This is a genomic window from Acidobacterium sp. FHG110202_01, from assembly GCF_059115305.1.
In genome coordinates, this window is the sequence record NZ_JBZYWJ010000007.1 from 230,687 (window position 1) to 346,029 (window position 115,343).

The 115,343-nt window shown below is 57.2% G+C and carries 96 protein-coding genes and 1 tRNA gene (2 of these 97 running past the window's edge); 47 read left to right on the forward strand and 50 right to left on the reverse strand.

Translation table 11 applies throughout. The annotated features are described in order from the left end of the window. A protein-coding gene (locus AC5S16_RS16200) for a glycosyltransferase (RefSeq protein ID WP_493931136.1) crosses the window boundary here: on the forward strand, positions 1 to 425 show its 3' portion. It extends 715 nt beyond the left edge of the window; the window shows 425 of its 1,140 coding nt (coding positions 716-1,140); its start codon lies beyond the left edge, outside the window; it ends in the stop codon at positions 423 to 425. Positions 426 to 483: 58 nt separating this feature from the next. Here the strand turns inward: AC5S16_RS16200 and AC5S16_RS16205 are convergent, their stop codons facing one another. The 5 genes from AC5S16_RS16205 to AC5S16_RS16225 form a co-directional block, all read right to left on the reverse strand. Continuing rightward, entirely contained in the window at positions 484 to 2,073 is a 1,590-nt protein-coding gene (locus AC5S16_RS16205; protein ID WP_493931137.1) for a rhamnogalacturonidase, read from the reverse strand. Positions 2,074 to 2,212: 139 nt separating this feature from the next. Further along, the gene (locus tag AC5S16_RS16210) at positions 2,213 to 3,973 is read right to left on the reverse strand and encodes a proline--tRNA ligase (RefSeq protein WP_493931138.1); all 1,761 of its coding nucleotides are present in this window, start codon (positions 3,971 to 3,973) and stop codon (positions 2,213 to 2,215) included. A gap of 77 nt (positions 3,974 to 4,050) precedes the next feature. Then, on the reverse strand, positions 4,051 to 5,193 hold the full coding sequence (locus tag AC5S16_RS16215) for a glycosyltransferase (protein WP_493931139.1): 1,143 nt from the start codon (positions 5,191 to 5,193) through the stop codon (positions 4,051 to 4,053). 24 nt (positions 5,194 to 5,217) lie between these two features. After that, entirely contained in the window at positions 5,218 to 5,769 is a 552-nt protein-coding gene (gene def, locus AC5S16_RS16220) for a peptide deformylase (protein WP_493931140.1), read from the reverse strand. Positions 5,770 to 5,772: 3 nt separating this feature from the next. Next, positions 5,773 to 6,750 (reverse strand): KpsF/GutQ family sugar-phosphate isomerase, encoded by a 978-nt coding sequence (locus AC5S16_RS16225; protein WP_493931141.1) that lies wholly within the window; start codon positions 6,748 to 6,750, stop codon positions 5,773 to 5,775. A gap of 67 nt (positions 6,751 to 6,817) precedes the next feature. On the opposite strand from AC5S16_RS16225, the gene AC5S16_RS16230 reads away from it, so the two are divergent. Further along, a complete protein-coding gene (locus AC5S16_RS16230; RefSeq protein WP_493931142.1) occupies positions 6,818 to 7,474 on the forward strand; it encodes a TlpA family protein disulfide reductase in 657 nt (218 codons plus the stop codon). Positions 7,475 to 7,476: 2 nt separating this feature from the next. Further along, positions 7,477 to 7,971, forward strand: a complete 495-nt coding sequence (locus tag AC5S16_RS16235; RefSeq protein ID WP_493931143.1) for a protein-disulfide reductase DsbD N-terminal domain-containing protein — start codon at positions 7,477 to 7,479, stop codon at positions 7,969 to 7,971. A 100-nt stretch (positions 7,972 to 8,071) separates the two neighbouring features. Here AC5S16_RS16235 and gltX read toward each other — a convergent pair whose 3' ends face one another. The 4 genes from gltX to ispD all read right to left on the reverse strand — a co-directional run bounded on the left by gltX (position 8,072) and on the right by ispD (position 12,794). Beyond that, positions 8,072 to 9,529 (reverse strand): glutamate--tRNA ligase, encoded by a 1,458-nt coding sequence (gene gltX, locus AC5S16_RS16240; RefSeq protein ID WP_493931144.1) that lies wholly within the window; start codon positions 9,527 to 9,529, stop codon positions 8,072 to 8,074. A gap of 65 nt (positions 9,530 to 9,594) precedes the next feature. After that, positions 9,595 to 11,430: a M14 family metallopeptidase gene (locus tag AC5S16_RS16245; RefSeq protein ID WP_493931145.1), complete on the reverse strand. Its 1,836-nt coding sequence runs from the start codon at positions 11,428 to 11,430 to the stop codon at positions 9,595 to 9,597. Positions 11,431 to 11,437: 7 nt separating this feature from the next. After that, positions 11,438 to 12,046 (reverse strand): 2-C-methyl-D-erythritol 2,4-cyclodiphosphate synthase, encoded by a 609-nt coding sequence (gene ispF, locus AC5S16_RS16250; RefSeq protein WP_493931146.1) that lies wholly within the window; start codon positions 12,044 to 12,046, stop codon positions 11,438 to 11,440. Between the two features lie 37 nt (positions 12,047 to 12,083). Then, positions 12,084 to 12,794 (reverse strand): 2-C-methyl-D-erythritol 4-phosphate cytidylyltransferase, encoded by a 711-nt coding sequence (gene ispD, locus AC5S16_RS16255; protein ID WP_493931147.1) that lies wholly within the window; start codon positions 12,792 to 12,794, stop codon positions 12,084 to 12,086. A 155-nt stretch (positions 12,795 to 12,949) separates the two neighbouring features. Between ispD and AC5S16_RS16260 the strand changes: the two genes are divergently transcribed. Beyond that, on the forward strand, positions 12,950 to 14,281 hold the full coding sequence (locus AC5S16_RS16260) for a glycoside hydrolase family 27 protein (RefSeq protein WP_493931148.1): 1,332 nt from the start codon (positions 12,950 to 12,952) through the stop codon (positions 14,279 to 14,281). Between the two features lie 102 nt (positions 14,282 to 14,383). Here AC5S16_RS16260 and guaA read toward each other — a convergent pair whose 3' ends face one another. Genes guaA through leuS form a run of 3 tightly spaced genes read right to left on the reverse strand, consistent with a single transcriptional unit; the run spans position 14,384 to position 19,488 of the window. Next, positions 14,384 to 15,934: a glutamine-hydrolyzing GMP synthase gene (guaA, locus tag AC5S16_RS16265; RefSeq protein WP_493931149.1), complete on the reverse strand. Its 1,551-nt coding sequence runs from the start codon at positions 15,932 to 15,934 to the stop codon at positions 14,384 to 14,386. A gap of 22 nt (positions 15,935 to 15,956) precedes the next feature. Next, complete coding sequence (locus AC5S16_RS16270; protein ID WP_493931150.1) at positions 15,957 to 16,859, reverse strand: hypothetical protein; 903 nt, start codon at positions 16,857 to 16,859, stop codon at positions 15,957 to 15,959. Position 16,860: 1 nt separating this feature from the next. Continuing rightward, positions 16,861 to 19,488: a leucine--tRNA ligase gene (leuS, locus tag AC5S16_RS16275; protein ID WP_493931151.1), complete on the reverse strand. Its 2,628-nt coding sequence runs from the start codon at positions 19,486 to 19,488 to the stop codon at positions 16,861 to 16,863. 166 nt (positions 19,489 to 19,654) lie between these two features. On the opposite strand from leuS, the gene nagA reads away from it, so the two are divergent. Further along, positions 19,655 to 20,812 (forward strand): N-acetylglucosamine-6-phosphate deacetylase, encoded by a 1,158-nt coding sequence (gene nagA / locus AC5S16_RS16280; protein ID WP_493931152.1) that lies wholly within the window; start codon positions 19,655 to 19,657, stop codon positions 20,810 to 20,812. 6 nt (positions 20,813 to 20,818) lie between these two features. On the opposite strand, the gene AC5S16_RS16285 is transcribed toward nagA, so the two are convergent. Further along, complete coding sequence (locus tag AC5S16_RS16285) at positions 20,819 to 21,733, reverse strand: N-acetylglucosamine kinase (protein ID WP_493931153.1); 915 nt, start codon at positions 21,731 to 21,733, stop codon at positions 20,819 to 20,821. Positions 21,734 to 21,756: 23 nt separating this feature from the next. Then, a complete protein-coding gene (locus AC5S16_RS16290) occupies positions 21,757 to 23,025 on the reverse strand; it encodes an alkaline phosphatase family protein (RefSeq protein WP_493931154.1) in 1,269 nt (422 codons plus the stop codon). A gap of 89 nt (positions 23,026 to 23,114) precedes the next feature. Here AC5S16_RS16290 and AC5S16_RS16295 point away from each other — a divergent pair, with 89 nt between their 5' ends. The 3 genes from AC5S16_RS16295 to AC5S16_RS16305 all read left to right on the forward strand — a co-directional run bounded on the left by AC5S16_RS16295 (position 23,115) and on the right by AC5S16_RS16305 (position 26,660). Further along, positions 23,115 to 23,351 (forward strand): type II toxin-antitoxin system VapB family antitoxin, encoded by a 237-nt coding sequence (locus AC5S16_RS16295; RefSeq protein ID WP_493931155.1) that lies wholly within the window; start codon positions 23,115 to 23,117, stop codon positions 23,349 to 23,351. Next, a complete protein-coding gene (vapC, locus tag AC5S16_RS16300) occupies positions 23,348 to 23,737 on the forward strand; it encodes a type II toxin-antitoxin system VapC family toxin (protein WP_493931156.1) in 390 nt (129 codons plus the stop codon). The genes AC5S16_RS16295 and vapC overlap by 4 nt, the downstream gene beginning before the upstream one ends. Before the next feature lie 145 nt (positions 23,738 to 23,882). After that, positions 23,883 to 26,660: a M16 family metallopeptidase gene (locus AC5S16_RS16305; RefSeq protein WP_493931157.1), complete on the forward strand. Its 2,778-nt coding sequence runs from the start codon at positions 23,883 to 23,885 to the stop codon at positions 26,658 to 26,660. Here AC5S16_RS16305 and AC5S16_RS16310 read toward each other — a convergent pair. Then, entirely contained in the window at positions 26,657 to 27,196 is a 540-nt protein-coding gene (locus AC5S16_RS16310; RefSeq protein ID WP_493931158.1) for a DUF4337 domain-containing protein, read from the reverse strand. The genes AC5S16_RS16305 and AC5S16_RS16310 overlap by 4 nt on opposite strands. Before the next feature lie 202 nt (positions 27,197 to 27,398). Here AC5S16_RS16310 and AC5S16_RS16315 point away from each other — a divergent pair, with 202 nt between their 5' ends. The 6 genes from AC5S16_RS16315 (at position 27,399) to AC5S16_RS16340 (ending at position 33,325) form a co-directional block, all read left to right on the forward strand. After that, positions 27,399 to 27,872, forward strand: a complete 474-nt coding sequence (locus AC5S16_RS16315; RefSeq protein WP_493931159.1) for a winged helix-turn-helix transcriptional regulator — start codon at positions 27,399 to 27,401, stop codon at positions 27,870 to 27,872. Beyond that, positions 27,869 to 28,984 carry a WD40/YVTN/BNR-like repeat-containing protein gene (locus AC5S16_RS16320; RefSeq protein ID WP_493931160.1) on the forward strand — a complete coding sequence of 372 codons (1,116 nt, stop codon included), beginning with the start codon at positions 27,869 to 27,871 and terminating at the stop codon, positions 28,982 to 28,984. Before AC5S16_RS16315 ends, AC5S16_RS16320 begins: the two co-directional genes overlap by 4 nt. Beyond that, the gene (locus AC5S16_RS16325; protein ID WP_493931161.1) at positions 28,981 to 29,277 is read left to right on the forward strand and encodes a MoaD/ThiS family protein; all 297 of its coding nucleotides are present in this window, start codon (positions 28,981 to 28,983) and stop codon (positions 29,275 to 29,277) included. The genes AC5S16_RS16320 and AC5S16_RS16325 overlap by 4 nt, the downstream gene beginning before the upstream one ends. 49 nt (positions 29,278 to 29,326) lie before the next feature. Next, on the forward strand, positions 29,327 to 29,713 hold the full coding sequence (locus tag AC5S16_RS16330) for a DoxX family membrane protein (protein WP_493931162.1): 387 nt from the start codon (positions 29,327 to 29,329) through the stop codon (positions 29,711 to 29,713). Positions 29,714 to 29,891: 178 nt separating this feature from the next. After that, positions 29,892 to 31,643, forward strand: coding sequence for a CRTAC1 family protein (locus tag AC5S16_RS16335; protein ID WP_493931256.1), 1,752 nt, complete (start codon positions 29,892 to 29,894; stop codon positions 31,641 to 31,643). After that, positions 31,640 to 33,325 (forward strand): CRTAC1 family protein, encoded by a 1,686-nt coding sequence (locus AC5S16_RS16340; RefSeq protein ID WP_493931163.1) that lies wholly within the window; start codon positions 31,640 to 31,642, stop codon positions 33,323 to 33,325. Before AC5S16_RS16335 ends, AC5S16_RS16340 begins: the two co-directional genes overlap by 4 nt. Here AC5S16_RS16340 and AC5S16_RS16345 read toward each other — a convergent pair. The 3 genes from AC5S16_RS16345 to AC5S16_RS16355 form a co-directional block, all read right to left on the reverse strand. Then, positions 33,315 to 34,373 carry a CgeB family protein gene (locus tag AC5S16_RS16345; protein ID WP_493931164.1) on the reverse strand — a complete coding sequence of 353 codons (1,059 nt, stop codon included), beginning with the start codon at positions 34,371 to 34,373 and terminating at the stop codon, positions 33,315 to 33,317. The genes AC5S16_RS16340 and AC5S16_RS16345 overlap by 11 nt on opposite strands. Before the next feature lie 170 nt (positions 34,374 to 34,543). After that, on the reverse strand, positions 34,544 to 38,005 hold the full coding sequence (locus AC5S16_RS16350) for a carboxypeptidase-like regulatory domain-containing protein (protein WP_493931165.1): 3,462 nt from the start codon (positions 38,003 to 38,005) through the stop codon (positions 34,544 to 34,546). Positions 38,006 to 38,291: 286 nt separating this feature from the next. After that, a complete protein-coding gene (locus AC5S16_RS16355; RefSeq protein WP_493931166.1) occupies positions 38,292 to 40,415 on the reverse strand; it encodes a CocE/NonD family hydrolase in 2,124 nt (707 codons plus the stop codon). Positions 40,416 to 40,814: 399 nt separating this feature from the next. Here AC5S16_RS16355 and AC5S16_RS16360 point away from each other — a divergent pair, with 399 nt between their 5' ends. Further along, positions 40,815 to 44,576, forward strand: coding sequence for an outer membrane beta-barrel protein (locus tag AC5S16_RS16360; RefSeq protein ID WP_493931167.1), 3,762 nt, complete (start codon positions 40,815 to 40,817; stop codon positions 44,574 to 44,576). 569 nt (positions 44,577 to 45,145) lie between these two features. Here AC5S16_RS16360 and AC5S16_RS16365 read toward each other — a convergent pair. The 5 genes from AC5S16_RS16365 to AC5S16_RS16385 all read right to left on the reverse strand — a co-directional run bounded on the left by AC5S16_RS16365 (position 45,146) and on the right by AC5S16_RS16385 (position 51,892). Further along, positions 45,146 to 46,567: a M20/M25/M40 family metallo-hydrolase gene (locus tag AC5S16_RS16365; RefSeq protein WP_493931168.1), complete on the reverse strand. Its 1,422-nt coding sequence runs from the start codon at positions 46,565 to 46,567 to the stop codon at positions 45,146 to 45,148. Between the two features lie 46 nt (positions 46,568 to 46,613). After that, entirely contained in the window at positions 46,614 to 48,623 is a 2,010-nt protein-coding gene (locus tag AC5S16_RS16370) for a DUF1800 domain-containing protein (RefSeq protein WP_493931169.1), read from the reverse strand. A 41-nt stretch (positions 48,624 to 48,664) separates the two neighbouring features. Continuing rightward, the gene (gene msrQ, locus AC5S16_RS16375; protein ID WP_493931170.1) at positions 48,665 to 49,303 is read right to left on the reverse strand and encodes a protein-methionine-sulfoxide reductase heme-binding subunit MsrQ; all 639 of its coding nucleotides are present in this window, start codon (positions 49,301 to 49,303) and stop codon (positions 48,665 to 48,667) included. A 75-nt stretch (positions 49,304 to 49,378) separates the two neighbouring features. After that, the gene (gene msrP, locus AC5S16_RS16380) at positions 49,379 to 50,350 is read right to left on the reverse strand and encodes a protein-methionine-sulfoxide reductase catalytic subunit MsrP (protein WP_493931171.1); all 972 of its coding nucleotides are present in this window, start codon (positions 50,348 to 50,350) and stop codon (positions 49,379 to 49,381) included. Between the two features lie 132 nt (positions 50,351 to 50,482). Beyond that, positions 50,483 to 51,892, reverse strand: a complete 1,410-nt coding sequence (locus AC5S16_RS16385) for an APC family permease (protein ID WP_493931172.1) — start codon at positions 51,890 to 51,892, stop codon at positions 50,483 to 50,485. A gap of 85 nt (positions 51,893 to 51,977) precedes the next feature. On the opposite strand from AC5S16_RS16385, the gene AC5S16_RS16390 reads away from it, so the two are divergent. Next, the gene (locus AC5S16_RS16390) at positions 51,978 to 54,815 is read left to right on the forward strand and encodes a PIG-L family deacetylase (RefSeq protein WP_493931173.1); all 2,838 of its coding nucleotides are present in this window, start codon (positions 51,978 to 51,980) and stop codon (positions 54,813 to 54,815) included. A 47-nt stretch (positions 54,816 to 54,862) separates the two neighbouring features. Here the strand turns inward: AC5S16_RS16390 and AC5S16_RS16395 are convergent, their stop codons facing one another. Further along, positions 54,863 to 55,717, reverse strand: a complete 855-nt coding sequence (locus tag AC5S16_RS16395) for an inositol oxygenase family protein (RefSeq protein WP_493931174.1) — start codon at positions 55,715 to 55,717, stop codon at positions 54,863 to 54,865. Positions 55,718 to 55,945: 228 nt separating this feature from the next. Between AC5S16_RS16395 and AC5S16_RS16400 the strand changes: the two genes are divergently transcribed. Next, positions 55,946 to 56,035 carry a translocated intimin receptor Tir gene (locus AC5S16_RS16400; RefSeq protein WP_493931175.1) on the forward strand — a complete coding sequence of 30 codons (90 nt, stop codon included), beginning with the start codon at positions 55,946 to 55,948 and terminating at the stop codon, positions 56,033 to 56,035. Positions 56,036 to 56,058: 23 nt separating this feature from the next. Then, positions 56,059 to 57,345 (forward strand): GRP family sugar transporter, encoded by a 1,287-nt coding sequence (locus tag AC5S16_RS16405; RefSeq protein ID WP_493931176.1) that lies wholly within the window; start codon positions 56,059 to 56,061, stop codon positions 57,343 to 57,345. A 165-nt stretch (positions 57,346 to 57,510) separates the two neighbouring features. Here AC5S16_RS16405 and AC5S16_RS16410 read toward each other — a convergent pair whose 3' ends face one another. After that, positions 57,511 to 58,287, reverse strand: coding sequence for a GvpL/GvpF family gas vesicle protein (locus AC5S16_RS16410; protein ID WP_493931177.1), 777 nt, complete (start codon positions 58,285 to 58,287; stop codon positions 57,511 to 57,513). A 379-nt stretch (positions 58,288 to 58,666) separates the two neighbouring features. Here AC5S16_RS16410 and rnc point away from each other — a divergent pair, with 379 nt between their 5' ends. The 4 genes from rnc (at position 58,667) to AC5S16_RS16430 (ending at position 62,066) form a co-directional block, all read left to right on the forward strand. Then, on the forward strand, positions 58,667 to 59,443 hold the full coding sequence (rnc, locus tag AC5S16_RS16415) for a ribonuclease III (protein WP_493931178.1): 777 nt from the start codon (positions 58,667 to 58,669) through the stop codon (positions 59,441 to 59,443). Beyond that, positions 59,436 to 60,260 (forward strand): signal peptidase I, encoded by an 825-nt coding sequence (gene lepB, locus AC5S16_RS16420; protein WP_493931179.1) that lies wholly within the window; start codon positions 59,436 to 59,438, stop codon positions 60,258 to 60,260. The genes rnc and lepB (AC5S16_RS16420) overlap by 8 nt, the downstream gene beginning before the upstream one ends. A gap of 5 nt (positions 60,261 to 60,265) precedes the next feature. Further along, on the forward strand, positions 60,266 to 61,054 hold the full coding sequence (lepB, locus tag AC5S16_RS16425) for a signal peptidase I (RefSeq protein WP_493931180.1): 789 nt from the start codon (positions 60,266 to 60,268) through the stop codon (positions 61,052 to 61,054). Positions 61,055 to 61,508: 454 nt separating this feature from the next. After that, positions 61,509 to 62,066, forward strand: a complete 558-nt coding sequence (locus tag AC5S16_RS16430; protein ID WP_493931181.1) for a hypothetical protein — start codon at positions 61,509 to 61,511, stop codon at positions 62,064 to 62,066. A gap of 43 nt (positions 62,067 to 62,109) precedes the next feature. Here the strand turns inward: AC5S16_RS16430 and AC5S16_RS16435 are convergent, their stop codons facing one another. From AC5S16_RS16435 to AC5S16_RS16445, 3 genes are all read right to left on the reverse strand, one after another. Next, on the reverse strand, positions 62,110 to 62,832 hold the full coding sequence (locus AC5S16_RS16435) for a class I SAM-dependent methyltransferase (RefSeq protein WP_493931182.1): 723 nt from the start codon (positions 62,830 to 62,832) through the stop codon (positions 62,110 to 62,112). 160 nt (positions 62,833 to 62,992) lie between these two features. After that, a complete protein-coding gene (locus AC5S16_RS16440; RefSeq protein ID WP_493931183.1) occupies positions 62,993 to 64,753 on the reverse strand; it encodes a tetratricopeptide repeat protein in 1,761 nt (586 codons plus the stop codon). 337 nt (positions 64,754 to 65,090) lie between these two features. Beyond that, positions 65,091 to 65,561 (reverse strand): GNAT family N-acetyltransferase, encoded by a 471-nt coding sequence (locus tag AC5S16_RS16445; protein ID WP_493931184.1) that lies wholly within the window; start codon positions 65,559 to 65,561, stop codon positions 65,091 to 65,093. A gap of 39 nt (positions 65,562 to 65,600) precedes the next feature. Between AC5S16_RS16445 and tilS the strand changes: the two genes are divergently transcribed. The 4 genes from tilS (at position 65,601) to AC5S16_RS16465 (ending at position 69,853) form a co-directional block, all read left to right on the forward strand. Then, on the forward strand, positions 65,601 to 66,968 hold the full coding sequence (tilS, locus tag AC5S16_RS16450) for a tRNA lysidine(34) synthetase TilS (protein ID WP_493931185.1): 1,368 nt from the start codon (positions 65,601 to 65,603) through the stop codon (positions 66,966 to 66,968). Positions 66,969 to 67,232: 264 nt separating this feature from the next. Then, entirely contained in the window at positions 67,233 to 69,152 is a 1,920-nt protein-coding gene (gene ftsH, locus AC5S16_RS16455; RefSeq protein ID WP_493931186.1) for an ATP-dependent zinc metalloprotease FtsH, read from the forward strand. A gap of 128 nt (positions 69,153 to 69,280) precedes the next feature. Then, the gene (locus AC5S16_RS16460; protein ID WP_493931187.1) at positions 69,281 to 69,481 is read left to right on the forward strand and encodes a BrnT family toxin; all 201 of its coding nucleotides are present in this window, start codon (positions 69,281 to 69,283) and stop codon (positions 69,479 to 69,481) included. 78 nt (positions 69,482 to 69,559) lie between these two features. Next, complete coding sequence (locus tag AC5S16_RS16465; RefSeq protein WP_493931188.1) at positions 69,560 to 69,853, forward strand: CopG family antitoxin; 294 nt, start codon at positions 69,560 to 69,562, stop codon at positions 69,851 to 69,853. A 48-nt stretch (positions 69,854 to 69,901) separates the two neighbouring features. Here the strand turns inward: AC5S16_RS16465 and cysS are convergent, their stop codons facing one another. Beyond that, a complete protein-coding gene (cysS, locus tag AC5S16_RS16470) occupies positions 69,902 to 71,380 on the reverse strand; it encodes a cysteine--tRNA ligase (protein WP_493931189.1) in 1,479 nt (492 codons plus the stop codon). A 54-nt stretch (positions 71,381 to 71,434) separates the two neighbouring features. Then, positions 71,435 to 72,583, reverse strand: a complete 1,149-nt coding sequence (gene tsaD / locus AC5S16_RS16475; RefSeq protein ID WP_493931190.1) for a tRNA (adenosine(37)-N6)-threonylcarbamoyltransferase complex transferase subunit TsaD — start codon at positions 72,581 to 72,583, stop codon at positions 71,435 to 71,437. A 104-nt stretch (positions 72,584 to 72,687) separates the two neighbouring features. Between tsaD and AC5S16_RS16480 the strand changes: the two genes are divergently transcribed. The 3 genes from AC5S16_RS16480 (at position 72,688) to AC5S16_RS16490 (ending at position 75,783) form a co-directional block, all read left to right on the forward strand. Further along, positions 72,688 to 74,052, forward strand: a complete 1,365-nt coding sequence (locus AC5S16_RS16480; protein ID WP_493931191.1) for a CCA tRNA nucleotidyltransferase — start codon at positions 72,688 to 72,690, stop codon at positions 74,050 to 74,052. 110 nt (positions 74,053 to 74,162) lie between these two features. Then, a complete protein-coding gene (gene ku / locus AC5S16_RS16485) occupies positions 74,163 to 75,017 on the forward strand; it encodes a non-homologous end joining protein Ku (protein ID WP_493931192.1) in 855 nt (284 codons plus the stop codon). Positions 75,018 to 75,030: 13 nt separating this feature from the next. Next, entirely contained in the window at positions 75,031 to 75,783 is a 753-nt protein-coding gene (locus tag AC5S16_RS16490) for a class I SAM-dependent methyltransferase (RefSeq protein ID WP_493931193.1), read from the forward strand. 5 nt (positions 75,784 to 75,788) lie between these two features. Here AC5S16_RS16490 and AC5S16_RS16495 read toward each other — a convergent pair whose 3' ends face one another. The 5 genes from AC5S16_RS16495 to ygfZ form a co-directional block, all read right to left on the reverse strand. After that, a complete protein-coding gene (locus tag AC5S16_RS16495; protein WP_493931194.1) occupies positions 75,789 to 76,496 on the reverse strand; it encodes a hypothetical protein in 708 nt (235 codons plus the stop codon). 142 nt (positions 76,497 to 76,638) lie between these two features. Continuing rightward, positions 76,639 to 77,604: a bifunctional riboflavin kinase/FAD synthetase gene (locus AC5S16_RS16500; RefSeq protein ID WP_493931195.1), complete on the reverse strand. Its 966-nt coding sequence runs from the start codon at positions 77,602 to 77,604 to the stop codon at positions 76,639 to 76,641. A 2-nt stretch (positions 77,605 to 77,606) separates the two neighbouring features. After that, positions 77,607 to 78,386 carry an MBL fold metallo-hydrolase gene (locus AC5S16_RS16505; RefSeq protein ID WP_493931196.1) on the reverse strand — a complete coding sequence of 260 codons (780 nt, stop codon included), beginning with the start codon at positions 78,384 to 78,386 and terminating at the stop codon, positions 77,607 to 77,609. 150 nt (positions 78,387 to 78,536) lie between these two features. Further along, positions 78,537 to 79,133: a DUF1844 domain-containing protein gene (locus AC5S16_RS16510; RefSeq protein ID WP_493931197.1), complete on the reverse strand. Its 597-nt coding sequence runs from the start codon at positions 79,131 to 79,133 to the stop codon at positions 78,537 to 78,539. Between the two features lie 16 nt (positions 79,134 to 79,149). Continuing rightward, positions 79,150 to 80,229: a CAF17-like 4Fe-4S cluster assembly/insertion protein YgfZ gene (gene ygfZ / locus AC5S16_RS16515; RefSeq protein ID WP_493931198.1), complete on the reverse strand. Its 1,080-nt coding sequence runs from the start codon at positions 80,227 to 80,229 to the stop codon at positions 79,150 to 79,152. Between the two features lie 62 nt (positions 80,230 to 80,291). On the opposite strand from ygfZ, the gene AC5S16_RS16520 reads away from it, so the two are divergent. Continuing rightward, complete coding sequence (locus AC5S16_RS16520) at positions 80,292 to 81,818, forward strand: hypothetical protein (RefSeq protein ID WP_493931199.1); 1,527 nt, start codon at positions 80,292 to 80,294, stop codon at positions 81,816 to 81,818. Positions 81,819 to 82,046: 228 nt separating this feature from the next. Here the strand turns inward: AC5S16_RS16520 and AC5S16_RS16525 are convergent, their stop codons facing one another. Continuing rightward, a complete protein-coding gene (locus AC5S16_RS16525) occupies positions 82,047 to 83,735 on the reverse strand; it encodes a peptide-N4-asparagine amidase (protein ID WP_493931200.1) in 1,689 nt (562 codons plus the stop codon). A 182-nt stretch (positions 83,736 to 83,917) separates the two neighbouring features. Between AC5S16_RS16525 and mtnP the strand changes: the two genes are divergently transcribed. From mtnP to AC5S16_RS16565, 8 genes are read left to right on the forward strand one after another with little or no spacing between them, the layout of a single operon-like run. Continuing rightward, positions 83,918 to 84,787, forward strand: a complete 870-nt coding sequence (gene mtnP, locus AC5S16_RS16530) for an S-methyl-5'-thioadenosine phosphorylase (protein ID WP_493931201.1) — start codon at positions 83,918 to 83,920, stop codon at positions 84,785 to 84,787. Positions 84,788 to 84,798: 11 nt separating this feature from the next. Next, complete coding sequence (locus AC5S16_RS16535) at positions 84,799 to 85,734, forward strand: PfkB family carbohydrate kinase (RefSeq protein WP_493931202.1); 936 nt, start codon at positions 84,799 to 84,801, stop codon at positions 85,732 to 85,734. After that, positions 85,727 to 87,310 carry an ArnT family glycosyltransferase gene (locus tag AC5S16_RS16540; protein WP_493931203.1) on the forward strand — a complete coding sequence of 528 codons (1,584 nt, stop codon included), beginning with the start codon at positions 85,727 to 85,729 and terminating at the stop codon, positions 87,308 to 87,310. Before AC5S16_RS16535 ends, AC5S16_RS16540 begins: the two co-directional genes overlap by 8 nt. 30 nt (positions 87,311 to 87,340) lie before the next feature. Then, a complete protein-coding gene (locus AC5S16_RS16545; protein WP_493931204.1) occupies positions 87,341 to 88,060 on the forward strand; it encodes an MgtC/SapB family protein in 720 nt (239 codons plus the stop codon). Further along, positions 88,057 to 88,869, forward strand: coding sequence for a diaminopimelate epimerase (gene dapF, locus AC5S16_RS16550; protein WP_493931205.1), 813 nt, complete (start codon positions 88,057 to 88,059; stop codon positions 88,867 to 88,869). The genes AC5S16_RS16545 and dapF overlap by 4 nt, the downstream gene beginning before the upstream one ends. Continuing rightward, on the forward strand, positions 88,863 to 89,789 hold the full coding sequence (locus tag AC5S16_RS16555; RefSeq protein WP_493931206.1) for a S66 peptidase family protein: 927 nt from the start codon (positions 88,863 to 88,865) through the stop codon (positions 89,787 to 89,789). Before dapF ends, AC5S16_RS16555 begins: the two co-directional genes overlap by 7 nt. A gap of 3 nt (positions 89,790 to 89,792) precedes the next feature. After that, positions 89,793 to 91,211 (forward strand): UDP-N-acetylmuramate:L-alanyl-gamma-D-glutamyl-meso-diaminopimelate ligase, encoded by a 1,419-nt coding sequence (gene mpl / locus AC5S16_RS16560; RefSeq protein ID WP_493931207.1) that lies wholly within the window; start codon positions 89,793 to 89,795, stop codon positions 91,209 to 91,211. 3 nt (positions 91,212 to 91,214) lie between these two features. After that, entirely contained in the window at positions 91,215 to 91,925 is a 711-nt protein-coding gene (locus AC5S16_RS16565; RefSeq protein WP_493931208.1) for a lysophospholipid acyltransferase family protein, read from the forward strand. On the opposite strand, the gene AC5S16_RS16570 is transcribed toward AC5S16_RS16565, so the two are convergent. From AC5S16_RS16570 to rnhB, 10 genes are all read right to left on the reverse strand, one after another. After that, positions 91,922 to 93,460, reverse strand: a complete 1,539-nt coding sequence (locus tag AC5S16_RS16570; protein ID WP_493931209.1) for a hypothetical protein — start codon at positions 93,458 to 93,460, stop codon at positions 91,922 to 91,924. The genes AC5S16_RS16565 and AC5S16_RS16570 overlap by 4 nt on opposite strands. A 338-nt stretch (positions 93,461 to 93,798) precedes the next feature. Beyond that, positions 93,799 to 94,476, reverse strand: a complete 678-nt coding sequence (locus AC5S16_RS16575; protein ID WP_493931210.1) for an SPOR domain-containing protein — start codon at positions 94,474 to 94,476, stop codon at positions 93,799 to 93,801. Beyond that, positions 94,473 to 95,258: a slipin family protein gene (locus tag AC5S16_RS16580; protein ID WP_493931211.1), complete on the reverse strand. Its 786-nt coding sequence runs from the start codon at positions 95,256 to 95,258 to the stop codon at positions 94,473 to 94,475. The genes AC5S16_RS16575 and AC5S16_RS16580 overlap by 4 nt, the downstream gene beginning before the upstream one ends. A gap of 52 nt (positions 95,259 to 95,310) precedes the next feature. Then, entirely contained in the window at positions 95,311 to 96,633 is a 1,323-nt protein-coding gene (locus AC5S16_RS16585) for an NfeD family protein (protein ID WP_493931212.1), read from the reverse strand. Beyond that, positions 96,630 to 98,249: a tetratricopeptide repeat protein gene (locus tag AC5S16_RS16590; RefSeq protein WP_493931213.1), complete on the reverse strand. Its 1,620-nt coding sequence runs from the start codon at positions 98,247 to 98,249 to the stop codon at positions 96,630 to 96,632. The genes AC5S16_RS16585 and AC5S16_RS16590 overlap by 4 nt, the downstream gene beginning before the upstream one ends. An 11-nt stretch (positions 98,250 to 98,260) precedes the next feature. Next, positions 98,261 to 99,880: an ArnT family glycosyltransferase gene (locus tag AC5S16_RS16595; protein ID WP_493931214.1), complete on the reverse strand. Its 1,620-nt coding sequence runs from the start codon at positions 99,878 to 99,880 to the stop codon at positions 98,261 to 98,263. Between the two features lie 3 nt (positions 99,881 to 99,883). Continuing rightward, positions 99,884 to 100,189, reverse strand: coding sequence for a DUF3467 domain-containing protein (locus tag AC5S16_RS16600; protein ID WP_493931215.1), 306 nt, complete (start codon positions 100,187 to 100,189; stop codon positions 99,884 to 99,886). 55 nt (positions 100,190 to 100,244) lie between these two features. Further along, positions 100,245 to 100,329: transfer RNA gene (locus AC5S16_RS16605), tRNA-Leu, on the reverse strand. 66 nt (positions 100,330 to 100,395) lie between these two features. Beyond that, positions 100,396 to 102,210: an ABC transporter ATP-binding protein gene (locus tag AC5S16_RS16610; RefSeq protein WP_493931216.1), complete on the reverse strand. Its 1,815-nt coding sequence runs from the start codon at positions 102,208 to 102,210 to the stop codon at positions 100,396 to 100,398. A gap of 398 nt (positions 102,211 to 102,608) precedes the next feature. Continuing rightward, positions 102,609 to 103,361: a ribonuclease HII gene (rnhB, locus tag AC5S16_RS16615; RefSeq protein ID WP_493931217.1), complete on the reverse strand. Its 753-nt coding sequence runs from the start codon at positions 103,359 to 103,361 to the stop codon at positions 102,609 to 102,611. Between the two features lie 140 nt (positions 103,362 to 103,501). Here rnhB and AC5S16_RS16620 point away from each other — a divergent pair, with 140 nt between their 5' ends. The 3 genes from AC5S16_RS16620 to AC5S16_RS16630 all read left to right on the forward strand — a co-directional run bounded on the left by AC5S16_RS16620 (position 103,502) and on the right by AC5S16_RS16630 (position 106,985). Then, the gene (locus AC5S16_RS16620; RefSeq protein ID WP_493931218.1) at positions 103,502 to 105,319 is read left to right on the forward strand and encodes a hypothetical protein; all 1,818 of its coding nucleotides are present in this window, start codon (positions 103,502 to 103,504) and stop codon (positions 105,317 to 105,319) included. 72 nt (positions 105,320 to 105,391) lie between these two features. Beyond that, complete coding sequence (locus tag AC5S16_RS16625; protein WP_493931219.1) at positions 105,392 to 106,150, forward strand: TIGR00266 family protein; 759 nt, start codon at positions 105,392 to 105,394, stop codon at positions 106,148 to 106,150. Between the two features lie 337 nt (positions 106,151 to 106,487). Next, positions 106,488 to 106,985, forward strand: coding sequence for an REP-associated tyrosine transposase (locus AC5S16_RS16630; RefSeq protein WP_493931220.1), 498 nt, complete (start codon positions 106,488 to 106,490; stop codon positions 106,983 to 106,985). A 473-nt stretch (positions 106,986 to 107,458) separates the two neighbouring features. Here AC5S16_RS16630 and AC5S16_RS16635 read toward each other — a convergent pair whose 3' ends face one another. Together AC5S16_RS16635 and AC5S16_RS16640 are read right to left on the reverse strand one after the other, a co-directional pair. Then, positions 107,459 to 108,466 (reverse strand): LacI family DNA-binding transcriptional regulator, encoded by a 1,008-nt coding sequence (locus AC5S16_RS16635; protein ID WP_493931221.1) that lies wholly within the window; start codon positions 108,464 to 108,466, stop codon positions 107,459 to 107,461. Between the two features lie 125 nt (positions 108,467 to 108,591). Then, on the reverse strand, positions 108,592 to 109,197 hold the full coding sequence (locus tag AC5S16_RS16640; RefSeq protein ID WP_493931222.1) for a Uma2 family endonuclease: 606 nt from the start codon (positions 109,195 to 109,197) through the stop codon (positions 108,592 to 108,594). Between the two features lie 42 nt (positions 109,198 to 109,239). Here AC5S16_RS16640 and AC5S16_RS16645 point away from each other — a divergent pair, with 42 nt between their 5' ends. The 6 genes from AC5S16_RS16645 (at position 109,240) to AC5S16_RS16670 (ending at position 114,251) form a co-directional block, all read left to right on the forward strand. Further along, positions 109,240 to 110,013 (forward strand): flavin reductase family protein, encoded by a 774-nt coding sequence (locus tag AC5S16_RS16645; protein WP_493931223.1) that lies wholly within the window; start codon positions 109,240 to 109,242, stop codon positions 110,011 to 110,013. Between the two features lie 130 nt (positions 110,014 to 110,143). After that, positions 110,144 to 112,069, forward strand: a complete 1,926-nt coding sequence (dnaK, locus tag AC5S16_RS16650) for a molecular chaperone DnaK (protein ID WP_493931224.1) — start codon at positions 110,144 to 110,146, stop codon at positions 112,067 to 112,069. 98 nt (positions 112,070 to 112,167) lie between these two features. Then, on the forward strand, positions 112,168 to 112,338 hold the full coding sequence (locus tag AC5S16_RS16655) for a hypothetical protein (protein WP_493931225.1): 171 nt from the start codon (positions 112,168 to 112,170) through the stop codon (positions 112,336 to 112,338). 475 nt (positions 112,339 to 112,813) lie between these two features. Then, positions 112,814 to 113,092, forward strand: coding sequence for a type II toxin-antitoxin system RelE/ParE family toxin (locus tag AC5S16_RS16660; RefSeq protein ID WP_493931226.1), 279 nt, complete (start codon positions 112,814 to 112,816; stop codon positions 113,090 to 113,092). Positions 113,093 to 113,102: 10 nt separating this feature from the next. Beyond that, entirely contained in the window at positions 113,103 to 113,447 is a 345-nt protein-coding gene (locus AC5S16_RS16665) for a HigA family addiction module antitoxin (protein ID WP_493931227.1), read from the forward strand. Positions 113,448 to 113,453: 6 nt separating this feature from the next. Continuing rightward, on the forward strand, positions 113,454 to 114,251 hold the full coding sequence (locus AC5S16_RS16670; protein ID WP_493931228.1) for an Fpg/Nei family DNA glycosylase: 798 nt from the start codon (positions 113,454 to 113,456) through the stop codon (positions 114,249 to 114,251). Between the two features lie 33 nt (positions 114,252 to 114,284). Here AC5S16_RS16670 and AC5S16_RS16675 read toward each other — a convergent pair whose 3' ends face one another. Both AC5S16_RS16675 and AC5S16_RS16680 read right to left on the reverse strand, forming a co-directional pair. After that, on the reverse strand, positions 114,285 to 115,193 hold the full coding sequence (locus AC5S16_RS16675; protein WP_493931229.1) for a haloalkane dehalogenase: 909 nt from the start codon (positions 115,191 to 115,193) through the stop codon (positions 114,285 to 114,287). Continuing rightward, positions 115,190 to 115,343: the 3' end of a TetR/AcrR family transcriptional regulator gene (locus AC5S16_RS16680; RefSeq protein ID WP_493931230.1), read on the reverse strand. 434 nt of this gene lie beyond the right edge of the window; 154 of the gene's 588 nt are visible here — the last part of the coding sequence; its start codon lies beyond the right edge, outside the window; the stop codon is at positions 115,190 to 115,192. The genes AC5S16_RS16675 and AC5S16_RS16680 overlap by 4 nt, the downstream gene beginning before the upstream one ends.

A 115,343-nucleotide genomic window follows, 5' to 3' on the forward strand; every position in this document is an offset into this window, starting at 1 on the left:
AGCGTGAAGCCGGGCCATGGCACGAAAGGATCAAGTTTCTCGGTCATCGGCCTCATGCTGAAGTGAAGCAGTGGATGCGGCAGGCGCGCGTCCTCGTAGCTCCCAGCGTCCGCGCAGCGGACGGCGATGAAGAAGGCCTGCCTACAGTTATCTGCGAAGCGCAGTCACTGGGGCTGCCCGTTGTCGCTTTCGCAACCCAGGGAGTCCTCGAAGCCCTGCCCGTGGAGAGGCGCAGCGAGATGCCGCGCGAGCGGGACGAAACAGGGCTCGCCGAAGAGATTGCCTGTCTGCTCCATGAAGATGCCGCGTGGCAGCGCGCCAGTGCGATGGGGAAGCAGTATATGGATGCCTGTTTTGACCTGGAACAGCAGACCCGCCTGCTCGAAGACAGGTACGACGAAGTCATCGCACGGCATCGCAGTTGAACCTGTTTCTTTTGAGAGATGGCCTCTGTGCTCTCTGTGTCCTCTGTGGTGAAGAAGTTCAGAATGCTTCCGTTTCTGCCGAACTGACCGTCTTGTCCTTGATCTTCGGGCTGCCGAAGACACGAAATTCCGAAACCCTGTGCAGCCGAAATACCGGAGCCCCTCCATTCACCGGCGCTTTGATCCGGAAGAAATCTGCCTCATGCACATCGTCCAGCACAAAGGCCGGACGGGCATCGGGCGCGGCCGCCACAATTTCCACATTCGTCAGCTCCACATTGTTCACATGTCGCAAGTAGAAGCCATGCGCCGGCAGCGGCCCGAACATGTGCGGATCAGGATAGGCATTCTCCTTCTCCGGAACCTGCAAAGCCGCCATCTCCGCCGTTCCTCCGCCCTGGTGATGCAGATAAATATTGCTGAACTTGAGGTCGGTAATCGGATGATCGGGAATGCCGCTGACAATCGCCGCAAACTTCGAAGCGGAGTTGTAGCTGACAATGTTGCTGATGAGAATGCGCTTCGCATCGCCAACCGGCACACCCTGTGGCCCGCGCATGCGGCTGCCCAGGCGGATGAAGATGGGAGCGCCCGAGATATCGCGCATCGTGATGTTGGTGATGGCAATGTCCTCCACCAGCGCGCCGTCTTCACTTTCGAGTGCAAGCCCATTGCAGCCCTCGAAGACGCAGTTCGAAACAGTGATGTTCTTGAATCCGCCATTCGATTCCGTGCCGCATTTGATCCGCCCGGTTCGCGGAACCCTGAAGTCGGGAGCAAACTTCTTGAAGGTGCCGTCCAGCAGCGTTCCCAGTTCATAGCTGCCGCTGACGTAGCAGTTCGTGATGGTGACGTTTTCCGTAGCGCGCGCATATCCCAGTGAAAACGAGCTCTTGGGGCAGATGGCGTCATCCCACGGCGAGTTGACGCTGCAATTCGAGACACGGACGTTCTTGCAGCAATCAATATCCATGCCGTCGCGGTCGGTATCGATCTTCAGGTTGTCGATGGTCAGGTTGTCGACGCCGGTAGCGAGAATTCCGAAGTGCCCACCCTTAAGAATGGAGAAGTCCTTCAGGATGACATTGCGGCAGTTCTTAAGCGCGATGGCCTTGTTGCCGACGCGCGGCTCCTCGGCGCGTGGCTCTTCCCGGCCTCCACGGCTTAAGCCCTTGCCCCAGATAAGGCCCGGGCCATAGATCGAAACATCGTGCAGGCTCTCACCCCAGATAAGGCTGTTGTGCCAGTGATTGTGCCCGTAGTCCTGGTAATTTTCCCAGGGTGCGTTCGGCTCAGCCGGATCGTACCCTTCATTGCCACTGGCCGGCGTCTCCGCAGCCAGAATAGTCGCGCCCTGCAGCAGGTAAAGCGCAATATTGCTTTTGAGATGGATAGAGAAAGAGTTGTACGTTCCCGCAGGGAAGAGAACAGTCCCGCCGCCGGCATTGGCCGCAGCGTCAATCGTCTTATTGATGGCCGGTGAGTCGATAGTTTTACCATCGCCCTTCGCTCCGAAAGCGCGAACGTCATAAATGCTGCCCTGTGGCGCAGCGGAAGAAGCTGCCTGGGCGCCAATGCTGACGGGAGCAAGCGCTCCGGCTGCTCCCACGGTTACATATTTCAGAAAGTCACGGCGCTGTCTCTGCATGGCGAGGTCTCCTGTGGTCTGACCTCTAGAAGATAACGCGGCAGGCAGGTTTTGGGCGAGTCAAATGTACGCAAAAAACTCAGGCCGTCCGAAACTATATGTTCGAACGGCCTGTATCCCGCTCACCGGGACTGTATAGCTAAGCAGTGACTGGCGTATTTTGCAGCGCGGCAACCACATCGTCGATGGCAACATCCTCGCTGGATGACGTGGAGCGGGTCGCAATTTCGACCTTGCCCTCGGCAATTTTCTTGCCCACGTTAACGCGATAGGGAATGCCGACGAGGTCCGCATCCTTGAACTTGACGCCTGCTCGTTCATCGCGGTCATCGAGCACCACATCGAAGCCAGCTGCTTCAAGATCGGCAGCGATACGCTCGCCCGTAGCGGCCAGGTTGGCATCCGTCGCATTGGTGATGGTGACAACCACCTCAAATGGAGCAATCGAACGCGGCAGCCAGAAGCCCTTGTCATCATGGTTCTGCTCGATGCAGGAGGTCAGGATGCGTTCGATACCAATGCCGTAGCTGCCCATGATCGGCGTCACTTCCTTGCCGTTGGGGTCGAGCACGCGCGCGCCCATGCTTTCCGTATACCGTTTGCCGAGCTTGAAGATGTGCCCGATTTCAACAGCCTTGGCGACCTTCAGCGGATTGCCGCATTGAGGGCAGCCCTCGCCTTCGATGACGTTTCGCACATCCGCAGCGACTGTCCATTTGAAGTCGCGTTTTGGCGTAACGTTGCGGAAATGGTAGTCAAGCTTGTTGGCTCCGCACACCATGTTCTCGCGGTCTTCGAGTGCGATATCGAGGATGACATTGACTCCGCCATCCAGAAGCTCCTTTGCCGTTTCAATGCCGATCGGTCCAAGGAAGCCCGCGGGTCCATGAATGTATTTTTCAAGCTCATCGGGCTGCATCGTGCGCAGGTCGGATGTCTTGGTGAGTCCAAGCAGCTTGGTCTCGTTCACCTGATGATCGCCGCGCAGGAAGACAACAACAGGAACCCAGGCAGACTTGCCTTTCTCGCCCTTTGTCTCCCCCATGTAGGCGACGCACTTGATGTCCTGCGCTTCGGAAATATTGAAGAACTTCGCTACATCGGCAACCGCAGCAATGCCGGGAGTGTGCACAAGCTCCGGCTTGCCATCGCCCGTTGGGGCAAGCTCGGTAATCGGAGCCAGCCGCGAGGTAGCCTTCTCCAGGTTCGCCGCGTAATGACATTTCGCGCAGCTCGCGATCAGGTCTTCACCCGCATCGGTGTAGACCATGAACTCCTGCGACTGCGTTCCCCCCATCGCTCCGGAGTCAGCTTCAACAGCGACGAAATTCAAACCACAGCGCGTAAAGATGGCTCGGTAGGCCTGGTCATGCAGGTCGAAACTCTTGTCAAGCCCGGCAGCATCCAGATCGAAGGAGTAGCTGTCCTTCATGATGAACTGGCGCACGCGCAGCAGACCTGATTTCGGGCGCGGCTCGTCGCGGAACTTCGTCTGAATCTGATACCAGATCTGCGGCAGCTGCTTGTAGCTTCTGATCTCGTTGCGCGCAATCGAGGTCATCACTTCTTCATGCGTCATGCCCAGGCAGAGCCACGCGCCCCTGCGGTCCTGCATGCGAAACATGTTCTGGCCCATGATGGTCCAGCGTCCGCTCTCTTCCCAGAGATCGGATGGCTGGATCGCAGGCAACAGGAATTCCTGGCCGATCTTGTCCATCTCTTCGCGCACAATGCCGATAATCTTGTTGATCGAGCGCTGCCCGAGAAAAAGATAGGAGTAGATGCCTGCTCCGAGCTGACGGATATAGCCCGAGCGGACAAGGAACTTGTGGCTGGCAACTTCGGCGTCTGCCGGAGCCTCACGAAGTGTAGGAACAAAAATCCTGGACCAACGATGCATGAACGTGCTTTCTCAAAAGTCAGATGAAGATGATTACCCTATTCTAGCTGCCTCTCTGGATGGATGGCGATGCGCCGTTATGTCGAAAGGATTCGTTGAATGGCCGCCGCTGTTTCAAGCGAGTTGTAGTGGGCCTGAAAGAAGGCAGCGCCATTCTTCCCCATAGCAGCTTTTTCACTCACGCTCAATTGCAGGAAATTTTTGAGCAGCAACCTGATTCCATCCAGAGTGTCATCTTCCACCAGGCCCGATCGGCTCTGAACAATGTCCGGCCAGATATTGACCTTGTTGGTGATGAGCACCGGACGCTCGCAGGCCATGGCTTCAGCGACGGCAATGCCGAAGTTCTCCTGGTGCGAAGGCAGCACAAATGCCTCACAGTCGCGGAACGCCCCCCACTTGGCATGGTCCTTCAGCATTCCGGGCCAGTGAATGCGCTCCGCAATTCCGAACTCCCGCGCCATGGTTTCAAGTTTTGCTTTCAGCCCAACGCTGTCTGGCCCAGCCATCACCAGATCGAGATTCGACTCCTGCTTGCAAACATCTGCAAAGGCTTCAAGCAGAAGATCGCAGCCCTTCTTCTCATGGAGACGCGCAATGAATAGCAGAAACCTGCGCCCCTTCACTCCAGGGCAAAGTTGATAAAAGGCCTCACTGGAAGTTTCGGGAATGTCCTCCGGAGGCAATGTTCCGTAAGGAACCACCTCACCATGACACTGAAACGGGCTGAAGGATTTCGGTGCCAGCTCCTGTTCCAGCTCTGATGTGTAGAGAACGCGCTTCGCGTCGCGCAGTATCGGATGCAAAGCAAGAAGCCAGTAAGGATATTTTTTCAGATGCTTCAACGGATAAGCATCGCGAAACCATGGGTCGAGCATTCCATGAGTGAAAACAAGATAAGGTCTTTTGCCGCGAACTACACGCCGCGTCACAAGCGCTGGATATTGCCAGATGCCATGCGCAACAACTCCATCGAAGCGGTTGTAATTTTCCCGCAGCCACGGCACGAATCGGGAATTATACCCGAAAACGCTTTTCACGGGGCCGATGGGATGCAGCGGTACCTGAATATCAGTGGAGTGCTGATTATCAGGAGAATCATTCGAAACAACTTCAGCGTTGCAGCCAAGACGCTCATATCCAGTCAGAATGCCGCGCAATCCTTCAGCGGGGCCGCCACTGGCGCGGTCAGTCGTAGGGATAACGTGAAGAATGCGCATGATCGAGAGTGTTACGCTGCGGCCTTATTTCTTCCAGTATCGCTGATAGTTCTCAAGCGTTGAAAATGTCTCACTCTGCATACGGTCGATATAGAGATGGCCATGAAGATGATCGATCTCATGCTGCAGGATGCGCGCATACCATCCGCTGGCTTCAATGACTTTGGAAGAGCCATGCTCATCCAGGCATGTGACGCGGACTTTCCGCGCGCGGGGCACAATCGCCATGAATCCGGGAAGGCTCAGGCAGCCTTCGTGAAAAGCAACTTCGGGAGGCGAGAGCAATTCGATCTGCGGATTGATGATGACGCGAAAGGGAACTGGCTTGCGTTCGCGCTCGTGCAGCTCGGCATCGCTCAGATTCTTGTAATACTCGCTCTTGTCCTCAATCACGGCCAGTTGTAGCGACTGGCCGATCTGCGGCGCGGCAAGCCCCACACCCGGAGCATCGTGCATCGTATCGCGCATGTGCGCGATCATATCCTGAATCCACGAGCTGCGAATCTCTTCCGGAGTAAGTGCACGGGCTTTCTCGCGTAAAATCGGATTCCCGGCGCTGGTAATTTTCAGAATCATGCGTTAGATCAGCTCCGTCTCCCACAAGTCATGCAGATGAACGACGCCCTCAATACGATGCGCCTCATCCACAACGATCAGAGAAGTAATCTTCTTCTCTTCCATGATCCGCAGAGCCTGCACCGCAAACTCATCTGCGTGGATCGTCTTTGGCGAAGAGTTCATGGCCTCGCCTGCATTTTTTTCAAGCGTTTGCGCGCCTTCGTGTTCGAGCAGACGGCGAAGGTCGCCATCGCTGATAATGCCTGCGAGTCTGTTGTTATCTTCGACCGTCGTTACACCGAGGCCTTTGCGCGACATCTCATAAATCACCGCGCTCATCGGCGTTTCCAGCCCGACTTTCGGGATGGCGTCACCGGTATGCATCAACTGGCTAACGCGCAGGAGCTTCTTGCCCAGCTTTCCGCCGGGGTGCAGGTCGGCAAAATCCTCCGCGCGAAACCCTTTGCGCAGAGAGACAGCAATCGCAAGCGCGTCTCCCAGCGCCAGCATGGCCGTGGTAGATGCGGTTGGCGCAAGGCCGAGACCGCAGGCCTCCTGCTGAACACAGCAGTCAAGCGCAACATCGCTGGCCTGCGCAAGCGTTGATTTCATATCGCAGCAGAAACAGATCAGCGCATCGCCAATGCGCTTGATGGTCGCAAGCAGTCGCAGGATTTCTTCTGTCTCGCCACTCGCCGAGAGCGCAATAACGACATCACCGCGCGCAACCATGCCAAGATCGCCATGAACCGCCTCTGCTGGATGAAGAAACAGCGCCGGGCTTCCGGTCGAGCTGAGAGTAGCCGCAATCTTCTGTGCGATGATGCCGCTTTTGCCCATGCCCGTAACAATGACGCGTCCGCGTGATTGTCCGCACTGCACAATAAGGTCAACGGCGCGCTCAAAATCGGCCGCCATCGAGCCTTCGAGGCGAGCCGCAAGTTCTTCCAGCGCCTGGGCTTCAATGCGGACAAGTTCAGCCGGAGTGTGATTGTTCATGTGCTCCAAATGGATGGTAACAGCGGCATCCCTTAAAATTGTAGTCAACAAAGGAAGGTCTCAAAGCTTGAAACGCAATCAGGTAGTTTTGTTGCTGATTCTGGTCACACTGGTGCTCATGGTGTGGGCGGGCGTAGACAATTACCGCCGCCGCAAGGCTGAACAGGAAAAACTGCGCCAGATGCAGGCTGTGCTCGTGCCGGCCAATCCGCCTTCAGCCGCGCAGGCGCCGGAGGAAGAACAGAAATCACCTCTCGAAGGCAAGGCTGCTCCTGTCTTCGCACTCGAGAATCTGCAGGGGCAGAAGGTTTCGCTCGATAACTATAAAGGCAAGGCCGTGTTGGTGAATTTCATGGCGACGTGGTGCGCGCCATGCAAAGTCGAGACCCCCTGGCTCATCAAGCTGCGCCAGCAGTACGGGCCGCAGGGCTTTGAGATTCTCGGAATCTCGACCGATGATCTCGACAAGGACGACAAGAAAAAGAACGCAGAAGACAAGGCTGAGATTGCCAAGTTTGTCGACAACATGCATATCGATTACCCGGTGCTGATCGATGGCGACACAATCTCGCACAAATACGGCGGCGACGAGGGAATCGATGCGCTACCTACATCTTTCTTTATCGATCGAAGCGGCAAAGTGATTGCCGCCACCGTGGGACTGCATGACCGCGACGATATCGAGGCTGATATCAAGAAGGCCCTCGCAAGCGGAGGCGCATAGCCGTGCGGAGAATTCTGTTTATCGTTTTTGCAGTTGCGGTCTCTGCGACATTTGCCCAGAAGCTGGCATGGCAGTCTGATGCGCAATCAAAAGCAGAGGAGCATCAGTTTGTTCAGTTCCTCTATCCGGAGCAGACAACCGTAGCGGCAGGCAAGCCCAACACATTGGAACTGCACTTCCGCGTCGCCAACGGGATGCACATCAATTCACACACTCCCCGCGAAAAGAGCTTTATTCCAACGCAACTCATCGTGAATGAACCTGAGGGATTCAAGATCGCGAGTGTCGATTTCCCGCCGGGAACCGATTACTCGCCGGCATTCAGCCCGCATGACAAATTGAGCGTCTATACCGGCGAATTTGTGCTGCGCGCTCAGGTGACCGCGCAGCCGGGAGATCATCTGATACAGGCAGCCCTTCGCTATCAGGCATGCGATGCGAATTCATGCTACCCACCTAAAAAAGCGCCGGTTGCGATTGATGTCGTAGCAAAGTAGGACTGCACGTCCAGCTTACGCGCCTTACTTCTGCATTATCTCTAACGCTGTCATCCTGACCCTGAACGTTAGTGAAGGGAAGGATATGCTTTAACTTCGGCTATTGAAGTTCTTTAATCAGGATATTCTTCGCCTCGGCCAGCCGATTCACCACGCGATCTTTTCCAAGATTCACCATCACTGCGAATAAACTCGGAGCCACCGCCTGTCCAGTAAGGGCGACACGCGAGCCATTGATCAACCCTCCGGCCTTGACTCCTTTTTCTTCAGCGAATGCGCGCAGGACCTGTTCGGTCGCAGCCTCGGTGAACTCAGGGGCGGACTCATAGCGGGCAGCAAGCTCGACCAGCAAGGCCCGAACAGCATCATCCTTCAGAAATTTTGTAACTGCGGCAGGATCATATTCAAAGCTGTCGCTGAAGTATGCCCGAAAAGCTCCGGCGAAGTCTTTCAAGTTGCGGGCGCGCGGCTTGACCAGATCGATCGTGTTGAGAATCTCGTCTTTCGTCCTTTCCGGAATAAAGCCAGCCTTATTCCATTCCTCTTCGATTAGCGGCAGCAGTTTGTCCGCAGAATAAGACCGGATATATTCCGTATTGAACCATGCCAACTTGTCGTTATCGAAGACAGCATTCGATTTCGAGATGCCATCGAGCGAGAAGAGCTGAATCAGTTCTTCAGAGCTGAAAAGCTCGCGGTCCTTCTGGGCCGCTCCCGGAGTCCATCCAAGCAGCGCAAGAAAATTCCTGAAGGCTTCCGGAACAATGCCCATGTCCTTATAGGCAATGACGCTGGTAGCGCCATGACGCTTCGAGAGACGTGTCTTATCTGGTCCGAGAATCAGCGGAACATGCGCAAACACAGGCATGGGAGCTCCCAGCGCCTGATACTGCAAGACCTGCTTCGGCGTATTCGAGATGTGGTCCGCGCCGCGAATGATGTGCGTCAAACGCATGTCGATATCGTCAGCTACAACGCTGAGATGGTAAGTAGGGATGCCATCCGAACGCAGCAGCACGAAATCCTCAATCTCCGCATTCGCAAATTCAACCTTGCCGAAGACCGCATCGTCAAAACTGGTTGAGCCTTCTTCCGGGACAGCAAAGCGCACCGCGCATGCTTCGCCTGAGGCCTTCCGCTGCGCGGCGATGACAGGATCAACCCTGCGGCAGCGGCGGTCATACATAGGCGGACGGCCCGCGGCAACTGCCTCCGCGCGGCGCTGCTCCAGCTCTTCCTTCGTGCAGAAGCAGTAATAAGCATGGCCGCTCGAAAGAAGCTTTTCAGCGGTCTGGCGATACAGATCAAGCCGCTTCGATTGATAAAAAGGGCCTTCGTCCCAGTTCAAGCCGATCCAGCGCATGCCTTCCAGAATGCCTTCGACCATCTCTTCGGAGGAGCGCTCGAAATCAGTGTCTTCAATGCGCAGGATGAAGGTGCCGCCGAAGTGGCGGGCAAAAAGCCAGTTGAAAAGAGCAGTGCGGGCGCCGCCAACATGCAGATAGCCGGTAGGTGAAGGCGCAAAACGGACGCGGGGAGTGCTTATAGTGTCTGACATCTTGAATTGAGAATCACTTTTGATGCTACGGGGATAGCAGTAGAGTTACAAGCCGCGCTGGGCAGTCACTTCGCGACTGGAATGCCATCCAGCTTCGTGAGCCGTCCTACTGGATAATCACCCACATGGTTCGCGGCATACCAGGGCGAATGCTCATAGAAAAACTCAAGCCGCGCATAAGGATTGGCTGCGAAGGCCGGATCGCTTTCAATCTTCCGTTCGAATTCTGCCTTCAGCTTCGGATCTTTCTCCATCATTTCGCGCGAGAGCTTCTCAAGAACGTAAGCTTCTCCGTATTCCTTCTGCTCGAAGGTCGGGTCAAAAAATCCCCAGGCCATTGCCGAGTCCGGTCCCTGCGGTTCGAGCCACTGGATCGCTACCTTCGACAAACGTTGGTTGAGTGGAACAACGATTGAACCGGCAGGATATGTTCTCGTCTCGGTGGCGAGTTCGCATTTGCCGAATTTTCCCGGCTGCGCGCCAGAGCCTTCTCCAGCAAAGATAGGATGGCGTCCCTCAAAGGGAGGCCCCTGCCACTGCATGTCATGGCAATGATAAGATTCGACCTCGCCTGTCCATGCCGAAGCTGTGCGCTGCATTTCGACCTGATGCGCAGTAAGAACATCGATGACATGCGTCCACTGCCGCGGAATGATATACGCAGCCGGAGGAACAGTAGACGCAGTGACTTTCACTCCGGAAGAGAGCGGAAGCGATACATTCCACGGCTCGTGCGAATACCGGATCCACATCATCCCGGAGACTTCGCTCAACTGCCGCGTGTACTTGTATCCGCGAAAGAGAAACGGCGTTGTCTGCCCATTCCACGCCAGCGCGAGTGGGAGCTGCACGTTGCCCAGCGGATGCGCCCCAAGACGCGCAGCATCCGCGTCTGCATCAGTATTAAGCTGAATGAGCTTCACCGCATCACGATTCACGACTTCCATCAGCGCGCGCAGAATCTCATAGTTGCCGGTGACGCGCGTTTTGTAGTCCTTGAGCATGTGCATCTCGACAAGCATGCCGGGCCGGTTTTCAAGAATCATGTAGCCGGTCGAGAAGCGCGGCGGATCATCGTTGAAGCCTAGTCCCTTGGCGGGATCGGTGTCGTCGTTCAACGTAATGTATGTCGGAGATGCCAGATGCCCGCTGTCATTGACGGATTTGGCTAGAAATGGTGTTACAGCATCATCAATCCATCGCGCAGTAGGGTTGTAGACATTTGGACCATCATCGATGGTGAAGGTAACGTCGTATTGATAGTCCGCGCCGTCCGTCACATGGTCATCGACAAAGAAATCCGGCAGCCATTGATGAAACATTTTGAGGAACGCACGCGTTTCCGGCGCATCGGCTTTCAGATAATCGCGGTTCAGGTTCAGGTTTGAGCCATTCGCGCGCCAGCCCATCTCTTCCGGGCCATTCTGATTGATACGGTTATACTTTGAATGTTGCTCATGACCGTCGGCGTTATAGATGGGAATGAAGACAAGAACGGCATTGTCGAGCAAGCGTTCCTGCGATTTTGTAATCACCATGTCGCGCAACAGCGCGAGGCATGCGTCCTTGCCTTCAATTTCACCGGAATGAATTCCATTCTGCACCAGCACAATGGGCCGGTGTGCGGCATGAATGGCAGCAGGATCGAATACGCCATCTTTGGATGCGATGACAATATCCAGCTCGCGCCCTTCGCCTGTTTCGCCAAATGGCTCGATCTTCACTTGCTGAGGAGCAGCCGCCGCAATGCGCCGCAGATAAGCCGTGGATTCGGCGTAATCCGGGGTAGTACGATAGGCTGATTTCTCTGCAGGAGTCAGCCAGTCGCCTTTGTTCTGTTGCGCCGCGGCAAGCGAGGTTGCCGCGAGCAGCAGAGAGGCAAGCGCAAGCTTCCGGTTCATCTTTTTCCTATGTAATGTCTTCCGTATCGAAAGGCGTTTTGTGCACAGGAGCGCCATGCACCTGGCTCACCAGGTCTCGGACCACGTCTTCCAGTTGACGCTGGCTCTCGATCACGGCGCTCATGCTCTTCAGTTTGGATGGGTCTTCGACCTTCTCCAAAAGAACAACCGCATGGGCCTGCGCTACATGGTCTGAGTCGAGCCCTTCCGGCGTCTTTGCCTTAATGCCGACAGCAGAGGGCATCACATCCAGAAGCTGAGCCACATGCTCGCGCAATTCTCCGGCAATGGGAGAAATTTTCGGAGCAGCAAGCACGAGCGTCGTATCGATGTTCACGATGCGATAGCCCGCGTTCTGGATTTCCTCAAGAGCAAGATTCAGGAAGATGGCCGAGTCAGCGCCTTTCCAGCGCGGATCGCCCGGAGGAAAGAAGCTGCCTATATCTCCGGCGGACACAGCGCCGAGCAGCGCATCGGTGATTGCGTGCAGCAGCACATCGCCGTCAGAGTGGCCCGCAAGTCCTTCCGGATGGTCGATCGCAAGCCCGCCAATTTTCAGGGGCACACCGGGTTTGAAGGCGTGTGAATCCCAGCCGTATCCAATTCTCATGCTCATAGTTGTCTCTTACTAATGTACAAGGCCGGCGCATGCGCTAGCGGCGCGACAGAGCCGGATGCGCGAGATAAAACTCGGCAAGCTCAAGATCGCCGGGCTGCGTGATCTTCAGATTAGTCGCCGAGCCCATCACCACCGCAACCTGAGCGCCGGCGCGCTCCACGATGCTGGCTTCATCCGTGCCGACAAAGCCATCGGTGATCGCTTCAGCAAAAGCGCGCTTCAGCAGGCCGCAGCGGAAGCCCTGCGGCGTCTGTGCCTGTACGATGTATTCGCGCGGAATCGTCGCAGTAATAATGGCTCCATCCGCAGTGCGCTCGACCTGCTTGATGGTATCCACTGCAGGCAAGCCAACAATGGCAGCGCCATGTTTCTCAACTGCTTCAATCGTGCGCGCAATAGTGGCTGAATCGATCAGCGGACGCACTGCATCGTGGACCAGAATGATGTCGTCATCAGCGCACTGGATGGTCTTGAGCGCGTTGGCCACACTTTCCTGTCGTGTGTCACCTCCAGTCACAATGCGGACCTTGCCGGCAAAGCCGTATTCTTTCACCTGCGCTTCGACGCGCTCCCGCTCACTGGCGCGCACGGCTACATAGATCGAATCTACCTGCGGTACCTCGGCAAAGGCTCGCAGGCTGTGAATCAGAATGGGAACGCCCGCCAGTTCAAGAAATTGTTTTGGCTGGCCCGCTGCCATGCGCGTGCCAAGCCCTGCTGCTGGAAGAATAATGAAAACCCGCATAAAAACGAATCCAGAAATATGACTATACAGGACTTCGCGTCCAGCGATACGCGCCTTCGGCGCCTCTTAGAACCTTCAGTACAATGAATGCGACTTTTATGCGAAGTTTGCCGATGCGAAAACTAATTTATGTATGCTTTCTGGCTTGCAGTCTCGTGGCGCCGATCGCAGCTCCAGCGCAAGAGAAGGGGCAGCTGCTCGCGCCCACGCCGCCCATGGGTTGGAACAGCTGGGACTCCTATGGCCTGACGATCACCGAAGACCAGTTCAAGGCCAACGTCGAATGGTTCGACCGGCACCTGAAACAGTATGGCTGGAAGTATGTGGTCATCGATGAAGGCTGGTACCTCCAGCGTCCCGAAAACGCCGACAAAAAGGGTGCCGATCAGGGCTACACCATGGACAGCAATGGCCGATACCTGCCTGCTCCCAACCGCTTTCCCTCAAGCTCCGGAAATGCAGGCCTGAAGGCCATCGGAGACTATGTACATTCGCTCGGCCTGAAGTTCGGCATTCATATCATTCGCGGCATTCCCAAAGAGGCCGTCGCGAAAAACCTGCCTATCGCAGGAACACAGTTTCACGCTGCCGATGCTGCCGATACATCGGACCTCTGCCGCTGGAACTCGGATAACTATGGCTTGAAGGCCAATGCAGCGGGTCAGGCATACTACGATTCGCTGGCAAAACTCTATGCCGGTTGGGGCATAGATTTCATCAAGGTAGACTGCATCGCGCAGCCGTACAAAGCGGACGAGATCCGCATGATGCGCACTGCGCTCCTCAAGAGCGGACGGCCTATCGTATTCAGTCTGTCTCCCGGCCCTACAGCCATCGAGAGGGCAGATGATGTGCGCAAATACGCCGAGCTGTGGCGCATCTCAGACGACTTCTGGGATATCTGGAGCAGGCCGGAGAACGATCAGAGCACCTTTCCGCAATCGCTGACGAAACAGTTCGCAAAGCTTGCCGCATGGTCGCAGCATATCGAGCAGGGCCATTGGCCGGACGCCGACATGCTGCCGCTCGGCTATCTCGGCCCCAAACCGGGATGGGGAAAGCCACGCCAGTCACGCCTGACGCAGGATGAAGCGCGCACGCTGATCACCCTATGGTCGATTGCGCGCTCGCCGCTGATTCTCGGAGCCAATCTCACACAAATGGATAGCTCTACCGAGTCGCTGCTGACGAACCCCGAAGTGATTGCCGTCGATCAGCATTCGAGCGGCAACCGTCCAGTCATCCAGACACCAACAACGGTTGTCTGGACAGCGCAGGGCGGAGCGGGAAGAGAATATGTGGCGGTGTTCAACCTCGCTGATACAGAACAGACAATTTCCTACAGCTGGAAAGAGCTGGGCATTACTGTCTCAAGCCACAACGTGCGCGATCTGTGGCAAAGACAAAACTTGGGAGAAGTGCAATCTTTGAAGATTACGCTTCCGCCTCACGCCAGCGTGCTCTACGCAGTAGGAGCAAACCGGTAATCACTGCAAACAATTCAGGTGCGATCGGAAGCATCGCAATGAATCACTACAAGTAATGCAGACGAGAATGGCGCCAAAGGCGCGTGTGCCCGTGACGGCCAGTCACTCCCATTCGATGGTGCCTGGCGGCTTTGAGGTGATGTCGTAGACGACGCGGTTGATGCCGCGAATTTCGTTTACGATGCGGCTCGAAATTTTCTTGAGCACGTCATAGGGCAGCGGCACCCAGTCGGCGGTCATGCCGTCTTCAGAGTGTACAGCGCGAATGGCGCAGGTGTAAGCGTAGGTGCGCTGGTCACCCATGACTCCAACGCTTTTGACCGGAAGCAGCACAGCGAAGGACTGCCAGATTTTCTGGTAAAGCCCGGCGGCCTTGATTTCCGTTACGACGATGTCATCCGCTTCCTGCAGCAGCGCGACTCGCTCCGGCGTGATCTCGCCCAGGATGCGCACAGCAAGTCCCGGCCCGGGGAAAGGCTGGCGTTGCAGAATGTCCTCGGGCATTTTGAGATCGCGTCCGATGCGGCGAACCTCATCCTTGAACAGATCGCGCAGAGGCTCAATGAGCTTGAGCTTCATCGTCTCTGGAAGGCCGCCGACATTGTGGTGGCTCTTGATGGTCTGCGACGGTCCTTTGACGGAAGACGATTCGATCACGTCGGGATACAGCGTGCCCTGCACCAGCCAATCGACTCCGCCTGTCTGCTGCGCGATGCGGTGCGCCTCATCATCGAAGACATTGATAAATTCGTTGCCGATAATTTTGCGCTTGGTCTCAGGATCGGTCACGCCCGCGAGCTTCGAGAGGAAGCGTCCGCTGGCATCCACTGCGACCAGATTGAGGCCGAGCTTCTCGCGCAGATTTTCCTGGACTTTGAAGAACTCGTTCTTACGCAGCACTCCGTTATCGACAAAGACACAGGTAAGCTTGTTGCCGATAGCCCGGTGCACGAGCACGGCTGCGACTGAAGAATCGACTCCGCCGGAAAGCGCGCAGATTGCATGCCCGTCGCCAACTTTCTCGCGAATAGCAGCGACAGTGGACTGGATAAAGTGCGCAGGAGTCCAGTCAGGCTTGGCCTTGCAGATATTGAAAAGGAAGTTGCGAAGCAGCTCCGTGCCTTTGGGCGTGTGGTGTACTTCAGGATGAAACTGCACGGCCCAGATCTTCTTTCCCGGATTCGCAATTCCGGCGACGGCATTTGATGTTTTTGCCGTCAGATGGAATCCAGGCGGCAGGTTGAGCGCCTCATCCCCATGCGACATCCAGACCTGGAGTGAATCCGGCAGGCCTGTGAAGAGCGGCGTTGCCGCATCTACAATCGAGACTTCGGCGTGTCCATATTCACGCTTGTCAGCCGAGCGCACCTTGCCGCCCAGGTGGTGCGTGATGAACTGCAGCCCATAGCAGATGCCGAGAACAGGCCTGCCCATTTGCAGCACCGCCGGATCGGCATCGGGCGCATCGGCATCGTAAACCGAGCTTGGCCCCCCGGAAAGAATGATGCCGAGCGGCTTATAGCTCTCAATGTCTTCAAGGCTGGCCGTGCAGGGCAGCACCACAGAAAAGACATTCTGTTCGCGAATGCGGCGCGCAATGAGTTGTGTGTATTGAGAACCGAAGTCGAGAATGACGATCGAAGAGGTGTCCACTACTGAGTGTACTTTGAGGTGGTTAGAGTTGTCGATGGACTTGTAGCCGCCAGAACTGGATAAAAGCGACCAGCCGTGTGACCTGGAAAAAGTCTGAAGCCGCGAGATAAAGCAGTGTCACCAGCGCCCACCAGATGTAAAGCGGAGATCCCTGCATGACGGATGCAAAGGGCAAGGGCGTAGCCGAAAAAACCATAGCCAGCACGATCAATGCCAGCTTGACGATCCCCATGACAAGGTTGACTTCAACGAGCTTGCTCGTCAGCGGTCCAAGCCGGAGGCTGCGCAGCAGGCTGCCTGCAATGCTGCGATTCTCAAGCAGAACCAGCAGCGGTGCAATGGAAAAAATCCAGCTCAACAGCGCCCACAGCGTGAAGATTCCAAGAGAGAGGCAGATCACGAGCGCACAGTAGAGCACAAGGTTCGGCTCTACATCCGAGAGAGAATAATTAGCCGCCCATCTAATTGCTCGAAACCAGATGATAAAGCTGCCCGTGAGCGCGACGACGCGAATCAGCTGCAAAGCGATAAGAGCAAGCGGCCGGCTGGGCAGCGTAGGATCGTAGCGGCGCAGCACAATGTTCCGTCCGATGCCGGATGCAATCGACCAGCCAATGGCCAGAAGCGGCACAAGCCACAAGGCGGCATGCAGCACCAGAGGCCACAGGACAGCGAAGGCGTCCGTAATGACAACAGCCGCCTGCATCGGGTCTTGCAGGCTGAACTGAAAGATGCCGGTGCCTTCAAGCTGGCTCGACGCCGCTGCGAAGATGCGCGAAGCTTCATGCCAGAGAAGGAGCAGCGCAGGCGCGCCGAAGAGCCAGCGCCACGCCACTTCCAGCGCCAGCAAAGACGGACGCGCCCAGCACTCGCTCATCGTATGAACGAGTGACTGTGTGCCGCGTACCTGCTGCGTGGCGGCCATCTTATTTCACAACTATATTGACCAGCTTGCCGGGAACGACGATGACCTTCGGGATCTCTTTCCCGGCAATAGCAGCCTGTACCTTGGGATCAGCTTTGACCGCCTCGCGTATCGTGTCCTGGTCTGCGTCCGCGGGTACTTTCACCACAGCCCGCAGTTTGCCGTTTACCTGCACCGGGATTTCGATCTCGTTTTCGCGGGCAAGCGCTTCGTTGAACTTCGGCCACTGCGCGCGCAGAATGCCTTGTTCCTTTCCCAACTGCTCCCACAATTCCGAAGCAAGATAGGGAGCGAAAGGAGCCAGCAGCAGCACCAGGTTCTCGAGCAGCGACTTTACTACGCCCGCCGGAACCTTGCCAGTGCTGATCTCTTCGTCAGCCGCGGTGAAGGTATTCACCATCTCCATAATGGCGGCAATGCAGGTGTTGAAGTGCCAGCGTCCGGCAAAGTCTTCCGTGATCTTGCCGATGGTCTGGTGAAGCTTCCGCAGCAGAGCCTGCGAGGTCGCATTCGCAGCATTTGTATCCACTGCAGATACGGAATGCGCGGCCTCGGCATGCTTGGTCACAAAGCGATAGACCTTGCCCAGAAAACGGCTTACGCCGGCAACGCCATCTTCCTGCCAGTCGAGGTCACGATCAGGAGGCGCTGCAAAAAGAGCGTACGCGCGCGTCGCATCTGCGCCGTAGCGCGCCACCATGTCGTCGGGCGAAACAACGTTGCCCTTCGACTTCGACATCTTCGCGCCGTTCTTGATGACCATGCCCTGCGTAAACAAGCGCGTCACAGGCTCATCGTTCTTGATCAATCCAAGGTCGCGCATCACCTTGCTCCAGAAGCGCGAATAGATCAGGTGCAGAATGGCGTGCTCCACGCCGCCGATGTACTGGTCAATCGGGAACCAGTAGCCAGCCACCGCAGAATCGATAGGCGCCTTGTCGTACTTCGCGCTGGTGTAGCGGTAGAAGTACCAGGACGAATCGACGAAGGTGTCCATCGTATCGGTCTCGCGGCGCGCCGGGCGCCCGCACTTCGGGCAGACGGCGTTGACGAACTCCGGCAGCTTGGCCAGCGGCGACCCGCCCTGCTGCGTGATCTCGACATTTTCCGGAAGCAGCACAGGCAGCTGGTCATCCGGAACAGGAACAATGCCGTCCTTCTCGCAGTAAAGCATCGGGATGGGCGTGCCCCAGTAGCGCTGGCGGCTCACGCCCCAGTCCTTCAGGCGGAAGGTAACAGTTGCCTTGCCGAATCCGTGCTCCTCCGCATAGGCCGACATTTTCTGCTGCGCTTCCTTGCTGCCCAGCGTGCTGAAGTCACCGGAGTTGATCAGCAGGCTGTCTTCCTCGGTAAATGGAATCATCGATTCCGGCGAGCCATCCTCGTTCTCTTCATTGTTGCGGCGCGGCAGGATGACGATGCGAATCTCGAGATCGTATTTTTTCGCAAAATCGTAGTCGCGCTCGTCATGCGCAGGCACAGACATGATCGCGCCTGTGCCATAGTCGGCCAGAATATAGTTGGCGACCCAGATAGGCAGACGCTCGCCATTGAACGGATTGATGGCGTAGTGCCCGGTGAAGACGCCGTGCTTCTCGATCTCGCCAATGTCGCCGGACTCGCGTGCTTTCTTCTGCTGGTCTAAGAGTTCGTTCACTTCTTTTGCGAGTTTGTCATCAGCAGCGGAGAACTCCTTCACCAGCGCATGCTCCGGAGCCAACTGGACACTGGTCGCTCCAAAGATCGTATCGATGCGCGTGGTAAAGACAGTGATCTTTTTGTCTGAAGCCTTGGTGTCTTCACGCGCGGGCAGCACAGTTCTTCCCTTGCGCGCGGAGCGCTCGTCTTCCGGAGCCGCAGAGGCATCTTCTACTGAGAACACGACCTCTGCGCCTTCGCTGCGGCCTATCCAGTTGCGCTGCATGGTGCGCACTTTTTCCGGCCAGCCGTCGAGCTTCTCGAGATCATCCAGCAATTCCTGCGCGTAGTCCGTAATGCGCAGAAACCACTGCTCCAGGTCGCGCTGTTCGACAATCGTGTCCTCATGCCGCCAGCAGCGTCCGTTGATCACCTGCTCATTTGCAAGAACGGTCGCGCAGTCCGGGCACCAGTTCACCTTGCTCTTTTTGCGATACGCAAGGCCGCGCTCGAACATGCGGATAAAGAACCACTGGTTCCAGCGATAGTAGTCGGGCAGGCAGGTCGTAACTTCATTACGCCAGTCGTAGCTGAAGCCGATGCGCTGCATCTGCCGCTTCATGGCGGCAATATTCGAGATGGTCCACTCGCGCGGCGGCGTGTTGTTCTTGAGCGCTGCGTTCTCGGCGGGCAGGCCGAAGGCATCCCAGCCCATCGGATGCAGAACATTGTGGCCCTGCATCCACATATAGCGGGCAAGCGCGTCGCCAATGGAGTAGTTGCGCACGTGCCCCATGTGCAATTGGCCCGAGGGATAAGGCAGCATCTCAAGCACGTAGTACTTCGGCTTGCCGCTGGACGCAGGCTCAGCGGCATACAGGTCAGGTTGCGCATCCCAGCGCTCCTGCCAGCGCGGTTCTATCTCTGCGGGGTTGTAGACTCCACCTGCCGCTGCGGCTGCAGCGCTTGTATCTGGCTTGCTTGACGACATGATATCTATTTTACCGATACAGCGCGGGGACCTTGCCCGTTCGGCTACCTTGTGAAGGTGGAAGGATGTATACCAATGCGAAGAGTCCCATCTTTATCCCGGTGTAAAGTGAATAGTGGACTATACAGCTATACAGGAGTATGGTCTGGACTGAAGACCATTTTCTATGCGCAAAATCATCACCGCTGACAGGCTGCTGACTCCCGAGAAGACAATTACCCATCCAGTAGTAATGATCGACGACGGTGTGATTGCGAGCATCGCCTCGCGTGCTGAAGTTACAGTGCCTGAAGGCGAGCTCCATGAATTCTCCGGAGCAACGCTGGCCCCCGCCTATTTCGATGTGCACATCCACGGCAGCGCAGGCAGCGATGTGATGGAGGCCACGGAAGGCGCGCTCGATACCGTCGGCGGGTTTCTCGCGAAGCATGGCGTCGGCTCCTATTTTGCGACAACCGTCACTGCGCCTGTAGACGCAACGCTGAAGTCGCTGGGTGGTCTGGCGAAGCTCATCGGAAAAGACCTGAAGGGCGCAAAGCCGCTCGGCATTCATATTGAAGGTCCGTTTGTCTCGCACGCCAAAAAAGGCGCACATCCCGAGCGCGATCTGCAGCAGCCTTCCGTTGCATTGTTCAACCGCATGTGGGAAGCGGCGGAAGGGCATATCCGGCTAATGACGATTGCGCCGGAACTTCCCGAAGCCATTGAAGTGATCGAGCGCGCTGTCTCGCTGGGTGTGCGCGTCAGCCTGGGGCACAGCAATGCCGGGACCGAGGATGCATTGCGTGGCGTCAAGGCCGGAGCTGTTTCCGCCACGCATACCTTCAATGCCATGCGCCGCTTCGATCATCGCGACCCGGGAATTCTCGGGGTCGTGCTCACTCGCGATGATCTCTTTGCCGAGATCATCTGCGATGGCCTGCATGTTCATCCCACGGTGGTGCGCATGTTCTGGAAAGAGAAAGGTGCTGACCGCGCGATTCTCATCACCGACGCGATGAGCGCCACCGGCATGCCCGACGGCAACTACAAGCTGGGCGAGCTCGATGTCCGCGTGAAGAACGGCAAGTGCATCATCGGCGAAGACACGCTGGCCGGCAGCACGCTGACGCTGGATCGCGGCGTCCGCAATTTCGCCGAGTTTACCGGCGTTGACCTGGGAACGGTGGTGGCGCTCGCAACCCGCAATCCGGCGCGCATGGCCGGCCTGGAAGCGCAGGTTGGCGCGCTCGAAGCTGGACGGGCAGCTGACATCACAGTCCTGTCGCCGAAAGGCGAGGTGCAGGAGACGATCCTTCGCGGCGAGCGGGTGATCGCCGGATAGCCAATATCAGGCAACTCTATGACGCGCGCGCCACAGCGCGCCGATCACCGGATCGACAGCCTCCGGCAGTACCTTCACCATGGGAAAACTCCTGTGAATGGTGTCGATCATGCTTTCGCGCACGAAGCGGACGCCATTGAGTATCCCCCCGACATAAGCAACGCCGGGTACCGGAGCATCCGTCTCGAGCGCGCGAAGCCGGCGGACGGCGTGGGCCGCACCTTCGCCAAGAAGCTGTCCGCCAAGCTGCAGCACCTCGAGCGCAACGATGTCGCCGGCTTCGGCGCACTCCACGACTACCGGAGCGAGTTGCGAGAAGTCCGGCGCCGGAGTATCCGTAGCAATGTTCACCACATCGCCTATCGTTGGAGCAGACCAGAACTGCATCACGCGGTCGAGGATCATGGTCGGCCGCTGAAAATCATGAGCGCGGCAGGCAGCCTTCAGCGATTCGATGCCGATCCAGTAGCCTGAGCCCTCATCGCCCAGAATCGGGCCCCATCCGCCGACGTTGAAGGTTTCGCCTTTGCCGGTGCGGCCAAGAATATTGGAGCCGGTGCCGCCAATCACGAGCACGCCCGCCTCCCCGGGAAAGGCTGCATCGAGCGCGGTTGCCTCATCGCCGCAGACAAGAATCTCGCCGCCCGCATAGCGTCCGATGATCTGGTGCATCCACTCGTGAGTCTGCGGAAGGCGCACCCCCGCTGTGCCTACGCAGGAGACAGCGACCTGTTTCAGGTCAACTCCACTCTGGCGTGAGATTTCAGCGAGCAGCGTGCGCATGTTGGCTTCCGCCTCTTCAGCGGAAACGCGAAGTGGCTTGATGCTTCCATTCTGTGCGCGGGCAAGAATCTGTGTTTCGTCAGCGAGGGCGCAGTCGGTTTTGGTGCCGCCCGCGTCGAATCCTAGATAAAAGGCCATCGTTCCGTTTTTCTCTTTTGAGGTTATTGAAGGGCTGCGTCGGTCAACGCGCTGGAAAGAATGTTAAGGCTGCCATCAGTGGGAGGAGCCGGTAACTGCAGGATCTTTGCGATAAAGGGATAGACATTCACATTTTCAAATGGCTTGAGCGCTATTCCTGCTCTTATATCTGGTCCAACAGCATAGAAAATAGCTTTCATCTCCGGCAGGTCGCGCGGATCGTATCCGTGGACTCCCATGTTTGGCGGATGATCCTGCTCACCCGCCGCGGGGCCGTGCGCGCGGATGGCATAGGGACCTTTGGGAACAATAATGGGATCTCCTGCCCTCGGGTTGCCATCGTAGTGCAGCCATGCCGGCATGCGTGCGCGGCGATAGACGATGAATTTAGCGTCTGCCGCCTTCAGCTTCTGATAAGCGCTGTCCGCATCGGTCTCGGAGTTGGCGTAGAGCAGCGAGCCGACAGTCGTCAAACGCGATAGGTCAGCGTATTGATCGAGGTTGATCCATGTGCCTTCACGGCGCGCCATGCCATGGTCGCTCACAATGATCAGGTCCACGGGCATATGCAGGGCATCAAGCCCGGCATGCAGCTTTCCGATCAGCACATCGACATGCTTGACGGTTTCGGCAACCTGCGAACTGTCCGGGCCAAACTCATGACCTGCATGGTCTACGTTTGAGTAGTACAGGGTGATGAAGTGCGGGCGTTTTTCCTCCGGAAGCCTGAGCCAGTCCAGCACCTGGTCGACGCGTTTTTCATCGGGAAACTTGTCGTCAAAGTGCAGGTAGTAGCTGGGGCGCGTGTCCTTGATGGCGGCTTCCGATCCCGGCCAGAAGAAGCAGGCGGAGCGCATGCCCTGCTTTTCAGCGAGAACCCACAGCGGCGTGCCTCCATACCATGAGCCGTCGCTGTCGGTCTTCGGGTCGTTGAAGGCGTATCGCTCCTTCCGCTGCTGATCGTAGAAGCTCATCGCGACAATGCCGTGGTGCTCAGGATAGAGTCCCGTGACAAGCGCGTAGTGGTTCGGAAATGTCAGCGAAGGATACGACGGAATCATGCCGTCGGGCGCGCTGGCTCCATGCTTTGCCAGCTCCAGCAGATGCGTCGCTCCATACTTCTTCGCGTAGTCGTAGCGGAAGCCGTCGAGCGAAACCAGCACGACATAGTGCTTCTGCTCCTGGATGAGCGCGTTCGGCCCGTTGTCGACAGTAATGACCGGCGCGATCTGCTGGGCAGCGGCAGTGATCGACAGGAAAGCACAGAAAAGGAACAGCAGAAGGCGCTTCATTCATCACCAGCTTAATGGATTGGCTGCCATTGCGGACAGTTGAATGCCATATCGAGTTTCCTGGTCATCGATTCAGGTATGCTATACACATGAAACGCACAAATCTTGTGCTTGATACGCAACTGCTCGATGAGGCAACGCAGGTATTGCACGTGAAGACATATTCGGCTGCAGTCAACGTGGCGCTTGCCGAGGTTCTGCGGATGCGGCGTATTCAATCCATGCCCCAGTTCTTTGGCCAGGGCCTCTGGGAAGGAAGCCTGCCGGAGATGCGTGAGGACAAGCAGGAGGGGCGCCGGCAGTTGAAACGCCGCAAGCGGCTGTGATTCTCGTCGATACATCTGTCTGGATTGAATTGCTGAACGGCAGACTGGGTGAGAGTGTTTCAGAGCAACAGCTGCTCAACTTTGCTACTTGTGGTCCCGTCATGCAGGAGGTGCTGCAGGGACTGCGGCATACTTCGGCAAGCGACGCCTTTCGCGACGCATTTCTTGCTCTGCCCCTACTCAGTGATCCGTTGCCGCGACCGCTCTTCCTGGCAGCGGCGGAGATTTACCGGCTCGGCAGAGCGAAAGGTTACACCGTCCGCTCATCTACGGATTGCCTGATCGCCGCTATTGCCATAGAAAACAAAGTGCCGGTCTGGCACAGGGACCGGGATTTCGACGCTATCGCAAAATTTACGTCCCTTCAGGTGAAGCGGCAGAACTGAGACTGCCGACTGTCCTATATTTCAGTACATATCCTGCCTGTTATCATCCCAATTACCAATTTCCGGGTCGGACAAAGCGCATCTGAGGGGAGGCGCGTGTAACCTCATGTCTCGAAAATGCATCGCTCTTTTGGGAGTATCCATCATGGCTGTCTCATCGTTTGCTGGCATAGCAGAAACCGCGAAGCTGAAAGTGCCCGAGATCAAGTATGAAACCTACACGTTGCCGAACGGCCTGCAGGTGATCCTGTCGGAAGATCACCGGCTGCCGATCGTCGGTGTTGATTTGTGGTATCACGTCGGTCCGGTAAAGGAGCGCGCGGGACGAACCGGCTTTGCCCATCTTTTCGAGCACATGATGTTTGAAGGCTCGAAGCATGTGGGCGAAAAGGCGCACTTCAAATACCTGGAGGCCGCCGGCGCTTCGGACATCAACGGAACAACCTCGTTTGACCGGACAAATTATTTCGAGACGCTGCCCTCAAACCAGTTGGAGCTCGCTCTGTGGCTCGAGAGCGACCGCATGGGCTTCCTGCTCGATACGCTGGACCGCGAGAAGCTGACGAACCAGCGCGACGTGGTGCGCAACGAGCGCCGCCAGAGCGTCGAAAACCGCCCCTACGGCCTTGTGGACGAAGCGCTGGTCAATACGCTCTTCCCCAAAGAGCACCCCTATCACGCAAATGTGATGGGTTCACACGCTGATGTCGAAGCGGCTCGGCTCGAAGATGTGCGCGAGTTTTTCAAACAGTATTACGCGCCGAACAACGCCACCATTGCCATCGCCGGAGACATCGACAAGGCAAAGACGAAGGTCCTGATCGAAAAATATTTCGGACCCATCCCCAAGGGGCCGGATGTTCCGAAAGTCGACGTAAACACGCCCGCTATCACGACAGAAAAGCGCATCACGGTGACAGATAGCGTCCAGCTGCCCAAGGTACTCTTCGGATGGCTGACTCCTCCGGCATTTGCTCCCGGCGACGCCGAAGGTGATTTCGCGTCATATGTGCTGGGCGGCGGCAAAACCAGCCGTCTCTATCGCAAGCTGGTCTATGAGCAGCAGATTGCGCAATCTGCCGAGTGCTACAACGAATCGCAGGCGCTCCGGTCGTGGACAAGCTGCGAGCTGGTGGCGCGTCCCGGAGTCACTGCCGAGCAGCTCGAGAAGGCTGCCAACGATGTCATCGACGACTTTCTCCAGAATGGCCCCACCCAGGAGGAGATCGATCGCGCCCGCAACGTAACTCAGTCAGAAAAGATACGCGGCCTGCAGCGCGTAGGCGGCTTCGGAGGCATCGCCGACACCCTCAACTACTACAACCAGTACACCGGTGACCCCGGTTATCTGCCGAAAGACCTCGCGCGTTACGATGCGCTGACGCCGGCAAGCGTGCAGAAGTTCGCTCAGGCAACTCTCACGCAGAGCCGGCGCGTGACGGTCTATGGCATTCCAGGCAAGAAGGAAGTCAACGACGTCCCGCGCAGCCCTGCAGATACAGATGCCAGCGTAAAGATCACTCCCGAATATTCCGCTGAGTTTGATCAGGCGCAGGCATGGCGCAAGACTGCGCCGCAGGCCGGGCCGCAGCCAAAGCTGGCTCTGCCGGAGCCTCACACGTTTACTCTGGCCAACGGACTGAAAGTTTATCTGGTGGAATCGCACAACCTGCCGGTTTTCAGCGCGTCACTGGTGACGCTAGGCGGCAGCGAGGCCGATTCTCCAAAGAAGCCCGGAGTAGCAGGGTTTGCAGCAGCCATGCTGACCGAGGGAACCACCACGCGCAGCGCGACGCAGGTTGCCGATGCCGTCGATCAGATCGGTGCGAGTCTCAGCAAGAATGCCAGCAACGACATTGCCTATGTGCGCATCAGCGCATTGAGCAATGTAGCTGGCCCGGCGCTCGACCTGCTTTCTGATGTTGGCCTGCATCCCACCTTCAGCGATAAGGAAATCGACCGCATCCGCAAGCAGCGGCTTACGTCGCTTCTGCAACTGAAAGACCAGCCCGTGCAGGTTGCCTTTTCGGTCGCCAACCGCGCCATCTATGGCCCTGACAGCCCATATGGCTACCGCAGCATCGGGACCGAGTCCTCGCTCAAAGCAATTACCCGCGACGATCTTGCATCGTTCTGGCAGGAGCATTACGCGCCGGCGAATTCCGCGCTCGTCTTTGCCGGAGACCTGACAGAGAAGCAGGCGCGCGATCTGGCCGAAAAGTATTTCGGCTCATGGTCAACAAAAGGAGTTGTGTCGCAGCCGCCAACAGCGCCCGCTCCTCCAACGCGTCATGTGATTCTGGTCGATCGTCCGGGAGCGCCGCAGACAGCGATCTGGGCCGCGGGAGTCGGTGCCCCGCGTTCCACTCCCGATTACGCTCAGTTGAACGTGGTCAACACCATGCTGGGCGGATTGTTTTCAAGCCGCATCAACATGAACCTGCGCGAGCAGCATGGGTATACCTATGGTGCATTCAGCATGTTTCAGTTTTTACGGGGCCCAGGGCCCTTCTTTGCAGGTGCTTCGGTGCGGACAGACGTAACCGCTCCCGCAGCGCATGAGCTCTTTGCCGAACTCGACCGCATCCGTACAAGCCCTTTGTCTGCTGAAGAATTGAAGATGTCAAAGGACAACCTCACCCGGTCGCTCCCCGGCGATTTCGAAACCGTGGAAGAAACTTCGGGTAGGATGGCCGAGATCTTTACCTACCAGCTTCCGCTCGACTATTACCGGACGTATCCGGAGAAGATCGATGCGGTCACTGCGGAACAGGCAGCAAGCGCCGCCCTCAAATACATCCATCCGGAGAACATGATCTTTATCGCTGTGGGAGACAAAGCCAAAATCGCGCCCGAGATTGAGAAGCTGAACCTCGGGCCGATTGAAGAGTGGAGTACGGACGCCGAGCCAGTGAAGCACTAGCGGAAGAAAGCCGCCGCGCAGACTGCAATTCCGGCGAGGCCGAAGACCATTCCTGCGAACCAATACAGGCGCAGGTGCGTTAACAACGTAATGGATGTGATCACGAGGCCGATTTCAAGCAGGGCCTCTCCGAAGTCGAAGCGGTCGGCTCTATGCTCGGCGCGGCGCACATCGGCTTCGAAGTCCTGCGCTTTTTCCTGCTCCTCTTTGAGGTCTTCGTCCCATTTTGCCGAGTGTTCTTTATAGCTCTCCATGAGCTTCTGGGCGCCTTCATCCTTCGCTGCGAGCGTAAGGAGCAGATCCCGGGTCAGCTGTGTTTCATTCTGGCGAATCTTCTTCGCCTGGTACTCGTTCCACAGGTCGCTTGCCTTGGCCTGCGCCAGAACCGCCTCAGTGTGTGTCCGATGCCCGAGCACTGTGCACACAGCGACCAGCACCGCAAGCAGGCTCATGGTAAAGGTGACAGGGCGAAGGCTGGGATGCTTCTCAGCCTCTTCATGGTGTTCGTGGAGTTCGTGGACTTCGTTTGCTTCCATGGCTTCCTTTCGTTTTATGAAAACACATGGAGCCAGTGTTAGTCGCGGTCCTGGCTGAGCCTGGTGGCCTGCCCTCTGAAAAGGATTGTTATCATGAAAAATTTCAGGGTTAAATTACTTGCAAATTAAAAGTAAATATTGATATGGTGCCAACGTGGCAGTCAGGCCTGGATCAAAATCACGATCAGGATGTCCCGTGAATATGGCGCTGGAGGTCTTTGGCGACCGCTGGTCACTATTGATCGTTCGCGACATGATGGTGCGAGGCTTCCGGCAATTCAAGGAGTTTCTGGAGGCGGGCGAGGGCATTGCCACCAACGTTCTTGCCGATCGTCTGAAGAAGCTTGAGACCGCGGGCATTCTTCAGGCAGAGGCGGAGGAAACGGACCGGCGCAAGCTCAATTACCGGCTGACAGAGAAGGGCATTGATCTGGCTCCCGTGCTGCTGGAGTTGCTGATCTGGGGCGCACAGCATGAAGAGGTGGGAGTTCCATGCGGGCTGATTGCAGAGATGGCGAAAGACCGCGCAGCACTGCTCAAGGAAGTGCGGCAACGCTGGCAGCAGCGGGACACGACGCCATTGCTGCCCTGGTTTTATGACGGTGAAAAGAGCGCGCCCGAAAACAGTTTTCAGCACAGTAAAGTTCGCAAACTTTCGAGGAGGAGTAAAAGATGAGCAGTGTTCGAGTATTGGTCGGAACGAGAAAAGGCGCATTCGTCCTGGAGTCGGACGGCAAGCGCGAGAAATGGGAGGTCAGCGGACCTTTCTTCGCAGGATGGGAGATGTACCACATCAAAGGTTCGCCGGTCGATCCGAACCGGTTATACGCTTCGCAGTCGAGCGGATGGTCTGGTCAGGTGATGCAGCGCTCGAATGACGGCGGCAAGACCTGGGAAGTAGTCGGCAACAAGTTTGCCTATGACGGCGTTCCTGGCACGCACCAGTGGTATGACGGCACTCCGCACCCGTGGGAGTTCAAGCGCGTGTGGCATCTCGAGCCATCGCTGACTGATCCGGATACAGTGTATGCGGGCATCGAAGATGCGGCGCTCTTCCGCTCGACCGATGGCGGGCAGAACTGGGAAGAACTCTCTGGATTGCGCGGGCACGGTTCTGGCCCCCACTGGCAGCCGGGCGCGGGCGGCATGTGTCTGCATACTATCATTCTCGATCCAGGCAATCCGCAGCGCATCTTCATTGCCATCTCGTCAGCAGGCGCATTCCGCACCGATGACGGCGGTAAGACATGGCAGCCCATCAACCGTGGCCTGCGTTCGCAATATATCCCCGACCCGGATGCCGAGGTTGGCCACTGCGTGCACCACATCGCCATGCACCCGTCGCGTCCGGACGTGCTGTTTATGCAGAAGCACTGGGATGTAATGCGGAGCGACAATGCCGGTGATTCGTGGATTGAAGTGAGCGGAAATCTCCCCACCGACTTCGGCTTCGCCATCGACGTGCATGCGCATGAGCCGGAGACGGTCTATGTAGTCCCCATCAAGAGCGACTCTGAGCATTTTCCGCTCGATGGGCAGCTTCGCGTCTATCGCAGCCGCTCGGGCGGCAACGAATGGGAGCCGCTGACGAAGGGCCTTCCGCAGAAAGACTGTTACGTAAACGTACTGCGCGATGCGATGTCGATCGATTCGCTCGATAAGTGCGGCGTCTATTTCGGCACAACCGGCGGCCAGGTCTACTGTTCATCCGATGCGGGCGATTCGTGGTTCCCGATCGTGCGTGATCTCCCCGCAGTGCTTTCGGTAGAGGTGCAGACGCTGTCATGATCCGTGTGCATCTGCCGCAGCACCTGCGCACGTTGGTGCATGTGAACGGCGAAGTGGAGCTCGAAGTTGCAGGAGAAATCACGCAGCGCTCGGTGCTGAATGCGCTCGAAGCAAGATATCCGGCGCTGCGCGGAACCATTCGCGATCAGGTCACGCAGCAGCGGCGTGCGTTTCTGCGCTTCTTTGCCTGCGAGGAGGACCTCTCGCATGAGTCGCCGGATACCCCGTTGCCGGAGGCAGTGGCAAAGGGCAAGGAACCGTTCTTGATTATTGGGGCCGTTGCCGGTGGTTAAGCGAATGTGGCAGTCTTAGTCCACTTATTTTTCTGATGGAGCGCTGCGAATGAAAATTGTTGCGTTGATCGCCCGCATTCTCCTTGGCCTGATGTTCGTTTTCTTCGGCCTGAATGGATTTCTCAACTTCCTCCACGCCCCTTTGCCTGGAGGAGATGCCGGAGCTTTCATTGGTGCTCTCTTCCATTCTCACTACCTGTATCTCATCGCCGGAACACAGGTAATTGCAGGAGCCCTGCTGCTCGTGGGTTTATATGTGCCGCTGGCGCTGGTTTTTCTCGGAGCAATGCTCGCAAACATCATCACCTTTCATCTCACCATGGAGCATGGAGGGGCCCAATTGGCCATCTTGGCCACGATTCTCTGGCTCATTCTGGCATGGTATTACCGTGCGCATTTTGCGCCGCTGCTGGCTCGGAAAGCCTCAGAGGGCTGAAATACCCTCCACCTTTTGGTGGAGACAGATCACCACCTGAATCTGCTATATTCAGCCCGTGTTTCGTTGCAGCCAAATGACTTCGTTGTATACAGGGGGCCGTGTGCTCATGGCCCTTTCGTTTCTTCTTTTCTCCGGATTGGTTTATGGCCAGGACTCTCCGCCTCCGCAGACCCCAATGGGAGGCAACAGCACCGGCGGCGTTCATGCCCCGGTGCGCGATGCCCAGAACCGCCCTATCACTGCCGGCGGCTTCGTCGACAGCGGGCCGGTCGTCTTCAAGGATGTGACAAAGGAATCCGGGCTCGCAACGTGGCGGCACACCATGGGCACTCCCGAAAAGCAGTTCATCATCGAGACGAATGGCTCCGGCGTCGGCCTCATCGATTACGACAACGATGGCTGGCTCGACGTTTATCTGGTCAACGGTTCAACGTATGAAGCCATGCAGGGTAAGGCTGCCTCACCGCACGCCGCGCTCTTCCATAACAACCATGACGGAACATTTACTAACGTTGCCGAGAAGGCCGGAGTCACCAACGACCGCTGGGGCTTCGGCGTGGCTATTGGCGATTATGACAACGACGGCTGGCCGGATATTTTCGTCAGCAACTATGGCAAGAACCGTCTTTACCACAACAATCACGATGGAACCTTTACCGATGTAGCCGAAAAGGCTGGCGTAACACTGGGCAACTGGTCTACAGGCGCAACCTTCGGCGATTACGACGGCGACGGAAAGCTCGATCTCTTCGTGCCTGGCTACGTGCATTACGACATGAGCAGTCCTCCCGCGCCGGGATCGAAGGCCGTCTCCTTCAACTTCTGCCAGTTCCGCGGAGTCAGCGTGATGTGCGGCCCCCGCGGCCTCAAGGGCGAGCGCGACCATCTCTTCCATAACAACGGCGACGGCACATTTACTGACGTAAGCGAGAAGGCGGGCGTCAGCGATCCCAACGGCTATTACGGATTCACCGGCATCTTTGCCGACGTAAACAACGACGGCAAGATAGACTTGATCGTCGGCGATGACTCAACGCCGAACTATCTGTACATCAACAAGGGCAACGGCACATTTGAGGATGACAGCTATGCCTCCGGCTTTGCCCTGAACCAGGACGGGCGCGAGATCGCGGCCATGGGTATCGGCGTTGGCGACTACCAGAACAACGGCCGCCTCGATCTGCTGGCGACGGATTTTTCCGACGACTACAAGGTGCTCTATCACAACGACGGCGATGGCAACTTTACTGACGTCAGCTATCATGCCGGCATTGCGCAGGACACCATCTCCTTTCTCGGCTGGGGTGTCGGATTCCTTGACTACGACAATGATGGCTGGCCGGATGTGCTGATGGTGAACGGCCATGTGTACCCACAGGTCGACAAGCAGGACTGGGGTACGACCTTCGCTGAGCGTCCTCTGCTCTATCACAACAACAAGGGACAGAAATTCGAGCTGGTGCCGCCCGTAAAGAACACGGGGCTTGCAGCCGTTGTTCCCGGACGTGGTGCTGCCTTCGGCGACCTGTTCAACGACGGCAAGATCGACGTAGTTGTCAGCGTGATGGACGGCGCTCCTCTGCTGTTGCGCAATGTAAGCGCAGATTCGCATCACTGGATCACGTTCAAGCTCGTTGGCGGGCCAAAGAGCCCGCGCGATGCGGTCGGCGCATCAGTGTACGTTACAACTGGCGCCGTGCGGCAGCGTCAGGATGTAATCAGCGGCGGCAGCTACCTTTCCTCGAATGACCAGCGCGTGCATTTCGGACTGGGCGACTCCTCCAAGGCCGACCAGGTAGAAATCCACTGGCCCAGCGGAGCCGTGGAGAAAATCAATCCACCGAATGTCGATCGCATCTACACGGTGCAGGAAGGCAAAGGCATCGTGGGAGAGCTTTCGGGCAAAGAGGCAAAAGCGAAGAAATGAGGTACGTGGCCGGCGCTCTTCTTCTGGGACTCGCTTTGCCGATCAGTTGTTATTCGCAGGCCGCAAATCCTGTTCCGGGCAATTTCGTCGAAGTAAACGACCCTGCTGTCGCGCATTTCGAGCACCAGGCGCCGCACACATCGAAGAAGTATCTGATCGAGACAATGGGATCGGGTGCAGCGCTCTTCGACTATGACAACGATGGCCGCCTCGATCTGTTTCTCGTCAATGGCGCCCCTTTCAGCGATCCCACGCCAAAAGGCACCATCCCGAAGAAAACCGGCCCGGAGTACTGGAACCGCCTCTACCATCAGAAAGCAGACGGCTCATTTGAAGACGTAACGGAGAAGGCCGGACTCCAGGGCGTCGGCTATGGAATGGGGGTTGCCGTTGCAGACTACGACAACGACGGCTACGAAGACCTCTACGTAACCGCATATGGCGGAAACAGGCTCTACCACAACAACGGCAACGGCACATTCACGGATGTAACCGCGAAGGCAGGCGTCGAAGGCAGCGGCTGGTCAACCAGTGCGGCGTGGGTGGATCTCGACAACGACGGCCTGCTCGATCTGGTAGTCCTTCGCTATATCCAGTGGGACTGGGATGATGTCTGGTGCGGTGAGCATCGCGAGGGCTATCGCGGCTATTGCCATCCGGATGTCTTTCAGCCCATCGCCATGCTCGTCTATCACAACAACGGCGACGGCACCTTCACCGAAGAGGCGCACAAGCTCGGCCTCGACAAACCGGCAAAGGCGCTGGGCATCGCCATCGCCGACTACGACCACGACGGCCACATCGACATCTTCGTAGCCAACGATTCGATGGTCGAATTCCTCTTCCATAACAAAGGTGATGGAACATTCGAAGAAGTGGGACTTGAGTCTGAGATTGCTGTCGACGGCGAGGGCCGCACCTACGCCGGAATGGGCGTCGATTTTTCGGATTACAACAACGACGGCCTCCCCGACCTGATCATCACCAACCTCGCCAACCAGAAGTACGCGCTCTACCAGAACAGCGGCGACAGCTCATTCACATACGCGACTTACACCTCCGGCGTCGGAGGCATGACGCTGCTGCACTCCGGCTGGGGAATCCGCTTTCTCGATTACGACAACGATGGATTGAAAGACCTGCTGATCGCGCAGGGTCACGATCTCGACACCATTGAGAAGACCTTTCCGCAGCTCCACTATCGGGAGCCAATGCTGCTGGCGCGCAACATCGACGGAAAGAAATTCGTCGATGTCTCCTCTGCATCAGGCGACGTCTTTACCAGACGCTGGGTAGGCCGCGGCATGGCGATTGGCGACCTCAACAATGATGGCCTGCTCGATGCAGTCGTGACGGAAAACGGCGGCCCCGCCCATATCCTTATCAACAAAACGCAGACCACGAACCATTGGCTTGGCCTGAAGCTTATCGGGCATAAGAGCAACCGCGATGGCATCGGCGCTGTGGTGAAGCTCACCACGTCCGCAGGCCCGCAGTGGGGAACAGTGACGACCACCGTCGGCTATCTTTCATCGAGCGATCCGCGCGTGCACTTCGGACTAGGCAAGGACACAGCCGCGCAGAGCATAGAAATCCGCTGGCCAAGCGGAATTGTGCAGACGCTCAAAGACGTGAAGGGCAGCCAATACATCACCGTGGACGAGCCCACTGCTAAGAAATAACCGGCTCTTCGATGCCATCCAGTTTGAGCAGGATTTTTCTGAGCTGTGCATCGTTGTCGTAGCCGGACTTCGACGCGCGTTCGCGTCCGCGTAGGGCAATAGCCTGCCGCGCCTCAGGATTCCTGAGGTAAAAGCGGCATTTGTCAGCGCACTCTTCAATAGAGGAGAAGTAGACCGCTTCTTTATCCTCCTCAAATGCTTCCAGATGTCCAGGCGTTCGCAGCGCGAGCAGAAACGATGCACACGCGGTAATCTCGAAAGACTTATGGCCCACATCTTCCTCGTTGGACTGGGTGACGAACGCCAGATTGATTTTCGATTTCCAGATCATCTCGCGGTAATCGGCGCCTAGAACAGCCGGATGCGTTACATATTTCGCGTAACGTTCTGCGTTCGGAATCTTCTGCCAGCCGCCGCCTGCGATGAGGACAGGTACTTTGTGGGTCTCAGCCAATGCACGGAGAAATTCTGGACGATCATCATACGGGCTGCCCGTAAATGAGACCTCCCGTGTACGATCAGAATCGCTCCATGGAGCAGGCGGTGGAAAGTGCGCCGTTGGCTCATAGCTGAGCAGCACCTTCACAAAGGGCAGGCCCCACTGCTCGTACCGCGGTATGTCCACGGTTCGCAGCAGGCAATGCAGGTCTATGTGTCTGTATATTTTGTAGAACTGCATCCAGCAGCCGTCGTTGCGTGGGCCAAAAGGGTTGTCCTGGTTATAGCAGACAGTCAATGCCCCGGCTGACTTGATTTCACGGATGGTTTCCAGGGTAAAGATTAGAGGCCTGTCAAACCACACAACATCCGGTTTCTGCGCCTTGACCATTTTCACAAGTTCGCGATTCGCGCGCGAGATGAGAGGACCTACAGGATACCGGTAGCGGATTTTAGAAAGGAGAGGTGACTTAGACAGATATGGAATCGGGCTGTAGGAGACAACCTGCTGCCCAAGCCGCTGCAGGCTCATAAATCGGTATGTCGAAGTCCCGGGAGCGCCTATGTCTCCCACGTAAATGATTTTTCTGTTGGCCGGAGTCGTTGGCATTCTTCCCTGGTGCACACAAATCCATTCTGAATGACAGAGCTGATTGCTGAAGACAGTACGAATTCCATCATAACGAATAGAGGGTGAGCCCCTGCCGGAGAAGGGCGCGATCCAGACAAAAAGCGCCGCGGCTACATCCGCGGCGCCTGAGAAAGTGCAACAGCAATTGGTTAGAAGTTGTAATGCAGCGAGAGTTGGAGATTTCGTGCTGATGATCGTGTAGGCGTGCCCTGATTTGAAATATTGCCGAAAGTCGAATCCGTCACGCCCGTATCCGGATTGCCGTAGCTGACAAGGTTGAAGACGTTGAAGGCATCCGCGCGAAAGCCCACCGACTGGCGTTCCGTGATGTGGAAATCCTTGAACGCCGCGGCATCGACCTGCTTAAAGTCAGGACCACGCTGGGTGCCATTGGATGCGGTTCCAAAGGTCGCGCTCGTAGCAGCTCCATACGCGCAGGAGCCATTGTCTGTGCCGCCCACCTGGCAAGGGGTAGCTGACGGATCTGTCCCGAACCAGTTGTCGATGGTGCGATGTACAACATGGAGTCTGCGGTATTGGTTGGCGCGCTCCTGGCCATAGCTGTTGTAAAGGCTTCCGCCGGGACCGGTGATCGTCTCCGGAAATCCGGAGTAAGCAACTCCGGCGCCTGAGATCGACCATCCGCCAATTGCCGCATCGACGAAGCGGTTTACCCCCGAACCAAACTCCCTGCCGCGTCCGAACGGAAGCGCATAGACCACGAGTCCTGAAAAATTGTGGGTTGCATCTGTTCCTGATGGGCCGTAGTCAGCAGTGCTGTTGTAATAGTTTTGGAATGCTCCGCTGAATCCGCTGACATTCAGGGCGTAATTGCCCAGGCTGTTTGTCATGGACTTGCTGTAAGTGTAATTCAGCGTGTATTCAAGGCCATGACTCGCGCGCTTGCGCAGGACCGCCTGCAGAGCGTTGTAGTTCATCATCGCGCGGGATTCGGTGATGAGCAGTTTTCCCTGGCCGCCAACCGGACCGAGAGCGCTGCCCGTGCCGACATTTGCATATGGAGCGGATGAGAAAGTGGGATCGGGAACAGGCTGCTGGTTGACATTGCCGTAGTCAATCAAATGTTGGCCTTGTTCGCCGAGGTATCCCACCTGCAGCGAGGTGGTGCTGTTCAAGGCATACTCAGTGGTCAGACTCCACTCCTGTATATATGCAGGGCGCATGTTCTTTGGCCACGCGCTGTACTGCGAGCCCGAGAAATTGACTGCCGATGAGCTGGAAGTGAAGCCATCCTCCACCGTGCGGGGCGTACCGCCACTGGCTGGAGTGGTGGAAGTAGCTGCGGCTGGAGCGATCGAGCTTACAGCCGTTGCCTGAATAAAGGGATAGATAGAAGTCAGTCGCTGGTTCCCGGCGCTCCCTTCAAAGAAACTCGTTGCACCGTAGCCGCCGCGGACGACAAGGCGGTCTTTTGCCTGCCATGCGAATCCAATGCGCGGCATGAACTGGTCATAGGTCGGGTTGTAGCATGCACGATTGCTGCACAATTGTGCGCCGGGAGCGGCGTTTGCTGGAATTCTTCCGGCATAGATCACTGTGCCCGTGCTTAAATCAATGTTTCCTGTTTTGTTATTCACCTCATACCATGGCTGGTCGTATTCATAGCGAAGGCCGAGGTTGAGGGTCAGGGTTGGAAGCACCTTCCAGTCATCCTGGAAGAATCCGGCGGTTCTCCACTGCCGCTGCCCCACAAACACACCCTGGGATGTAACCTGCGCATTGCTTACGCGGTCGAGAACAAAGTCGGCCGCGCCAGATCCCCCGGCATTGACTGCATCGGGAAGCACGCTGCTGGTGAATTGACCTGTATAGCCAAAAGAGCCGAGGAATCCATCATTATTGCTGGTGATGTAGTTGTTCTGGTAGCGGATGGCCTGCACTCCCATGCTGAACAGATGCTGGCCGTGCTGCCATGTCAGGTTATCGACATAGCTGAAGGTGTTATCAATGATGGATCCGTTGAAGTCTGGGTTGCCACCGGCATTCGGGCCGCCGCTGATGGTCTGGCCTGAATAGCCTGGAGCAAGCTGCGTTCCAAAGGGAATCCCGACTTTTGCGTTTCCTGTGAGCCCGAAATTGCCGGCCGTATCGCTCGATTCGTTCTGTGTCCAGAAGACGCGGGTGAAGCCAATGCGAGCTGAGTTGACGATCTCAGGCGAGAAGATGTGTACCCAGTTTGCCCCGCCGAGATGGGTAGGGAAATTGTTTTGTGATGGGAAGACAATTTCCAGCACAGGCACATTTCCATCGTGTGCAAGGGACTGTCCATAAAAACCAGTAATTTTATCGGCTGTGCGCGGGTCCCACTCGATTTTTACGTCAAATTGATTGTTCACGATAAAGCTGCGGTGAGATCCCTGATAATTGTTGGCTGCAACACCATCACTCGGCGTTGCATTGGGCAACGGATAGATTTCAGGATGCGCGAAAAGATACTTGGCAACAGGATTTAAAACCTGAATCTGGTTGTTGGGGTAGGGCGCAAAGTTATTCTGCGTGTCGTAAAGCTGGATAGGCGTATTCCGTGCACAGTTTGGGCCGGTTGATCCGGTCTGACAGGGTGGATTCGCCAGGATTGAGAAATCGCCATTGCGCATGGCCTGCGTGAACACGCTGTAATGGTCGATGCCCCCAGTGTGTTCGCGTGCACCGATATAGTCACCGAAGAAGAACAGCTTATTACGGATGATGGGACCGCCGATGGTGCCCCCAAACTGCGATTGCGTATAAGGGTTGATCGGGATGATCGGCGTAGAGTGATTATTGAACCATGAATTGGCATTCATGTTCTGGTTCTGCAGGAAGTAGTATGCTCCGCCATGAAACTGGTTCGTCCCGCTCTTGAGCACGCTCACCACGTCGCCGCCGTTCACATTGCCGTATTCAGCCGGGGCATTGGCGGTAATGACCTTTATTTCCTGGATTGCATCAGGTGCAGGGTTATAGCCGATCAGGTTATTCTGCGGCTCATTCATGTCAATGCCGTCGAGCGTGTAGTTATTTGCCTGGGCGCGATTCCCATTAACGTTTGGAATTCCGCTGTAATACGTGTTCCGTTCGATAGCGTTGCCCCCGCTCATTCCCGATGGCCCGTTGGTGCTTACCGCGCCCGGCATATACAGCGTTACGCTGGAGAAGTTGAGGCCGTTTAACGGGACATTTGAGAGCTCATTGGTGGAAAAGGTAACGCCGAGGCTCGGGTCGTTCGTGTTCAGAATCGGCGCAGTTTCCGCCGAGACTTCAACCGTCTGAGAAGCAGCGCCTGCCTGCAGCTGCACATTGAACTTCGCGGTCTGGTCGATTTCAAGCGAGAAGGTCGGCAGGGTCTTGTCGCCGAAGCCATTGGCATGCACCGTGACCTGATATTGACCGATAGGCAGGAAGCGGACGATGTATAAGCCTGCGTCATTGGTGGTGGCGGGCGTATCTACACCTGTGGCGACGTTATGCGCGGTGACGGTAGCGCCAACAATGACCGCACCGCTGGCATCGGTAACAGTGCCTGTGATGTTTCCGGTAACGGTTTGCGCGAATGTTGATGAAGTGATGAAACAAGCGAGCAACAAGAGCGAGACACAACAGAGCAGCATACTGCTGCTCAGGGGGAATTTTTTATGTACCACTGGATTGCGTCCTTTCCTGGTTTTACCAGTAAAAATAAGGGCCTCAAAAATGGAAAAGCATTGCAAGCTTAGGGCAGAAAAGGAAGGACAGTCAATGGGAATGGTATCGATATCCAGGCTGGATTCCCGGCCATTCTGAAGCAACTCCATACAGTTCTATGAGTTACACTTCAAAAAATCAGTCAAAAGAGGACAAGCACAAACGAAAGAAAAGTGAAGAATATGAAAGCCGGAGTACCCATAACCCGGGTGCTTATTTCTCGATCATAGGCAGAACAAGGTGCGACCCGCTGTAGATGCGCTGCGTGGCCGGCTTGTAGTCCGACGGCTCAGCCTTCATGATGTTGGGCACGTAGGTTTGCGGATTGCGGTCGTAGAGCGGGAACCATGTGCTCTGCACCTGCACCATGATGCGGTGCCCTTTGAGGAAGGCATGATCCGCCCCATGCAGGCTGAACTTGTATTCCTCCGGCTTGTCCGCCGGGATCGCTTCCGGGTGTTCATAGCTCTTGCGGTAACGTCCACGAAAGATCTCGTCGACAATCATCAGCTGCGCTCCCGCCATCTTGCCCAGCGATGGGTCATCCGGGTAAACATCGATCAGCTTCACAACCCAGTCCGAATCCGTTCCCGAAGTCGAGGCAATCAGGTCTGCAACCACATCTCCGGTAACGTTAACATCGTGATCAAGGACCGGCGTAGTCCACGCAGCGATGTCTTTCCGATCGCCAAGAAATCTCTGGTCCTGCACCAGCCACGTGTACCATCCCGATCCTGTGGGAGCATACGTAACCTCAATAGGCCGCTTGCGATAGGGAACCGGGTTTGTCGGATCGGACACATAGCTCTTGAAGTCATCCCCCTTAGGCTTGCTGAAGCTGAGCGAACCATCAGCCGCCAGATAGAGATTGCGCTCCACAGCTTCCTTCGGAGGCCAGTGGCTGTAGCGCATCCAGCGATTGCTCCCGGTCTGGAAGGACGCCGTGTCCTCAAGATTGAAGCTGCCTTCGTCCTTCAGATAGTGAGCAAAAAAGGGAGCCTCGATCTGCGCCCGGAACTGGTCTCCCGTAGCAGCGCCGAAGCTCACATCGCCCAGGTAGCGCGTGGTGCGCACCCATTCGCCATGGTTCCAGGGGCCAAGAACCAGAAACACTTCGTGATTCTTGTCGTGCGGCTCCAGCTTGGCATACTCCGCTTGTGGTCCCCACATATCTTCCTGGTCCCACCAGCCGCCCACTTCGAGCGTTGGCACGGTGACCTTATTCAAATGCGCTTCCACCGCGCGCACCTGCCAGTAGGAGTCATAAGCAGGATGCTCGAAGAACGCCTGCCATGTAGGCAGATTGCCTGCTCCCGATTTCTTCGCCGCTCCGGCAAACGAGCCGGCCTGGAGGAAGTAATCGTAGGCGTCCTCGCTGAGCTTGCTGAATGTGTTTTCCTTGCTGGTCTCCAGGCCGATGGCATAGTCATATCCGTATGTCTCGCGCAGCGCGCCATTGTGAAAGAAGTCATCGCCGATCCACAGGTTCGTCATCGGAGCTTGCGGCGAAATCGCCTTTACTGCCGGATGCGCATCAATACCGGCCTCGATCGCAAGAAAGCCCGGATACGAAATCCCCATGACGCCGACGCGCCCATTGTTGTTCTGGACATTCTTGATGAGCCACGCGACGGTGTCATAGGTATCGGTCGTTTCATCGATCATGTTCTGATCGGTTGAGTTAGGATCATGGTGCTCGACGATAGGCCGGTTCATAAAAAACTGCCCCTCAGACCCATAGCGCCCGCGGATATCTTCCATCACAAAGATGTAGCCGCTCTGTGCCAGCTCCGTGTAGCGCGCATGGATCGAGTCCGGCGTAGAGCCGTCTACACCGTAAGGCGTGCGCTGCATCAGCAGCGGAAGCATCTCGTTGGTGTCCGTCGGACGCAGGATAACGGCGTGCAGCCGTACACCGTCGCGCATCGGGATCATGACTTCCTTCCGGTCATAGGGACGGAAGTGATAGTGCTGCGGCTGGTCGCTGATGCGCGTGCCGGCAGCCTCTTCTCTGCCGGAGACGCGCTTCAATCCAGTAACTTTGCCGCTTGCATCGGTAACAAAGATAAAGCGCAGGCCATTGCCGTTTCCCGCAGCAAAAGTATTCTGTCCTGCAGAATGGAGCGCCGTATGCGGTGTGCGTGCAGCCTCCAGCGCAAGCTGATTGCCTTCGCGAAAGAAAGAGAGCACGATATCCGGCTCATCGTTCATGCGATACTGTCCGGCATATTTGTCCAGGGTGGTGGCAGTGTCGGACTGAGACAACGCTGGCCAGACGCAGAGCGAACTAAATAGAAAGAAAAGAGCAAGGCTTTTCTGGAAGGGATGACGGTTCATGCAGGACTTCCTTCTTGCGAGGCAGGAATCTCGGGGCAAAAGAAAACCATAGCAGAACGAGGCTGCTCCGGTAGAGGATTCTTGTGCCTGGAATTTGTAACGGTCATGAGCACTTTTTGTTCCCATCAAAACGCCCGGATGGCATATCGGGCACGGTTCAGCGCAGCCGAATTGCGAACAATTATGTTCACAATAAAACGTATTTATGCTGTTTTGCGGCCAGCCTGGTTAGTGTAAATTTAGGCAACAAAGTAGTTACGACGTTGATATTGTCATGCTGTTTGCGGAAGCAGCCATGAATCCCTGACGTTTCCTGTCTTGCCCGATTACTAAACGAGTAAATAAAAATGCGGCCGCTGCAGGATCAGCGGCTCTGATCGATTTTTTTTGGAGGAAGCTGTGACGAAGCAACATATCTGTTGCATTGCCCTTCTATTGTCCCTGATCCCATCGTTGCTGCGTGGCCAGACCGCCAACACATCTCTGCGCGGTTCAGTCACCGATCCATCTGATGCTGTGATCCCAGGAGCCACCATCACCCTGACCGACAGCGCAACCGGCAAAGTGCTGAATACAACCTCAGACAGCGCAGGCCAGTACCAGTTCAACCAGATTCCTCCGGCGAAGTACACCATCACTGTTACGGCCAGTGGTTTTGCCGATCAGTCGAAGACCGCCGAACTGCTCGTCAATCAGCCTGCAACAATCGCCTTCACCATGTCGGTACAGGCCAGTTCTGTTGTCGTCAATGTCAGCGCGATAGCGCAGACGCTGAACACGACCGACGCCTCCATGGGCGACTCCGTCAACAACACAATGATTCAGGCGCTGCCCAGCGAAGCGCGCAATGTGCCCGACCTGCTCTCGCTCCAGCCCGGCGTGCTGTATCTGGGGCAGGGCTTGAACCAGAGTGGCGATAGCCGCACCGGCGCAGTCAACGGCGGGCGTTCTGATCAGGGCAACATCACCATCGATGGCCTCGACGACAACGATCAGGTGCAGGGTTATGCCTTCACCGGAGTCCTGCGCGAAACACAGGATTCCGTAGAGGAGTTCCGCGTCACCACGGGAAGCGCGAATGCCGATGCCGGACGCTCATCCGGCGCGCAGGTCAGCCTTGTCACCAAGTCAGGAACCAACAGCTTTCACGGAGCGGCATACGAATATCACCGGCCTACATTTACTGTAGCCAACGACTGGTTCAACAAGCAGGCCCAGCTCGCAGGCGGCCAGCCGAATATTCCCGGCAAGCTGATCCGCAACACCTTCGGCGCTGCCGTCGGCGGTCCTATCCTGAAAGACAAGCTCTTTTTCTTTGGCAACTATGAAGGCCAGCGTCAGGCGGAAAACCAGCAGGTAACGCGCGAAGTTCCAACGGCAGATTACCGTTCGGGAATCCTGACGTACGTCGGAACATCTGGAAACCCCGTCAGACTCAATTCCAGCCAGGTTGCGTCGATGGACAGTTGCTCATCGACTTGTCCGTGGGGCCCGGGACCAGACCCCAATGCTGAAGCTTACTTCAATGAGTTTCCAGTCAATAACGGATTCGCTATGGGAGACGGTTACAACACAGGATCATTTTCGTTCTCCTCGCCCGCGCCGGCCACGCAGAATACTTCTATCGCGCGCATCGACTATATCCCGAGTGCCTCGCATCGGATTTTTGTTCGCGGCAACCTGCAGAAGGACACCACCGCAGGCGTTGAGCAGTTCCCGGGCCAGGGGCCGTCCACCCTGCGGGAAGACAACACAAAGGGATTGGCGGCAGGCGATACATGGTCGATTACCCCGAACATGGTCAACGATATCCGCTATGGATATGTACGCCAGGGCTACAGCAATCGCGGCGTGGGGCAGGGCGATTATGTGAGCTTCCGGTTTATGGATACGGCTACAGCTCAGACCCGTTCCACGATTGTCAGTGTGCCGGTGCACAACATCGTCGACAACTTTACGCTCACGAAGAAATCGCACACCATCTCGCTCGGTGTGAACTGGCGCCTGATTCACAACAGCCGCGGCACTGACGCCAATTCATACAGTTCAGCGAGCAGCAACCCCTACTGGCTTGGCGGCAATCCGCCCGATCCGGCGTCAATCGGCGCAGAGGGCGTCAATGACAGCTTTGGCAACTCCTATCAGATCGCATATGCCAACCTCATTGGAACGGTTCCCTCCGTTACGAATCGGTACAACTATGCCATTTCCAGCGCTACGGAGGGCACACTGCTGAGCGATGGCGCCTTCATTAACCGGCACTTCAAGGCGAATGAATTTGAATACTACCTGCAGGATTCCTGGAAGGTCAGGCCTAACCTGACACTCACGTTCGGGATCCGGCATACGATTTTGCAGACGCCGTATGAACTTGACGGTCAGCAGGTGGTCCCCACTATCGACACGGGAGCATGGTTCATGCAGCGCCAGGCGGCAGCATCACAGGGTGCAGTCTACGAACCGGACATGGGCTTCTCTCCAGGCGGCCCGAAATTCGGCAAGCCGGGATACTGGCCGAAATCGAAGCTGGACTTCGCTCCGCGCTTTGCCATCGCCTATTCGCCGGACTCGAAAACATCGATCCGTGCGGGTTTTGGCCTGTTTTTCGATCACTATGGCCAGGGCATTGTGAACTCCTTTGATCAGCTTGGCTCGTTTGGCGTTTCTACCAGCCTTACCAACCCTGCCGGCGGACAGCACTACAACACCTCGCCGCGCTTCACCGGGGAGCACAATCTGCCGACGATTGCAGGAACCACGCCTCCGCCAGCCACCACCAGCTTCCCCTACTCCCCGCCGGATGGCAGCTTTCTGATTACGCACGGTGTAGACAGCCACTTGAAGACTCCTTATTCAGAGACCTTCAATCTGTCGGTCCAGCGTCAGGTTCCCGGAGGGTTTTCGGTTGAAGTAGCCTACATGGGCCGTCTTGGTCGCCGCCTTCTGCAGCAGCTCGATCTGGCCGAGCCGGTCAACTTCGTCGATCCGAAAGGCGCCGGTGACTACTTTACGGCAGGCACGCAGCTGTCAAAGGCAGTCGATCAGAACGCCGGGAACAGCCTTAACAGCGGCAATAACCAATTCGTTCATGTGCCCACAATCCAGTATTTTGAAGACGTTTTTCCGTACATGGCGAATTACGACTCACAGGGTGAAACCGCCACAGATGCGATCTACAATAATGAGTGGGCTCCTTACCGTTCCAACCTGGGCGCAACCACTGCGTTGAGCGATCTCGACTTCTACAGCTGCGGGCCCTGGAATGACGATCCGATCTACCCATGTCCTGCAGGCCAGCTGCCTAAATTCTGGCAGAGCCAGTTTTCGTCTCTGTATTCCTGGGCGTCGGTTGGAAGCAGTTATTACAACTCAGGCCAGATCATCCTGCGTCATCCCACAAGCCACGGTCTATCGCTCGATTTTGCCTATACCTTTTCCAAGTCGATTGATATGGGATCAGACTCCGAACGCAGCCAGATTGAGACTCCGAATGCAAACGGGGTCAATAGCGGTTTGTTCAGCTGGATTCTCAATTCGTGGAAGCCGGAGTTGAACCGTGCCCCATCAGATTTTGATACCCGCCACCTGATCACCGTGGACTGGGTCTATCAGCTTCCCTTTGGACGCGGCAAACAGTTCGGCCACGATATCAATCGCTTTGCCGATGCCTTCCTCGGCGGATGGCAGTGGTCGGGCCTGAACCGCTGGGCCAGCTCTCTGCCCTTCAGCGTCTTCGAGCCTGGATGGACCACCAACTGGGAGATCGAGAGCAACGGCGTTGTTACCGGCAAAGTGAAAATGCGCAAGCACCTGCAGAATGGCGTACCGCAGGTCTTCGACGACCCGGATGCCATTAATGCCGGCACCGTTACCGGTGGACCCATCCGGTTGCCATATCCGGGTGAAGCCGGCCAGCGCAACAACTTCCGCGGAGACGGCGTCTTCGGCATCGATTCCGGTCTGGCGAAGAGCTGGGGATTCGGTGAATACGGAACCTTGAAATTTGCCTGGGAAGTCTTCAATGTGACCAACTCGGTCCGCTTCGATGACAGCCCGTACAATCAGAACCAGCAGCTCACCAGCGGGCCGACGCTGGGTGTCTACAGCGCTACATTATCGACACCCCGCCGTATGCAGTTCTCGCTCCGCTACGACTTCTAGATCAGGCGGGTGCCCCAGGTTCGCCGAAGGCTAACCTGGGGTAGTTCTCTCCGTGTCCTCTCTTGAAGCATCCCCGAGCGAAATCAAAGGGTCTGACTAGTCCGCGCGAGGCGCGCTCCAAAATCTCAGTTTTTCTCTGTGTACTCTGTGGTGAATGAATTTCCTCCGCAGTAAACCCGATGCACGTGTCAAGCCCTCCGCACCTCAGGAACTCCCATAACTGACACAATCCAGAATATTTACACGCCAAAGAAACTTGGCATACTAATTTGCTGAATTTGTTATTCTGGATATAGAGGAAGAATTCAAAAGAAAAACCCGCCATCAAGCGGGCTTTTCTATACTGAGCGGGCGCCCCATCCTGACCGAAGTCACACTGGCCAGGCTCATGGTTGAGTGGTTGGCAGGCAGGTAGTACGAAACGCCCCCCTCTAAGTATTTGAAAACACTGGAGTAGTGCGCAAGCAATAGAAGAATCAATGACTTACCAGGGGGTGACCCCCTCGTAAGCTATTGAAAACAAATAAAGCCACCTGCTACATAGGGGGAGGGGGGTACCCTCCGCAATCCTACCGGGACCCAAGTCTCTTGACGAAGTCATAGTAAAACTCCACCCCCCGGTAATAGGAGTCCACCGGAAGGCGCTCATCCTTCCCATGCGCCCGGACATCGTTGGTCTCAAGCGCAATCCCCGAAATGCCATAGGTCGGCATCCCCGCAGCATTGGTGTAGACGCCATCCGATGCTCCAGTCGACATGGTGGGGATGACAGGGATCCCCGGCCACATCTTCTTCACCAGCCCCTCCAGTGGTTCCATGACTTCGGGTTTCAGCGCCGGCGGCGAAAGCTGCTTGCGGTCCGGAGCCTGCTCGAAAACCGTTCCATCATCCTTGACGTAGCGCACCGTGACCTTCGGGTCGTTGATGACGCGGATCAGTTCCTGTCGTACCTCTTCGAGCGAGTGCCCAGGCAGAATGCGGCAGTTCACATTGGCCTGCGCCGTCTGCGGCAGGGCATTGTTGGCATGCCCCCCGGAGAGCCTTGTGGCCACGCAGGTAGTCCGCATCGTGGAGTTGTACTCCGGATTCTCGGAGAGATGGGCGATGGCCGCCTTATCGGGTGGGGAGTGGAGTATGGCCTTCATGTCCGCCGAGGTCTGGCCGGATTCAAGCGTGCTCATGCGCTCAAAATAGGCATGCGTGATGGCATTCAGTTCAAACGGAAACGTGTAGTGCTGCACGTGCGCTAGAGCATCAGCAATGTGGTAGATGGCGTTGTCCGGCACCGGCAGGGAACTGTGTCCCCCGGGATTGGTGGCAGTGAGCTGGTAGTCGCCGTAGAGCTTTTCCGTCGCGTCCACGTCCATGGCAATGGCCTTGCCGTGCTCCATATCGACGCCGCCGCCATCTGGGTTGACGACGAATTCAGCATCGATGAGATCGCGGTGGTTCTTGATAAGCCAGTCGACGCCATTCGATTTGCCGCCTTCTTCATCTGCAGTAAGCGCCAGGATGAGGTCGCGTTCAGGCTTATAGCCCTCTTTCTTGAGCCGGATAAAAGTGGTGACAAGAATGGCGTCGCTCTCTTTCATGTCCTGCGTGCCGCGCCCGTAGAAGTAGCCATCCTTCTCCACAAACTGAAACGGATCGGTTGTCCAGTCCTCGCGTCGCGCTTCGACAACATCGAGATGGCCGATAAAGAGGATAGGCTTCTTGGTGCCGGTTCCATGAATGCGGGTGACGAGGTTCTTCTTGCGGTCATTCGGGCCGCCGATAAAGATGCCGTCTTTAGGAAATCCGGCATCGATCAGCCGCTGCGCCATGGCTTCCGACGCGGCAGTGACGCTGCCGACAGAATCCGTCGTATTGATCTCGATAAGCTGCTGAAAGATGTCGTGGGAGAGCTGCCTGGTTTGCGGATCGATTTGAGCAACGGCAGTGAAGGTAAAAGCGCAGAGCGCAGCAAGGCCAAGCGCAGTGGTGCAGCGCATGAAGTTCCCCTTTCCAGGTAAAAGAGAAAAGGTAACAGATTTGTAATCAGCGCATCTGGAATTCCGGCGAGCCCAGGATAAGCGCAGTCATCGTGTCGAGTGTCTGCGACGGGTCCTGCTGCTGTGACTGCGCCAGCTGCTCGCGGATGACAGTATTGGTTTTGGCTGAGACATCGCCTGCAATCAGAAGTTGCTCCATCAGGAAGAGCGCTTCATCCTGTCCGCTGGGCCGCGCTGTTTGTGTGAGTGACACCGGCTCAGCGAGCGCTGCGGCGTGCATGCCTTCCGGACCGGATGCCGGACGGGACAGAAGACCGGCGGCGAGCAGATGCGGCGCGTCGAATTTCATGCCGCCCATCTTGCTGGTGGAAAGAGCCATCGAAAAATTCAGGCGGTCGACCAGCGCAGCTGAATTCATCCAGTGGTCGGCGGTCATCGGATATCCCGTCGGCGGCTGCATCTGGTAAAGCGGCTCACCCATGCGCGTCAGCACTCCGATCAGCGCGCCCGGGTTGGTTGGATTCGTATCTGTTGCCCGGAAAGATGAGGCGACAAATTCAAGCGGCGTCTTCACCTTGTTGCGGTAGTTGGTCCTCGACCAGAACTCAGGCGAATGCACCATGACCAGCAGAATCTGCTTAATGTCCCCGTCCGAGGAGAGATAAGTCTGGGTCATGCGGTCAACGAGCGCCGGCGGTGGATCGTCGGCAGCGAAGCGCTGCGCTAATTTGTAACTGATAAAGTGCGCTGTCTGCGGCTGGGCGGCAAGCCACAGCAGGGCCTGCACGCCTTCGTTCAATCCGTCTTCCTTCACGGTGTGGCCGAACCATTTCTTCGATCCAGGCTCATGCCAGCGCGGATTGAAGACAAATGGCCCGCCAAGTTCAGGATGATCGACCGTCCAGCCAGTGAGAATCTTGGCTAGATTGGTAACGTCAGCCTGCGAGTAGCCGCCATTCACGCTCACCGTGTGCAACTCCATTACCTCACGGCCATAGTTTTCATTCAGGCCGCGGTCGGCTTGCTTCTGCCCGGGTTTCTGCCTGCCGGCAGCAACTGAATCCGGACCAATGCTGGTGCGGTTGTCGAGATAGTCGAGCATGGCCGGATGCTGCGCCGTGGCCAGCAGCAGGTCCTTGAACTTGCCCAGCGCATGCGCGCGGATGGCACCGCGTTCGTAGTCGGCCAGATAGTAGCTTTCGATCGGGTTCTTACGCAGAAAGACATTGAAGTGATTGAGCCAGAAGTCCGTCATCACTTCCTCAAGCTGGCGCTCACTCAGAACCGAGCGCAGGATCTTCGCCTGCTGCAGTTCATTCTGCACCACACCCAGACTGCCGCCACCTCCGCCAGCCATCATGGAGAAGATTTCGCGCTCACGCGGAGTGAAGTCGTTGATGAGCATACCACGCTGTGGATCGGCGATATCGCGGCACAGGGCAATGCGCTGCTCAACCGGCAGACGCATAATGGCCTGCATGCGCATATTCTTCGGGTAACCGAGAACCTGTACGGCCAGCATCTGCGCCGAGGCAGCGTCCTCCTGCTTTTTCTCCTGCGGGTTCTGCGCATCCATCGGTGGAGGCACCTGGTTCGCAGCATCTTTCTTGGCCTGCTGCTGGTCGTACTTGGCGAGAGCTACCTGGTAGGCGCCGGTAAGAATAGGGTCTTGCGGCATGGCGCGCTTGCCCAGCTCAATCTGGCGCAGTGCCTGTCCGTCAGGGAAGTCGGCAGCAATTTCGGAAGGCGGCATGTTGAGCGAAGGGAAGGCGGCGAGGCGTTTCTCAAGGTCAGTATCAGGAATACTCTCAGGATTGAACTGCTGGTTGAACCATGCTTCCCAGCCCTGGCGGGTCACGGCAGCCACATCGCCCGGCCGCGGGCCGAAGGTAAAGCGGTCAAGAATCTGCTGCGCGCGTTCCTCATTGGACAACGGACGCGCATGATCGACTTCTGCCTTGGCTGAAGTCTTGTGGTGGGCGCTGTTTTGCGCTACGGAAACGAGGGCAGGCAGACAGACAACGGCAGTCCGCAAAAAGGCAGAAATGCGGGACATAGAGCAGGCTCCTGACACTCATGTAGACAACAGTTTATGTCTCAGAGTTGCGCCGGCTGCGTTTTTCTCTGTTTTTGACGGAGCTGGAGCGCAGGCCGCACAAGCAGTAGAATGCCGAGGACGATCGTAATCCCAAGTGGCGTGCGGACGCCGGATTTGACTCCCCACCAGTAGTGCACAACCCCTGCAACAGCGGCCACATAGACCAGGCGATGCAGGGCCTGCCAGCGCTTCCCGCCCAGTTTACGGATCGACCATGTGGTCGAGGTGAGAGCAAGCGGCACCAGCAGCAGCCACGCAGTGACGCCCGCCGTGATGAAGCGGCGTTGGCTGATGTCATTGAGCATGGCGCTCAGGCTGAAGTTGGAGTAAAGCCAGACATAAGTGGTGAGGTGCAGGCAGGCATAGAAGAAGGCATAAAGGCCAAGCATGCGGCGAAAACGGATCGTCCAGCTAAGTGCTGGAATGAGCCGCCGGATAGGCGTGATTGCCAGCGAAAGCACCAGCAGGCGCAGCGTTCCTTTGCCGGTGAAAAAAGTGACGAATGCGATAGGGTCAGCGCCCAGCGCATCAGGAGTAGTAGTGCTGGCGCGCCAGAACTGCAGAACAAGCCACGCCACAGGCGCAAGGCAGGCAATGTGTACAAGAACTTTAAGAACAATGATCGAGCGGTTTGTCATAGTTTGGGAAAAACGGGTGCCCAAGGTTCCCCTGAGCAAAGTCGAAGGAGAACCTGGGTAGTTGAACGGAAAGTCCTAATAATACTTCCGCAAATCCATGCCGTTGTAGAGACTGGCAACTTTGTCGCCGTACCCGTTGAACATGAGGGTCTGCCTGCGCTGTTTGAATACCGGCTCGCCAATGCGGCGTTCATACTTCTGGCTCCAGCGCGGATGGTCCACATTCGGATTCACGTTGGAGTAGAAGCCGTATTCGTTGGACGCCTGGTCGTTCCATGCCGTATGTGGCTGCTTTTCCACAAAGCGGACCTTCACGATCGACTTGGCTGATTTAAATCCGTACTTCCACGGAACTACGATGCGGATGGGCGCGCCATCCTGGTTGGGCAGCACTTCTCCGTACAAACCGAAGCAGAGAAGAGTGAGCGGGTTCATAGCCTCATCCATGCGCAGGCCTTCAGAGTAAGGCCAGTTGATGGAGGACTGGTTCAAACCCGGCATCTGCTTGCGGTCAGCAAGGGTAAGGAACTGCACATATTTGGCGTTGCCCAGTGGCTCGCACTCCTTGATGAACTCCGAGAGCGAATAACCAACCCAGGGAACGACCATGCTCCAGGCCTCAACGCAGCGGTGGCGGTAAACGCGCTCTTCCTGCGGACGAAGCTTGAGCAGCGTGTCGATATCGAAGGTCTTCGGTTTTTTTACCAGCCCTTCGACGCTCACAGTCCATGGACGCGTCTGCAATCGGCCTGCATTCTTCGCGGGGTCTGACTTCTCCACTCCAAATTCATAGAAGTTGTTGTAGTTCGTAATGTATTGGTAGGGCGTAAGGTCTTCGCCTGTGGTGGACAGCGGGCTTTTGACGGTATCGAGCTTGGTCGCAGCTGCCGCGCTGCTTTTTGGCTCAAGAATGCGGGCAATGCGATCTCCGGCAAGCGCGGCTGCTCCGGTGGCTGCGGCGGCTGCCATGAATTTGCGCCTGTTCAGATAGGCAGACTTGGGAGTGATTTCAGAAGAAGGAATATCGCTTGGTTTGCCAATCAGCATCGTTCAGTCCCTTGCTTTTACAGACTAAAGTACTTGGCTCCACAGCTCTTCAGGAAGAAGCGTTGTGTACCAGTTGCTGTTGATGTGACGGAAAGTAGCCACAGGTGGTTACAGATTTCGTGATTCTTCATTCTAGGGTCTTGTCTCGGCATGGATTGTCTGTTTTTTATCTGAAATGAAGGGCCATTCGCTTCTCCGGTAGGCGCGGGCGAAGTAGAGAATACTTCCCGATACTCCGATAATTCCGGCATAGACGAACTCCCGCGATGCGTCAGGACGCGAGAACAGAATGAAAAGGAATCCAGCCAGCGCAAGCAGCGGCGGCAGAGGATAGAGCCACAGGCGAAAGGGCCGCGGCATTTCCGGCCTGCGAATGCGCAGGAGAATGACGCCAGCTTGCTGCAAGACATATTGCAGAATGATGCGGATCGCCACCAGCGCGGCAATCACGTGCGAGAGATCAAAAAAGCAGAAGACAGCGGCAACAAGCCCGAGTGCGAGCAGTGAGACGTTGGGGAATCCATGCCGCGGATGAAGCTTTGCAAAAGAGCGGAAGTAGTTGCCGTCGAGCGCGGCGGCATAGGGCGCGCGTGAATACCCCAACAGAAGGGAAAACACAGACGCAAACGCAGTCCACATCACCAGCGCAGCGACAATACGAGCGGTTGTTGGTCCGAAGGTCCGTTGCATCAGAACAGCCACGACAGCGTACCGCCCGTCTCCGCCCTTGACCAGTTCCTGCCAGGGAATGACGCCGAGAACGCTGATATTCATGAGCAGATAGAACGCAGCAACGATAGCGATCGAGAGCAGCACGGCGCGTGGAATCGTGCGTCCAGGGTTTCTGACTTCTCCGCCAAGAAAGCAGACCGTGTAGTAACCCCAGTAATCATAGGTGGCGATGAGTGTGGCCGCGCCTAGTCCCTGAAAGAATGCTGGCGTGAGCTGAAAGGCTCCAGCCGGCATGGCAAGCTGCGACGCATGGAAGTGCGTGACGCCTGCAAGAATCACGGAGCCTATGGTGATAAGAACGCCGGCCCAGAGAACCCACGCAAGACGCGTAATGACACTCAGGTTGCGATAGAGCAGCGCAAGAATAAAGAGGCAGGTTCCCGCAGCAAGCAGGCTTGAGTAGCGCAGATGCGGAATGTCCGGCACTGTGCCATTCAATGAAGGCCACAGCCATGCAGCATACTGCGCAAGTCCAATACAGCCGGATGCAATCGAGAGCGGCGCGCTGAACCCAAGCTGCCAGATGTAGAGAAATGACGCCCAGCGTCCTGCGCCGTTGCGTCCATAGATCTCGCGCAGGAAGGCATAGGAGCCCCCGGCTTCGGGCATGGCCGCACCAAGCTCTGCCCACACCAGTCCATCGCATACGGCGATAAGCGCGCCGAGCAGCCAGCCCAGCATGGCCTGCGGGCCGCCCATCGCTGCCACAACAAGCGGCAGCGTGATGAACGGTCCCACGCCAACCATGTTCATCATGTTCAGTGAAATGGCGCTGCCCAGGTTGAGCTGGCGTTTCAGCTGCATCGTCATGGTTCGATCATCATCAAACAAGAAACTCAGTGCGTGGATTGTACACTGTAGCCAAATCCACAATTTTCGGAGACTAACCAGGTAGATGCAGCCAGCCAGCCGACGACTCAAGCTGTTCGCCACACTCGCGCTTGCCGCAACCATAGCTGCACCGGCGCAGACAGTTCCGTGGGCAACGCAGATTGCCGCCACTCCCAACGCGCAGACGCTGCCGGAAGACCGTGGTGCGGACGGCTTGTGGCAGACGCTGCGCAAGCTGCACACCTGGGCCAGCGTGATGATGATCGTGGCGCACCCGGATGATGAGGACGGCGGCATGCTGACACTGGAGTCGCGCGGAGCAGGAGCGCGCGTGGCCATGCTGACGCTGACGCGCGGCGAAGGCGGCCAGAATGCCATGTCGGAAGAGAGCTACGACGCGCTGGGGCTGATCCGCACCAACGAGCTGCTGCGCGCCGATGAGTTCAGCGGGACAGAGCAGTACTGGACGCGAGTCGCCGACTACGGCTTCTCAAAAACAATTGACGAGGCCTTTGAGCAGTGGGGGCATGATCGCGTTCTCTACGACGTAGTGCGCGCCGTGCGGCTGAACCGACCGCTGGTGATTACGTCTGTCTTTACCGGCAATGTCACCGATGGGCATGGACACCACCAGGTGTCGGGCGAAATGGCGCAGGAGGTCTTCAAGGCCGCCGGTGACCCGAATGTCTTTCCTGATCAAATCGCAGAAGGATTACGGCCCTGGTCGCCACTTAAGGTGTATGCGCGCGTGCCTGGTTTCTCGATCAACGGCGCAGGTACCCACAAGCAGATGTTCGACTACGCAACCGGCAAGTCTTCACCGCTGCACCTGCGCGACTATGTGAACCAGCAGTGGATGGACGATGTTCCGTCGACAAACGTCGAGATACCGGAAGGCGCATTCGATCCAGTGCTAGGCCGCTCCTTTGTGCAGATGGCGCGCGAAGGCTGGAGCGAGCAGAAGTCGCAGAATGGCGGAGGCAATCCGCCGCTGTCCGGGCCGTTCAATGTTGCCTACCATCGTTATGGCTCACGCGTGGAGACCAAAGACGGTGAGACATCGTTCTTTGATGGCATTGACGTTTCACTTCCAGGCATTGCCGCGCTTGCGCATGGCGATACGCAGTTCCTGAAAGATGGCCTGCGCGAGATTGACCGTCATGTGGCGCACGCGCAGTACGCCTATATCCCTTCTGATCCATCGAAGATTCTTCCTGACCTGCATGATGGGTATCTCAAAACGAAGCAGTTGATCGACACGGTAAATGCAAGCTCACTGAGCGTCGATGACAAGGCAAACGTCAACCATGAGCTTCAGATCAAGCTGGCGCAGTTCAATACTGCGTTGGCCGAAGCGCTTGGATTGCAGGTGAATGCGCTCGTGACGCCGCGAACTGCGCCCGACCGCAATCCGTTCTTCGGCTCGGCAGCCGAGATGACATTTCTCCATGCCACGCCGGATATGGACTTCAACGTGCGCCTGCACGTAACCAGCGCGGAGCCGTGGACCCCCGGCGGCAAGCTGCGGCTGGCGAAAACCTGGCTCGTGACTCCGGAGAACGAGCGCTGGCCGGTAGAGCGCATCGGCGGCCCGGTCACCGTGAGCGCTGCTGACGGTGACATCCTGTTCAAGGTCCATGTGCCGCGCAATGCGCCGGCAACGCGGGCTTACTTCAGTCGTCCATCGATTGAGCAGCCCTATTACGACATTAACGACAAGCGCTGGCTGAACCGCCCGTTCGCGCCATATCCGGTGGAAGGCTGGGCCGAATTCGATTACGACGGCGTGCCTGTGCGCGTGGGGCAGGTGGTCCAGACAGTTCACTGGGTGCATGGACCGGGCGCGGTGTATCAGCCGCTGGTTGTGCTGCCGCAGATTTCTGTCAAGATTGGCACTGGCGCTGGAGTGGTCCCGCTCGGAGAGAAATCTTTTCCGCTGAACGTAGCCCTTACCAATGAGCAACAGGAAGCCGCGGATGGCGAGTTGCGGCTGGAGCTTCCCACGGGCTGGACAGCCGAGCCTTCGACCTCAAAGTTCCATCTCCCGGTAAATGATCCTGCAACAGTTACATTTACCGTGCATCCTTCTGCGCTGAGTGATGCGAACTATACCATCAAGGCGGTCGCGCGCAGCGGAAATTATGAGTTCAGCGAAGACGTGCAACAGGTTGGTTATCCCGGAGTGCGTCCTTATTATTCTTATCGTCCGGCAGCATATCGAGCGCGTGGCGTAGATGTGAAGGTCGCGCCTGGATTGAAGGTCGGATACATCATGGGCACCGGAGATGAAATCCCTCAGGCGCTCGATCAGATCGGAGTACATTCGCACCTGCTGACTTCGGACGAAATTCTGCACAGCGACCTGAGCCAGTATGACGCGATTGTGCTCGGTATCCGCACCTATGCAGCAAGGTCGGAGCTGGCCATGGCAACGCGTCGCTTGCTCGATTACACGCAGAATGGCGGCACGGTAATTGTTGAATACAACAGCGGGGAATACGACCACAACTTCGGGCCGTATCCATATACGCTTGGACGCTCGCCTGAGAAAGTCGTGGATGAGAAGTCGAAGGTCACGATTCTCGAACCGAATAACCCCCTGATGACGTGGCCGAACCAGATTACCGAGCACGATTTCGACGGATGGGTCGAAGAGCGCGGCCACTCCTTCATGGAGTCGTGGGACTCGCACTATACCGCGCTGACAGAAACGCATGATCCCGGTCAGGACCCGCAGAAGGGCGGATTGCTTTACGCGAAGTATGGCAAGGGTACTTATATTTATGTTGCCTATGCGCTCTACCGGCAGATGACCGAGGCAGTTCCGGGAGCATATCGGATATTTGCAAACTTGATCAGCGCTGGCGCTGACCGCACGGGTGGAAGCGCTTCGCGACAATAGGAAAGCGCCCTTACCTGGGCGCTTTCTTATTCATGAACCCGACGAGCTTACCAGTCGATCTTCTCCGGAAAATACTCCGCAATCAGATCATCGTAGTACGGCTTCAACTCCTTCAGATTGGGCTTTGTGTGGCCCTTGGAGTAGAGGTCATATGGATTGAACTTGTGCACCCACTCGAACATCTCCTCATCGTGCTGGTTCATGAGGTGCTTGTACGCCCCATGCTTGTGCGCGGGATAAAAGGAGTGGTAGCGCAGCATGTAGAGCGCAGGCTCTGGCAGGTAAGACTTCGCGACGTTATAGATGTACTCGTCGTGCCCCCAGGACATGTGCACTTTATTGAGGCCGCAGTTGGGCTCGTAGATGCCATATTCGCTCTGGTATTCAGGAACCTTGCTGTCAGGATTTGCGCTGAAGTATTCGCGGAAGACAATCTCACTCGACCATGCACAACCAACCGGGAACGTATCGCCCACGACTGCCCACTGAGGCTCGCCATAAAGGCAGAGCACCTTACCCAGATCATGAATGAAGCCCGTTAGCACCATCCAGCGCGGGTGGCCGTCCCTGCGGATAGCCTCCGAAGTCTGCAGAAGGTGCTCGATCTGCGTAAGGTCAGTGTCCGGATCGCTGTCGTCAACCAGTGTGTTGAGATAATCGGCCGCTTCCCAAATGCTCTTCTTGCCGCGGTTGAGCGCGAGAAATTCCTTTTCCTTCTGGAGTACGAAGTCCAGCGTCTGATTTGTGTGGTTCAAGCGGTAGAATTCGGCTACGCCTGGATTAGTCTCGGCGTCATAGTTGCGGAATTCTTCTTCAGCCTTGCCTTCCTTGTAGCGGCTGGCTACAAAATCGTCCCAGTCGTCGAGATGCTCAAGAGGCTTGTCAGGTGTAATAGTATGCATCGAAGAATTCCTCACTTATGGGATGCAATTATAGGAGCGCGAAGCTACGGATGTCATGTTAACTTTTCGCCTTATTTTGACAGTGTGGTAGCGATGCCATGATCGTATTTCCAGGCAAGCGTGCCCTTTATAGATTTGTGCAGGGTCGCCGACTCCCTGATGGTCGCGTCGACTTGAGGTCGCGGCTTCGAGATGTGCTATTCCTGAAAATGCGATACGGTGGTCCAAATGATTAAGGCAATCTTGACAGATGTGCAGTTCTGGATTCCGGCCGGGGTGCTGGCGCTCGGTGTTGTGCTGCTGGCATGGCTGCATTGAGGGCAGGGAACAGAGGAGATTTCTTGGCGAATACAGTGGTGAGCAAGACGCAGACTGCCTCCATGCATAGTCTTGGGGTATTTTGCGGGCTGGCTGCGGGAGTCTGGCTGGGCGGGGCTGAAGCTCCAACCAAGCTGGTGAATGCGGGCATTTCTCCATTCGCAATTTCGCTCGCCATGGTGCTGGGCGTTTTTGTGGCGCGATGGACCCTTCCCACCCTGCTCAAGGGCACAGACTATGTCTTTCGCGACCTCTTCGCCAAGCCGCATTTAATTGTGTGGGCCGTGCTCGCCGGAGCATTGTGGGCAGTCGCCAATACGCTGACCGTCTTCGCTATTCGTGATGTCGGGCTGTCGATTGCCTTTCCTTTATGGAACACAAACAGCCTGGTCGGCATCTTCTGGGGATGGCTGCTCTTTCAGGAAATGCGCGGCGCCGGCTTCAAGACAGCAGGGCGCGTACTGGGCGGCGCGCTGGCAATCGTCATTGCCGCCATCCTGCTGGCATTTGTAACTGTGCAGCATACAAATATGCTGCATGCGCAGGCGGTGCATGGAGTCGTAGCGGCGCTGGGCGCGAGCCTGCTCTGGGGCACAATGTATGTGCCGTACCGCAAGGCCTACCTGAGCGGCATGAATCCGTTGTCCTTCGTGACCGTCTTCACGCTTGGGGAGTTGGGCACGATGGCGCTGCTCGCCATTGCATTTGGCGGAGGAATTCCTCACCTGCATGCTGAACTGTATGCCGCGCGGCATGTGGTCTTCTGGATATTCCTCGGTGGCTTCTGCTGGGTGATCGGCGATCTCTTTCAGCAGTACGCGACAAAATACATCGGCATCGGACGCGGCATTCCGCTTTCGAATACGAACCAGCTCTGGGGGCTGGCCTGGGGTGCCCTGGTGTTTGGCGAGCTGGCACACGTGAGCGATGCGAACCGCTGGCTCATCCTGCTCGGATCACTGCTCATGATCGTCGGCGCGGTGTTCATCAGCACGGCGGCTGCTCCGGCGCGCGAGCAGGCTTCCGGACGCAACGCCATTTCCCGCGAATGCGAGAAGTACGGCCTGCGTTTTGAAGACTGCATAGCAGCGCAGCTCGGCGAGTTGCATGGCGAGGCGAAAGGGCGGCGGCCATGGTGGGATTACGGAATCGTCGCAGCAGCGGTGGCGATTTTCCTTTGGCTCGGATTGCAGGTGCGCGTGCCCTCCCTCGAGATGAATTTTGGATGGATGAGCATATTGTGTGCGGTATTGGTGTTCGCGGCGATTGGATGCGGATGGCTGCTTTGGAAGCGGACACGCTTTTCCTAGAACGAAGCGAAAACTGTAAACATTTCCCCGTCTCGTGCGTCTTTCAACATAGAGGTCGATACGGGAGTGCATGGCCCGTTTGATCTCTTGCTCCAGAAGAGAAAAGCCCCGGCGGTTCGTGGGTCCGCCGGGGCTTTATGCTCCAATGCGCTTTCTTCTTGCAGATCAGGCGTGCATGGCTGGAGCGGCGGCGTGGTGATTGTTGCCGTGGCGCGTAGTGAGCCGGTGCACAAAATGATAGGGCGGCCAGGGGCCGGAAAGTTGCATCTGGCAGTCTTTCATCAGCTGGCTGGCGCTTGAATATTTGTTCTGGTACCGCTCCACCGCTTTGTGATCGATCAAGTGGGCGATATCCAGCAGCATCTTGCCTGAATCCATACGGCGGCAGGTAATCTCCTCGGCGAGAGGAGAGAACATGCGGTGCATCTGCACGGAGACGGCGCGCGCCTTTGTCTGGCGTTCGCGCTGCAGCGTGGCGTTTTCCCTTAATTGGGCCAGATACTCACGGCCTGTCCCGCCATTTGCATGAGAAGGGTGATAGGCGTGGATTTGTTCGCGGCAACAGTCGTCGAGCATGACTTTCAGGTGCATTTCGGCTTTTCCGCGAAGACGCTCGATATTGGTGAGGAACTGGCGCTGATTGGAACGGATCGACCGGCGGAGGCTGTCGTCATCGGAAAAGACAGTGCCGAACCGGAAGGGGAGAACAGTGGAGGTTTTGAAGCAGTCGGCAATCACGCGTGCGTGTTCGAGTGCGGCGCGGTCCTGCTGAGAGTCTTCAGGAGAATGTTCACTTACGATGACGGCTAAATCGCTGGCCGGGTATAAGAAGACTTGATTTCCTGCAATACCCGAAACTGATTCGAAAGGAATGGGTTTGCGGTGACGAAGAAGTTCAGGAAACGCTTGCTTTTCTGTAATGCAGTAGGCATACCATGCCATAAAGAATCGCTCCGTACTCTGGCTTTATTTTTTGAAATGGATTACATCGGCACCTTAGAAACGATCGAAACAACTGCATTGGGTCCTGGAGTGCTCTAAAAGCGAACTACCCCGAACTGACACGTATCCTAGTCCTGAGACATCACAACTGGCAAACATTTTTTAATAAGTGAAGAAAAAGGTAAGCAGACGCAAGCAAATTTCACTTTGTTCACATGAAATTCCAATTGATTTTCATGAAAATAACGTGGGCAGGCGGCCAGCTGTGGAAAATGCGATAAACCCTGCGAAATGAGCCTACTCTGCTTTGTATTCCGTCTAAAGAATCGAATACTCTATCGGATAACTCTAAATTTCCATAAGAGAAGTTGCAGCGCAAATGGGGCACTCATCACTGGAAACGCTCGAAGGCGCGCTCGGACACCACTTCGGGCAGCAGCATTTGCTTGTTCAGGCCCTGACACACAGCTCACTGGCCCATGAACGCCATCTTACAAATGAAGAAAGCGAACCGGACGAGCCGATTGAAGATAACGAACAATTGGAGTTCCTGGGGGACGCGGTGGTCGGCCTGCTGGTAGGTGAATCTCTGTTCCGGCGCTTTCCGGAGCTGAGCGAAGGGGAATTGACGCGCCTGCGCTCGGCCTTGATCAGCCGTAAGCATTTGGGGCAGGTGGCGGCCGGGCTCAAGCTGGGCAAGTACATGCGCCTGGGCAAAGGAGAGGAACGCAGCGGAGGCCGGAAGAAGAACGCCCTGCTCGCGAACTGCATGGAAGCTGTGATTGCCGCTCTCTATCTCGATGCAGGCCTCGAAACAACGCGCACCTTTGTAGAACGCGCCGCCGTGGAGCCTTATGTCGCCGAGCTCATGAGAGAGCTGGTCGAGGGTCGCAGCATTGGCGATCATAAATCCGCCTTGCAGGAGTATCTGCAGGCGCACAAGGGCGGCCAGCCTGTATATGTAGTAAAGGGCGAGAGCGGCCCCGACCATCGCAAGAAATTTCTGGTGGAAGTGCAGCATGCGGCGAACGGCTCAGGGGCGAAGGCGCTGGCGCGCGGCTCGGGCAGCACGAAAAAGAAAGCCGAGCAGGAAGCCGCGCGGCGGGCTCTTGAAAAACTGCGCGCGGTTGCGTTGAAAGAGTCTGGAGATGAGTGAGTTTCAGCAAAGCCTGGCCACTGCCGGCGTGGAAGCACCGCCTGCTCCCACCGTCGAAATAGTGGACCGGCCTGCTGTGCAGAAGCAGATTGTCTATCCCACGGTGCTCGATACGGCGCGATCGTTGCTGTCTGTCATCGTGGTGGCCCTCTTCGTGCTGACGTTTGTCGTGCAGCCCTTCCGCATTCCATCGGAGTCGATGGAGCACACGCTGCTGGTGGGCGATTTTCTCCTGGTCAACAAGATGATCTACGCGCCTTCCGGGATATGGCGCTGGCTGCTGCCTTATCGCCAGATGCAGCGCGGAGATGTAGTGGTCTTCCATTTTCCGCTCGATCCTGCAGACCACGTAGTGAAGCGCATCATCGGCGTTCCCGGCGACCATGTGCATCTGCACGACGGGCTGGTCTATCTGAACGGACAGCCGCTGCGTGAGCCGTATGCCATGTATCAGGTGTCGTACTCGGATAATTTCCGCGACCAGTTTCCTACTCTGCAGTACATCGATCCCGGAGTGGATGCGAACTGGTGGAACGAAATGCGCGGCGACATGAAGAACGGCGACCTGATTGTTCCTGCGGGGCGCTATTTTGTTCTGGGCGACAACCGCAACCACAGCCGCGACAGCCGTTATTGGGGATTCGTGCCGCAGCCTAATATTGTGGGGCGTCCCTTCCTGATTTATTTCTCGCTGCGCCAGCGATCGGGAGCGGCGGTACCGGACCTTCCGGATGATAGACTCAGACACGACACTACCCCTGTAAACAGCGTGGTTGATTTTGCGCGCTGGGACCGTATGTTTCGCGTGGTCTGGTAAGAGATATGGAACAAATCCTCGAAAAGCCCTTGGAAAAGAAAAAGCAGCACGCTGAAGAGACTCCGCTCGAATTTATTGCTTCCATCTGTGGCGTACTTGTAATCGGACTCTTCGCGCTTACATTTATTTTTCAGAATTTTGAGATTCCCTCGGCTTCGATGGAGAAGACGCTGCTGATCGGCGACCACGTGGTGGTCGACCGCATGTCGCTGGCTCCTCCGTCAAAGTGGGCCCCCTTTGATCACCATCGCGACATCCGGCGCGGCGACATTATTGTCTTCTTCAAGCCGGTGGCTGAGGCGAACGGCGACCATATTTTTCTGGTGAAGCGTGTTGTCGGCATTCCCGGCGACCACATCCATCTGCGCAACGGCATTGTTTACCTGAATGGGCAGCCGCAGAATGAGCCGCAGGCGGCAAAGCCTTCCGAGGAAGGCTATTATCCATACCGCGATGATTTCCCGTCCGTCTCGCCTTCACAGGCTGTGGATGTAACAGCGCAATGGGCGGTGGATCTGCCCAGCCACATCCAGGGCGACGACCTGGTTGTTCCTGACGGGCATTACTTTGCGATGGGCGACAACCGTCCGGTGAGCCTCGACAGCCGCTACTGGGGCTTTGTGCCGCGCGAGAACATTGTGGGGCGGCCGCTGTTTGTCTACTGGTCGTTCGTGACGCCCGAAAATCAGATCGAGAAGACTGGCATCGGGGACAAAGTCGGGTTTATCGGCCACATCGTCCTGCATTTTTTCGATCAGACGCGCTGGACCCGGACGCTGCATCTGGTGAAGTAGACTAGTCTCTAACGTGGTGAGTTATGAATTCATGAAACAAAGATTGTCATCCTGAGCGTAGCGAAGGACCTGCTTTTCAGCGATTTATGCGTAACAAACTGTCTTGAAATATGTGTTGAATTTCTGATTCGCCACCACTAGCGTTTACTTCATTCAGTAATCTGGAAAGAACGTCGAGGATGAAGGAAAAATCGCATACCTCAGGGGCTGAAGCCCCACGGAATCGCTCAACCTCATTGCGAAGGCTGAAACCCTCGCCTACCCGGAAAGCTTCCAAGGCTGAGATTCGTCAAGACCCCATCACAGGATTTCCAGTTCTGGATGCCGGGCCTGATGCGCCTGTTTTGACAAGCAAAAGAAGTTGAGGAACTTCTGGTTGATTTTCCCTGAAATCCCCGTTGCCCCCTGCTAGGTGAGGGCTTTCGCATCTTACCTGTGATAGAACAGGATGGAAATGCCGGAGACCATTGAACAAAAACCGCTGGAAATCGTCGAAGACAACCCCGCTGCAAAAGAGGTGAAGGTTCCCCCTGAGCATCAGGAACTTCCGAAGCAGGCGCAGCTGCCCGAACCTGATCCCGATCCGGAGCCTGGGAAGCGGCGCCGGTTTTCGCAGAATCTCGGCAAGCTGAGGCCCCTGCTGCCGATCCTCACCGGCGGGCTGCGCCTGATCGATCACGGCGCGGCGCAGATGGTGGCAACGCTGTTGAATATTGCGAGCTCCGGTGGAGTCGCCCCGGCGGACACTGAGATTCAGCATGGGATTGCCGAGATTGAAGCCAGCCATCGTGACCTGCGCCTTTCGGTGCAGGATCACAGCGTAGAGCTCAAGCGTATCGAGGAGCAGATTGTGCTGCTGCGCCAGACCGTTGAGCGCAATGCTTCAGAACATACAGAGCTGGCTCAGAATGTGAAGTCGCTTGGGAACCTGGTGCGGGTGTTTGGAGCCGGGCTGGCGATTTTGTTGATTGTGCTTCTCGTGCTTACCGGGCTTCTGCTGGCTCGAAAGTAGAGATGCATCGAATTGCTTCCGAATAGCCGGTCATTCGTTCAGATCAAGATGCCGGCTCCCATCTCGCCAGAACAATCGGCTGATAGTAGCCGCTTTCGCCTGGCATGAGCCACTGCACGTCTTTGAAACCGGCAGACTCCAGCTCGTTCGAAAGTTCGCTGCGCAAGATACAGCGATATTCAGAGACGAAATGATGCGTCATCCACGCCTGATTAGATTCTTCGGTGATGTAAAGGTGAACGGTATATCTTGTCCTATCGATCCAATCCCACACTTGATGGACGATGCGCCGTTTCCCTGGATTCCCATAAAACGCGGGTTGTTGTATGGTCGGTCTTTGATTGAGGAGTTCATCATAGTCTCGGATGCTCGCGATGAATCGACCGTTTTGTGCGAGTTTCGAAGCAACGACTCTGAGTGCGCGTCGAACCCGGTCGCCGGATAAGTGCGGTAGAGCGTTATCCATTGCAGCTACCACATCGAAAGTGTCTTCCAGAATCTCCGACATCGATGCCATGTCTGAGACGAGGAAGGATATTTTCAAGCCACGAATCTTAGCTTCGTGCTTGGCGCGCACCACGGCTGCTTCGCTTAGATCCGATGCGATCACTTTATGGCCCGATCTTGCAAATCCAATCGCTTGAGTCCCAATACCACATGCGCAGTCCAAAATTTTGAGGGGCCGGTCCGGGAACTGCGCTTTCAAGAGATGGTCAAGAACCCTCGCTTGACGGTCAATCGCCCGATCCCAGTCCTCGAAGATCAAGTGGTAGTGTGGCGCGAGTAATTCATGGAAGCCGAGGACTTTCTGATCCAGAATGCCTCCTTAATCACTCAAGCGTCTGAGAAGCCATAGCGATGCATTCATCCTATCGTGGCTGGCAATTTGTTCCTGTTGGTCGACGATTCGGAATCGCGGTTTTTCATCAATGCGGAGTACTGGTGGCCGGCTGCTGGGTTGCGGGTTGCGCATCGTCGTCGCCTGAGTCTTCCTGGTGCTGGGCTTGCTTCGGCAAGGCGAAGGGCTGCTTGATGCCTTTTTCGGCGGCGGCCTTGGTGTCGGGCTGGCCGTCGCGCACGGTCAACGCTGTCTTATATTCGGCGACAGCGTCTTCGCGCTCTTCGCGGATATCGTGAATGCGGCCGAGATAGATGTGCGACCAGGCCAGCAGGCGCGGGTCTTTGGTGAGGCGAATGGCATCGCCGAAATTCTTTTCCGCCTCCTCCATGTGGCCCTGCATGGCGTTGGTGACGCCGAGGATGTAGTCGGCGCGTCCTGGATCAGGAGTGTGCTCCTGCAGAGCAGTCTGTGCGAGCTTCTCCGCTCCGGCAGGGTCGCCCTGGTGGAGCTTGATTTCGGCGAGATCGAGTCCGTGCGGCTGCCGCGTCGCGTGGCGGATCACATCAGACGAGCCTTCTTCCGCGAACTGAATGTCGCGTGCGCGATGCGTCTGCTGGTCGACATCCATGCCATAAACCATCGGGCCGATGGCTTCCTTCAGGCTGTCCGGCGTGCGCTCAAAAGCAATGAGCTGGTCATAGAAATACTGCGTGAGCACGAAGCCGGAGACCATGCTCTGGGTGACGGAGCGCTGGCGCACAGCGGAGATCTTCTGCAGAGATGCGTTGCGCAGTTGGGTTTCGTGCTCAAGGTCGGAACGGCGCACGTCGGCGGGAATTTTGTATTCAGCGATGCCGGTGTCCATGGTGCGGGCTTCGACGGCGCGGATGAGGCACTCGATGACGAGCGAGACGATATCGGCGCGGTACTGGAAATCAAGAGGCGCATCACGGACGGTCTTCAGGATCGGCAGAATACGGTCCATGGCGGAGGCGCGCGAATAGAGCAGCGGCTCCACGACGTAGTGCAGGTAGGTGTGGCGCACCTCCTGCATGTGGATGGAGCCGTTGACAGGCGAGGCCACCACAACATAGTCGGGGCCATAGACGCGGGCGTTGGTTTCCGCGGGCGAGAGCAGCGGTTCAAGCACGACCACGAAGCGGATGCCGCTGTAAGTGCTGGCCGGCATTTTGAGATAGGTGTTGGTCGAGACGATCATCTCCGTCAGTGGATTGTGCAGCCGCGCGACTTCTTCGTCATAGGCCGTACGGTTCGAGACCCAGATGAGGTGCAGCTGTGCGGCGTCCACGAAGGCATGCAGCAGCGGAAGAATGTCGACGACCTGAACGGAGTCGGGCGGCATGTCACCCTGGTCAACGCTTAAAGCCAGTTCCGGCGGAGGCGTGAGATAGAGCGCCAGAGAGACATACTGCGCGAGATCGCGGCTGGCATCGGCCAGGCGGTGCTGGTTGATGAAGACGCAGAGCTTGTCGCGGGCGTCGCGGGCTTTTTCCGACTGCTGCGTTGCCTGGTTGATCTGGTCGCGCACGCGCGCGCGGACGGGATCTGACTCTGTGAGGCCGTTGTCATAGCCGCAGGCATTGAGCGTGGCGGCAACGTCGAAGAGCGCCTCGCTGGTCTGCAGGCTGACCGTGGGGCCTGCAGGATCAACAAGTGCCGGAGGTTTTTCCTGCGGCGGCTTGGCTGGCGGTTGCTGCTGCTTCTGGTTTCCTTTTGTCTGAGGAGCAGGTGCGGGGACATCGGCGGATTGCTGAGCTTGAGCGATGGAAAGAGCAGCAAGAAGCGAAACAGCCAGGAAGATACGCAGGTTCGGGAAAAGCGGCATTCTGTTGGGAACTCTTCTCAAGAAGTCTAGTGAAGCAGGTTGGGAGGGGTCAATGCTAGGGCACAGGGCTCAGGGTGCAGCGCTCAGGATTGGTTGGGGCTTGACTGGTTGCCTTGCTTCCCACACTTCCCTGCGCGAAGTATAGGGCACCCATGTTCCGGCACTCGATGCGAAAAGCAGGTTCTTCGACTACGCGCTCCTTCACCCCAGCAAGCAAAGACCACTTGCCGGGGACCCCGATTTCGCGCTCCGCTCAGAATGACAAACTAGTGTTTGCCGCTTAGGGTGACAACCTGATTTTCTGAGACCTGCGCCCTGTACGCTGCACCCTGAGCGCTTATGCTTCTACAGGCTCAACATAAAACATCTCGTTCGTCTGCCGGAAGCCATTGCTCTCATACAGCGGGCGGCCCTCGTCGGTCGAGTGCAAAGCCACCACACGAATCTTTCGGCGGCGCGCTTCGGCAAGCGCGTATTCAATGAGCTGGCTGGCAAGTTTTCTGCGCCGGTACTCGGGCTCGACATAGACATTCAACAAATAAGCGCGCTGCGTCGAGCGCGGATCGAGCGGGTGCGGCGGCCAATCGAGCAGCAGAATGCCTGCTCCGGCAATGACCTTGCTGTTGTCCTCGGTGAGCCAGCCGAGGTATTTGCCTTCGTTGATCATGCGCGTGACCCATGGCTCGAAGTGCTGCGACATGACATGCAGAACTGGGTTGTCCTGCCGGCCTGCATCGACAAACATGCGATGGCGGTGGCGGGTAATGGTGGCGGCGTCGGCGACGGTGGCTGCGCGGGTCTCAAGCATACGTGAGTCAGTATAAGGCTGTAGGATGAGTCTCGAAGAATGTCGAAACAGAAGCCATCTTCGCTGCCTCTTCTGACGGAGCATCTTCGCGCCGGGACTCGTCTGGGTGTGGCTGTCTCCGGCGGCGCCGATTCGGTCGCCCTGCTGCGAACGCTCACAGGCCGGTGGCAGGAGCTTGGACTGGCGCTGACCGTCCTGCATGTACACCACGGCATTCGCGGTGCCGAGGCGGATGCGGATGCCGTATTTGTCGAAGAGCTGGCGCGGGAGCTGGGAGTTCGTTTTCTGCGCCATGATGTGGACACTCCGCGGCACGCGCAGGAGAAACAGGAGACAATCGAAGAGGCAGCGCGCCACCTGAGGTATGCGTGGTTTGACGAGTTGCTGGCGCAGGGCGAGCTCGATGCAGTGGCCACGGCGCACACCCTCGATGACCAGGCCGAGACCGTGCTGCAGAAGCTGATCCGCGGGGCGTGGACGGAGGGGCTGGCAGGTATTTTCCCTGTAGTCGATCGTCCCGGCGGCGCAATCCTGCGGCCATTCTTGAAGACACGGCGCGCTGAAATTGAAGCCTGGCTGCGAGAAGCAGGCCAGGCGTGGCGCGAGGACTCGACCAATAGCGATGCAGCCTATATGCGCAACCGGATCCGGCATGAATTGTTGCCCGTGCTGACGGAGTTCAACCCGCAGGTCGCGGCGCATCTGGGACATGTAGCGGAGATAGCACAGGACGAGGACGCTTACTGGCAGACCGAGCTGGCGCGTGTTCTGCCATCACTGCTTCTGCCCGGGAGGGCGGTGCGCGGCGGCGGGCGGAGTGCCTCGACACATCCGGAGGAAGCGGCTCTCGGGATGGAGGTGGAACGGCTGCGGGCGCTCGGTCCGGCGCTGCGGCGCAGGGTTCTGCGGGCAGCAGGCGAGCGGCTGGGCTGCCACCTGAATTTTGACCAGACGGAAATGCTGCTCGATATGTGCGAGGGCAAAGCAGGGCGCAGGGAGGTGCTGACAGCCGAGATCAAGGCAGAGCGCACGCCACGCGAATTGAGGCTGGTCCGCGAAGCAGAAAAGCAGCAGAAGTTGCCGGAATATGAGCTTGCCATTCCGGGGCAGGTGACGGCGGAAGCCTTCGGCCTGCGGCTGACTGCAAGCACGGCTGCGCCGGATTCTTCTGCGCCTCCGGCCATGTTGCGGGTGCACAAGGCTGGAGATCGTGTCCTGTTGCAATACAGTAGCGGGCCGAAGCGGGTGAAGGAAGTCCTTGAGCGGATGCGGGTGGCTCCGGAGGAACGGAAGTGCTGGCCCGTGCTCGAATGGCAGGGAGAGATTGTTTGGATGCAGGGATCTGAGCTTATGAGCCACGCCGCGCAAGCTGCAGGCCTGAGGGTGGAAGCTGAAGAGCTGGCCTAATTCTGTTTCCGATTGATTTCAAATGGATTTCCACCCGAATGAGCAAAAGGTAACAGATTGCCGCGGTAACCGGGCCCTGCCCTCCCGGGTCACAAAAAAGCTGCGAAGCAAATTTCAATTGGAATGTTACTGGGAGTAAAATAAAAAATACGCTCATTGGGCGCCGAGAGTGTCTTTCCCGGCACTTTTTCGACGAAATTTGCGTCTAATGCAGGATAGAGGTGCGCCGTCGCGTGGCGGGCGCTTGAGAGAAACGAGGTTTTCGTGAATTCAACGGTCAAAACGATCATCTTCTGGGTATTCGTATTCGCGTGCCTGGTTCTGCTGTGGCAGGTATTCGAGAAAGGTACGGGCAGCGGCAAAGACCAGGAGATCGCCTTCTCACAATTTATGCAGGACGCCCAGCAGGGGCAGATCAGTGACGTGACCGTCTCCGGCAACGAGGTGCGCGGGCACTTCAAGAGCGACGCGAAGAGTCAGTTTCACGTAATTATCCCGACCGGCTACTCGAAGATGTACGACGTGCTGTCGGACAACAAGGTGTCGGTGAGCGTGAAGGACCAGAATGGAAACTCATGGCTCCCGATCCTGATCAATTTCTCCCCTATCATCATCATCGGCGCGCTGTGGTTCTTCATGCTGCGGCAGATGCAGACGGGCGGCAACAAGGCGCTCTCCTTCGGCAAGAGCCGGGCGCGGCTGCTCTCAATGCAGCAGAAGAAGGTCACCTTTAAGGACGTGGCCGGCGTTGACGAAGCCAAAGAAGAGCTGAAGGAGATCATCGAGTTCCTGCGCGAGGCGCAGAAGTTCCAGAAGCTGGGCGGACGCATTCCCAAGGGCGTGCTGCTGGTCGGGCCTCCGGGAACCGGCAAAACTTTGCTGGCGCGCGCGGTTGCGGGCGAAGCAAATGTCCCGTTCTTCTCGATCTCCGGTTCTGACTTCGTGGAGATGTTTGTCGGCGTGGGCGCAAGCCGCGTGCGCGACCTGTTTGAGCAGGGCAAGAAGAATGCTCCCTGCATCATCTTTATCGATGAAATTGATGCAGTGGGCCGCCACCGTGGCGCCGGCCTGGGCGGCGGACACGATGAGCGCGAGCAGACGCTGAACCAGCTGCTGGTAGAAATGGACGGTTTCGAATCGAATGACGGCGTCATTCTCGTGGCCGCAACCAACCGTCCCGACGTGCTCGATCCTGCGCTGCTGCGGCCCGGCCGCTTTGACCGCCGCGTGGTCGTAGGCCGTCCGGATGTGCGTGGCCGCGAGGAAGTGCTTCGCGTGCATTCGAAGAAGGTTCCGCTTTCCGACGATGTTGATCTTCGCGTGCTGGCTCGCGGAACACCGGGTTTCAGCGGCGCCGATCTGGCCAACATGGTCAATGAGGCGGCTTTGAACGCGGCGCGCGCGAACCGTAAATCGGTCATGATGCTCGATTTTGAGCAGGCCAAGGACAAGGTCCTGATGGGTGCCGAGCGCAAGTCGATGCTGCTGACCGACGAAGAGAAGCGCGTCACAGCCTATCACGAAGCCGGACATGCTTTGGTGGCGGCAATGCGCGATCACGCTGATCCGCTCCACAAGGTCACGATCATTCCGCGCGGCATGGCGCTGGGCGTGACGATGCAGCTTCCGGAAGACGACAAGCACACCGTCACCAAGGACTACCTGGAGACGCAGCTTGCCATCCTGATGGGCGGCCGCATTGCCGAGGAGATTTTCCTCAAGCAGATGACGACCGGCGCGGGTAACGACATTGAGCGCGCTTCTGATCTGGCCCGCAAGATGGTCTGCGAGTACGGCATGAGCAACCTGGGTCCGCTGACCTTCGGCAAGAAGGAAGAGCAGATATTCCTGGGCCGCGAGATTGCGCAGCACCGCGACTTCTCAGAAGAAACGGCGCGGCAGATCGACGGCGAAGTGCGCGGCCTGGTCGATACGGCGTACCGTTCGGCGTATGACATCCTGAATAACAACCAGGACATCATGCACCGCATGGCGCAGGCCCTGCTCGAGCGCGAGACGATCGATGCGAACGAGATTCGCATGATCATCGAAGGCAAGGAACTGCCCCCAATGAACCCGAGCAGCGGCGGCGGCACTCCGGTGGCATCGGACGTACAGCAGGTTCTGAAGCCCGAGCCAAACCGTGGCGGCGGATTGCCGGAAGGCAGCCCGTCTCCTGCATAATCTTCTTTAGAAATTGCTTCGAAGAAAGGCAGCCTGCGGGCTGCCTTTCTTATTTTTGAAATTCGCTATTCCATCAAAATTTTATTGCACATACACTGCACATACAATAGTATGAAGCTTATCGGCGAATGAGTCCAAAGATTCAGTTTGATTGGGACAAAGCGAATCAGGCCCACATTGGACTACATCAGGTGCTTCTGCACGAAGTGGAAGAAGTATTTCAAGACCGCTACGGGCTCATTCTTAATAGCTATGAACGCAACGACGAGCCGCGCTTTGAAATTCTAGGCAGCACAAGAGCAGGCAGGGTGCTGCGCATAGTTTTATGATTCGCAATGACCGGATCAGGCCGGTTACAGCTCATACTGCTGGCAGAAAGCTGCGCAAATATTACGCGGAGAAGTTGCATGAGGAAACAGATACCAGCATTTAAAACCGAGGAAGAAGAAGCCCGATGGTGGGACAAACATCGTGTTGAGCACGAAGACACAATGCTGGAAGACCTTCAAGAGAGCAAGGCGATTACGCTTGATCAGGCACTGGAACAGGCAAAATCCGGAGCAACGCCTAATATCACGATTCGCATCGACCGCGAAGATGTTGAACTCGCGAAACAGCAAGCCAGAGCAAAGGGTTTGCGGTATCAGACCTATCTGAAAATGCTGATTCATGAAGCACTGCACAAACGGCGCGCTTCGTAAGCAAAAATGGCGCGCGAGAGCACGCGTGTGCCTGGACGGCTAGTCCTCCTATTTTCGCTTCCAGCGGACTCCCTCTTTCGAGTCTTCGAGGATGACTCCTTTTTCGAGCAGCTCTTTGCGAATCTGATCGGCGCGGGCGAAGTTGCGCGTCCGGCGTGCCTGGTTACGCTCTTCGATCAATGCTTCGATCTCAGAGTCGCTCAAAGAGAGCTGCGCTTTCACTTCCGGAGCGACTTCATCGAGACGGCCTTCGCGTTCCGCCCATTCGAGCGCAAAGCGTGTCCACTCAGCATCGTGGTCTTCGAGCACAGCGAAGATCTTGTCGAAGTCGGAGAGCAGCTTTTCAATCTGTGCGATGTTTTCTGCGCCGAGCGTGCCGGCGTCCATGGCTGCATTGCTGGAGCGGATCAGCTCAAAGACTGCGGCGCGCGCTTCGGCAGTGTTGAGATCGTTGGCCAGCGCGGCGCGGAAATTCCGCGATGCCTGTTCTGTTTCTATAGCAAGCTGCTGATTTGTTTCTTTAGCTGGAGTGAGAGTGCGCAGGCGCTGATGGAATGTACGCAGGCGCTCGACAGCTCCGGTTTCCGCAGTTAGGCCTTCAAAGGTGAAATTGAGCTGCTGGCGATAGGGGACAGAGACGAGCAGGAAGCGGATGGCCGAGGCCTTGTAGCCCTTGAGCAGGAGATCGCGCAGCGTATAGAAATTGCCTTCAGACTTCGACATCTTGCGGCCTTCGACCAGCAGGAAGCGGACATGGAACCAATGGTGCGCGAAGGTCTTGTGTGTGGCTGATTCGGATTGCGCGATTTCGTTTTCGTGGTGGGGAAACATCAGGTCTTCGCCGCCCGCGTGCAGGTCGAAGGATTCGCCGAGATACTGCATCGCCATGGCCGAACACTCAATGTGCCATCCGGGACGGCCCGGCCCCAGCTCCGTCTGCCAGTGATATTCGCCGGGTTTGGGAGCTTTCCATAAAGCAAAGTCGCGGGCCGAGTCCTTGTCGTATTCGTCCACGTCGACGCGCGCGCCGTCGGTGATGCCGCTGAAATCTTTTTTCGAGAGCTTTCCGTACTCCGGAAATCCGGCAATGCGGAAGTACCAGGAGCCGTCGTCGGTCTTGTAAGCAAGGTCCTGCGCGGCGAGGCGCTGGATCAGCGCGACCATATCCGGAATATGCTCGGTAGCGCGGGCGACAATCTCAGGATGCTCGACAGAGAGCGCGTCTAAATCTTCGAAGAAAGCTTTTTCAAAGCGCGGAGTGTATTCACCGATGGGCACATGCGCCGCTGCGGCATTGCGAATGATCTTGTCGTCCACGTCAGTGATGTTCATGACGTGCTTGACCTTCATGCCGTTCAGTTCAAGCACGCGGCGCAACACATCAACGTGAAGAAACGTGCGGAAGTTACCGATGTGGCCGTAGTCGTAGACCGTGGGGCCGCAGGCATAGATGCGGAGCGCGTCGCCGTCAATCGGCTTAAGTTCTTCGATATTACTGGTAAGGGTATTGAAGAGGCGGATGCTCATTCGTGCGGTCAGATTCTGCGGCGTTTCGTTCACTTGCGATTGTATCAGTTGCATTTAACGCCCAAGCGTAAGCGAGGGCACTGCGGTCAGCTCAGGTGAGGCGAGTTCATCGGCCTGAAATTTCGGCCATGCGGCAGCCGCGATCATGGCAGCGTTATCGGTCGAGAGCGAGAGAGATGGGAAGGCAATCGGCAGGCTGCGCTCTGCGGCTTCCGCGGTAAAGCGCACTCGCAGCTCGCGGTTCGCTGCCACTCCGCCGGAAACGATGACACTGGCGGCGTCAAATGCTTCCGCTGCCTGAAAGGTCTTGCGCCGCAGGTCATCGACCACCGCGCGCTGAAAGGATGCGATGAGGCTGAGCGTCTCTTCATCGCAGAGCGCAAGCGCGTCGGCCGGTCTTGCATTCGGAATCTTTGCAAGTGCCTCCCGGCGCGCCGCGATGGAGGCGAACATCTCGTGCGTCTCCACATAGCGCAGCACTGCGGTTTTGATACCGCTGAAAGAAAAAAAGAACTGCTGGCTGAATGACACGCTCTGCGTTTCTTTGCGATGAACTTTGGGTTTGATCTGCGCAAAGGAGAATGGGACAGCTTTCGGGTCACCGTGTGGAGCGAGCGCATCGATCCACGGGCCGCCGGGATAGCCCAGCCCAAGCAGCTTGGCTACCTTGTCGAATGCTTCGCCGGCAGCGTCGTCGACGGTGTGGCCGACATTTTTGTAGCGCCACGTCCGGCCATGCTGACGCGCGAGATAGAGATGCGTGTGCCCTCCCGAGACGACCAGCGCCAGCGCCGGCAGCGGGACGCGGCCTTCATGCAACTGCGCCTGTTCGAGCAGGACGGCATGGATGTGGCCTTCGAGATGATTGACTGCGACGAGCGGCTTGTTGAGCGCCATGGCAAGCGACTTGGCATAACTGATGCCCACAAGCAGAGCTCCGGCAAGGCCTGGGCCTTCAGTGACAGCGATAGCATCAAGATCGTCGAGGCTCGTTCCTGCTTCGGCCATCGCGGTGCGGATGACAGGCATGATGTTGCGCAGGTGCTCGCGCGAAGCAAGCTCGGGCACAACGCCGCCATACGGAGCGTGAGTGGCGATTTGCGAGGCAACTACGCTGGACAGCGTTTCCTCGCCGCGACGCACGACAGCAGCTGCGGTTTCATCACAGGAGCTCTCTATGCCGAGAATAAGGCCAGTGGGCATCTATATCTATAGTAGAAGGAAACTGCAGATTCCTCCGCTCCACCACCCCAGCCTGCGAACACCGCGCAGTCCGGGGACCCCGGTTTCGGTCGGAATGACAGCTGATGAATAGAACACACGCACAAATCGCCGCAGAACACATCGTAGAGCGCCTTCGCGCTGAAGGCTACGATGCGTATTTTGCCGGCGGATGTGTGCGTGATCTGCTGCTCGGGCATGTCCCTGCTGATTTCGATGTGGCTACAAGCGCGCGCCCGGATGTGGTGCTGAAGCTCTTTCCACGAACTTTCGCTGTAGGCGCGCATTTTGGCGTCGTGTTGGTCGCTGATGAAATTGACGGCGACGAGATTGTCACCGAGGTAGCTACCTTTCGCAATGACGGCAGTTATTCTGATGGACGCCGTCCTGACGAGGTGAGTTTCTCGACCAGCGCACAGGAAGACGTTCTGCGCCGCGACTTCACTATCAATGGAATGCTGCTTGATCCGCAGTTGCTGAACGAGATTGGCGATCCTGCGCAGGCGACGCTGGATTACGTAGGAGGCCGCGCCGATCTGGCTGCGGGCATTGTCCGGGCGATTGGCGATCCCGAGCGGCGCTTTAAAGAAGACAAGCTGCGCATGCTGCGCGCTGTGCGTTTTGCAGCGCGGTTTGAATTTGTCATCGACACAGTTACAGAAAAGGCGATCCGCAGTCACTCGGCTGAGATCGGGCAGGTAAGCTGCGAGCGCATTCGTGACGAATTGACCCGTATGCTGACCGAAGGCCATGCGCGGCGTGCCTTTGAGCTTCTCGACCAGACAGAGCTGTTGAAGCAGGTGCTGTCAGAAATCGACCGCCTGCACGGAGTAGAGCAGCCGCCGGAGTACCATCCGGAAGGCGATGTGTGGGTACATACACTGCTGCTGCTCGAAAAACTACCCGCAGGCGTCTCGCCCACGTTGGCCTGGGGAGCGCTGCTGCACGATGTGGGCAAGCCCGCAACATTCGAGCGTGCTCCAGATCGCATTCGTTTCAACGGCCATGTGGAAGTGGGCGTTCGCATCGCAGCAGACATCTGCCGCCGCCTGCGATTTTCAAACGAGGAGACGGACCAGATTCTCGCGCTGGTCGAAAACCACATGCGCTTCGGCGATGTGATGCGGATGAAGGAATCGACGCTGAAACGCTTTTTCCGTCTGCCGGATTTTCCCGAACACCTCGAACTGCACCGCATCGACTGTCTTTCCAGCCACCGCGATCTGTCGCTCTATGAATTTGCGAAGCAGCACTACGAAAACATGCCGGAAGATGCGATGAAGCCAGCCCTGCTCATCACTGGCCGTAATCTGATCGATGCCGGTTACAGGCCCGGTCCCCAATTCAAAGAAATGCTGTCCCTCGCTGAGGATGCGCAGCTCGAAGGCCGCATCCGGACGAAAGAAGAGGGAATGGAGCTACTGCGCGGGAGCTTCGCTCATCACAAATAAAGTGAGGCCTTCAAGCCCGTACCTCGGAAAGCATCATTTTTGGTGCAATCGTCCGGCCAGCCAAGGTACAATGGGCATCCTGACTGTTTGTAGCGTAAAGGATTGCATTTATGGCGTCTACGGTTTGGAAAGGCTATGTTTCCTTTGGTCTGATTTCGGTGCCGATCCGTTTGTTCGTGGCGGCGCGTGAGCAGCATGTGAGCTTCAACCAGGTGCACTCGGTCTGCGGCACGCGCGTGAAGCAGCAGCTCTTTTGCCCGACGTGCGAGCGCGTGGTCGAGCGCAATGAGATTGCCAAGGGTTATCCGGTCGATCGCGATACCTATGTGCAGATCACGCCGGAAGAGTTGAAGGCTCTCGAAGCCGAGTCGTCCGAGACAATGGAGATTGTCCAGTTCGTGAAGCTGGACGATGTCGATCCGATCTATTACCAGACTTCGTATTACACGGTTGCCGAAGACCCAGGCCGTCGCGCCTATGCGCTCATCCTGCGCGGCATGGATCAGCTGAAGCTGGGGGCGATTGCTAAGATCACGCTGCACCAGCGCGAGCAGATCGTGATGATCCGGCCTTACCACAAGGGACTGGTGCTGCACACGCTGTTCTATCCGGCAGAAGTGCGCGAAGTCGCCGAGTATGGCGAGGACAAAGACATCGGCCTGCAGAAAGCAGAGATCGAGCTCGCCGAGCAGTTCATGAAGCAGCTGACCTCAAAGTTCGAGCCGGAGCAATTCAAGGACGAATACCAGGAGCGCGTCGAGAAGCTGGTGGAGCAGAAAGAAGCCGGAATGGCGCCGAAAGAAGAGAAGCATCCGAAGAAGCGGATGGCTCCGGTCATCAACCTGATGGATGCCTTGAGGAAGAGCATGGAAGAGCAGGAAGAGGCTGTGGGCAAGAAGGGACCGCAGCGCGAGGCTGAGGCTGCTCCTGCTAAGTCAGCCGGACGGCGAAAGAAGGCCGTTTAGATGACCGCGAAATATGGCCCGAAACAAGCCTGATTACGGCATCGATGCTCCCGGTGTTCTGCGCAATCTCTTCCTGTTCGGAGTTCTGTGCCTGCTGATTGGAATCTTTGGACCCCCGCAGATCAGCCTGGGCAATATCACTTTTCAATTGCGGCCCATGTTCTTCTGGACAGGCATCGCGCTCGTGCTGGAAGGACTTCTCTTTCTGCTGTACGTGAAGTACGGCAAGTTCCGTCACCGCGACCTCATGCTCTCACTGCATCCATGGAGCGGCAACGAGCAGGTGCTTGATGTTGGCTGCGGTCGCGGGCTTCTGCTGGCTGGAGCGGCAAAGAAGCTGGCATCCATCGGCGGGAGCGGGCAGGCAACCGGCATTGATATCTGGTCTCAGCAGGATATGGGCGGCAATTCCGAAGCGGCTACGCGCCGGAATCTCGAACTGGAGGGAGTCAGCGAGAACTGCACGCTGGTCGGCGCGCCCGCACAGGATATGCCGTTTCCTGACGGCGCATTCGACGTAATTGTGTCGAACCTCTGCCTGCATAACATCTATGATCGCCTCACGCGCGAGAAGGCGCTTCAGCAGATTGTTCGCGTGTTGAAGCCCGGAGGAACGGCCCTTCTTTCTGATTACAAGAACACCGGCGAATATGCTGATGAGCTTCGTCGTGCCGGACTTTCGGTCACGAGAGAATGGAGTAATCCTCTCTACACTTTTCCTCCTTTGCGCATTGTGATTGCTCGCAAGCCTGCGGCTGGCAGATAGTTTCTTTAGTGAACGATGTTCTTCCCGAAGCGGAAGACCGGGCCAACGGAGACACGGGTGGTCCAGCGGCCGTTCTCCAGAAGATCGTCGAAAAGATGGTTGTGAACCACATCGACTTGCGCGCGCACGCCGAAGTGATGCGACGCGTTCCAGTCAAACCCACCGCCAAATCCATAGAAGCCCGTCCAGTCAGTCTTCTTTCCCGAGGGCGCAAGCTGCTGCACGATCAGTGCTGCAACCGGATCGGTCGGGTGCGGTGTCGATGTCTCATGAATGGCGCCGATCGAAGGCCTTACAAAGAGCGTGATGGGAACAAAGTGCCGGTAGACCAGCTGCGGGCCGGCGGCGAAGGTCTGCGTTGTGTTGTCTGTAGGCACGGAAAGCTGATAGTTCGGCGGGATGACGCCTTCGGCTTCAAGCCCGGCCAGCAACTGGCCAATCTGCGCCTGGAGCGAAGGCAGCAGCAGATTCGGCGTCAGCGAGTTGTGTCCTTTCACTATGGAGTAGTCAAAGCCGCCGCCCAGCCACGTCCTGAGATTGACGCCAACCTGCAGGTGATAGCCGTGTTCAGCAAGATTCAGGCTCGGAGACTCGAAGTAAGTGAAGCCGGAATAGATTTCGTAACGCGAAACATCTGTCTGCTGCGCGGAGGCTTGAAGAGGAAGGCTGAAGACCGCGGCAGCGAAAGAACTGAAAAGCAGTTTGCTGAACATGATGTTCTCCTTGCAAAGCAAAATGCCAGACCGATTCAAAACAAGCGGAAAGATTACTCACCAGAGTGAAGAGTTGGCAAGGGCAGGGAACAGGCGATGTTCATGGAACGATAGAGCAGGAACTTTGAGAGTGAAAGTCCCTTTACTGGCGGCACCGCAGAATCTTCATCAGGTGGAAATAACGCTGCGCCTGCGCTACATCTCGCAGAATCTGTGCTTTCAATGCTTCCGGTGAAGGAAAACGCATTTCGGAGCGGATACGCCGCAGAAAAGTTAGCTCAAGCGGAGTATCTTCGCTCAACTCGACAGGGTGGAAGTCGAGCAGATGAGACTCTACGGCAAACGATGCTTCACCGAAGGTAGGGCGGTTGCCAACGTTGGTGACGGAGTTGAAGACCGGGCTCTCCGCAGCATCGCCGATCTTCATGCACGTAATGTAAACTCCGTGCGCCGGTAACAGCTCTTCGTAGGGGGAAAGATTGATGGTGGGGACGGTGAGCTTCGAACCAATGCCGCGTCCGCGTGCCTGTGTCGCGCGGATGGCAAAGGGTCGGTCCAGCAGAGCGCGCGCCGCGGTCATGTCTCCTTGAGCGATGCGCTCGCGCACTTTGCTGCTCGAAACAAGAAGACCCCGGACAGTACACGTATGGTGCGCGTTGACGGCGAATCCCAGCTCACGGCCGAGCTCAGCCAGCTCTGCAATGCCGGCCTGCGCTTGATAGCCAAAGCGAAAATTGTCGCCTTCATGCACTTCCACTGCATGTAGTCCGTCGCGCAGCACATCGCGCGCGAAAGCCTCGGCAGAGAGATGCGAGAAGGATTCCGTAAAGGGAAGGACTACTGTTGCATCAAGGCCGGTTTCGGCGAGCAGGTGAAGGCGTTCCGGCAGTGGAGTGATGAGACGAGGCGCAGCTTCCGGGCGAAGCACGCGGACAGGATGCGGATCGAAGGTGACTGCGATGCATCGGGCCTTCAGCTCTCTCGCGCGGCTGCGCGCATGATCGATGATCCAGCGGTGTCCGCAGTGCACGCCGTCAAAATTGCCGATGGCGATGACCGTCGGGCCATAATCGGCGGGAAATTCTGCGAGCGTGTGGAAGACCTGCATAGCTATAGCTCGATAGGAATCCGCAGCCCATCATAGGCGAGACGGACATGGGGCGGCAGCTCATTTTCTGTGTCTGCGTGATGCACTTCATGCGACATGTGTGTGAACCACGCGCGGCGTGGCTGGAGGCGGTCAATCCAGCGCAGAGCCTGGTCTATGTTGGCATGACTTGGATGCGGAGCCGGGCGCAGAGCATCAATGATGACCACGTCGAGCTTCTCAAGCAGCGGCAGGCTCTCGTCAGGAATGATGTTCATGTCGGTGAGATAGGCGGCGTTTCCGAAGCGGAAGCCTGCAGCTTCGGTCTCGCCGTGAATCAGCGGGATGCGTTGGAACCGTGCTCCCTGAATTTCGACCGACTCTGTTCCTGCAATGCGGTTCATTTTGACGCGCGCGCGCGTGGGGTATTTTGATTCAGCGGAAAAAGTATAGTCGAAGACTTTCTCGAGGATGCGCGCTGATGCGTCGTCGGCATAGAGCGGAACGTGTCCATTGGGATGATCAAAGGTGAGCGGACGCAGGTCATCGAGGCCGAGAATGTGATCGGCATGCGCGTGCGTGTAGAGCACGGCATCGATGTGCCGTATATTTTCGCGTAGCGCCTGCATGCGGAAATCCGGGCCGGTATCGATGAGGACGCAATGGCCGTCCCATTGAATGGCGACCGATGGGCGTGAGCGGCGGTCTCTCGGATCGGGAGAAGTACAGACGCGGCAATCGCAGCCAAGTGTGGGCACGCCCATGGATGTTCCGCTGCCGAGAAGGATGAGAGTCGCTTCCATGTGAGATTGCCCGGGAGCCAGGTGCCTCTTTGAAAGGGCACGACTTTAGTCGTGCCGTAAGGTTCTAAATCGCCACGGTTTTAGCCGCTGAGGGGAATTTGCCTTCAGCTCAACACCGAAATTTCAAAATATCTGGATTCAATTGGCAGGTCATTTTTTCGCAGGGGGCGGTTGCTGCGCCGATTTCGAGATGGCATTCGTGATCTCGACGAACATCATGCGCACGTCGAAGAGAGCATTCTGTAACAGCCGCTGTTCTTTTTCTGTGAGGTTGCCCTTGGTCTTCTCCTGCAGAATCGAGAGCATGTCGATGCTCTGGCGCGCGCCGATGATATCGATGCGCGGCTTCTGCCCGGGCTCTGTTCCGGCGCCCATGGCGACGAGCGCGGAGAGATAGATAGACTGGATGACATGCTCAAAGCCGGCTTCCTGCGCCGTCTCAAGGCCCGGGTTTGCCTGGCGCAGCATGTTGTCCATGTCCTGCGTTGATTGCTGATAGGCCTTATGCTGCTCAGCGGATTCCTGCACCGATGGCCCGGCGAGTTCTTCTTCCGCCGGAGCAGGCGATTCCTCGACAGGTGCTTCCGCTTGTTTCGGTTCTTCCTGCTTAGGCGAGGGCATGGCGATGACGCGCGCGCCGCTCTGCTCTTTTTCCTGCTCGGTTGCGGGAGCGTCGTCGCGGCGCTCGCCTTCCACGGTGAACTTGCGCCGGTCGGTAACAGTAAATGAAGGTGGTTTTTCGTCCATGATCTCTTTTCCTGGTTTAAGGTAGCGCTGGAGGCGAGTCGAGCGGCGTAGCTGTGCCTCCTGAATATGTGATGACTGCCTTGCGCTCCAGGGCTTCAATGCGGATGAATCCAAGAGCGAGCGTACTGGTGAATCCGGGCAGCGCATAGTGCATGGCGCTGGTGATTTCTCCAATGGCTTTGTCATCGCCTTCGGCGTGCAACTCTGTTCCAGGCAGCGGCACCTCGCCGTTCAGCTCAAACTGGCGCAGATTGCGGTGCACCGTGGCGCGCGAGCGGATACGCTCGACGATTTCCTGGCCGAGATAGCAGCCCTTGTTAAAGTTGAGCGCCCGCGTCTGGCTGGTTTCCTGCGGCAGATAGCGGTCGGTGATGTCTGTGCCGTACTGCGGCGTGCCCTCAAAGATGCGGAGGCCTTCAACAGCAGAAAAACCAGTGGGCGCGGCCCCGGCTTCGATAAGGATTTTCCACGCCTCGGCAACGTGTTCCGCAGCCAGCCACAGTTCAAAGCGCGGCACTAGGACTTCATAAGCGCGGACGACAGTTACCGGAATCCCTTTAAGGCTCGCTTCCGCAAAGCCCAGTTTTTCCGGGACCGGGATACCGAGGGCCTCAAGAATTTGAGGAGCTTGCGGTCCAGCCAAACCAAGAGTGGTGTTTGTTGCGTCTAACTCAAGTAGCTCCACGTCGTCCATGATGATGAAGTGGTCCAGATGCGCGAGGAGGCGCGGCGCCTGAGCACGGTCGGTTTCAAGCAGAAGATGGTCAGGCGAACGGAAGACGTAACCATCGCCCTGAATCCGTCCCTGCGCATTGAGCACGAGCGTATAGTTGCCGAAGCCTTCCTCCAGTCCCTGCACCGTATTGGTCACCATGCCGTTGAGCCAGCGCAGGCGATCTTCCCCGGTAATGCGGATGCGTGTAAGGTAGCCGAGGTCATAAACGCCGGCCCCATGCATCAGGCGGCTGAGTTCGATGACGCAATCGTCAAAAGAATAGGGCGTGATGCGCCCGAGATGCATCTGAAGATCAGACCCCAGATCGAGAGCGGCGAGCGGAGTGTGTCCGTCCGCAACAAGTTGTGGCGTTTGCCCCATAGCAAAATTATAGTCTTCGCAAGACAGGCGGATTTATGGAGAGGTCAGGAATGACGTTGAGGATGAAAACAGCAAGTCGACTCGCTTTGGTTCTGACGGTTTCGGCCGGATTGTGCTTTGGGCAGGCCACGGATAATGCCACCGCCCCGAAGATAGCTCCGCATGAGATGCACATTACGCCGGACCAGGCCAAGGAGCTCTTCCATTCGGTCGGCATCATCCTGAAATTCGCCTCCGATGACTCGAAGCTGCCCATCCGGCATGATGTGAAGCGCAAGCTGACCACGCGCGACGCGGTGGAAAAATACCTTACTGAGAAGATGAACGACGACAAGGACGCCAAGCGCATGGAGCGCTCCGAGATCGTTCTGAAGAAGTTCGGCCTGCTCGACCGCGATTTCCAGCTGCGGCCTTTTCTGCTGCAGCTGTTGAAGGAGCAGATCGAAGCCTACTACGACAGCAAGACGAAGACCGTGAACCTGCTCGACTGGGCGACTCCTGATACGCAGAAGCCGGTGCTGGCGCACGAGCTGACGCATGCGCTGCAGGACCAGCACGTGGACCTTGAGAAGTGGGAAGACGTGACCAGCGATGACCTGGCCCGCAACGTAAAACAGGACAACGATCATATCCAGACCGATGAGGTCGACACGGCGCGCGAGGCGGTGCTCGAAGGGCAGGCCATGGCCGTTTATATCGACTATTCACTTGCGCCTTCCGGCAAGAGCTTGCTGACGGCCCCTGATATGCCGGACGACATCGGCGATGGAGGAGACACCTCTGATTCGCCTGTGCTGGCGCGCGCACCGCTGGTCCTGAAGGAATCGCTGCTGTTCCCTTACCAGGACGGGCTGAAGTTTGAGCAGGCCTTACTTAAAACCAAGGGCCAGGAGGCGGCATTTGCCGGCGTGCTTGACCGTCCTCCCTCATCCAGTTTTGAGATCATCAACCCGCACGCCTACCTGCGCAAACAGACTGCTCCGGTGCTGCGCATGCCCGATGTGCATACGTTGCTTGATGCGGACTACGATCCCTACGACGTGGGTGTGATGGGGCAGCTGGATGTGCGTATGCTGACGGAGCTGTTCGGCAGTGACCAGGTATCTGCCGCGTTGACGCCGGCCTGGGATGGCGGTATCTACTATGCGGTGCAGAGCAAGAAGGCGAAGACCGATGCGGAGAAGAACTCCACTGCATCGGTTGGTTTGCTGTATCTTTCGCGCTGGAAGTCGCCTGAAGCTGCGAATGCATTCGCCAAGCTATATGTCGATGAGCTGGGCAAGAAATACTCCGGCGTAAAACGCGATACCGGAGCTGAAGGTGACCAGTCTGAGCAGGTCTACAAGACCAGCGAGGGCCCGGTGCTTATCAATACCAGCGGGCGCATGGTGTTTGTGAGCGAGAGCTTCGACCTGAACACGGCGCGAAAGCTGGCCTTCATGATTACAGGCGCGCAGAGCGGCAATGAAGACATGCAGTCGGCGCATCTCAAGATGCCTCTGCAATCCGGCAAAGGGCATGAGCTTTCCGCCAGCATGGTGCGTTTCTTTTCAGGATGCGGCATGATGCGGGCCGCAGTTGCCCATTAGCCAGTGTCGAGTCGAACGAGCGCTGTGGCTTACTGGTTTGCCAGCTCTTGAGCTTTCAGCTTCTCTGAACCAGGGATGTATTTGGGTAGAAGCACCGGCCTTTAGGCCGGTGAATATGTGCTGAAAAACACAGGGGCTTTAGCCCCGGCCATGGACGAGCGATTCATCAGGCAAAGCCTGATGACACAGTCGGCAGGCGCAGAGTGATATCCACGCCTGCCGGTCATGCTACTGATTCTTCCCTCTCGGGCACCCTTGTCCATCTGTGACTGCGGTCAACAACCCAGCCGAGGATGTGAGTACGCGGCTGTAGCAGTAGCCCGTGGAGTCGTGAGTGAAGTACTTCTGCGAACTGCTGCGGTTGGTCTGGCCGGTAGTTGCTCCGCTTGAGTCAAAGAGCCAGGTATCCGCGGTGTTGACGTCGTTCTTTGTTTCCGAAGTGTAGAGCGGAAAGCCATTCACCAGGTCAGTGTCCAGCTGGTGGAAGCCCTGCTGAACGGTGGTCGCCTGCTGGCTCGATCCATCTGTGTTTACCGTGTAGTTGTAGGCGAGCGAAAGTGGATAAGAAAGACTCCGTTTTTTTTCATTCACAGACCAGCCGTTTTTCGCGATTGTATCGGACGAAATCTCAGTGCCCTGCACAATGGCCTGTTCATATTGACTGCTGCCGATAGTGAACTGCTGGTTGTTGGTGAAATTGATGGTCTGCTGAACGGTAGTCTCCACGCGGCCATGCGAAGTATTCGCATATCCAGTGATGCGGTAATTGCGCAGGTTTGCCGTGTTTACTGTGCCGCCGCTCGCGCTTACGCCCTTGTCGTTCACGTAGGGAGTGGGCGCGGCTGCGAGCGTGTTCTGCGTCACTGCTCCGGTGACGGACTTGCCTCCGTGGTCTTCAAAGACAAGCAGCGTGCCCGTGACCGCGAAGTAGCTGTCAGCATTGAAGACGCTCAATGCAACGGTATGCGACTGGCCGTTCGAGAGCACTCCGGCAAACGGCGTCAGGTCGACGCGGTAGGGAACGAAGTTCAGAGTCTGCACTCCGGGGATGGGCGCCCAGAGATAAGGATCGATGCCGCCGGTGAATATCCATGGATAAACCGGAGCGACGCCGGCGGGCTGTCCGTCGATGGTGATTTCCGTCTCGCGGAAAGCAGTCGATCCGCAGCTTTCAAGAGTGCTGGTGTCGGCATTGGGAACGCAGGTGTACCAGAACTCGTCGGTCGATTGGCCCTGGGCAAACACATCGAGATAAGCGCGCTCAACGTTCTTTGGTAGCGTCAGCGTCTGCGACAGTTGGTCAGTTGGAGTGTTGAGATATGCCGAATCAGTCGCGCCTGTGGGCAGCGCAATCACCTGGTCGGCTGTCTGTGGAGCAGGCGCGAAGAATGCCGCAGGATAAAAGAGAAGCTGCGCGGTGCCGTGAATGATTCCGGTATAGGTGGAATCGACGAGGTTATCAAGGTGGATGTCGCCGCTCTGTGTTTGTGTGAGCAGCGCGGAGTAGTCTGTGAGGTCGCGCTCGATGTGCCATGTCGGCGCGACCGTTGCCCGCGGTTCCGGTGTGGTTCCAAAGTAGACATTCACGCCATTGATAAACATCTTGGCAGTGCGGTCGAATTGCCTTCCTGCATTCTCATTGAAGTCGGCTGTGAGCACGACCTTCGCCCATGGGCCGGGGCAGTTTGCGGGCGGCGTATAGCTGAAGTCTCTCGGATTGAAGTCGTCGAATGTGAAGTCAGTAAAAAGCGTTACCGTGCAGGGCTTGGTATTCGGGCGGCGTACTGGCGGATCGGCGGTCGCTGTGTTGGGCGAGCCGGCAACAGGCGTTTGCGCAAGGCCGGAGCATACTGCTGCGCCAAGCGTGACTGCGGCGAGCAGATGCTTCCAGCAATTCTTAAGTTTTGGGGATGTCATGAGGGTGCTCCTTCTCACAGCGTGGGAAGCATAGCACGGCCATTTGCTTTGAGAAATGGCAGAGATGAAGTTTGGAAAATAACAGAAAATTAAAGGTAATTTTTGCCTCCATTTATACTGATACTTCGCGTCATCGGCTGTGCTCCGGCGCGTTCATTCTCAACTCAGTTACGGAGTAGCTTTTGCAGCAAGCGGAAATCGGAATCATTGGAGGCAGCGGGCTTTATACCATGCCCGGCCTGTCAAATACGCGCGAGGAGCGCGTCAGCACACCATTTGGAGAGCCCAGCGACGCATTCGTGCTGGGCGAGCTGGAAGGACGCAAGGTCGCCTTCCTGGCTCGGCATGGACGCGGCCATAAAATCCTTCCCTCGGAACTGAACTTTCGCGCCAACATCTATGCGCTCAAAAAGCTGGGCGTCGATCGGATTCTTTCAGTTTCTGCCGTGGGCTCGCTCAAAGAAGAGCACAAACCGACTGACTTCGTTGTTCCCGGCCAGTTCATCGACCGCACCTTTCATCGCGTGGCGACGTTCTTCGGCGACGGCATTGTGGGCCACGTCGCCTTCGGCGATCCAGTCTGCGCGACCGTTGCAAAGGCCATCGTGGATGCCTGCGCCGCATCAGATGTCGTGGGCAAATCAGGCGGCACGTATGTCTGCATGGAAGGACCGCAGTTTTCGACGCGTGCGGAGTCGAATCTCTATCGCAGCTGGGGCGCCGACGTGATCGGCATGACGAACCTGCAGGAAGCGAAGCTCGCCCGCGAAGCCGAGATTTGCTACGCCACCATGGCCATGGTGACCGACTACGACTGCTGGTATGAAGGCCATGATGACGTGACGGTCGAGCAGATCGTAGCGGTGCTCAACCAGAACGCCGCGAATGCTGCGAAGGTCGTGCGCGCGGCGGTGGCTGCGATGCCGAAGGAACGCACCTGCGCCTGTGCGACTGCGCTCAAGAATGCGATCCTGACGAATCCGGCGGCAATTCCGGCAGAGACGCGCGAGCGTCTGGATCTTCTGATCGGCAAGTACCTTACAAAAAACTAACTGGAGACTGCATGGCAATTCTAGTTGTGGGCAGTGTTGCGTTCGATAGCATTGAAACTCCTTCAGGGCACGCAGAACGGTGCCTGGGCGGGGCAGCGACGTATTTCTCGCTCTCCGCGAGCTATTTCACTGATGTTCGTGTGATTGCCGTGGTTGGCGAAGACTTCACCGACAAGGAAGAAGATGTTCTGAAGCGCCGCGGCGTTGATACGCGCGGCCTCGAGCATGTCTCAGGCAAGAGCTTCTTCTGGCGTGGCTCCTATCTCAGGAACCTGAACGAAGCGCAGACAGAAGAGACGCAGCTCAACGTCTTCGAGAAATTTTCACCGAAGATTCCAGCCGAATACGCCGACTCAGAGTTCCTCTTTCTTGCCAACATCGATCCCGTGCTGCAAGCCAACGTCCGCAGCCAGATGCCGAAGGTCCGCATGGTCTGCGGCGATACCATGAATTACTGGATCAACGGCCACCGCGAAAACCTGGAGAAAGTGCTGAAGGGGCTCGACGGCCTGCTGATCAATGACGGAGAAGCCAAACTGCTTGCGGACGATGCGAACCTTGTCCGCGCAGCGGAGAAGATTCTTGCGTTGGGCCCGAAGAGCCTGGTAGTGAAGCACGGCGAGTACGGCGCAACCGCATTCTTCAGCAATCGGCTCTTTCCCGGCGAGACAAAGCACATCTCGCTGCCGTTCCGCGCGCCGGCACTGCCGCTGAGCGAAGTCGTCGATCCGACCGGCGCAGGCGACTCATTTGCCGGCGGCTTCTTCGGCTATCTTGCTTCGCAGAAGGAAGTGACTCCGGCAGCATTCAAGCGCGCCATGTTCTATGGCGGCGTGATGGGGTCCTTTGCCGTGGAGCGCTTCGGCACCGACCGCCTGCAGCAGTTGTCGCGCGAAGAGATCGACAATCGTTTTACGCTGTTCCGCGAGTTGTCACACCTTGACTGAGCCGGAAACTGAACGCGCCGCACTTCGCAATGAGACTGCACTCGTCGCCTGTGCGGCGCTGGTTCTCTCCCTTCTGGCGCTTGCCTATTGCTTCCCGCGCGGCCTGCTTCTGCTTTATGGCGATGCGGTCGCGCATCTGCACATTGCGCGTCGCATCCTCGATTCGTTGAACCCCGGCTACCGGCAGCTCGGCTCTGTGTGGTTGCCGCTGCCACACATCCTGCTGATGCCCTTTGTCCAGAAAATGGAGTGGTGGCAGACCGGTCTTGCCGGCGCATGGCCTTCGATGGCCTGCTATGTGCTCGGCTGCATCGGGATCTACCGTCTGGCGCGCGTCTGGCTGCATCCGGCATTTGCTCTGATTGCTCTGCTGTTTTACGCGCTGAATCCCGGGCTGCTCTACATGCAGACCACAGCGATGACCGAACCGCTCTTTCTGGCAGAAATGATCTGGAGCGCATTGCTGCTGGCGCGGTATGCGCAGGCGTTGAAAGCTGGCGAGCAAAAGCGCGCCGCGAGCCTGCTGATCGGTGCCGGACTGGTGCTGGTGTGCGCCGTCTATACGCGCTACGACGGCTGGATCTACGCTTCATTCGCGTGGCTGATTGCTCTCGCAAAGATCAGGCGGCACTGGCGCGGGCTCGCCGGCGGCGCATTTCTGTTGTTTACCGCTCTGCTCGTGGCCGCTCCCTTGTTGTGGCTTCTCTACAATGCGAAGCAGTTCGGCGATCCGTTCGATTTTCTGCGCGGACCCTACTCGGCAAAAGCAATTGACGCCAGGACTTCGCCTCCGGGCAGTTTTCATTATCCCGGCTGGCACAACATGCGCATTGCCGTGCTCTATTTTCTGAAGGCCGCGGAATTGGGCGCAGCGCCTATGCATCTCGGTGACCTGTTGCTGTGTCTTTGTATCGCAGGAACGGCTGCAGCTGTATGGAAATGGCGCGGCAGCAACATTGCGCCGGCACTGCTGTTCTGGGTGCCGCTCCCGTTTTATGCCTATTCCATCGCCTATGGCTCGGTGCCCATCTTCATCCCCATCTGGTTCCCGCACTCGTGGTACAACACCCGCTACGGCATGGAAATGCTGCCTGCCTTTGCGCTCTTCCTCGGATTTCTCGTGAGCTGGTGCCGGGAACGCTGGCAGAGCACGCGCGCATGGCTTGTGCCTGCCGCTCTGTTTCTCGTCGTCCTGAACAGCGTTGTGCTGCTGCGCGCGCGTCCGCTTGTTCTGGGAGAAGCAATTGTCAATTCGCGCACGCGCATTCCTTTTGAGCAGTCGCTGGCGAATGCGCTGGCAGCGCTCCCCCCGCAGGGCACGATCCTGATGTACACATCCGACCACATAGGAGCAGTGCAGCGCGCGGGGATCCCGCTGAAGCGCACCATCAATGAGGCGGATTACTACCAGTGGACTCCGGCATTGAAGCATCCGGCTCAGGCCGCTGCCTTCGTCGTGGCCTCGGATGGAGACGAGGTTGCGCGGGCAGTGGCGGCGCACCCTGAAGGTCTGACGCTGGTTGACGTAGTGTGTTCCACCGGGCAGCCCTGCGCGCGCATTTACGTTTCAAAGTGATAGCATCACGCTCAAACGGCAATGACAAACATGCTTTGGTTGGCAGAAGAACCGGTTCACATGCTGAGCTTCGATGCTCTGCAGGAGACAGTGCTCACAGGCGGCGCTGCAGGACGGTTGCTGCTCGCGGCGCTCTTGGGCGGAATCATCGGCATTGACCGCGAATATCATCACAAGCCATCAGGCGTAAGAACCAATCTGTTGATCTGCTTCGGCGCTGCGCTCTTTACGTTTTTATCCACTGTGATTGCAGGCGAAGGCAGCGCCAATAAAGGGCAGATTGCTTCGAACATCGTGCAGGGAATCGGTTTTCTCGGCGCGGGGCTGATCCTTCACAACCGGGACCGCGTGAGCGGACTGACCAGCGCGGCGACCGTGTGGGCAGTGGCTTCTATTGGAATGGCGTGCGGCGCGGGACTGTACATCCCTGCCGTGTTTTCCGCCATTCTGGTACTGGTTGCGCTCGAAGTAGTTGGATTGCTGGAAAAGAAGGCAAACCTCAAACTGTACTCAGTGGTCTATGAAGTACGGGGTCGCGACGCTACCAAAATTTCGATGGCCATTCTGCATGCCATGGACCAGTTAAAGCGGCGGCTTATGCAGATCGATCAGGAGAACATTGGCGAGCTCAACCGCCTTTGCTTCACGGTCTCAGCAACGCGCAAGGGGCATCTGAAACTTACCGACTCTCTGAATGCGTCTCCTGCGATTGACGAAGTGCTGACATTCACCAGCCTGGAGGACGATTGATTTCATTTGTGAAGGCGCATGCCTGCGGCAACGATTTTCTGATTGTCGAAACAGCGCAGGTGGGTGGATCGAAGCAGCGCGCGATAGCCATCAGATTATGCGCGCGCAATACCGGCGTAGGCGCCGACGGGGTCGAATATCTTGAATGGACAGGCGAGCGTTCAGGGAAAATCAGGCTCTTTAACGCCGATGGCTCGATTGCGGAAATCTCCGGCAACGGCACGCGCTGCGTGGCGGCGTGGATGGCGCATAAAAAAAAACTGGGACCCGGCGACGTCATCACCCTCGAGACTGACGCAGGCACACGTGAATGCCGCATCGTGCAGGCTGACGATGGGCACTTCCAGATCGCATCGCGCATGGGCGTGCCGGCTATCGCTGCACGCAGCGTGAAATTGGCAGCTGGACAAGTCGACGGCGTAGTAGTCGCGACCGGCAATCCTCACTTCGTGATTTTTACGGATGACCCGGAGTTTGATGTGCAGGGGCGCGGCTGGCGCGAGATCGGCCACGAAATCTGCTTCCACAGCGATTTCCCCGAACAGACCAACGTCGAATTTGTCCGTGTCCTCAGTCCAGACGAAATCGAGATTCGCATTTTTGAGCGTGGTGTCGGGCCGACAACTTCGTCTGGAACAGGAACCTGCGCATCGGCGGTGGCCACAATCGCTCATCACAACGGAACAGCACAGATGCTGGTGCGCGCGCCCGGGGGCGAACAGCGCGTGGAGTGGAATGGCGGAGAGAGCGAGATTCTTCTCACCGGGCCTGCTGAGCTGATCGCTTCGGGCGAGGCCTTTGCATGCTGAAACCATCCGCCGTCGCGCCCGATGCGCATGTGGCCGTCATTGCTCCGGCCAGCTCTTCAAAGCCCGAGCGCCTGGCTCGCGGCATGGAGGCACTGCGCGCGCGCGGCTACGATGCAGAGTTCGGCCGCTATACGCAGGGCAGGCTCGCGCCCTATTTTTCAGGCACAGCCGAAGAGCGCCTGGCGGATTTGCACGCAGCGTTTGCCGATCCGGAAGTTCAGGCCATCTTTTGTACCCGTGGCGGTTACGGATCGAACTACCTGCTCGAAGATATTGACCTCGACCTCATCCGCGAGAACCCGAAGCCGCTTTTCGGATACAGCGATATGACCGCAGTGCAGACATGGCTGTTCGATCAGCTTGGCCTGGTCGCATTCCACGGCCCGATGGTCTCCGCGGATTTTGCTGTCGATGACGGCGTGCATGATGCGAGCCTGGATGCCGCTCTCGATGGCGACCTTGTCTCCGTGGGGGCTGCAGAAGGCCTACGGATTCTGAAGCCGGGACGCGCACAGGGCGTGATTTATGGAGGATGCCTCAGCATCCTGACCGCATCGCTGGGAACACATTTTGCGCCGCAGACCGAGGGCAGATTGCTATTCCTCGAAGATATAGGCGTGAAGCCATACCAGATCGACCGCATGCTGCGTCAGATGGTGCTCGCGGGAAAATTCGACGGCGTCTCTGGTTTTATTTTTGGCGAGATGCTTGAATGCGCATCGCCCGGAGCCGCGCCCGATCTGCTGGAACAGGTGATCCTGCGCGTGCTCGACTGGTTCGACGGCCCAATCGCCATTGGCCTGCGCTCAGGCCATGTTTCGCGCGGCAACGTGACGCTTCCGCTGGGCATTGAAGCAGAATTGATTCTGGAAGAGGAGCCGGTGTTGCGCTATCTGGAGCCGGCAGTGCAGGCTGAATAAAGAATGCAGAAAAAACATATTCACTTGATTGGAATCTGCGGGACGGCGATGGCTTCGCTTGCCGGCTTACTGCAGTTAAAGGGACATCGCGTAACCGGCTCAGACCAGGCGGCCTATCCGCCGATGTCAGACCTTTTGCGCAGCCTGCAGATTTCCGTCGCTGAGCCTTTTTCAGAAGAAAATCTCAAGCCGCAGCCCGACCTTGTGATTGTAGGTAATGCGATCTCACGCGGCAATGTCGAGCTCGAGTATGTGCTCGATCAGCGCATTCCGTTTGCATCGCTTGCGGCTTTGATTCACGATGAATTTCTTCGCGGGCGCGAATCGCTGGTGGTTGCCGGCACGCACGGCAAGACCACCACGACAAGCATGCTGGCGTGGATTTACGAAGTTGCATCGCACCAGCCGTCATTCTTAATCGGCGGAGTAGCGGAGAACTTCGGCACCAGCTTTCATCTGCGCGACAGCAGCACCTTCATCCTTGAAGGCGACGAATACGACACGGCCTTTTTCGATAAGGGCCCGAAGTTCATGCACTACTTTCCCGATGCGCTGATCCTCACGCACGTGGAATTCGACCATGCGGATATCTACCGCGACCTCGACCAGGTAAAGACCGCATTCAAGCGGCTGGTGAATCTCGTGCCGCATCGCGGACGCATCGTCGCATACGATGGCGCTCCAAATGTTTCGGAATGCGTAAGCCGTGCCTTCTGCAAAGTTGAGCGCTACGGTTTTGCTCAGGACTCTGCATGGCGCATTGCAGATTTACAGTTCAGCAATGGGCAGGCGAAGTGGAAGGTCTTTCGCGACGGAAAACCCTGGGCTGAACTTACCATGAACATGGCGGGCGAACACAATGCCTTGAACGCCACTGCTGCCGCTGCACTGGCCGCAGGCCAGGGAGTGGAAGTCTCTGCGATTCAGGAGGCGTTAGCAACCTTCAAAAGCGTGAAGCGCAGGCTTGAAGTACGCGCCGTGGTAGACGGCGTGACCATCATCGACGATTTTGCGCATCATCCTACCGCAATCCGCGAGACGCTGCGCGCGTTGCGGGCCGCATATCCTCAGGCGCGCTTATGGGCGGTACTCGAGCCGCGCTCGAATACCTTGCGGCGCAACGTGTTTGAGCGCGAATTGGTCGAGAGCCTCTCGCTGGCTGATCGCATCGTGCTGGCCGGAGTCTTCAAGCTGGAAAGCATTCCGGAGAATGAGCGCCTGCATCCCGAATCTGTTGTGAAGAGCCTGCAGCAGTCAGGAAAAGATGCTGCATTGTTTGCCAACGCCAATGCGATTGTGGAGGCGATTGCTCCGGAACTGCGCTCGGGCGATGTAGTCGCGATTCTTTCCAATGGCGGCTTCGACGGAATCTATGAGAAGCTCGAAATGGCCGTGCTGGCCCAGGCTCCCACTCGCTCGTAACCCATGCTTTCCACCTTTGCAATTGTTTTCACGTATCTTGTCCTCGGTCTGCCCGCGGCGCTTATCGGGCTGCCGTGGACATTGCTCACAGGCGACATCTCGCTCCTCTACCGCTGGGCGATGTGGATTGCGAATACCGGCGTCAAGGCCGGAGGCATTCGCATCGATGTTACGGGCCGCGAACAGCTCGATCCTCAGCAGCGTTATATCTTCATGTCGAACCATGTTTCCAACCTCGATCCCCCGATTCTGCTGCCGCTGATTCCTGGGCGTACATCGGTATTTCTCAAGCGTTCGCTGATGAAGATTCCCGTGCTTGGCTATGCAATGCAGCTTGGGAATTTCATTCCGGTCGACCGTGATGGGCGCGTCGAGAGCGCGAAGCAGAGCGTCGAGCGAGGCAGAGAAGTGATGGCCTCCGGCCTGCATGTAACTACGTTTGTCGAGGGGACGCGATCACGCGATGGACGCCTGCTGCCCTTTAAGAAAGGGCCTTTCTATCTCTCCATGGAAACGGGGGCGCCGGTTGTGCCCATCTCCATCTGGGGCACGGAAAGCATGATGAAAAAGGGCAGTATGAGCATCACTCCGGGCACAGCGCACGTTGTCTTTCATGCTCCAATCTGGCCGCGCGATTACTCCACGCGCGAAGATTTGCTGGCCGCCGTGCGCGAGGCCATTGCATCTTCACTGCCGGAGTGGATGCGCGGCTAGAACAGCGGAGGTACCGTGACCTTCGCCATGGCAGTGCGGCTCAGGTCGGGATGCGCCTTGTTTGGCGAATAAGCCATCAGGTTCTGCGATGGCTCGTCCGGTTTGAGCAGCCACACTTCCCGATCGGGAAATGCGGCCATGAGTTTGCGGTCGCTCTCCGGATCGATGCTGCGCGCCCACACAATGCGCTCGCTGTTCAGGTCTGCTCCGTTATAGACCCACTCCTGTACGCCGGGATGCTCGACCGAGTACTTTACGAGACAGAGCTGTTTTCCCGGATGACTGAGCAGAAGGTTTTCGATCTTTTCCCGTTCGACGGAAGCATAGTGTGGCTCTGGTGGGACAGAGCTCCTCATCCAGTGTTGATAGAAAACGTTCGTAGCAAGCAGCAGTTGCGCCAGCACCCAACCGCGTACAAGATTTTCCCCGCTGAACCAGCGGAAGTTCATTCTTCGCAGGGCGAACAGCCCGAATGCGATCAGCAGAAAGAAAACCGCAGCGGCGGGCGCGCCATATTGAGGATAGGGCTGCCACGCCATCAGGATGATTTCGATAACAAAGCCCAGCAGGGCAAAGACAGGAGCAAGTCCCAGTCCTTTCTTCTTCGCGAGCGCAGCGGTCCCGATCAGCAACAACAGCGCATTTCCAGCGAAGAAGAAGTGGTAATAGGTTTTTAATTTTAAACGGAGGAAGAAGTAAGGATACGTGTGCGCGAGGCGATAGGTGCCCAACTCCCACTTGGCATAAAACTTCCCCATCTGTTCATGGTGATAGACAGGTAGTGGCCGGATGCGGGAGAACATGAACGGTCCGGTGATGTGGTATTGCTCATAGTTTGCCGTGTAGGCAAAGAGCAGCGGATGCCCGGTGCCGCGCCAGTTGTAATAGCAGAGCCACATAAAGGTCATGCAGAGCATGAGCGCAGGCGCAGCTGCCAGCGCGGAGATACGCTTGGGCCCGGCGCGGCGCAGGCTCCATACAAGCACCAGCACAGCGGGTAGTGAAACGACGCAGCCTTCATAAGGACGAGTCAGCAGAAAGATGGCCAGGCCCGCTCCCAGAGGAATCGTCGATGCAAGCGTTTTGCGGTGAAGGATGCGCGGGATGCTGCCGATCACGAGCGCTCCGGCAATGCCTGTCAGTCCGAGACAGAAATAATTGTCGAACCAGTTGTTCCAGTTGAAGCAGACAGCGAGAGCGAGAATTGCGGCGGCCAGCCCATAGCGGCGCGGCAGCCATCCGGAAACAGTCCAGTACACCATGGCGCAGAAAAACGCAGTTGTCATGAGCACAGCGAGCCATGGCGACCCGAGCAATTGCCCGACGGCCAGAGCCAGTCCTGTTCCCGGCAGATACATTGACTGGTAGCTTGGCCAGATGTTGACGTGGAAGGTTTCAAAGGCCGCAGGCACCGGCGGCTGCGGATTCGTGAGGCGTCCGTGGACAAACGTATCGGCTGCTAACAGATAACTGAATTCATCATGAATGACTGGCGTTGGTACGGGCTCGGCGGGTAGCAGGGCCAGGCGGATCAAAACCGCCGCAGCGATAATTCCAAAAAATGCGAGCGCTGGTCTTTTACTCGCCAGGGTGAATTTTATTTCAAGCCAGGTAACAAGTCGCAGCCAGGGTTTCCAATACGCTGCTGCACAGGCTATGCAGACGCAAAAAAGTTCAAGGACGAGATAGTGCAGCGATGTTCCTACAACCAAATGGAATCACTCCGACGCGGGGATTTCTTAAGAATGCTTGCTTACTGCAATCTGCTTGCGTTCCTAAGTGCGCCGGAGCACTCGTACAGCCCGCCAAGTGCGCACCTTCTTATGGATGGACGCAGAAACTGGCGGAAGCGTTTGCTCGGAGGATAAGGATTTCAGGGCTTCAGGATAGCGTTGTAACCATCAGCAATGAGTTTTGTACGGATTGCTTTAGCGGCATCGCGTGATGGGAAGGGGCCAACCTGTATATGCAGCAGCTTGTCCTGCGGCTCATTGCGGACAGCAACGGTGTATCCATGCTGCCGCAGCGCAGAGGCCAGGGCATTGGCATCTTCTGAACGCGACACGGCGGCAATCTGAACCATGATCGACTGGGCGGCAGCTGCGGGTGCTGCCGGAGACATAGGCAGCGATGCGGTTTTAAGCGCAGGATTAAACTGAGGATTGGTCTGTGCCTGAACAGGCGCGGGCTGCGATGCAGGACTCGGCTTGGCTATGACTGCAGGAGCCGGAGCAGGTGTGTGTGACTCTACCGGCTGAGTGACGGTTGTGGGTGCGGAGTTGTCCGAATCAGCAGATGTATCGGCTGTCTTCAGGGCTTCCATGGCTGAGGGCTTCGGAGTGTTGCTGGCCGGGGGCGCCTTCGCCTCTTCCGGAGCAGCAGCAGATGTGCTGGCGGCGGGCGCTTCCTGTCCCCGCCGGCCCATGGAATAGCCAAACCCAAAAAAGACGCCGCACACCAGCACCAGCCCGAAAAATATGCCGAGCAGTGTGGTGGCATTCAGCGTAATTTCTGATTCGTTCTCTTCTTCGTATGCGACAGTGCTTCTCATTTCTGCTCCTCTGCGTTCGAGGGTGTACTGTTCGGGGGAACGAACTTCTGAATCAGTGACAACAGTTCCACGGGCAACGGAAAGATGACCGTCGTGTTCTTTTCCGTGCCGATGTCAGTAAGAGTTTGGAGATACTTCAACTGCAAAGTGATGGGCTGCGTTGCCAATAGATTTGCGGCGTCCACCAGCCGCTGTGCCGCGCTGAATTCACCTTCCGCATTGATGATCTTCGAGCGCTTCTCGCGTTCGGCCTCGGCCTGCTTGGCCATGGCGCGCAGCATCTGTTCAGGCAGGTCAACCTGCTTCACTTCAACGCTTACAACCTTTACACCCCAGGGCTCTGTACGCTGATCAATGATCGTCTGGATGCGCTGGTTGAGCACGTCGCGGTGCGAAAGCAGGCCGTCGAGCTCCACTTCGCCCAGAACCGAACGCAGCGTCGTCTGCGCAAACTGCGAGGTCTGATAAACGTAATTTGCTACTTCAAGGACTGCCTTCGCCGGATCGAGCACGCGCAGCGTGATGACCGCATTGACCTTGATGGTGACGTTGTCGCGCGTGATCACGTCCTGCGGGGGAACTTCCAGTACTTCCTGGCGGAGCGAAACGCGGACGATCTGGTCGAATGGCCGGAAGACGAGGATGATTCCCGGCCCTTTGGGCTGCGGCAGCGCGCGCCCCAGCCGGAAAATAACGCCGCGTTCATACTCACGAAGAATTTTGATCGAGTTCAGCAGATAAAGAACAATGACTGCAATGACGATCAGGCTTGGGATTCCCATACACGCCTCACTGAGCTGCGATTTTACCGCAGCGGGCTTGTGAAACGGGCGCTTAATTCGCGGCCTGTTCTCTTTCGGGAACCCGCTCTACCAATAGTGTCAAATTGCGAACGGCACGCACGCGCACGTGTTCTCCGGGCGAAACAGGAACAGGCGATTCGGCAAACCAGAGCTCGCCGTGCACCATTACCTGCCCGCGGGGATCGAGCGGCTGCTGCGCGATGGCGATAGAGCCGATCAGTGCCTCCGGTCCTGTGAGAACCTTATTGCGCCGCGCGCGCCATGCGATGCGGACGAGGAATGTGGTAATCGCACCAAACACAATGCCGGTTCCGACAGCGGTTGCCACGCTGACGCGCAGCTCAGGAATAGGTCCGGCGACAAGTGTGAGCGTCCCTAGAACAAGGCAGATGATCCCGGCAGCCGCAAGCACGCCATGGCTGGCAAATTTGGCTTCGAGGATCATCAGGGCAAACGCCGCCACCAGCAGCATCAGCGATGTGTAGCGCACAGGAAGCAGGTTGAGCGAAAAGAGCGCAAGCACAAGCAGCAGCGTCCCCAGCGCTCCGGGAATGATGGTGCCCGGCGTGTTGAATTCGAGATAGATGAGCAGCCCGCCGACCACGAGGATAAGCACGGCCAGGTTAGGGTCCATCATGCGGTCGAGAATATCTTCGCGCAGGGTGGTCTCTACCGGGACAATATGCGCGGCGCGCGTGTGCAGGGTTGTATTTGAGCCGTCAAAGCGCGTCACCGTGCGGCCATCGACTGCGTCAAGGAGCGCCGTGTTGCTCGGCGCAATCAGGTCAATCAGCTTGAGGCGCTCAGCCTCCTGCTCGGTGTATGACTTCGAGTTAAGCACTGCATCCTGCGCGGCGTCCGTGCTGCGCCCGCGCCGCGAAACATAGGAACGAAGGAAAGCAGTCGTATCATTCTCGAGCTTCTGCTTCATCTCCGGATCGAGCTTGCCTCCTTCGACGACCGGATGCGCTGCACCGGCATTCGTAGCGGGAGCCATGGCGGCAATGTCTGCCGATTCGAGAATGAAGAATCCTGCCGAGCCGGCACGGCTGCCTGAAGGCGCAACATAAACAATGATCGGCACAGGCGAGGCAAGAATGTCGTGAACGACCGTGCGCGTGGATTCGAGCAATCCGCCCGGCGTGTCAAGTTCGATGAGCACCGCATCAGCATGAATCTTCGCGGCATGAGTGATGCCGCGGCTGATGTACTGCTCGCTGATCGGTTGGATCGTATCGTGCAGATGCAGCAGCACAACCTGCGGCGGCTGTGATTCGGCGTTCAGCGTGCGGCCAGAAAACAAGATAATGGCGCAGGCACAAAAAACGATCGCACTACGCCACATGCGGTTCATGGCACCTGCTGACCTTTCTGTTCCAGCGCCATCTTCATAACACGAGCGTTAGCGTTGTTGGGTTCGAGTTTCAGCGCCTGGCTGATTTCGTTCGCTGCCGAGCTCAGCTGGTTCGCCTGCAGGTCAATGCGCGCCAGCAGCAGATGGGCTGCGGCTGTGGGCTGCAATTGCAGGGCGCGCTGCGCTTCCTGCCTGGCAGCCTCAGGATCATTGCTCCGTTCGCGCACCTGCGCCAGTCCGGTATGAGCGACAGCAGAAGCAGAGTCCGCTTGAAGCGCTGCCTGGTATTCGCGCTCTGCTTCAAGCAGCAATCCGCGATTGAAGAACTGGTCGCCTTCCTTGGTAAGCGCGGCTGCGCGCTCAGCCGGAGGAAGCGCGCTCAGGCGCAGTTGTTGCATCTGCTCCATCTCAAAGGCCGCCTGGCGGAAGCTGGCCTCGTTATAGGTGCGCTTGATGCGCTCGATAGGGCCATTGTTCCCTGCAGGTTGTGCAGCCGCCGCAGTCTGTTGCCCGCTGTGCAGCGTGCCCGAGAGGCTCGCGATCTCCGTGTCCTGGGGACGCAGTTTTGCCGCTTGATCGATCTCGCGCGTGGCCCCGGCAATGTCGCCGCGCCGCCGCAGAGAGACGGCCAGGTTGAAGTGGTAGTCAGCATCTTTGGGGTCCGCAGTGCTTGCCTGCTGAAAGAGCGGGGAGCCGTCCCTGCCGCGCCGCGCAGCCGCTACGCCCTGGTTGTTCACAACTTCGGGTAGCGGCAGTCGTGCGGTGTCAAAGGCGAAGGCGTCTTCCGCCTCAAGATATTTGCCGGTGTAGAAAAATGCGAGCCCGCGATAAAAGTCGGCTTCAAGCGCATAGGGATCGTCCTTGGACAGGCCCCCGAGCGTCGCAGCGGCAAGGTCGAAATTCTGGTTCGAGAAATAAGCTTTGCCCAGAGCCAATATCGCCGGTGAGAAGTGCGGATTTAACCGGACTGCTTCCCGCAGATGACGAATGCGCTCGTTGATGGAGTCTTCTGTGAGGCCGCGAACATAATTCTCAAAAGCTTCAAGGTGCAGGTCGGAATCGGCCGTCAAAAAAGTCTGCTGCGCGACAGAATAGGCAGGATCGATCTGCTTGGCGGTCTGCCACGCGAGACCATTCAGAACATCGAGCAGGCGCGGCAGGTCCGACTGCTGTGTCAGCGGATTGCCCAGCTTCAAGCTCGTTACATCGAGCACCTGCGCCGTCGCGCTCAATGTATTTCCAGTGGTCGTGAAGAAGCCGAAGACAACGTAATCAGCATCGACCGCCTGCGCCAGCCGGATCATGCTCGCGCGCGAAGGCTGAAACTTCGGCGGCAATCCCAGGCGGTCAAGCGCATAAAGCCGGTCGGCGTGGCTGATGGGTAGAAATCCCGCGGCAGCAAGCCTGCGGTTAAAAATCTCAGGAAACGCAGAGCCGATCCAGTCAAGATCGGCGCGCCCGCTGTGGTTCTCAAAAGGCAGCACGAGCAGCAGGCGTCCATGCATAGCTGTGGCCGCCTCCGCTGGAGGGCTGGCCGGCTGTTGCGCGATGAGCAGTGGCGCTGCTGCGAGCAGGAAAGCAAAGAGAATCGAGCGAAATAGTCTTGATAAACGCACTTCAAGGCTGATTATAGTGAACCGGGCTTCTGAATGGCTTGATGTTTGATGGTTGCTTCCTGCGGACGGTCGAAGTGTAGCACCGCCGCCCATTGCCCCTTCCGTTCCGCACGCCACGCAACTTTACCTCCTAGGATCTGCGCAATGGCCTCAGGCGGCAGATCGCGATGGAAGTCAAAGAATCGCCTATCGAGCGCCTCATTGCGCTCGCCGAGGCTCAGGAAGAGATGCGGAGGGTCATACTTCGTGGAGAAGATAAGCCCGACCGTATAAGGAGCCGAAGCCTGCGCTGCAGCCTCAATCTGCGGCAGCGAAAAATTGTCGATAGCAGCGACCTGCATGGGCTGCGTGATGTATCCCAGCTCAGGTTTGGTCAGCTCATCGCTTGCCGGCCATGCAGTAAGCACCGTGGCTCCCGGATAGTGCTGCTCGACCGCGCGAATCGCCGCCTGATGCAGCCGAATCACGTCGCGATAAGCGAGATTATCCTCAGGAGCAAAACGATACGGTGGATTGACGAAGAGCCCGGCAAGAAATCCCGCAGCGCTCAGTGCGGCCAGCAGCGGCCACGAGCGCAGTCTCCGATAAAAGGTATTCACGCAGAGCAGCAGAACAAGAGGGTACAAAGGAAGCAGATAGCGCGTCAACAGTGCTCCGCCAAGCACGGAGTAAAAGAGCAGGTTCGCAAGGATAATGATGTAGAGGAACGCCTGGTCCCCGAACGAAATGCGTTTTCGGTCCTCGACCGGCGGAAGCATCATGCACGCAAACATCAGAAGCACCGGTACGAACAGATTCATGTGCGCCGTGATGTGCAAGACGCGATGCGCAAATGCCAGCAGAATGCGCAACGGAGTAAGCGTGGCCGTGGCGTTGTAGCGCAGATACTCCGGATTACCGAAGACGAACCCCGTGCGCCGCCAGTGATAGAAGTACCAGTAGGCCAGCGGCAGGATAGGAAGCAGCAGTTCTCCCGCAGCGGATATACGATACATCTTCCGATTCAAGGCAGGGCCTTTCACCTCAGCGTCAGACTCAACCGGGGGCTTCAGCCCCTGAGGCGCAAAGGCCAGCCACGCCTGCCATCCAGCCAGAGCCAACGGCGTAACAATGGCGGTCTCTTTGGCAAGCGCAGCGAGCGAGAAACAAACCACTGCCGGCCACTTAATACGTTCTTCGAGAACAAAGACCAGCGCCCACAAAGTTGCTGCCGTAGCAAAGAGGTCAGCATGTGCAAGCGAGCTCTGCGCAAACCAGATGGGATAGAGCGCCGTCAGCACAACCGTCGTAATGGCAACAGGCACTCTGCGCGTTGTGACCATGGCCAGCCGATACACCGCCAGCAGCGCAATCGCAGCCACAAAGCACATCGCCGTCCGCGTGACCCAGGGCGCGAAGGTGAACAGCTTCCACCACAGCGCAAGATAAAGCGAAGGCAGCGGCGGATGCGCATTCGAAAGCGTCGAGAAGGGAATCAGCGAGCCGGTGCGAAAAAAATCATACGCTGCAGGAATATAGTATCCGGCCTCGTCCCAGTAATAAGGCAATCGCAGCAGCGACAGATGCGCCAGCAGCACCGCGGCAAGAATGACCGGGAAGACAAGCCAGAGCCGGGTCTGCGATTGCGGCACAGCCTAATGTACCGGGCCTTGCGGAGTGGGAAGCGGATGCTGCGGCTCGAGCGCAATATTGCCGAAGGCCTGCTCATACTGAGCAATGTTCTGCCCCAGGATGTTCCAGAGCGCCTTGGCCTGTTGTGGGCTCAGATAAATGCCCTGCGTGTTTTGAATGGTGACCGAATCAGGCGCATCCTGATGCACGAGCCCGAAGGCAAGAAAGAAATCCCACACGCTGACGCGCACCTGCACGCTGTTGGCATAGCTTTCACGGTAGTCCGGGGATTGCGAGAGATTGATCTTAGTCTGTTCGGCGGGATTCATAGTTGCTTTCAGAGTATCGCAGAGATGCAGTGTAGTGAGGGCACCTGCAAAAAGCTGGTGCGGGAGAAGGGACTTGAACCCCCACGGATTGCTCCGCCAGATCCTAAGTCTGGTGCGTCTGCCAATTTCGCCACTCCCGCACTTTTTTGCGAATTGCTATTACCAGCCTACTGTTAGACCTATGCTTGTTGCAATGCCGAACTGGATCATGGAATCTCATTCTCCAATTCCGTGTCCAGCTCGGACATATTGTCCACGATCAGGCCCAGCGCCTGCCGCTCGAACAGCCGCTTGTACGTGCCCTCCGGCTTCAGCACCAGCTCATCGTGAGCACCTTCTTCAATGACTTCACCGCTCTCGAACACAAGAATGCGGTCAAGCATCCGCACCGTTGACAACCGGTGCGCGATCACGATGGCCGTGCGGCCCGCGATCAGCCGTTCCATCGCCTCCTGGATCAGCGCCTCTGACTCCGAGTCGAGGCTCGACGTCGCCTCATCCAGAATCAGGATCGGCGTGTTCGCCAGGAATGCGCGCGCCAGCGCCACTCTCTGGCGTTCACCGCCCGAGAGTTTCACGCCGCGCTCGCCCACCAGCGTCCCATAGCCTTTCGGCAAACGGCTGATGAAGTCGTGCGCGTTGGCCAGCCGCGCCGCTTCTTCGATCTCATGCGTCGTCGCTTCCGGACGCGCATAGGCGATGTTCTCCGCCAGCGAACGGTGAAACAGGATCGGCTCCTGCGGCACCAGCGCCAGTTGCGCGCGCAGAGAGTCCTGCGTCACATGCGCGATCTCCTGGCCGTCAATCAGAATGCGACCGCCTGTTACATCGTAGAGACGGTGCAGCAGCTTGACGAAGGTCGTCTTGCCCGAGCCCGAGTGACCCACCAGTCCGACGCGCTCGCCTGCTTCAATGCGCAAAGAGAAGTCCTGAAACAACGGAGCCACCTGTTCGCTGTAACGGAAGTCCACGCGGTCGAAGACAATCTCACCCTTGCTTACGCGGATCGGTTTCGCGCCCGCGCGGTCAGCCACTCCAAGCGGTTGCGAGTGGAACGCGACCATCTCTTCCATGTCGTTCACGCTGCGCTGCAGGTTCGCGACATGCTGCCCGATATCCCGCAGGTAGCCATGAACGATGAAGTAGCTTGTCAGCACGAACGTCACATCGCCCGGCGTAGCCTTGCCGCGCCACCACAACAGCACTCCGTAGCTGGTCACAACCGTCCTCAGCACGAGCAGCACCGTCAGCTGCAGGCCGCCGGCGCGATTGCCGAAACGCCAGGTGCGCGCCGTGCGCCGGCTCCATTTCTCGAGCACGTGCGCCAGGCGAAAATCTTCGCGCGCCTCCGCTCCAAAGGACTTCACCACAGCATTGCAGGTCACAGCATCGGCCATCGCGCCTCCGAGTCGCGTGTCCTGCGCATTCGAGAGGCGCGCCGCCGGAGACACATAGCCCAGCGACAACCCCACCGAGATAGCGACATAGAACAAAGCTCCGGTAGCAACGATCAGTCCCATCACCGGCCAGCGAAGGCCAAGCAATATGGAAGACCCGGCCAGCACCAGCAGCGCCGGCAGCAGCGCAAGCAGCAGCGTGTCGTCCAGCAGATCGACAGCCCACATGCCGCGCGTAATGCGCCGCACAATCGAGCCGGCAAAGTTATTCGCCTGCCAGTCTGTCGAGAAGCGCTGCACGCGCCAGAAGGCATCGCTGGCAAAGCGGAACATGAGCCGCAGTGTCAGCTTGATGATGCCGATCATCGCCATGTAACGCGCCGCTGTCAGCAGCGCGCCAAGCCCGGCCATGACAGCGATCGACTTCACCGCCGTATAGAGAGCGGCGTGCGACGCAATAGCGTCGATCAGCCGGCCCGAGTAAACCGGCAGAAACAGGTCGGCGGCCGTGGCCATGATCATGCTGAGTGCGATTCCCGTGACAATCGGCATCTCCCGTCTCCAGTGGCGGAAGACGAAGGCCAGAACGTCACGCATGGCATTTTCGCGAAACAGTTTTCGCATAAGAGTCACTCGCTGATGAAGCCGGACCGGGCACAGTGCGCGGCGCAGCTAAGGTTGTTTTGCAGTTTGAGAGTGTTGGGAAAGCTTCCGCTGAAGCGCGCAAACAAAACGCCGGAACTGCGTCCTGACTGCTTACAGATTGCTAAGGAAAACTAAGCGCGCTTGCTGACGGGAAGGCCCGCGGACTGCGATTGAGGATCGCCGAGGATGAATAGCTTCATTGTGAGAGCCTTCCTTTCAAGAGATGTATAGCAGTATAGCAGAGGTTTTCAGGAATCCGGGACGAAAGTTGATTTTGAATTTCCTCAGATCTGGCGAAGAAGTTTTCCTCTGCGCACCTCTGCGCAGACTCCGCGTCCCCTGCGGTAAAGCTTTTCGTACCCGATGCTACCGTGAGGTTACAGCGCCTGCTCAACCACTTCCGGCAATACATCCTCCCAGGGCAGAGAAGTCTGCGAGACAGGACGGAAGCTTTTTCTGTGCAGCGGAGTAGGCCCGTATTTTTCGAGCGCAGCCAGATGCACCGGCGTGCTGTAGCCCTTGTGCGAGGCCAGCCCATAGTTCGGATACTCTGCATCGAGCTCGCGCATGCGCTGGTCCCGATAGACCTTCGCAATCACCGATGCCGCGGCAATCGAGATCGAAAGCGAATCGCCATAGATAATGCTGGTCTGCGCGTGCGGAAGATCGAGCCGCATAGCATCGATCAACAGATGGTCAGGCATGGGCGCAAGTTTGCTGACCGCGCCCACCATGGCCAGCTTCGATGCGTGATAGATGTTGATGCGGTCGATCGTCTCCACATCCACTTCTTCAATCGCGATAGCGATGGCCTTCTGCTCCACGATCTTTGCCAGCCGCTCGCGGTCTTCGCGCAAAAGCTGCTTGGAATCACGCAGCCCGCGAATGCGCGTGTTCTCCGGCAGAATGACGGCGGCAGCAACGACGCATCCGAAGAGAGACCCGCGTCCCACCTCGTCCACCCCGGCAATGACAGTAGCGCCCTGCTCCCGCGCGGTCTTCTCATATTTATTGCCGCAGCGCAGAGAGCGCAGCATACGCATCTTGAGCGTTGCCGCAGAAACGTTCTCCTCCAGCTCGATGACTTCAGCATCAACCGGTTCGAGCTTGAGCTTGGGAGCGCGGGGCATTAAGAAAAGTCTAATCCCGCCATGCGGTAAGGATGGCGGTGGAAAACTCGTCCCGTCGCCTTTGTTTTTGTAAGCTGTGTGGGTAATTCAACAGAGACCTTTACGAAATGCAAAAGCTTTTGGTTTTCACGTTGTGTGTTATGGCCACAGTTGCAACTGCCTCGGCCCAGTATGCGGAGCTGTCCGCGCCGCGCATCGAACAGATTGCTGCCATGCTTCCAGCTGAGCCTGCGGGCTCAGGCCCTCCATGCTCTGACCGGGCTGCCTGGGGACCAGTCGCGAACCAGTTTGCTCCTGAGATCAAACAGGCCGAAGCCCTGCTCAACAAGCCTTTTCCCGCGTGGAACGACGATGCCTACCTCGACTTCACCCGCACAGGAAACAGGCAGCTCGGCGAAAAGATGATGCACGCCCGGCAGGACTGGCTGTCACCGCTGGTGCTGGCCGAGTGCGCCGAAGGACGCGGGCGATTCACTGCGCGCATTGCCATGGTGCTCGATGAGCTGTCCGCGCAGAAATCATGGACGCTGCCTGCGCATGATGGCAGCCTCCAGAGCTTCAACGGTACGCAGTATTTTGTGGAGCTCAATTCCGCAGACCTCGCGCACACCATCGCTGAGACGCTTTATCTGCTGGGCAGCCAGATTCCCGACGCCACCCGCAGGCACGCGATGGATGCTCTCGAAGCGCGCATCTTCGCCCCCATGCGAAAGTCGTTTGCAACCGGCAAAGGCAACGGCTGGCTGCACCTCAAGATGAACTGGAACTCGGTCTGCCTGAAGGGCGTCACCGGAGCTGCGCTCACCGTTCTCCCCGACCGCAAAGACCGTGCGCTCTTCGCCGCCGCGGCAGAGCACTACTCAGGCAACTACCTCGACGGCTTTCAGGATGACGGATACGGCGTCGAAGGAATGGGCTATTGGAATTACGGTTTCTCGCATTTTGTCGAGCTGCGCGAAATTCTATGGCAGGCCACTAGCGGAAAGATCGACCTCTTCGCCAGCGAAAAGGCGAAGAAGTTCGCGCTCTTCGGCGCGCAGTTCCCCATGTTCCCCAACAACGTTGCTTCGTTTGAAGATGCGCACTATATGTCTGGTCCAGACCCCGGCCTGCTCGCGTATGTAAATCGCATCTTCGGCCTCAAACCTTCCAGCATCGAAGCCCAGTCCGAAGCAACAGGACAGGCATCGCTCACCTGGGCCATCATGACCGCTTTCCCCAATCACGCCGCGGAACTCAGAAACGCCGGCCTGACAGGCGCTGTCGGACTGCGCGCGTACTATCCGCAGTCCCAGGTGCTGGTTTCGCGCCCGAAGCCTGGCGGGCGGCTTGCCATCACCATCAAAGGCGGCGGTAACACGGCGCACAGCCATAACGACATCGGCTCATTCGTGATCGGCCTCGGGGCAACACAGCCGATAGGCGATCCCGGAGGCCCTGCCTATTACACCCAACGGACCTTCAGCCGCGAGAGGCTGCAATCGCCGCTGCTCAATTCCTACGGTCATCCCGTGCCGGTCATCGACGGCAAGCAGCAGCTCGATGCAACAAAGATCAAAGTGACCGTTCTGCATACTGATTTCACCGACAAGCAGGACTCCATCACCATCGACATGGCTCCCGCATACGATACGCCGCGCCTTCATGGATTTCGGCGCACCATGCTTTACTTGCGCGAAGGATCAGGGGCGATCGAGATCGAAGACCGCTTCGATCTGACCGGGCCAACAGACATCGAAGAAGCCTTGCCGACCAAGGGCCAGTGGCGCCAGCTCGATGCGAAGACGCTCGAATTCACAACCGGCTCGGAGCGCCTGCGCGTCGCCATCGATGCTCCAGCAGAAGTGAAATTTTCTGAAGACAAGGTAGAAGATTACGGCAATGCATTCACGCGGGTCAGCGCGAAGCTGCGCCTCGAGCATTCCGGCAGCATAAAGCTGCGCTTCACTCCGGAATGAAACGACGCACGCCGTGTTGATACTATTCGAGTGCAGGCGGAAAACTAAGTCTGTCCCCAGGAGTCAGAAACTATGCAAAGCCGCATTACCGGAACCACCATGCCCGTACTTGAGCTGCTGCTCGAGCCCAACGAAACCGTCATCTCGGAAGCCGGCGAGCTTTCCTGGATGAGCAGCTCCATCCAGATGACGACGCACACGCAGATGGGCGGCGGCGGCGGCATTTTCGGTGCGATCCGGCGCGTGGCCGGTGGCGGCACGCTCTTCATGACCGAATACCGCTCCGTAGGCGGGCAGGGCGAAGTTGCTTTTGCCACCAAGGTTCCCGGGCACATCGTTCCTGTCGAAGTCAGCGGAGGGCACGAATACTACATTCATCGCCACGGCTTCCTGTGCGCCACCGCAGCGATCCAGCTCGGTGTGGGCTTCCAGCAGTCGCTGGGCGCGGGCATCTTCGGTGGTGACGGCTTCCTCTTGCAGAAGGTGAGCGGTGCCGGAGTCGCGTGGCTTGAGCTTTCCGGCGAGCTGATCGTAAAAGACCTCGCTCCCGGCGAAATGCTGCGCGTTCATCCCGGACACGTCGGCGCCTTCCAGGGAACAGTCTCCTTCCAGATCGCGCGCATCCCCGGCATCCGCAACATGATCTTCGGAGGCGACGGAATCTTTCTGGCAGCGCTCACCGGCCCGGGCCGCGTATGGTTGCAGACGCTGCCCATCTCCAAGCTGGCGCACCAGATCATGCACTACATGCCGCAAGAGCAGGCACGCGAAACCACGCAGGCCGGAGTCGTCGGCGGCATCGTAGGGTCAATCCTCGACGGCATGCGGTAAGAAGGATGGTGCTTCATCAAAGTCTAGGGATCATTGAGGCGAGGCAGAAGCGCTAGACTGTCGAGCCGGCACGCGCATGTCCATACGACAGGGTAATCGATACCGTACAGTCGCAAATAACTACTGGAAAGCCTCGCGCGAGCAAGGCCGGTGAATAAGGCTGAAAAAGCATGAACGCAAAAGCAATTATCAAGCCTTGCGCAAGCAAGGCCCCGGTAGAAGCACCGGCCTTTAGGCCGGTGAATGAGCCGTAATACAGAAAGGGCCTTCAGGCCCGGGCCCTTCGTACTCCAACGTAATCTTCCTGGTGAATAACTACTCAAATAAACTCCTGCCAATGCCCCTCGCACCACAGGAATTAAGGACATTCTTCACCACCGCCGTAACCGCAAACCGCCGACGGCTCTTTCAGGTCCGTTCAAATGCTGAACTTCTGCTCAATCTGTTCCAGGAAGACCGCGTCAAAGACCGCTATCAACTCCATGCCTTCGTCATCATGCCCGATCACATCCATTTGCTTATCACGCCTGCCCCGGATGCCTCTGTTGAAAAGGCCATGCAATACATTAAAGGGGGATTCTCATTCCGTCTCCGCTCCAGATTAGAAATATGGCAAAGCGGATTTACGAAACACCGCATCGAAGATACTCACGACTGCACAAAACATCTGAATTACATCCACGAAAATCCCGTCCGTTCACGTTTATGTGAACGGAGAGAAGATTTCCCATATTCTTCAGCCTCAGGCATCGTCTCCATCGATCCCGTGCCCGCACATTTGAGGAACCCAGGGCTAAAAGCCCTGAAAGAGAAATGCCTCTCTTCATCGGCCTGATGCTTCTACCCCGTGGTACGGCTGAAGCCGCACCGCCATATCCCGGCAAATAAAATCCTGTGAAAGATTTCATGTTGATGCAAGTCAATATCGAAAGCATGAATGCAAAAAGCAATTCATCAAGCCTAGCGCGTGTTTTTGTAACGATAGGTCCCAGATTGGTTCCTTTCATGAATACAAAGCAATGCATCAAGCCTTGTGCGTGTTTTGTAACGATAGGCCCGAGATTGGTCCTTTCATGAATACAAAAGCAATGCATCAAGCCTCGCGCGTGTTTTGTAACGATAGGCCCGAGATTGGTCCTTTCATTAATACAAAAGCAATGCATCAAGCCTTGCGCGAGCAAGGCCCGGTAGAAGCACCGGCCTTCAGGCCGGTGAATTAGCGCAACCCAGAAAGGGCCTTCAGGCCCGGGTTTTTCTGTCAAGCCAACCTAATGGAAATCTGAATGGGTGCGAGAGTGGCGAATGCCATCAGGCCTTCGCCTGCCGCCCCTGGCAGCCGCACGAGCGCCGAACCACCAGCTCCACTGGCAGCACGACGCGGTTGCCCTCCTGGGGAAACTCCCCGCGTTTGATGCGGTCAAAGAGCAGGTTCGCGGCCACGCGGCCCAGCTCGGATGCCGGCTGGCGCACGACCGTTAGCGTGGGATGCAGGATGTCAGCCAGCTCGAAGTCGTCGAAGCCGACCAGTGCCACCTCTTCCGGCACGCGGATGCCTCTCTCGATCAAAGCATGGAGCGCATAGCGCGTGGTCACGTTATTGGCGGTAAAAAACGCCGTCGCCGGATTCTTGCCTTCGAGCTCTCCGGCGATGATCTCGGCAGTCGTCTCATCGGACGAGCAGTCAAAGCTCGCCTCAGGCTCAAGGCCGGCCTCCTGCATGGCACGGCGATAGCCCTCAAAGCGCGCCCGCACGGTGTAAAGGTTCTTGTTGTACCCGAGAAAGACAATACGCTTGTGCCCGTGCTGCTCGATAAGGTGCTGCACGGCGCGCCTGGCGCCGCTCTGGTTCTGCACCTGCACCGAGTCGATGCGATCGTCGTGAACAGGCCGGTCGAGCGTCACGATGTGCGTGCCATTGAACTCCGATTGGTTGATGTGCGATCTGCGGATATCGGCAGGAATAATCAGCAACCCCTCGACATGGCGCTGCACCATCGACTGTGCTTCGTTGAACTCAGCCGCCGCGTCGTTGTTTGACGTCGTCAGCGTGACCGAGTATCCATGCTCGCGCGCCACGGTATTGACTGCATGCGCGCAGGTAGCGAAAAAAGGATCGTAGAGATAGGGAACAATCAGTCCAATGGTGCGCGATTTGAGGCTGCGCAGCGCGCGCGCCATTTCATTGGGCCGGTAGCCAAGCTTCTCAATCGCGCGATAGACGCGCTTGGCCGTTGCTTCAGAAACATTGGCGGATCCATTCAGGACGCGCGATACGGTCATGGTTCCGACGCCGGCGACGCGCGCGACGTCGTTCATGGTTGGCTTGCGTTCCATTCATTACGACCATCGCATCCGCATTTGCATGGAGTCAACCATTTCCAACAAACAGAGGGGGCGAGACAGAATTTACTGCTGAGAGGGAACAGGCTCCTAATAAGATCTCAATCCTCGAACTCACTCCAGACAGCCGTCAGGTCAAGAACAAAGCCTTCAATTGGCCCGGAGCTTGCTGCCTGGTCGCCGGTTTCGAGGCGCGGAGACTTCCCCGCCTCGTAGATCCAGACGTTTCGCTGATAAGGATCGATCAGCCAGCCCAGCCTCGCGCCGTTGGCCAGCCACGACTCCATTTTTTCTTTTGCTTTTGAGAGGTTGTCGGAAGCAGACAGAAGCTCAATCACAAACGCAGGCGTAAGATGCAGGAAATGTTTGCGGTCTTCGCTGGAAAGGCCTTTGACCTGTTCCGCGGTCGCGTAAGCTCCATCCGGGCTGAGGGAAGAGCCATCCGGAAGAAAGAACGCTCCATTGGAGTCGAAGACCTTTCCTTTCCGGTGCTGTTTCCACCAGGCCCTCAATTGATAAGTGATTTCCGCATTGCCGCTGCTGCTGTCACCGCCCGTAGGTGGATTGACGATAATCTTGCCTTCCTTCGTCCGCTCAAGTTTCACCAGCTCGTTAGCGGCGCACATCTCCTCGAACTCCTCATCGGTCAGAGGGGGCTCCAGCACAATATTGCTGGGCAGTTTCGGGATTGCGAGGATCGTGCTCATAGCCATCATTCTAGCTTTGGAAGCGGAGCTCATAGAAAGAAAATGCCTGCGCATTTTTACTTTGAGAGCAAGATGCGGATAGTGCGCGTGGCTGCGGTTCTCTATGGTCAGCATCAGAGGAAAAACCTGATGCTACGCACCATAGATCCAGCGATTCTGTATTTCGGTACACCGGTTGTTTTGCTCAGCAGCTTGAATGAGGATGGCTCGGCCAATCTCGCGCCCATGTCCTCTGCGTGGTGGCTTGGCCGCCGATGCATGCTCGGGCTGGGAGCGCGCTCTAAGACGCCGCAGAACATCATCCGCACCGGCGAGTGCGTCCTGAATCTGCCATCAGAAGACCTGGTCGCGATGGTCGACCGGCTCGCCCTGACCACCGGCTCAAACCCCGTGCCTCCGCACAAGTTCGAAAAGGGCTATCGCTATGAGCCGGACAAGTTCGGCATCTCGGACTTTACCCCGGTCGAATCGGAAACAGTAGCCCCGCCGCGGGCGCTCGAATGCCCGGTGCAGCTTGAAGCGAAGCTTGAAAAAGTGCACCCGCTCGAAGAAGACGACGAGCAGCGCCGGGGCTCTCTGGTGGGCCTGGAAGTCCGCATCACGCGCGTCCACATCGATGACCGCATTCAGCTGGAGGGCATAACAAACCGCATCGACCCCGACAAGTGGCGCCCGCTCATCATGAGCTTTCAGCAGTTCTATGGATTAGCGCCACGGCTGGACAGATCAACGCTGGCGACCATTCCTGAAGAGATGTACCGCATCCGGGCGCAGGCCGCAAAGGTAAAGGAGATAATAACTATATCTGAATCATAAGGTTACGCTGCCATCCACTGTCTTGCATCCCGGCTGAGAATTATTGCATCAGATAAGTTGACAATAAATGACTCAAGTGCGAAGCTGAGTCTATATACTCAAGCCAGCATAGGCAGTGGGGCACAATTTTATGGCAAAAATTATTGGAATTGACCTGGGCACGACGAACTCCGTCGTTGCCGTCATGGAAGGCGGCGAGCCGAAGGTGATCGCCAACGAAGAGGGAGGGCGTACTACGCCTTCCGTTGTGGGTTTCACCAAGAGCGGCGAGCGCCTGGTGGGGCAGGTGGCGAAGCGCCAGGCTATCACCAACCCTGAGAACACCGTTTACTCCATCAAGCGCTTCATGGGGCGCCGTTACAACGAAGTCAACGACGAAATGAAGATGGTTCCCTACAAAGTCGTCCAGCAGGGTGATCACGTGGCCGTCGAGGCGCAGGGTAAGCTGTACACCCCGCCTGAGATTTCGGCGATGATCCTGCAGAAGCTGAAGAAGGCAGCAGAAGACTACCTCGGCACTTCGGTGTCCGAAGCCGTCATCACCGTTCCTGCGTACTTTAACGACGCGCAGCGCCAGGCAACAAAAGATGCTGGCCGCATTGCTGGCCTCGACGTAAAGCGCATCGTGAACGAGCCGACAGCTGCAGCTCTGGCCTATGGACTCGACAAGAAGAAAGACGAGACCATCGCTGTCTATGACTTCGGCGGCGGTACTTTTGATATCTCGATCCTCGAAGTCGGCGAAGGCGTCATCGAGGTAAAGTCGACCAACGGCGACACCCACCTGGGCGGTGACAACATCGACCAGAAAATCGTTGACTGGTTGATCGACGAGTTCAAGAAGGACGAAGGCCTCGACCTGCGCTCGAAGGGCAACGAGATGGCCCTGCAGCGTCTGAAGGATTCCGCAGAGCGCGCCAAGATCGAGCTTTCGACCGCACTTGAAACCGAAATCAACCTGCCCTTCATCACGGCAGACGCAAGCGGCCCGAAGCACCTGGTCAAGAAGCTGACGCGCGCCAAGCTCGAGCAGCTGGTCGAAGACATTATCCAGCGCTCGATTGAGCCGTGCAAAAAGGCAATGTCTGATGCAGGCGTCGATGCAAGCAAGATCGACGAAGTCGTCCTCGTCGGCGGACAGACGCGCATGCCGCGCATCCAGGCGCTGGTGAAGGAGCTCTTCGGCAAAGAGCCGCACAAGGGCGTAAATCCTGACGAAGTAGTTGCTATTGGCGCTGCAGTGCAGGCAGGCGTGCTCTCGGGCGAAGTGAAAGACCTTCTGCTGCTCGATGTAACTCCGCTGACGCTCTCGATTGAGACGCTGGGCGGCGTAGCGACCCCGATGATTCCGCGCAACACCACCATTCCGACGAAGAAGACGGAAACCTTCTCGACGGCTGCCGATTCACAGACCGAAGTCGAAGTGCACGTGCTGCAGGGCGAGCGCCCGATGGCGGCGCAGAACCGCACGCTGGGCAAGTTCAAGCTGAGCGGCATTCCTCCGGCTCCGCGCGGCGTTCCGCAGATCGAGGTGACGTTCGATATCGATGCCAACGGCATCCTGAACGTGACCGCGAAGGACAACGCCACGGGCAAGGACCAGAAGATCACCATCACGTCGTCTTCGGGTCTGAGCAAAGAGGAAATCGAGCGCATGGCGAAGGAAGCCGAGTCGCACTCGTCCGAGGACAAGGCGAAGCGCGAAGAAATTGAAGCGCGCAACGGTCTCGACAATCTGGTCTACAACATCGAGAAGATGCTCAAGGAGAGCGGCGACAAGGTTTCCGGCAGCGACAAGAGCGATGTTGAGTCGGCACTGGCCGAGGCCAAGAAGACGCTCGAAGGCACGCCTTCGGTGAGCGATCTGAACGGAGCTCGGGAGAAACTGACCGCGGCTTCGCACAAGCTGGCCGAAGCCATGTACAAGGCCAACTCCGCAGGCGCAACAGCCGACGCTCCAACCGATGGAGCACAGGCCGCCGCAGGGGCAACGGAAGAGAAGAAAGACGAAGGCGTCATCGACGCGGAATATGTGGACGTTGACGATAAAAAATAACAGGCGTTGAAGCTCGATAGCAAGAAAAGGGGCGCGCTCAAACGAAACGTTGACGCGCCCCTCGTGTTTATAGAAGTAGAGACTGGAGTACTTGAACTATGACTGACACCCTTTGGAAATGCGAACAGTTGCGGGCAGGACAGGTGTATACCACTCTGGTGTTCGACACGCGCGAAGAAGCAGAAAAATTCAAGGCGCAGATGGATCGAGTAGCCCCGGACATGTTCTGCAGAATCGAAGCCATCCCAGCAAAAATGATCTGGAACTAAGCCCCCATCCCTAATCTTTCTCTCTTCCCCGGGTCGTCATTCTGACGACCAACGGGAGGAAGAATCCATGCGAAGCAAATGATGCCATTAAAGTGGGCATTTTTCAGGCAATACTCTATTCCAGAAAACTTTGGTGCCGTGGCAAGTCGATATAGATGAATTCTTTTCTGGCTAAGAATGACAGCGTACTTCATCATGACTCCATGAAACGAGGCTGGGTCGACATCCTGGTAGGTCGAGCGGGTACGCTTTATACCGGGGTCACAAGCAATCTCGACAATCGGATCCTTGAGCATCGAAAAGGCATTAAGTCAGGTTTCGCATCCAGGTACGATTGCCATCGGCTCCCCTGGCCGTCATTCTGACGACTAACAGGAGGAAGAATCCATACAATGAAACCTCAGCAATGCATGTCAGGCTACTCCCCGTTGTTTTCTTGCTATTCTGTTTAACGTTAAACGTGCTACGCTAAAGCGTGATTCGGTCATTTGCTGATGAAGAAACCAGGCAGCTTTATCTCACTGGTCGCAGCAGGAAATTTGGCAATGTAGCGCGCGTAGCAGTGCGAAAAATTCAAGTTGTTGACTTTGCAAGAAAGCTTGAAGACCTGAGAAATCCACCTGGCAATCATCTGGAAAAACTGCACGGAGACCGTGAAGGACTGTACAGTGTTCGTGTGAACGATCAATACCGGGTATGTTTTCGATGGGAAGATGGAGATGCCTGGGATGTGGAAGTAGTGGATTACCACTAAGGAGAGATCAATGGCGATTCAGCGCAACCCTTTTGACTACGGCGTCCCCATTCATCCTGGAGAATTTCTGCGTGAAGATTTCATGAAGCCGCTGGGCCTTTCTGCAAACGCACTTTCCCTTGCTCTGCGGGTTCCTGTTACGCGGATTTCGGAGATTGTTCGTGAAAAGCGCGGCATTACCACCGATACAGCCCTGCGCTTGAGTCAATATTTTGGAACGACGCCGGATTTCTGGTTGAACATGCAGAAGTCCTATGAGTTGAGTATCGCCAAAAGCCTGTTGAAGCGTATTCGTGCTGAAGTAAGGCCAGCTCCGCGCGATCCCAAAACCGGCGAATTGAAACGGACCGCCTGATACCCAATGCCCGAAGGAAACGAAATCCACCGCTTCGCCCAGCACCATGCTGCGGCCTTCGCCGGCAAGCGCGTGCGCGTGGATTCTCCCAACGGCGGCTTCCCCGATGCAGACATTCTCAATCAACGTAAACTGATCGGCGTAGAAGCAGTCGGCAAGCACCTCGGCTACAACTTCGGACGCGACCTGGTTCTCCACATTCACCTCGGTATGTATGGAGATTTCCGCGAAGGCAAAATGCCTCTTCCTGAAGTGAAGGGCGCGCTTCGTCTGCGAATCTACACAAAGATTGACTGGATAGAGCTGCGCGGCGGCACCGATACCTCCATCTTCTCGCACGCCAAATGGGAGTCGCTGCTGAAGCGCCTCGGCCCCGATCCGCTTCATCCCGGCGCCGATCCTGCTCCGGCCTTCGAAAAAATCCTGAAGCGCAACACTCCCATCGGTGCTCTGCTGATGGACCAGTCCATCTTTTCCGGTATAGGCAATATCTATCGCGCCGAGCTTCTCTATCGCGCACGCATCCATCCGTGGCGTCCTGGAAAAAACGTGAGCCTAGCAGAGTTGAAAGCCATCTGGAAGGACGCAAAGAAGCTTCTCGGCGAAGGTGTAAAGAACACGCGCTACGTGACGACCCGATCCAAAGACCGTCCCCACAAAAACCACAAGCCGGTGCCCGAAGAAGAGCTGCACTATGTCTACCGCCGCCACGGCAAGCCATGCTTCGTTTGCGGCACAAAGATTGAGCGCGAAGAGATGGCCGGACGCACAGTCTACTGGTGTCCGAACTGCCAGAAGAGCTAGGCATTCCGGACACCCGTATGCCTGCTCGGATAGCTACAACGCCAGCTTCTGTCTCGGACTCGACTCAATCCCCAATTCAACCAGCCACTCTTTAATGTTCGAGCCGATCACGTCAGGATGGTCTTCCTGCAGATAGTGCAGTCCGGAGCTGAGCTCAATCACTCTGCAATTTTTGAGTCCCTGTGCAAAGCTCTCAGCAAACGCCGGCGATATCAGCGCACCCGGATTCCCCACAAACAACAGCTTCGGATAAGACGACTCAGCCAGAGCGCGATGCGCCTCTTCGATCGTTGCATACACATCCGCCGGCTCGCCCGCAATCGGCAGCTCATTCGGAAACCGCCACGTAGGCCGCCGCGACCCAGCAGTGGGGAAGGGAGCTCGATAAACAGCCATCTCCTCATCCGTCAGTTTCCGCACAGTCGCCGCGGGAAGCACGCCATCCACAAATGCGTTGCCCTCGAGAATCATCTCCTCGCCCACACCCGGCGTCCTGAATTTCTGGAAGGTCTCGATCTGGTCCGGATGAAAGTCATTCCACGTAGGCATCGGCCGGATGAACTCCATGAAGGCCAGCCCGTGAATGAACTCCGGCCTGCGTGCCGCCAGATGAAAGGCCAGTCCTGATCCCCAGTCCTGTGCAATCACAAATGCTGACGTGATACCGGCCTGCTCTAGAAACGCATCGAGATACCGCACATGATCGGTAAAGCGATACTCAATATCAGGTTTGCCCGACTGGCCGAACCCAATCAGATCGGGCGCGATGCAGTGCGCTACCGGAGAAACCAGCGGAAGAATCTTCCGCCATATATACGACGAGGTCGGGTTCCCGTGCAGAAAAAGCGCTACCGGAGCATCGCTGTTTCCCGCTTCCCGGTAAGCCATCGTGGAATCCAGAACACTGACTTGCGGCAATCGAACATCTGAGAGGACGGTCATTTCATCTCCTTGAATACGGTTTGAAAGGCTATCGTCTTGAAGCGTTCGAGCGCAGCCGGCCCGCGCTCAACCTTCATGCGGAGAATGGCGCCCTCCCAGGAAGAGAGGAGAAATTCAGCAAGATCCACTGGATCAAAAGTCGAATCAATT

What these genes read in the sequence shown, in the direction of transcription:
- msrQ (WP_493931170.1), bottom strand. Translation starts at nt 49,303, where the DNA reads ATGACAAACCGCTCGATCATTGTTCTTAAAGTTCTTGTACACATTGCC.
- AC5S16_RS16385 (WP_493931172.1), bottom strand. Translation starts at nt 51,892, where the DNA reads ATGACGATGCAGCTGAAACGCCAGCTCAACCTGGGCAGCGCCATTTCA.
- gltX (WP_493931144.1), bottom strand. Translation starts at nt 9,529, where the DNA reads ATGTCAGACACTATAAGCACTCCCCGCGTCCGTTTTGCGCCTTCACCT.
- AC5S16_RS16640 (WP_493931222.1), bottom strand. Translation starts at nt 109,197, where the DNA reads ATGAGCACGATCCTCGCAATCCCGAAACTGCCCAGCAATATTGTGCTG.
- AC5S16_RS16390 (WP_493931173.1), top strand. Translation starts at nt 51,978, where the DNA reads ATGCAGCCAGCCAGCCGACGACTCAAGCTGTTCGCCACACTCGCGCTT.
- AC5S16_RS16585 (WP_493931212.1), bottom strand. Translation starts at nt 96,633, where the DNA reads ATGAACCGCATGTGGCGTAGTGCGATCGTTTTTTGTGCCTGCGCCATT.
- AC5S16_RS16675 (WP_493931229.1), bottom strand. Translation starts at nt 115,193, where the DNA reads ATGACCGTCCTCTCAGATGTTCGATTGCCGCAAGTCAGTGTTCTGGAT.
- nagA (WP_493931152.1), top strand. Translation starts at nt 19,655, where the DNA reads ATGCGCAAAATCATCACCGCTGACAGGCTGCTGACTCCCGAGAAGACA.
- AC5S16_RS16510 (WP_493931197.1), bottom strand. Translation starts at nt 79,133, where the DNA reads ATGGACGAAAAACCACCTTCATTTACTGTTACCGACCGGCGCAAGTTC.
- tilS (WP_493931185.1), top strand. Translation starts at nt 65,601, where the DNA reads ATGTCGAAACAGAAGCCATCTTCGCTGCCTCTTCTGACGGAGCATCTT.
- def (WP_493931140.1), bottom strand. Translation starts at nt 5,769, where the DNA reads ATGATTCTGAAAATTACCAGCGCCGGGAATCCGATTTTACGCGAGAAA.
- AC5S16_RS16670 (WP_493931228.1), top strand. Translation starts at nt 113,454, where the DNA reads ATGCCCGAAGGAAACGAAATCCACCGCTTCGCCCAGCACCATGCTGCG.
- AC5S16_RS16350 (WP_493931165.1), bottom strand. Translation starts at nt 38,005, where the DNA reads ATGCTGCTCTGTTGTGTCTCGCTCTTGTTGCTCGCTTGTTTCATCACT.
- lepB (WP_493931180.1), top strand. Translation starts at nt 60,266, where the DNA reads ATGGAACAAATCCTCGAAAAGCCCTTGGAAAAGAAAAAGCAGCACGCT.
- AC5S16_RS16505 (WP_493931196.1), bottom strand. Translation starts at nt 78,386, where the DNA reads ATGGAAGCGACTCTCATCCTTCTCGGCAGCGGAACATCCATGGGCGTG.
- AC5S16_RS16210 (WP_493931138.1), bottom strand. Translation starts at nt 3,973, where the DNA reads ATGCATCGTTGGTCCAGGATTTTTGTTCCTACACTTCGTGAGGCTCCG.
- AC5S16_RS16340 (WP_493931163.1), top strand. Translation starts at nt 31,640, where the DNA reads ATGAGGTACGTGGCCGGCGCTCTTCTTCTGGGACTCGCTTTGCCGATC.
- AC5S16_RS16330 (WP_493931162.1), top strand. Translation starts at nt 29,327, where the DNA reads ATGAAAATTGTTGCGTTGATCGCCCGCATTCTCCTTGGCCTGATGTTC.
- AC5S16_RS16630 (WP_493931220.1), top strand. Translation starts at nt 106,488, where the DNA reads ATGCCCCTCGCACCACAGGAATTAAGGACATTCTTCACCACCGCCGTA.
- AC5S16_RS16285 (WP_493931153.1), bottom strand. Translation starts at nt 21,733, where the DNA reads ATGGCCTTTTATCTAGGATTCGACGCGGGCGGCACCAAAACCGACTGC.
- AC5S16_RS16310 (WP_493931158.1), bottom strand. Translation starts at nt 27,196, where the DNA reads ATGGAAGCAAACGAAGTCCACGAACTCCACGAACACCATGAAGAGGCT.
- AC5S16_RS16575 (WP_493931210.1), bottom strand. Translation starts at nt 94,476, where the DNA reads ATGAGAAGCACTGTCGCATACGAAGAAGAGAACGAATCAGAAATTACG.
- AC5S16_RS16320 (WP_493931160.1), top strand. Translation starts at nt 27,869, where the DNA reads ATGAGCAGTGTTCGAGTATTGGTCGGAACGAGAAAAGGCGCATTCGTC.
- AC5S16_RS16445 (WP_493931184.1), bottom strand. Translation starts at nt 65,561, where the DNA reads ATGCTTGAGACCCGCGCAGCCACCGTCGCCGACGCCGCCACCATTACC.
- AC5S16_RS16440 (WP_493931183.1), bottom strand. Translation starts at nt 64,753, where the DNA reads ATGCCGCTTTTCCCGAACCTGCGTATCTTCCTGGCTGTTTCGCTTCTT.
- tsaD (WP_493931190.1), bottom strand. Translation starts at nt 72,583, where the DNA reads ATGCCCACTGGCCTTATTCTCGGCATAGAGAGCTCCTGTGATGAAACC.
- leuS (WP_493931151.1), bottom strand. Translation starts at nt 19,488, where the DNA reads ATGTCGTCAAGCAAGCCAGATACAAGCGCTGCAGCCGCAGCGGCAGGT.
- AC5S16_RS16580 (WP_493931211.1), bottom strand. Translation starts at nt 95,258, where the DNA reads ATGGGAATCCCAAGCCTGATCGTCATTGCAGTCATTGTTCTTTATCTG.
- AC5S16_RS16345 (WP_493931164.1), bottom strand. Translation starts at nt 34,373, where the DNA reads ATGCCAACGACTCCGGCCAACAGAAAAATCATTTACGTGGGAGACATA.
- AC5S16_RS16665 (WP_493931227.1), top strand. Translation starts at nt 113,103, where the DNA reads ATGGCGATTCAGCGCAACCCTTTTGACTACGGCGTCCCCATTCATCCT.
- dnaK (WP_493931224.1), top strand. Translation starts at nt 110,144, where the DNA reads ATGGCAAAAATTATTGGAATTGACCTGGGCACGACGAACTCCGTCGTT.
- ygfZ (WP_493931198.1), bottom strand. Translation starts at nt 80,229, where the DNA reads ATGGGGCAAACGCCACAACTTGTTGCGGACGGACACACTCCGCTCGCC.
- AC5S16_RS16205 (WP_493931137.1), bottom strand. Translation starts at nt 2,073, where the DNA reads ATGCAGAGACAGCGCCGTGACTTTCTGAAATATGTAACCGTGGGAGCA.
- AC5S16_RS16520 (WP_493931199.1), top strand. Translation starts at nt 80,292, where the DNA reads ATGAAAACAGCAAGTCGACTCGCTTTGGTTCTGACGGTTTCGGCCGGA.
- AC5S16_RS16535 (WP_493931202.1), top strand. Translation starts at nt 84,799, where the DNA reads ATGGCAATTCTAGTTGTGGGCAGTGTTGCGTTCGATAGCATTGAAACT.
- AC5S16_RS16635 (WP_493931221.1), bottom strand. Translation starts at nt 108,466, where the DNA reads ATGAACGACGTCGCGCGCGTCGCCGGCGTCGGAACCATGACCGTATCG.
- AC5S16_RS16495 (WP_493931194.1), bottom strand. Translation starts at nt 76,496, where the DNA reads ATGTTCAGCAAACTGCTTTTCAGTTCTTTCGCTGCCGCGGTCTTCAGC.
- AC5S16_RS16600 (WP_493931215.1), bottom strand. Translation starts at nt 100,189, where the DNA reads ATGAATCCCGCCGAACAGACTAAGATCAATCTCTCGCAATCCCCGGAC.
- AC5S16_RS16325 (WP_493931161.1), top strand. Translation starts at nt 28,981, where the DNA reads ATGATCCGTGTGCATCTGCCGCAGCACCTGCGCACGTTGGTGCATGTG.
- AC5S16_RS16525 (WP_493931200.1), bottom strand. Translation starts at nt 83,735, where the DNA reads ATGACATCCCCAAAACTTAAGAATTGCTGGAAGCATCTGCTCGCCGCA.
- AC5S16_RS16610 (WP_493931216.1), bottom strand. Translation starts at nt 102,210, where the DNA reads ATGCGAAAACTGTTTCGCGAAAATGCCATGCGTGACGTTCTGGCCTTC.
- cysS (WP_493931189.1), bottom strand. Translation starts at nt 71,380, where the DNA reads ATGAGCATCCGCCTCTTCAATACCCTTACCAGTAATATCGAAGAACTT.
- AC5S16_RS16625 (WP_493931219.1), top strand. Translation starts at nt 105,392, where the DNA reads ATGCAAAGCCGCATTACCGGAACCACCATGCCCGTACTTGAGCTGCTG.
- ku (WP_493931192.1), top strand. Translation starts at nt 74,163, where the DNA reads ATGGCGTCTACGGTTTGGAAAGGCTATGTTTCCTTTGGTCTGATTTCG.
- AC5S16_RS16465 (WP_493931188.1), top strand. Translation starts at nt 69,560, where the DNA reads ATGAGGAAACAGATACCAGCATTTAAAACCGAGGAAGAAGAAGCCCGA.
- AC5S16_RS16645 (WP_493931223.1), top strand. Translation starts at nt 109,240, where the DNA reads ATGCCTGCGCATTTTTACTTTGAGAGCAAGATGCGGATAGTGCGCGTG.
- msrP (WP_493931171.1), bottom strand. Translation starts at nt 50,350, where the DNA reads ATGCTGATTGGCAAACCAAGCGATATTCCTTCTTCTGAAATCACTCCC.
- AC5S16_RS16460 (WP_493931187.1), top strand. Translation starts at nt 69,281, where the DNA reads ATGAGTCCAAAGATTCAGTTTGATTGGGACAAAGCGAATCAGGCCCAC.
- AC5S16_RS16295 (WP_493931155.1), top strand. Translation starts at nt 23,115, where the DNA reads ATGAAACGCACAAATCTTGTGCTTGATACGCAACTGCTCGATGAGGCA.
- AC5S16_RS16655 (WP_493931225.1), top strand. Translation starts at nt 112,168, where the DNA reads ATGACTGACACCCTTTGGAAATGCGAACAGTTGCGGGCAGGACAGGTG.
- AC5S16_RS16620 (WP_493931218.1), top strand. Translation starts at nt 103,502, where the DNA reads ATGGCCACAGTTGCAACTGCCTCGGCCCAGTATGCGGAGCTGTCCGCG.
- AC5S16_RS16565 (WP_493931208.1), top strand. Translation starts at nt 91,215, where the DNA reads ATGCTTTCCACCTTTGCAATTGTTTTCACGTATCTTGTCCTCGGTCTG.
- AC5S16_RS16430 (WP_493931181.1), top strand. Translation starts at nt 61,509, where the DNA reads ATGCCGGAGACCATTGAACAAAAACCGCTGGAAATCGTCGAAGACAAC.
- AC5S16_RS16335 (WP_493931256.1), top strand. Translation starts at nt 29,892, where the DNA reads ATGGGAGGCAACAGCACCGGCGGCGTTCATGCCCCGGTGCGCGATGCC.
- AC5S16_RS16400 (WP_493931175.1), top strand. Translation starts at nt 55,946, where the DNA reads ATGATTAAGGCAATCTTGACAGATGTGCAGTTCTGGATTCCGGCCGGG.
- mpl (WP_493931207.1), top strand. Translation starts at nt 89,793, where the DNA reads ATGCAGAAAAAACATATTCACTTGATTGGAATCTGCGGGACGGCGATG.
- rnc (WP_493931178.1), top strand. Translation starts at nt 58,667, where the DNA reads ATGGGGCACTCATCACTGGAAACGCTCGAAGGCGCGCTCGGACACCAC.
- AC5S16_RS16395 (WP_493931174.1), bottom strand. Translation starts at nt 55,717, where the DNA reads ATGCATACTATTACACCTGACAAGCCTCTTGAGCATCTCGACGACTGG.
- AC5S16_RS16315 (WP_493931159.1), top strand. Translation starts at nt 27,399, where the DNA reads ATGGCGCTGGAGGTCTTTGGCGACCGCTGGTCACTATTGATCGTTCGC.
- AC5S16_RS16545 (WP_493931204.1), top strand. Translation starts at nt 87,341, where the DNA reads ATGCTTTGGTTGGCAGAAGAACCGGTTCACATGCTGAGCTTCGATGCT.
- AC5S16_RS16290 (WP_493931154.1), bottom strand. Translation starts at nt 23,025, where the DNA reads ATGAAGCGCCTTCTGCTGTTCCTTTTCTGTGCTTTCCTGTCGATCACT.
- AC5S16_RS16355 (WP_493931166.1), bottom strand. Translation starts at nt 40,415, where the DNA reads ATGAACCGTCATCCCTTCCAGAAAAGCCTTGCTCTTTTCTTTCTATTT.
- AC5S16_RS16410 (WP_493931177.1), bottom strand. Translation starts at nt 58,287, where the DNA reads ATGGCATGGTATGCCTACTGCATTACAGAAAAGCAAGCGTTTCCTGAA.
- AC5S16_RS16490 (WP_493931193.1), top strand. Translation starts at nt 75,031, where the DNA reads ATGGCCCGAAACAAGCCTGATTACGGCATCGATGCTCCCGGTGTTCTG.
- AC5S16_RS16365 (WP_493931168.1), bottom strand. Translation starts at nt 46,567, where the DNA reads ATGCGCTGCACCACTGCGCTTGGCCTTGCTGCGCTCTGCGCTTTTACC.
- ispD (WP_493931147.1), bottom strand. Translation starts at nt 12,794, where the DNA reads ATGCGGGTTTTCATTATTCTTCCAGCAGCAGGGCTTGGCACGCGCATG.
- AC5S16_RS16370 (WP_493931169.1), bottom strand. Translation starts at nt 48,623, where the DNA reads ATGTCCCGCATTTCTGCCTTTTTGCGGACTGCCGTTGTCTGTCTGCCT.
- AC5S16_RS16480 (WP_493931191.1), top strand. Translation starts at nt 72,688, where the DNA reads ATGAATAGAACACACGCACAAATCGCCGCAGAACACATCGTAGAGCGC.
- rnhB (WP_493931217.1), bottom strand. Translation starts at nt 103,361, where the DNA reads ATGCCCCGCGCTCCCAAGCTCAAGCTCGAACCGGTTGATGCTGAAGTC.
- ispF (WP_493931146.1), bottom strand. Translation starts at nt 12,046, where the DNA reads ATGAGCATGAGAATTGGATACGGCTGGGATTCACACGCCTTCAAACCC.
- AC5S16_RS16245 (WP_493931145.1), bottom strand. Translation starts at nt 11,430, where the DNA reads ATGAACCGGAAGCTTGCGCTTGCCTCTCTGCTGCTCGCGGCAACCTCG.
- AC5S16_RS16500 (WP_493931195.1), bottom strand. Translation starts at nt 77,604, where the DNA reads ATGCAGGTCTTCCACACGCTCGCAGAATTTCCCGCCGATTATGGCCCG.
- AC5S16_RS16225 (WP_493931141.1), bottom strand. Translation starts at nt 6,750, where the DNA reads ATGAACAATCACACTCCGGCTGAACTTGTCCGCATTGAAGCCCAGGCG.
- lepB (WP_493931179.1), top strand. Translation starts at nt 59,436, where the DNA reads ATGAGTGAGTTTCAGCAAAGCCTGGCCACTGCCGGCGTGGAAGCACCG.
- AC5S16_RS16215 (WP_493931139.1), bottom strand. Translation starts at nt 5,193, where the DNA reads ATGCGCATTCTTCACGTTATCCCTACGACTGACCGCGCCAGTGGCGGC.
- AC5S16_RS16270 (WP_493931150.1), bottom strand. Translation starts at nt 16,859, where the DNA reads ATGGCCGCCACGCAGCAGGTACGCGGCACACAGTCACTCGTTCATACG.
- AC5S16_RS16555 (WP_493931206.1), top strand. Translation starts at nt 88,863, where the DNA reads ATGCTGAAACCATCCGCCGTCGCGCCCGATGCGCATGTGGCCGTCATT.
- AC5S16_RS16305 (WP_493931157.1), top strand. Translation starts at nt 23,883, where the DNA reads ATGGCTGTCTCATCGTTTGCTGGCATAGCAGAAACCGCGAAGCTGAAA.